Source organism: Streptomyces sp. ERV7 (assembly GCF_001653515.1).
Classification (GTDB): domain Bacteria; phylum Actinomycetota; class Actinomycetes; order Streptomycetales; family Streptomycetaceae; genus Streptomyces.
The window spans coordinates 1-115,343 of record NZ_LYOY01000051.1 but is presented as its reverse complement, the minus strand read 5'-3'; the positions used below and the strand labels follow the sequence as shown (position 1 = coordinate 115,343).

Annotated in this window: 96 protein-coding genes, 5 pseudogenes and 1 riboswitch (1 of these 102 running past the window's edge); of the genes and pseudogenes, 41 read left to right on the top strand and 60 right to left on the bottom strand. The window is 72.0% G+C overall.

Annotated elements, in window-relative coordinates; translation table 11 throughout:
- Both A8W25_RS23395 and ureA read right to left on the bottom strand, forming a co-directional pair.
- Positions 1–1,281, bottom strand: partial view of an urease subunit alpha gene (locus A8W25_RS23395; RefSeq protein ID WP_067164633.1) — the 5' portion only. It extends 453 nt beyond the left edge of the window; the window shows 1,281 of its 1,734 coding nt (coding positions 1–1,281); its start codon is at positions 1,279–1,281; its stop codon lies off the left edge, out of view.
- Positions 1,278–1,991 (bottom strand): urease subunit gamma, encoded by a 714-nt coding sequence (ureA, locus tag A8W25_RS23390; RefSeq protein WP_067164631.1) that lies wholly within the window; start codon positions 1,989–1,991, stop codon positions 1,278–1,280. Before ureA ends, A8W25_RS23395 begins: the two co-directional genes overlap by 4 nt.
- 146 nt (positions 1,992–2,137) lie before the next feature.
- Between ureA and A8W25_RS23385 the strand changes: the two genes are divergently transcribed.
- The 3 genes from A8W25_RS23385 to A8W25_RS23375 are packed head-to-tail and all read left to right on the top strand — an operon-like array spanning position 2,138 to position 4,549.
- Positions 2,138–3,409 (top strand): cytosine permease, encoded by a 1,272-nt coding sequence (locus A8W25_RS23385; protein WP_079126330.1) that lies wholly within the window; start codon positions 2,138–2,140, stop codon positions 3,407–3,409.
- Positions 3,410–3,428: 19 nt separating this feature from the next.
- Positions 3,429–3,779: a PadR family transcriptional regulator gene (locus A8W25_RS23380; RefSeq protein ID WP_067164629.1), complete on the top strand. Its 351-nt coding sequence runs from the start codon at positions 3,429–3,431 to the stop codon at positions 3,777–3,779.
- Positions 3,776–4,549, top strand: a complete 774-nt coding sequence (locus A8W25_RS23375) for a hypothetical protein (RefSeq protein WP_067164627.1) — start codon at positions 3,776–3,778, stop codon at positions 4,547–4,549. The genes A8W25_RS23380 and A8W25_RS23375 overlap by 4 nt, the downstream gene beginning before the upstream one ends.
- A 156-nt stretch (positions 4,550–4,705) precedes the next feature.
- On the opposite strand, the gene A8W25_RS23370 is transcribed toward A8W25_RS23375, so the two are convergent.
- Positions 4,706–5,539 (bottom strand): helix-turn-helix transcriptional regulator, encoded by an 834-nt coding sequence (locus A8W25_RS23370; protein ID WP_067164625.1) that lies wholly within the window; start codon positions 5,537–5,539, stop codon positions 4,706–4,708.
- Between the two features lie 124 nt (positions 5,540–5,663).
- Between A8W25_RS23370 and A8W25_RS23365 the strand changes: the two genes are divergently transcribed.
- Positions 5,664–6,512: an NAD-dependent epimerase/dehydratase family protein gene (locus A8W25_RS23365; RefSeq protein ID WP_067164623.1), complete on the top strand. Its 849-nt coding sequence runs from the start codon at positions 5,664–5,666 to the stop codon at positions 6,510–6,512.
- Positions 6,513–6,554: 42 nt separating this feature from the next.
- Here the strand turns inward: A8W25_RS23365 and A8W25_RS23360 are convergent, their stop codons facing one another.
- Positions 6,555–7,097, bottom strand: coding sequence for a GNAT family N-acetyltransferase (locus tag A8W25_RS23360; protein WP_067164621.1), 543 nt, complete (start codon positions 7,095–7,097; stop codon positions 6,555–6,557).
- 66 nt (positions 7,098–7,163) lie between these two features.
- Here A8W25_RS23360 and A8W25_RS23355 point away from each other — a divergent pair, with 66 nt between their 5' ends.
- Together A8W25_RS23355 and A8W25_RS23350 are read left to right on the top strand one after the other, a co-directional pair.
- Positions 7,164–7,868 (top strand): nitroreductase family protein, encoded by a 705-nt coding sequence (locus tag A8W25_RS23355; protein ID WP_067164619.1) that lies wholly within the window; start codon positions 7,164–7,166, stop codon positions 7,866–7,868.
- A gap of 119 nt (positions 7,869–7,987) precedes the next feature.
- Positions 7,988–8,854: an alpha/beta fold hydrolase gene (locus A8W25_RS23350; RefSeq protein WP_067164617.1), complete on the top strand. Its 867-nt coding sequence runs from the start codon at positions 7,988–7,990 to the stop codon at positions 8,852–8,854.
- A gap of 79 nt (positions 8,855–8,933) precedes the next feature.
- On the opposite strand, the gene pruA is transcribed toward A8W25_RS23350, so the two are convergent.
- Together pruA and A8W25_RS23340 are read right to left on the bottom strand one after the other, a co-directional pair.
- Positions 8,934–10,565, bottom strand: a complete 1,632-nt coding sequence (gene pruA, locus A8W25_RS23345) for an L-glutamate gamma-semialdehyde dehydrogenase (protein WP_067164615.1) — start codon at positions 10,563–10,565, stop codon at positions 8,934–8,936.
- Positions 10,566–10,599: 34 nt separating this feature from the next.
- Positions 10,600–11,526, bottom strand: coding sequence for a proline dehydrogenase family protein (locus tag A8W25_RS23340; protein WP_067164613.1), 927 nt, complete (start codon positions 11,524–11,526; stop codon positions 10,600–10,602).
- 184 nt (positions 11,527–11,710) lie between these two features.
- On the opposite strand from A8W25_RS23340, the gene A8W25_RS23335 reads away from it, so the two are divergent.
- Positions 11,711–12,883, top strand: coding sequence for a PucR family transcriptional regulator (locus A8W25_RS23335; RefSeq protein WP_067164611.1), 1,173 nt, complete (start codon positions 11,711–11,713; stop codon positions 12,881–12,883).
- Here A8W25_RS23335 and A8W25_RS23330 read toward each other — a convergent pair.
- The 7 genes from A8W25_RS23330 to A8W25_RS23300 all read right to left on the bottom strand — a co-directional run bounded on the left by A8W25_RS23330 (position 12,872) and on the right by A8W25_RS23300 (position 23,374).
- The gene (locus tag A8W25_RS23330) at positions 12,872–13,480 is read right to left on the bottom strand and encodes a TetR/AcrR family transcriptional regulator (protein ID WP_067164609.1); all 609 of its coding nucleotides are present in this window, start codon (positions 13,478–13,480) and stop codon (positions 12,872–12,874) included. The genes A8W25_RS23335 and A8W25_RS23330 overlap by 12 nt on opposite strands.
- 124 nt (positions 13,481–13,604) lie before the next feature.
- Positions 13,605–15,194: a phosphoglycerate dehydrogenase gene (gene serA / locus A8W25_RS23325; protein ID WP_067164607.1), complete on the bottom strand. Its 1,590-nt coding sequence runs from the start codon at positions 15,192–15,194 to the stop codon at positions 13,605–13,607.
- A gap of 228 nt (positions 15,195–15,422) precedes the next feature.
- Entirely contained in the window at positions 15,423–16,424 is a 1,002-nt protein-coding gene (ilvC, locus tag A8W25_RS23320) for a ketol-acid reductoisomerase (RefSeq protein ID WP_067164605.1), read from the bottom strand.
- A gap of 100 nt (positions 16,425–16,524) precedes the next feature.
- Positions 16,525–17,052 carry an acetolactate synthase small subunit gene (ilvN, locus tag A8W25_RS23315; RefSeq protein ID WP_067164603.1) on the bottom strand — a complete coding sequence of 176 codons (528 nt, stop codon included), beginning with the start codon at positions 17,050–17,052 and terminating at the stop codon, positions 16,525–16,527.
- A gap of 23 nt (positions 17,053–17,075) precedes the next feature.
- Positions 17,076–18,935: an acetolactate synthase large subunit gene (locus A8W25_RS23310; RefSeq protein ID WP_067164601.1), complete on the bottom strand. Its 1,860-nt coding sequence runs from the start codon at positions 18,933–18,935 to the stop codon at positions 17,076–17,078.
- Positions 18,936–19,164: 229 nt separating this feature from the next.
- Positions 19,165–22,014, bottom strand: a complete 2,850-nt coding sequence (locus A8W25_RS23305) for a putative bifunctional diguanylate cyclase/phosphodiesterase (protein ID WP_067164600.1) — start codon at positions 22,012–22,014, stop codon at positions 19,165–19,167.
- A gap of 421 nt (positions 22,015–22,435) precedes the next feature.
- The gene (locus tag A8W25_RS23300; RefSeq protein WP_067164598.1) at positions 22,436–23,374 is read right to left on the bottom strand and encodes a 2-hydroxyacid dehydrogenase; all 939 of its coding nucleotides are present in this window, start codon (positions 23,372–23,374) and stop codon (positions 22,436–22,438) included.
- A gap of 82 nt (positions 23,375–23,456) precedes the next feature.
- Between A8W25_RS23300 and A8W25_RS23295 the strand changes: the two genes are divergently transcribed.
- Both A8W25_RS23295 and A8W25_RS23290 read left to right on the top strand, forming a co-directional pair.
- On the top strand, positions 23,457–24,455 hold the full coding sequence (locus A8W25_RS23295; RefSeq protein WP_079126329.1) for an aldo/keto reductase: 999 nt from the start codon (positions 23,457–23,459) through the stop codon (positions 24,453–24,455).
- A 129-nt stretch (positions 24,456–24,584) separates the two neighbouring features.
- Positions 24,585–25,742: a PQQ-dependent sugar dehydrogenase gene (locus tag A8W25_RS23290; protein ID WP_234386559.1), complete on the top strand. Its 1,158-nt coding sequence runs from the start codon at positions 24,585–24,587 to the stop codon at positions 25,740–25,742.
- 36 nt (positions 25,743–25,778) lie between these two features.
- Here the strand turns inward: A8W25_RS23290 and A8W25_RS23285 are convergent, their stop codons facing one another.
- Positions 25,779–28,883: a helix-turn-helix transcriptional regulator gene (locus tag A8W25_RS23285; RefSeq protein ID WP_234386558.1), complete on the bottom strand. Its 3,105-nt coding sequence runs from the start codon at positions 28,881–28,883 to the stop codon at positions 25,779–25,781.
- 18 nt (positions 28,884–28,901) lie between these two features.
- Positions 28,902–29,081: a hypothetical protein gene (locus A8W25_RS23280; RefSeq protein WP_067164595.1), complete on the bottom strand. Its 180-nt coding sequence runs from the start codon at positions 29,079–29,081 to the stop codon at positions 28,902–28,904.
- A gap of 256 nt (positions 29,082–29,337) precedes the next feature.
- On the opposite strand from A8W25_RS23280, the gene A8W25_RS23275 reads away from it, so the two are divergent.
- Complete coding sequence (locus tag A8W25_RS23275) at positions 29,338–30,039, top strand: SIMPL domain-containing protein (protein ID WP_067164593.1); 702 nt, start codon at positions 29,338–29,340, stop codon at positions 30,037–30,039.
- A 4-nt stretch (positions 30,040–30,043) separates the two neighbouring features.
- Here A8W25_RS23275 and A8W25_RS23270 read toward each other — a convergent pair whose 3' ends face one another.
- From A8W25_RS23270 to A8W25_RS23210, 13 genes and pseudogenes are all read right to left on the bottom strand, one after another.
- Positions 30,044–30,640: a hypothetical protein gene (locus tag A8W25_RS23270; protein WP_067164591.1), complete on the bottom strand. Its 597-nt coding sequence runs from the start codon at positions 30,638–30,640 to the stop codon at positions 30,044–30,046.
- Between the two features lie 72 nt (positions 30,641–30,712).
- On the bottom strand, positions 30,713–31,270 hold the full coding sequence (locus A8W25_RS23265) for a GNAT family N-acetyltransferase (protein ID WP_067164590.1): 558 nt from the start codon (positions 31,268–31,270) through the stop codon (positions 30,713–30,715).
- Positions 31,271–31,304: 34 nt separating this feature from the next.
- Positions 31,305–33,518 (bottom strand): MMPL family transporter, encoded by a 2,214-nt coding sequence (locus tag A8W25_RS23260; RefSeq protein WP_067164588.1) that lies wholly within the window; start codon positions 33,516–33,518, stop codon positions 31,305–31,307.
- Between the two features lie 262 nt (positions 33,519–33,780).
- Positions 33,781–34,293 (bottom strand): hypothetical protein, encoded by a 513-nt coding sequence (locus tag A8W25_RS23255; protein WP_158942680.1) that lies wholly within the window; start codon positions 34,291–34,293, stop codon positions 33,781–33,783.
- Between the two features lie 160 nt (positions 34,294–34,453).
- Entirely contained in the window at positions 34,454–35,962 is a 1,509-nt protein-coding gene (gene gatB, locus A8W25_RS23250) for an Asp-tRNA(Asn)/Glu-tRNA(Gln) amidotransferase subunit GatB (protein ID WP_067164584.1), read from the bottom strand.
- Positions 35,963–35,978: 16 nt separating this feature from the next.
- On the bottom strand, positions 35,979–36,218 hold the full coding sequence (locus A8W25_RS23245; RefSeq protein WP_067164582.1) for a hypothetical protein: 240 nt from the start codon (positions 36,216–36,218) through the stop codon (positions 35,979–35,981).
- Positions 36,215–37,708: an Asp-tRNA(Asn)/Glu-tRNA(Gln) amidotransferase subunit GatA gene (gene gatA / locus A8W25_RS23240; RefSeq protein WP_067164580.1), complete on the bottom strand. Its 1,494-nt coding sequence runs from the start codon at positions 37,706–37,708 to the stop codon at positions 36,215–36,217. Before gatA ends, A8W25_RS23245 begins: the two co-directional genes overlap by 4 nt.
- Before the next feature lie 4 nt (positions 37,709–37,712).
- Positions 37,713–38,009 carry an Asp-tRNA(Asn)/Glu-tRNA(Gln) amidotransferase subunit GatC gene (gene gatC / locus A8W25_RS23235; protein ID WP_067164579.1) on the bottom strand — a complete coding sequence of 99 codons (297 nt, stop codon included), beginning with the start codon at positions 38,007–38,009 and terminating at the stop codon, positions 37,713–37,715.
- 437 nt (positions 38,010–38,446) lie between these two features.
- A pseudogene (locus A8W25_RS23230) lies at positions 38,447–40,483 on the bottom strand (putative bifunctional diguanylate cyclase/phosphodiesterase); the annotation flags it as partial.
- 253 nt (positions 40,484–40,736) lie between these two features.
- Positions 40,737–42,929 (bottom strand): NAD-dependent DNA ligase LigA, encoded by a 2,193-nt coding sequence (gene ligA / locus A8W25_RS23225; RefSeq protein WP_067164577.1) that lies wholly within the window; start codon positions 42,927–42,929, stop codon positions 40,737–40,739.
- A 31-nt stretch (positions 42,930–42,960) separates the two neighbouring features.
- On the bottom strand, positions 42,961–43,989 hold the full coding sequence (locus A8W25_RS23220) for a methionine synthase (RefSeq protein ID WP_067164575.1): 1,029 nt from the start codon (positions 43,987–43,989) through the stop codon (positions 42,961–42,963).
- Positions 43,986–44,675, bottom strand: a complete 690-nt coding sequence (locus A8W25_RS23215) for an SDR family oxidoreductase (RefSeq protein ID WP_067164573.1) — start codon at positions 44,673–44,675, stop codon at positions 43,986–43,988. The genes A8W25_RS23220 and A8W25_RS23215 overlap by 4 nt, the downstream gene beginning before the upstream one ends.
- Before the next feature lie 16 nt (positions 44,676–44,691).
- Positions 44,692–45,231: a TIGR00730 family Rossman fold protein gene (locus tag A8W25_RS23210; RefSeq protein WP_067164571.1), complete on the bottom strand. Its 540-nt coding sequence runs from the start codon at positions 45,229–45,231 to the stop codon at positions 44,692–44,694.
- A gap of 104 nt (positions 45,232–45,335) precedes the next feature.
- On the opposite strand from A8W25_RS23210, the gene A8W25_RS23205 reads away from it, so the two are divergent.
- Entirely contained in the window at positions 45,336–45,788 is a 453-nt protein-coding gene (locus tag A8W25_RS23205; RefSeq protein ID WP_067164570.1) for a DUF427 domain-containing protein, read from the top strand.
- Here the strand turns inward: A8W25_RS23205 and mnmA are convergent.
- The 4 genes from mnmA to A8W25_RS34495 form a co-directional block, all read right to left on the bottom strand.
- Positions 45,785–46,909 carry a tRNA 2-thiouridine(34) synthase MnmA gene (gene mnmA, locus A8W25_RS23200; RefSeq protein ID WP_067164568.1) on the bottom strand — a complete coding sequence of 375 codons (1,125 nt, stop codon included), beginning with the start codon at positions 46,907–46,909 and terminating at the stop codon, positions 45,785–45,787. The genes A8W25_RS23205 and mnmA overlap by 4 nt on opposite strands.
- Positions 46,910–46,997: 88 nt before the next feature.
- The gene (locus tag A8W25_RS23195; RefSeq protein WP_067164566.1) at positions 46,998–48,167 is read right to left on the bottom strand and encodes a cysteine desulfurase family protein; all 1,170 of its coding nucleotides are present in this window, start codon (positions 48,165–48,167) and stop codon (positions 46,998–47,000) included.
- A gap of 35 nt (positions 48,168–48,202) precedes the next feature.
- Positions 48,203–48,472: a DUF4190 domain-containing protein gene (locus A8W25_RS23190; RefSeq protein WP_067164564.1), complete on the bottom strand. Its 270-nt coding sequence runs from the start codon at positions 48,470–48,472 to the stop codon at positions 48,203–48,205.
- A 2-nt stretch (positions 48,473–48,474) separates the two neighbouring features.
- Positions 48,475–48,633 carry a hypothetical protein gene (locus A8W25_RS34495; protein WP_199831815.1) on the bottom strand — a complete coding sequence of 53 codons (159 nt, stop codon included), beginning with the start codon at positions 48,631–48,633 and terminating at the stop codon, positions 48,475–48,477.
- A gap of 93 nt (positions 48,634–48,726) precedes the next feature.
- Here A8W25_RS34495 and A8W25_RS23185 point away from each other — a divergent pair, with 93 nt between their 5' ends.
- On the top strand, positions 48,727–49,371 hold the full coding sequence (locus tag A8W25_RS23185) for a TetR family transcriptional regulator (RefSeq protein ID WP_067164562.1): 645 nt from the start codon (positions 48,727–48,729) through the stop codon (positions 49,369–49,371).
- A 204-nt stretch (positions 49,372–49,575) separates the two neighbouring features.
- Here the strand turns inward: A8W25_RS23185 and A8W25_RS23180 are convergent, their stop codons facing one another.
- From A8W25_RS23180 to A8W25_RS23130, 11 genes are all read right to left on the bottom strand, one after another.
- Entirely contained in the window at positions 49,576–50,415 is an 840-nt protein-coding gene (locus A8W25_RS23180; RefSeq protein WP_067164560.1) for a thioesterase family protein, read from the bottom strand.
- A 71-nt stretch (positions 50,416–50,486) separates the two neighbouring features.
- Positions 50,487–51,143, bottom strand: coding sequence for a trimeric intracellular cation channel family protein (locus A8W25_RS23175; protein ID WP_067164558.1), 657 nt, complete (start codon positions 51,141–51,143; stop codon positions 50,487–50,489).
- A 74-nt stretch (positions 51,144–51,217) separates the two neighbouring features.
- Positions 51,218–52,624, bottom strand: coding sequence for a M1 family metallopeptidase (locus tag A8W25_RS23170; protein WP_067164556.1), 1,407 nt, complete (start codon positions 52,622–52,624; stop codon positions 51,218–51,220).
- 96 nt (positions 52,625–52,720) lie between these two features.
- Positions 52,721–53,992 carry an ABC transporter ATP-binding protein gene (locus A8W25_RS23165; protein ID WP_067167081.1) on the bottom strand — a complete coding sequence of 424 codons (1,272 nt, stop codon included), beginning with the start codon at positions 53,990–53,992 and terminating at the stop codon, positions 52,721–52,723.
- Positions 53,993–54,036: 44 nt separating this feature from the next.
- Entirely contained in the window at positions 54,037–55,131 is a 1,095-nt protein-coding gene (locus A8W25_RS23160; RefSeq protein WP_067164554.1) for an ABC transporter ATP-binding protein, read from the bottom strand.
- A complete protein-coding gene (locus A8W25_RS23155) occupies positions 55,128–56,138 on the bottom strand; it encodes an ABC transporter permease (protein WP_067164552.1) in 1,011 nt (336 codons plus the stop codon). Before A8W25_RS23155 ends, A8W25_RS23160 begins: the two co-directional genes overlap by 4 nt.
- A 101-nt stretch (positions 56,139–56,239) precedes the next feature.
- Entirely contained in the window at positions 56,240–58,000 is a 1,761-nt protein-coding gene (locus tag A8W25_RS23150; RefSeq protein ID WP_067164550.1) for an ABC transporter substrate-binding protein, read from the bottom strand.
- Between the two features lie 65 nt (positions 58,001–58,065).
- Entirely contained in the window at positions 58,066–59,064 is a 999-nt protein-coding gene (locus tag A8W25_RS23145; protein ID WP_067164548.1) for an ABC transporter permease, read from the bottom strand.
- A gap of 420 nt (positions 59,065–59,484) precedes the next feature.
- Positions 59,485–60,282 carry an enhanced serine sensitivity protein SseB C-terminal domain-containing protein gene (locus A8W25_RS23140; protein ID WP_067164547.1) on the bottom strand — a complete coding sequence of 266 codons (798 nt, stop codon included), beginning with the start codon at positions 60,280–60,282 and terminating at the stop codon, positions 59,485–59,487.
- Positions 60,283–60,405: 123 nt separating this feature from the next.
- Positions 60,406–61,164 (bottom strand): enhanced serine sensitivity protein SseB, encoded by a 759-nt coding sequence (locus A8W25_RS23135; RefSeq protein WP_067164545.1) that lies wholly within the window; start codon positions 61,162–61,164, stop codon positions 60,406–60,408.
- 89 nt (positions 61,165–61,253) lie between these two features.
- Positions 61,254–61,883 carry an AAA family ATPase gene (locus A8W25_RS23130; protein WP_067164543.1) on the bottom strand — a complete coding sequence of 210 codons (630 nt, stop codon included), beginning with the start codon at positions 61,881–61,883 and terminating at the stop codon, positions 61,254–61,256.
- 129 nt (positions 61,884–62,012) lie between these two features.
- Positions 62,013–62,135, top strand: a riboswitch (glycine riboswitch).
- 143 nt (positions 62,136–62,278) lie between these two features.
- Between A8W25_RS23130 and gcvT the strand changes: the two genes are divergently transcribed.
- The 5 genes from gcvT to A8W25_RS23105 all read left to right on the top strand — a co-directional run bounded on the left by gcvT (position 62,279) and on the right by A8W25_RS23105 (position 67,260).
- The gene (gcvT, locus tag A8W25_RS23125) at positions 62,279–63,394 is read left to right on the top strand and encodes a glycine cleavage system aminomethyltransferase GcvT (RefSeq protein WP_067164541.1); all 1,116 of its coding nucleotides are present in this window, start codon (positions 62,279–62,281) and stop codon (positions 63,392–63,394) included.
- A 69-nt stretch (positions 63,395–63,463) separates the two neighbouring features.
- On the top strand, positions 63,464–63,841 hold the full coding sequence (gene gcvH, locus A8W25_RS23120) for a glycine cleavage system protein GcvH (RefSeq protein ID WP_067164540.1): 378 nt from the start codon (positions 63,464–63,466) through the stop codon (positions 63,839–63,841).
- 24 nt (positions 63,842–63,865) lie between these two features.
- Positions 63,866–65,143 carry a serine hydroxymethyltransferase gene (gene glyA, locus A8W25_RS23115; protein ID WP_067164538.1) on the top strand — a complete coding sequence of 426 codons (1,278 nt, stop codon included), beginning with the start codon at positions 63,866–63,868 and terminating at the stop codon, positions 65,141–65,143.
- Positions 65,144–65,292: 149 nt separating this feature from the next.
- On the top strand, positions 65,293–66,663 hold the full coding sequence (locus tag A8W25_RS23110; protein WP_067167079.1) for an L-serine ammonia-lyase: 1,371 nt from the start codon (positions 65,293–65,295) through the stop codon (positions 66,661–66,663).
- Positions 66,664–66,708: 45 nt separating this feature from the next.
- Entirely contained in the window at positions 66,709–67,260 is a 552-nt protein-coding gene (locus A8W25_RS23105) for a thiamine-phosphate kinase (RefSeq protein ID WP_324616360.1), read from the top strand.
- Between the two features lie 176 nt (positions 67,261–67,436).
- Here A8W25_RS23105 and A8W25_RS23100 read toward each other — a convergent pair whose 3' ends face one another.
- Both A8W25_RS23100 and A8W25_RS23095 read right to left on the bottom strand, forming a co-directional pair.
- Positions 67,437–67,649: an EF-hand domain-containing protein gene (locus tag A8W25_RS23100; protein ID WP_067164534.1), complete on the bottom strand. Its 213-nt coding sequence runs from the start codon at positions 67,647–67,649 to the stop codon at positions 67,437–67,439.
- Positions 67,650–67,686: 37 nt separating this feature from the next.
- Positions 67,687–68,685, bottom strand: coding sequence for a glycosyltransferase (locus A8W25_RS23095; protein WP_079126327.1), 999 nt, complete (start codon positions 68,683–68,685; stop codon positions 67,687–67,689).
- Between the two features lie 58 nt (positions 68,686–68,743).
- On the opposite strand from A8W25_RS23095, the gene A8W25_RS23090 reads away from it, so the two are divergent.
- A complete protein-coding gene (locus A8W25_RS23090; RefSeq protein ID WP_067164533.1) occupies positions 68,744–69,529 on the top strand; it encodes a glutamate racemase in 786 nt (261 codons plus the stop codon).
- Positions 69,530–69,599: 70 nt separating this feature from the next.
- Positions 69,600–70,178 carry a hypothetical protein gene (locus A8W25_RS23085; RefSeq protein ID WP_234386556.1) on the top strand — a complete coding sequence of 193 codons (579 nt, stop codon included), beginning with the start codon at positions 69,600–69,602 and terminating at the stop codon, positions 70,176–70,178.
- 129 nt (positions 70,179–70,307) lie between these two features.
- Here the strand turns inward: A8W25_RS23085 and A8W25_RS23080 are convergent, their stop codons facing one another.
- Positions 70,308–71,369 (bottom strand): O-antigen ligase family protein, encoded by a 1,062-nt coding sequence (locus tag A8W25_RS23080; RefSeq protein WP_079126326.1) that lies wholly within the window; start codon positions 71,367–71,369, stop codon positions 70,308–70,310.
- Positions 71,370–71,673: 304 nt separating this feature from the next.
- Here A8W25_RS23080 and lnt point away from each other — a divergent pair, with 304 nt between their 5' ends.
- The 4 genes from lnt to A8W25_RS23060 all read left to right on the top strand — a co-directional run bounded on the left by lnt (position 71,674) and on the right by A8W25_RS23060 (position 76,729).
- On the top strand, positions 71,674–73,308 hold the full coding sequence (gene lnt / locus A8W25_RS23075; RefSeq protein ID WP_067164531.1) for an apolipoprotein N-acyltransferase: 1,635 nt from the start codon (positions 71,674–71,676) through the stop codon (positions 73,306–73,308).
- Positions 73,309–73,318: 10 nt separating this feature from the next.
- Positions 73,319–73,798 (top strand): NUDIX hydrolase, encoded by a 480-nt coding sequence (locus tag A8W25_RS23070; RefSeq protein ID WP_067164530.1) that lies wholly within the window; start codon positions 73,319–73,321, stop codon positions 73,796–73,798.
- A 56-nt stretch (positions 73,799–73,854) separates the two neighbouring features.
- Complete coding sequence (locus A8W25_RS23065; RefSeq protein ID WP_067164528.1) at positions 73,855–74,658, top strand: 3-hydroxybutyrate dehydrogenase; 804 nt, start codon at positions 73,855–73,857, stop codon at positions 74,656–74,658.
- A 154-nt stretch (positions 74,659–74,812) separates the two neighbouring features.
- Positions 74,813–76,729 (top strand): helix-turn-helix domain-containing protein, encoded by a 1,917-nt coding sequence (locus A8W25_RS23060; protein ID WP_079126325.1) that lies wholly within the window; start codon positions 74,813–74,815, stop codon positions 76,727–76,729.
- Here the strand turns inward: A8W25_RS23060 and A8W25_RS23055 are convergent.
- Positions 76,719–78,086, bottom strand: a complete 1,368-nt coding sequence (locus A8W25_RS23055) for an MFS transporter (protein WP_067167072.1) — start codon at positions 78,084–78,086, stop codon at positions 76,719–76,721. The genes A8W25_RS23060 and A8W25_RS23055 overlap by 11 nt on opposite strands.
- A 476-nt stretch (positions 78,087–78,562) precedes the next feature.
- Between A8W25_RS23055 and A8W25_RS23050 the strand changes: the two genes are divergently transcribed.
- Together A8W25_RS23050 and A8W25_RS23045 are read left to right on the top strand one after the other, a co-directional pair.
- A complete protein-coding gene (locus A8W25_RS23050) occupies positions 78,563–80,611 on the top strand; it encodes a PIG-L family deacetylase (protein WP_067164524.1) in 2,049 nt (682 codons plus the stop codon).
- A 78-nt stretch (positions 80,612–80,689) separates the two neighbouring features.
- Complete coding sequence (locus tag A8W25_RS23045; RefSeq protein ID WP_158942678.1) at positions 80,690–81,052, top strand: hypothetical protein; 363 nt, start codon at positions 80,690–80,692, stop codon at positions 81,050–81,052.
- Here A8W25_RS23045 and A8W25_RS23040 read toward each other — a convergent pair.
- The 4 genes from A8W25_RS23040 to A8W25_RS23025 all read right to left on the bottom strand — a co-directional run bounded on the left by A8W25_RS23040 (position 81,025) and on the right by A8W25_RS23025 (position 85,576).
- The gene (locus A8W25_RS23040; RefSeq protein WP_067164521.1) at positions 81,025–81,798 is read right to left on the bottom strand and encodes a polysaccharide deacetylase family protein; all 774 of its coding nucleotides are present in this window, start codon (positions 81,796–81,798) and stop codon (positions 81,025–81,027) included. The two genes, A8W25_RS23045 and A8W25_RS23040, sit on opposite strands and share 28 nt — an antisense overlap.
- 96 nt (positions 81,799–81,894) lie before the next feature.
- Positions 81,895–84,015: an ATP-binding protein gene (locus tag A8W25_RS23035; RefSeq protein ID WP_234386614.1), complete on the bottom strand. Its 2,121-nt coding sequence runs from the start codon at positions 84,013–84,015 to the stop codon at positions 81,895–81,897.
- Between the two features lie 44 nt (positions 84,016–84,059).
- On the bottom strand, positions 84,060–84,737 hold the full coding sequence (locus A8W25_RS23030; RefSeq protein ID WP_067164519.1) for a DUF4255 domain-containing protein: 678 nt from the start codon (positions 84,735–84,737) through the stop codon (positions 84,060–84,062).
- A gap of 164 nt (positions 84,738–84,901) precedes the next feature.
- A complete protein-coding gene (locus A8W25_RS23025; RefSeq protein WP_067164517.1) occupies positions 84,902–85,576 on the bottom strand; it encodes a helix-turn-helix transcriptional regulator in 675 nt (224 codons plus the stop codon).
- A 264-nt stretch (positions 85,577–85,840) separates the two neighbouring features.
- Between A8W25_RS23025 and A8W25_RS23020 the strand changes: the two genes are divergently transcribed.
- Positions 85,841–88,732 (top strand): AAA family ATPase, encoded by a 2,892-nt coding sequence (locus A8W25_RS23020; RefSeq protein ID WP_067164515.1) that lies wholly within the window; start codon positions 85,841–85,843, stop codon positions 88,730–88,732.
- Between the two features lie 22 nt (positions 88,733–88,754).
- Here A8W25_RS23020 and A8W25_RS23015 read toward each other — a convergent pair whose 3' ends face one another.
- From A8W25_RS23015 to A8W25_RS33610, 4 genes and pseudogenes are all read right to left on the bottom strand, one after another.
- On the bottom strand, positions 88,755–89,114 hold the full coding sequence (locus A8W25_RS23015) for a peptidase inhibitor family I36 protein (RefSeq protein WP_067164513.1): 360 nt from the start codon (positions 89,112–89,114) through the stop codon (positions 88,755–88,757).
- Positions 89,115–89,314: 200 nt separating this feature from the next.
- On the bottom strand, positions 89,315–90,463 hold the full coding sequence (locus tag A8W25_RS23010) for a winged helix DNA-binding domain-containing protein (RefSeq protein WP_067164511.1): 1,149 nt from the start codon (positions 90,461–90,463) through the stop codon (positions 89,315–89,317).
- A 31-nt stretch (positions 90,464–90,494) separates the two neighbouring features.
- A complete protein-coding gene (locus A8W25_RS33615; protein WP_234386612.1) occupies positions 90,495–90,971 on the bottom strand; it encodes a cupin domain-containing protein in 477 nt (158 codons plus the stop codon).
- Positions 90,941–91,579 (bottom strand): annotated as a pseudogene (locus A8W25_RS33610) (PucR family transcriptional regulator ligand-binding domain-containing protein); the annotation flags it as partial. The gene A8W25_RS33615 and the pseudogene A8W25_RS33610, both read right to left, overlap by 31 nt.
- A 156-nt stretch (positions 91,580–91,735) precedes the next feature.
- Between A8W25_RS33610 and speB the strand changes: the two are divergent.
- The 4 genes from speB to A8W25_RS22990 all read left to right on the top strand — a co-directional run bounded on the left by speB (position 91,736) and on the right by A8W25_RS22990 (position 95,777).
- Positions 91,736–92,725 carry an agmatinase gene (gene speB, locus A8W25_RS23000; protein ID WP_067159301.1) on the top strand — a complete coding sequence of 330 codons (990 nt, stop codon included), beginning with the start codon at positions 91,736–91,738 and terminating at the stop codon, positions 92,723–92,725.
- Between the two features lie 73 nt (positions 92,726–92,798).
- Positions 92,799–93,380, top strand: a complete 582-nt coding sequence (locus A8W25_RS35795) for a thiamine pyrophosphate-binding protein (protein ID WP_079126323.1) — start codon at positions 92,799–92,801, stop codon at positions 93,378–93,380.
- Entirely contained in the window at positions 93,278–94,609 is a 1,332-nt protein-coding gene (locus tag A8W25_RS22995) for a thiamine pyrophosphate-binding protein (protein ID WP_420708513.1), read from the top strand. Before A8W25_RS35795 ends, A8W25_RS22995 begins: the two co-directional genes overlap by 103 nt.
- Before the next feature lie 175 nt (positions 94,610–94,784).
- Complete coding sequence (locus A8W25_RS22990; RefSeq protein WP_420708434.1) at positions 94,785–95,777, top strand: serine hydrolase; 993 nt, start codon at positions 94,785–94,787, stop codon at positions 95,775–95,777.
- A 572-nt stretch (positions 95,778–96,349) separates the two neighbouring features.
- Here the strand turns inward: A8W25_RS22990 and A8W25_RS22985 are convergent.
- The 3 genes from A8W25_RS22985 to A8W25_RS22975 form a co-directional block, all read right to left on the bottom strand.
- The gene (locus tag A8W25_RS22985) at positions 96,350–96,958 is read right to left on the bottom strand and encodes an ATP-binding protein (protein ID WP_079126477.1); all 609 of its coding nucleotides are present in this window, start codon (positions 96,956–96,958) and stop codon (positions 96,350–96,352) included.
- 158 nt (positions 96,959–97,116) lie between these two features.
- Positions 97,117–97,884 carry an enoyl-CoA hydratase/isomerase family protein gene (locus A8W25_RS22980; protein WP_067164508.1) on the bottom strand — a complete coding sequence of 256 codons (768 nt, stop codon included), beginning with the start codon at positions 97,882–97,884 and terminating at the stop codon, positions 97,117–97,119.
- A gap of 83 nt (positions 97,885–97,967) precedes the next feature.
- On the bottom strand, positions 97,968–98,303 hold the full coding sequence (locus A8W25_RS22975) for a L,D-transpeptidase (RefSeq protein ID WP_324616291.1): 336 nt from the start codon (positions 98,301–98,303) through the stop codon (positions 97,968–97,970).
- Between the two features lie 26 nt (positions 98,304–98,329).
- Here A8W25_RS22975 and A8W25_RS22970 point away from each other — a divergent pair.
- The 3 genes and pseudogenes from A8W25_RS22970 to A8W25_RS22960 form a co-directional block, all read left to right on the top strand.
- A pseudogene (locus tag A8W25_RS22970) lies at positions 98,330–99,076 on the top strand (ABC transporter ATP-binding protein); the annotation flags it as partial.
- On the top strand, positions 99,073–100,938 hold the full coding sequence (locus A8W25_RS22965) for an ABC transporter ATP-binding protein (protein WP_067164504.1): 1,866 nt from the start codon (positions 99,073–99,075) through the stop codon (positions 100,936–100,938). The pseudogene A8W25_RS22970 and the gene A8W25_RS22965, both read left to right, overlap by 4 nt.
- 445 nt (positions 100,939–101,383) lie before the next feature.
- Positions 101,384–103,423, top strand: coding sequence for a M4 family metallopeptidase (locus tag A8W25_RS22960; RefSeq protein WP_067164502.1), 2,040 nt, complete (start codon positions 101,384–101,386; stop codon positions 103,421–103,423).
- A 231-nt stretch (positions 103,424–103,654) separates the two neighbouring features.
- On the opposite strand, the pseudogene A8W25_RS22955 reads toward A8W25_RS22960, so the two are convergent.
- Positions 103,655–103,948 (bottom strand): annotated as a pseudogene (locus A8W25_RS22955) (hypothetical protein); the annotation flags it as partial.
- A gap of 192 nt (positions 103,949–104,140) precedes the next feature.
- Between A8W25_RS22955 and A8W25_RS22950 the strand changes: the two are divergent.
- The 4 genes from A8W25_RS22950 (at position 104,141) to A8W25_RS22935 (ending at position 109,429) form a co-directional block, all read left to right on the top strand.
- A complete protein-coding gene (locus A8W25_RS22950; RefSeq protein WP_067163963.1) occupies positions 104,141–105,340 on the top strand; it encodes a sensor histidine kinase in 1,200 nt (399 codons plus the stop codon).
- Entirely contained in the window at positions 105,337–105,981 is a 645-nt protein-coding gene (locus A8W25_RS22945; protein WP_067163961.1) for a response regulator, read from the top strand. Before A8W25_RS22950 ends, A8W25_RS22945 begins: the two co-directional genes overlap by 4 nt.
- Before the next feature lie 89 nt (positions 105,982–106,070).
- The gene (locus A8W25_RS22940; protein WP_079126248.1) at positions 106,071–107,999 is read left to right on the top strand and encodes a glycoside hydrolase family 18 chitinase; all 1,929 of its coding nucleotides are present in this window, start codon (positions 106,071–106,073) and stop codon (positions 107,997–107,999) included.
- A 320-nt stretch (positions 108,000–108,319) separates the two neighbouring features.
- Positions 108,320–109,429 carry an AI-2E family transporter gene (locus tag A8W25_RS22935; RefSeq protein WP_067160684.1) on the top strand — a complete coding sequence of 370 codons (1,110 nt, stop codon included), beginning with the start codon at positions 108,320–108,322 and terminating at the stop codon, positions 109,427–109,429.
- On the opposite strand, the gene A8W25_RS22930 is transcribed toward A8W25_RS22935, so the two are convergent.
- A complete protein-coding gene (locus A8W25_RS22930; protein WP_067161266.1) occupies positions 109,351–111,540 on the bottom strand; it encodes a SpoIIE family protein phosphatase in 2,190 nt (729 codons plus the stop codon). The genes A8W25_RS22935 and A8W25_RS22930 overlap by 79 nt on opposite strands.
- A gap of 107 nt (positions 111,541–111,647) precedes the next feature.
- Between A8W25_RS22930 and aspS the strand changes: the two genes are divergently transcribed.
- The 4 genes and pseudogenes from aspS to A8W25_RS22910 all read left to right on the top strand — a co-directional run.
- Positions 111,648–113,426 (top strand): aspartate--tRNA ligase, encoded by a 1,779-nt coding sequence (aspS, locus tag A8W25_RS22925; protein ID WP_067160680.1) that lies wholly within the window; start codon positions 111,648–111,650, stop codon positions 113,424–113,426.
- A gap of 289 nt (positions 113,427–113,715) precedes the next feature.
- Positions 113,716–114,222, top strand: a complete 507-nt coding sequence (locus tag A8W25_RS22920) for a SigE family RNA polymerase sigma factor (protein WP_067164445.1) — start codon at positions 113,716–113,718, stop codon at positions 114,220–114,222.
- Positions 114,215–115,099, top strand: coding sequence for a hypothetical protein (locus tag A8W25_RS22915; protein ID WP_067164500.1), 885 nt, complete (start codon positions 114,215–114,217; stop codon positions 115,097–115,099). Before A8W25_RS22920 ends, A8W25_RS22915 begins: the two co-directional genes overlap by 8 nt.
- Positions 115,096–115,343: pseudogene (locus A8W25_RS22910) on the top strand (hypothetical protein); the annotation flags it as partial. The gene A8W25_RS22915 and the pseudogene A8W25_RS22910, both read left to right, overlap by 4 nt.

Genomic DNA, 115,343 nt, shown 5'->3' with positions numbered 1-115,343 from the left:
GTGGGCGAGGGCCGGGTTGATGGTCAGCTTGGCGATGTAGCGCAGCACGCGCGCGTTGTCGTCGCCCTCGCCGTCGCCCTCCAGGGGCCCGAGCTCGGCCTTCATCTTCCCGGCCATGGCGAAGGTGCGGCGCACGGTCTCGCCCGCGCGGCCCATGCCCTGGGCGTCGGAGGAGGTGATGCCGATCGCGCCCAGGTCGTGCAGCACGTCCTCGGCGCCCATCGTCCCGGCCCGGATGCGGTCGCGCGCCATGGCGGCGTCGCCGGGCAGGTCCGGCTTGAGGCCGTGTACGGAGACGATCATCCCGTAGTGCTCGGCGACCGCGTCCCGGCCGAAGGGCAGGGTCGGGTTGGTGGACGAGCCGATGACGTTGGGCACGCCCGCCATCTTCAGCACGTTCGGTACGTGGCCGCCGCCGCACCCCTCGATATGGAAGGCGTGGATGGTCCGCCCGTCGAGCACTCTGAGGGTGTCCTCCACCGACAGGCACTCGTTCAGCCCGTCGCTGTGCAGGGCGACCTGCACGTCGTGCTCCTCGGCAACCCGCAGGGCCGTGTCCAGGGCACGGGTGTGCGCGCCCATGTCCTCGTGCACCTTGAAGCCGCAGGCGCCGCCCTCGGCGAGCGCCTCCACCAGCGGGGCGCCGTCGGAGGACGAACCCCGGCCCAGGAAGCCGATGTTGACGGGCCAGGCGTCGAAGGCCGCGAAGGCGTTGCGCAGCGCCCAGGGCGAGTTGACTCCGACGCCCCACACCGGCCCGAACTCCTGGCCGATGAGCGTGGTGACACCGGAGGAGAGCGAGGCCTCCATGATGCGCGGCGAGAGCAGATGGACGTGGGTGTCCACGGCGCCGGCGGTGGCGATGAGCCCCTCGCCGGAGACGATGCTGGTCCCGGTGCCGACGACGACGTCCACCCCGTCGAGGGTGTCCGGGTTCCCGGCCCGCCCGATGGCGTGGATACGGCCCTCGCGGATGCCGATGGACACCTTGCGGATGCCGAGCACCGCGTCGATGACGACCACGTTGCTGATCACGACGTCACAGGTCTCGCGGACGGCGGCGGCCTTCAGGTGCAGCCCGTCGCGGGCGGTCTTGCCGAACCCGGCGAGGAACTCGTCGCCGGGCCGCTGGGCGTCGGACTCCACCCGGACGGTGAGCCCGGAGTCGCCCAGCCGGATCCGGTCACCGGCCCGGGGCCCGAAGACGGCCGCGTACTCGTCCGGGTCGATGTGCCGGCTGCCGGGCGCGCAGTGGTCGCTGTGGCTGCTGGGCCTGCTCATGCCGGTCCTCCTTCGGGGCTGGTGGCCTCACCGACGCCGAGGTAGCCGCAGGCGGCGGCCCGGCGCAGGGCCTCTTCCTTGGCGCCGGGCGCGTCCAGCGGCCCGTCGACGAGTCCGGCGAAGCCGATGGCGACACGGGCGCCGCCGATCGGTACGAGCCCGACCTCGCCCTCGCCGCCGGGGTCGAACCGGACCGAGGACCCGGCCGGTACGCACAGCCGCATCCCGTACGCGGCGGCGCGGTCGAAGTCGAGGCGCGGGTTGGCCTCGAAGAAGTGGAAGTGCGAGGTGACGCTGACGGGGACGGCGGCGGTGTTGCGTACGGCGAGCCGGACGGCGGGCTCCGGCTCAGGGCCCTGCGGGCCGGGCAGCACGGCGCCGGGCGCGTCCCGGCCGAGCCCGGCGGCGTCCGAGATGGGCGCCGGGACCACGGCGAGCCGCGAACCGTCGTCGAAGACGGCCTCGACGTGCACCTCGGTGACCACGTCCGCGACCCCCGGCAGGACGTCGTCGGGGCCGAGGACGCTCCGGGCCGCCGCGATCGCCTCGGCGAGCCTGCGCCCGTCGCGGGCCGCCTCGCAGACGGTGTCCGCGATCAGCGCGGTCGCCTCGGGGACGTTCAGTCTCAGGCCGCGCGCCCGGCGGGCCCGGGCGAGCTCGGCGGCGCCGAAGAGCAGCAGCCGGTCACGTTCTGTAGGGGTAAGTCGCACGCACCACACCTCCGATTAGAGCACCACTCTAACCGCACAATCACTCAACACAAGGGGTTGACGGGCCCGCCGCGCATAGCCCACATTGAACGCCACTCAAACTACCGGAACGTCGAAATCAGGCCATCGAGCGTCAGGGGCAGCCCATGCAGATCGAACAGCGCGGAGTCGACACGATCCCGGAGGCGGAACGCACCAGCGGCCCACGCGACCTGGTGTCGATCCTGCTGGGCTCCAACCTCTGTCTGGGCGTGATCGTCTTCGGCTGGCTCCCGGTCTCCTTCGGCCTCGGCTGGTGGGCGTCGGTGAGCGCGGTCGTCGCGGGCACCCTGGTGGGCACGCTGCTGACGGCCCCGCTGGCACTGGTGTCCCTGCGCACCGCGACGAACCTGTCGACGTCGTCGGGAGCGCAGTTCGGGGTGCGGGGCCGGCTGGTCGGCTCGGTGGTGGGTCTGCTGCTGTCCCTCGGCTACACCGCGCTCACCGTCTGGATCGGCGGCGACGCGATGACGGGCGTGCTGCACCGGCTCTTCGGCCTGCCCACGGGAGGACTCTCGTACGGGATCGTGTACGCGGTGCTCGCGGCGGCGACGGTGATCGGCGCGGTGTACGGGTACCGGGTGCTGCTGCGGCTGTCCCGGATCCTGGCGGTCGCGATGACGGCACTCCTGATCCTGGGCGTGGCGGCGTACGCCCCGCACTTCACGACGGCGGCGCTGCCGGACGCGGGCGGCTACCTGCTCGGCTCGTTCTGGCCGACGTGGCTGCTGGCGCTGGTGGCGGCGGGCCTGAGCGGCCCGATCGCCTTCATCACGCTCCTGGGCGACTACACGCGGTACATCTCCCCGGCCCGCCACACCCCTCGCCGCGTACTGCACGCGACCTGGCTGGGCCTGACGGCCGGACTCCTGGTGCCGCAGCTGTTCGGCACGTTCACGGCGTACGCGACGCGGGCGGCGGCGGACTACGCGGGCCCGCTGGTGGCGGCGGCCCCCGGCTGGTACCTGGTCCCGCTGCTCCTCGCGGCGTCGGCGGGCTCGGTGGGCAACGCGGGCCTCATGCTCTACTCCATGGGCCTGGACCTGGACGCGATCCTGCCGCGCGCGTCGCGTACGCAGGCGACGTTCGCGGTGGCGGCGGTCGCGACGGTGTGTGTCTTCGCGGGCCACTACGCGTGGGACGCGCAGGCGGCGATGACGTCGTTCGTGCTCCTCCTCACGGCGATAGGCACGCCGTGGGCGGTCATCACCCTGATCGGCTTCGTCCGCTGCCGCGGGGTGTACGACGCGGACGCCCTCCAGGTGTTCAACCGGCGTTCTCGGGGCGGGGCGTACTGGTACCACCCACCCTCGCGCGAAGCCCCCACTCAGCACCGCCACCTACCCCAACACCACCACCTAGTTTGCATTCCTATCTAGCTGGTGCTGGAATACACGCATGGCCGCAGACCGCAGATCCAGTTGGCTCAAAGGCGTCCTCGACCTCCTCGTTCTCTCCTGCCTCACCGGGGGTGAGAGCTACGGCTACGAGATCTCCAAGACCCTGGCCACGGCCGGGCTCGGAGAGATCAAGGGCGGGACCCTCTATCCCGTCCTGAACCGGCTCGAAGAGGCCGGGCTCGCCGTCGGGGAGTTCCGCGCCGCCGAGCGCGGGCCGGGCCGCCGGTACTACCGGCTGACCGAGGAGGGCCACCGGGCACTCGCCGAACAGGGCGCGTCCTGGCTGGAGTTCCACACCGCCGTACAGACCATGCTGACCAGCGCGACACCAGGGGGACGAGCGTCATGAGCGAGCAGAGCGACTACTTCGGGGCACTCACCGAGAAGCTGCGCGCCGGTGGGATGCGGCAGAGCGAGGTGGCGGCGACCGTCGCCGAGCTCACCGGCTATCTGGCGGAGTCGGGGTCCGCCGACCCGTACGAGGAGTTCGGCGCGCCGGAGGACTTCGCGGCCCGGCTCACGGGGGGCCGGGCCGCGCAGGAGCCGGGCGCGGAGGCGGAGACCTGGAAGTGGACCGCCGACATCTACACCGACCGCAAGCACCTCAACCACTACGGCGACCAGGGCTGGGAGGTCGAGGGCCTGGACCGGGTCGGCCGGTTCGTCTGCCGCCGCGACCCGGCGGCGGCGATGCGGTGGGAGTACCGCCGCGAGAGCGCCAACAGCGCGGCCGAGCGCGAGTCGGTCACGGCCGGGCTCGCCCCGGACGGCTGGGAGCCGTGCGGGCAGTGGATGTTCTTCATGTACTTCAAGCGCCCCAAGGCGGCGAGCGCCGGGCCCGCGGCCGGACTCGACGAGCTGGTGGCACCGCCCGCCAAGCAGCTGTTCCTCAGCGGCATGTACCGGGGCAAGCTCAAGCAGATGATCGCGGCGGGCGTCGCCTCGGGCACGGTGACCGCCCTCGCCATCCACTACGCGGGCGAGGGAGCGGCCTACGGGGCGCTCATCGGCGCGGCGGTGACCCTGCCGGTGGCGCTGGTGCTCGCCTGGCAGCGCGTCAAGCGCGAGGTCGCGAAGGGCGTCGAGGACCCCGGCCCGATCCCCCGCACAGCCGCGTGAAGGCAGGCGGACGGCACCGATCAGCCGCAGGGGTTCGCGGCACTCGGCGCGGGCGCGCCGGTGCACCGGCCCCATCGAGACCGGGAGGCGTCGGTCAGGGGCCGGCCAGTGAGTGGCCCGACCGGTCAGGGGGCCGATCGGTCAGGGGCCGATCGGTCAGCGGCTGACCGTCAGGTCCTGGAGGCCCACCACCCGTAGCAGTTCCAGGCGCTGGTGGGACTCCGTGCCCGGGCGGGCCGAGTGCACCACCAGGAACTGGCCCTCGCCGGAGCTGAGCAGCACCTCGCAGTCCAGCTCCAGGAGGCCGACCACGGGGTGGAGGAACCGCTTCACCTTGGCGTGCCGCGTCTCCACCTCGTGCTCGTTCCACAGCGCGGCGAACTCCTCGCTGATCGCCCGCAGTTCGGCCACCAGCGCCGCCGGCTCCGGGTCGTCCGGGCGGGCCGCGAGCACCGACCGCAGCTGGGCCACATGGCTGCGGGCGTGCTCGGCCTGGTCCTCGGGCGGGAAGAGCCGGCGCAGCACCGGCTCGGTGAAGTAGCCGCGGATGATGTTCCGGCCCGGACCGGCCTCGCCGACCAGCGCGGCCGCCATCGCGTTCTGGGCGAGCACCTCGCCCCAGTCGCTCATCACCTGCGCGGGCGCGTCGTGCAGCCGGTCGAGGATCAGCATCAGCCCCGGGCGCACATGGACCGAGCCGTGCCGCTCGCGCGGGGGCTCCTCCCCCGCGAGGTGGAAGAGGTGATCGCGCCCGTCCCGGCTGAGCCGCAGCGCCCGCGCCAGCGCGGTCAGCATCTGCCGGGACGGGCGCGAGCCGCGGGCCTGCTCAAGCCGGGTGTAGTAGTCCACCGACATCCCGGTGAGCTGGGCGACCTCTTCCCTGCGCAGCCCGGCCGTCCGGCGCCGGGGCCCGGCCGCGAGGCCGACGTCCGACGGTTCGAGACGGGCCCGGCAGTGCCGCAGGAAGTCCGCGAGTTCTTCTCTGTCCACGTCCCCAGCATGACGGTCGGTACCCACAGGTATCCAGGGAGTGCCGCTCCCTGGATGAGGACGTCCCTCCCGCCGCCGGCCGGCTCGCGCCACGCTGGGGCCAGGCAATCGAGAGGAGCGCGTGATGCGGATTCTGGTGACGGGGGCGACGGGCGAGGTCGGCCGCAGGTTCGTGCCGAGGCTGGTCCAGCGGGCCGACGTGGTGCGGGTCCTGGTGCGCGACGAGGCCCGCGGCGCCGCCCTCGGCGCCCATGAGGTGGCGGTCGGCGATGTGCGCGACGAGGAGGCGGTGCGCAAGGCGCTGGCGGGGGTGGACGCGGTGGTGAACCTCGCGGTGGCCTACCGCGACGTGCCGGACGAGGAGAACCGCGGGGTCAACCGCGACGCGGCCCTCGCGCTCGGCCGGGCGTCGCTGGAGGCCGGGGTGAGCCGGTTCGTCCAGGTGTCGTCGAACCTGGCGTACGGCCTGGGGCGCGGGCGCCCGCTGACCGAGGACGACGCGCCGCTGCCCGGCGGCCCGCTGTGGGGGACGTACGCGGAGTCCAAGGCGGCCGCCGAGGAGGGCCTGTTCGCCCTGCACCGCGAGCACGGTCTGGACGTCCGGGTGGGCGCGCTCGCCTTCGTCTACGGCGAGGGCGACCCACATCTGGCGCACTCGGTGCACTGGGCGGGCCAGTGGGCGGCGCACCAGCGGCTGCCGATGGTGCACCACGCGGACGTGGCACAGGGTCTGACGCGGCTGCTGTACGCGCCGGGGGTGGCGGGCCGCAAGTACAACATCGCGGACGACTGCCCGGTGACGGCGGTCGAGCTGCACCAGCTCAACGGGGTCGAGGTGCCGCCGGAGCTGGCGCAGCGCACCGACCCGGACCCGTTCTACACGATCGTGTCGACCCTGCGGATCCGGGACGAGCTGGGCTTCCGCCCGCTGTACCCGTCGGTGTGGACGGCCCGGGACGCGGGCGTCCTGTAGGGCCCGTCCGGTGGATCCGGCCGCCGTCGCCGCGGCCCGCCGTCACAGCACGTCGCCGTCCCGCCAGTCGAAGACCAGCGGCTGCGCGGGGTCGGGCAGTGCGCCGCCCGCGGCCGGGCGGAGGTAGGTGGTGCCCTCCTCCTCGGCGAGGCGCACCACCCCGTCCGGGCTCAGCACTTCGATCCGTCCGGGCCAGACCTGCCAGCCGCGCGCCCGGTAGAGCGCGGCGCCCTCGTCGGAGGCGGAGAGGGCGCCGAACTCGTACGCCTCGTCGATGACGTGCTCCAGGGCTGCCATGACCCGCCCGCCCAGCCCCTGGCGGCGCCGGTCCTCGCGCACGGCGACGGCCTCGACGTAGCCGACGCGGTAGGACCGGCCGCCGTGCAGCACCCGGCGCATGATCACGCTGCCGTGCGCGGCGAGCCCCTGCTCGTCGTCGAGGAACGAGTGGACGCCGCCGAGGCCGTGGTCCCAGTCCTGGTCGCTGAAGTCCCCGTCGAAGGCGGTGTCGAGCAGTGCGCGGATCCTCGGCAGGCCGTCCGGGCCGAGCTGCGAGGTGTGCGCGGTGTGCTGAGACTCAGTCATGGGCCCACTGTGGCAGGCCGCTTCGCGCTCTTACGCGCCGGGCGCGGCTGCTCCAGACTCGCTTTCATGTCACCCTCCCCGCAGCAGCAGTGGACGCCCACCCACGGCGAGCCCTACCGCCCGGTCCCCTACCGCCCCGCCCGGATGCCCGCCACCGAGTCCCTGGCGCGAGCGGCCCGGCTGCGCACCACCATGGACGAGCGCCGGACCGTACGGCAGTTCTCCCCGGACCCGATCCCCGAGCAGGCCGTCCGGGACGCCGTCGCCTGCGCGGCGACCGCCCCTTCGGGCGCGCACCAGCAGCCCTGGACCTTCGTCCTCGTCCGCGATCCGCAGATCCGGCGGCGGATACGGGAGGCGGCCGAGCACGAGGAGCGGGTCTCCTACGACGGCCGGCTCGGCGAGGAGTGGCTGGCGGCGCTGCGCCCGCTGGGCACGGACGCCGTCAAGAGCCATCTCACCGACGCCCCGGCCCTGATCGTGGTCTTCCAGCAGCGCTACTGGCTGGCCGAGGACGGCACCAAGCACAAGCACTACTACGTGGACGAGTCGGTCGGGATCGCGGTCGGGATGCTGCTGAGCGCCCTGCACCAGAGCGGTCTGGCCGCGCTGGTCCACACCCCGAGCCCGATGCGGTTCCTGCGCGAGGTGCTGGGCCGCCCCGTCAACGAGAAGGCGTTCGCGGTGATCCCGGTCGGCTATCCGGCGCCGGAATGCGAAGTCCCCGACCTCGTGAGGAAGTCACTGGAGCAGGTGCTGGTGGAGATCTGACCCCGGCTCCACCCCCCTCTCACCCCTAACCCTTCTAAAACACTTGACCGGTTAGAACGGTTCATGGTTGGCTGCTCACGTACCGAGCGAACCGGTCAACCGAGCATGAGGGGTTAGAAATGAGCGCGGAGCAGATCCACTACCGGACCGTGGCCGTCGGCGGCCAGGAGATCTTCTACCGGGAGGCGGGGTCGCCCGACGCCCCCGCCCTGCTGCTCCTGCACGGCTTCCCCACCAGCTCCCACATGTTCCGCGACCTGATCCCCGAGCTGGCCGCCCGCTACCACGTGATCGCCCCGGACCACCTCGGCTTCGGCCGCTCCTCGGCGCCCTCGGCCGAGGAGTTCGCGTACACCTTCGCCCATCTGGCCGCCCTGACCCTGGAGTTCACCGAGGAGATCGGCCTCACCCGGTACGCGCTCTACATCCAGGACTACGGCGCGCCCATCGGGCTGCGGCTGGCGCTGAAGCACCCCGAGCGCGTCACCGCGATCGTCACGCAGAACGGCAACGCGTACACCGAGGGCCTGGGCGAGGCCTGGGAGGCGCCGCTCGCGCTGATCGCCGGGCGCACGCCCGAGACCGAGGCGCCGGTGCGCGAGATCCGCTCCCTGGAGGGGATCAAGTGGCAGTATCTGCACGGCCTCCCGGACCCGTCCCTGGTGAGCCCGGACGCGTACCACCACGACGCGGCGCTGATGGCCCGCGACGGCCAGGACGCGATCCAGCTCGACCTGATGGCCGACTACGGCTCCAACTTCGACCTCTACCCGGCCTTCCAGGAGTACTTCCGCACCAGCGGGGTCCCGCTCCTGGCCACCTGGGGCGCCCACGACGAGATCTTCGTCCCGGCCGGGGCGCTCGCCTTCCTGCGCGACCAGCCCGAGGCGGAGGTCCACCTCCTGCCCACCGGCCACTTCGCCCTGGAGACGCACGCGGCCCAGATCGCCTCGCTGATCGACGACTTCCTCACCCGGAAGCTGTGAGCCACCGGGGAAATGGAAACCGCCCCCGTCCTCGGTTGGGGGACCAAGGACGGGGGCGGGGTTCAGAGATGACTACGTGTCAGCCCATGTGGGGGTACGTGTAGTCGGTCGGCGGGACCAGGGTCTCCTTGATGGCGCGGGTCAGCGTCCAGCGCATCAGGTTCTGGGGGGCGCCCGCCTTGTCGTTGGTGCCCGAGGCGCGGCCGCCGCCGAAGGGCTGCTGGCCGACGACGGCACCGGTCGACTTGTCGTTGATGTAGAAGTTGCCCGCCGCGTAGCGGAGCTTGTCCATCGTGTACGCGGCCGCCGCGCGGTCATGGGAGATGACGGCGCCGGTGAGGGCGTAGTCGGAGACCGACTCCATCTGCTCCAGCATCTCGTCGTACTTCTCGTCGTCGTAGACGTGGATCGCCAGGATCGGGCCGAAGTACTCGGTCGTGAAGACCTCGTTCTCGGGGTCCGAGCACTCGATGACGGTCGGGCGGACGAAGTAGCCGACCGAGTCGTCGTAGGTGCCGCCGGCCACGATCGTGCAGGAGGCGTCGGCCTCGGCGCGGTCGATCGCGGCCTTGTTCTTGGCGAACGAGCGCTCGTCGATGACGGCGCCGATGAAGTTCGACAGATCGGTGACGTCACCCATGGTGATGCCGTCGACCTCGGCCGCGAACTCCTCCTTGAAGCCGTCGTTCCAGATCGAGGCCGGGACGTACGCACGCGAGGACGCGGAGCACTTCTGGCCCTGGAACTCGAAGGAGCCACGGGTCAGCGCGGTCTTCAGGACGGCGCGGTCGGCGCTGGGGTGCGCGACGACGAAGTCCTTGCCGCCGGTCTCGCCGACCAGACGCGGGTAGGTGCGGTACTTCTCGATGTTGGTGCCGACCGTCTTCCACAGGTGCTGGAAGGTCTTGGTGGAACCGGTGAAGTGGATGCCCGCCAGGTCGCGGTGGTTCAGCGCGATCTCGGAGACGGCCAGACCGTCACCGGTGACCAGGTTGATGACGCCCTTGGGCAGACCGGCCTCCTCCAGGAGCTGCATCAGCAGCACGGCGGCGTGGGTCTGGGTCGGGGACGGCTTCCACACGACCACGTTGCCCATCAGGGCCGGGGCGGTCGGCAGGTTGCCCGCGATGGCCGTGAAGTTGAACGGCGTGATCGCGTAGACGAAACCTTCCAGCGGACGGTGGTCCATCCGGTTCCACACGCCCGGGGAGTTCGCCGGGGGCTGCTCGGCGAGCAGCTGACGGGCGTAGTGGACGTTGAAGCGCCAGAAGTCGACGAGCTCGCACGGGGTGTCGATCTCGGCCTGCTGGGCGGTCTTCGACTGGCCGAGCATCGTGGAGGCGGCCAGCGTCTCGCGCCAGGGGCCGGCGAGCAGCTCGGCGGCGCGCAGGATGATCGCGGCGCGGTCGTCGAAGGACATCGCACGCCACGCCGGGGCGGCGGCGAGCGCGGCGTCGACCGCGTCCTGCGCGTCCTGCGTGGTCGCGTTGGCGTAGGTGCCGATGACGGCCTTGTGGTTGTGCGGCTGCACGACGTCGAAGCGCTCCCCGCCGCCCATCCGCTTCTCGCCGCCGATGGTCATCGCCAGCTCGATCGGGTTCTCGGCCAGCTCCTTGAGCTTGGCCTCCAGGCGCGCGCGCTCGGGCGAACCCGGGGCGTAGCCGTGCACCGGCTCGTTGACGGGAGCGGGGACCTGGGTTACAGCGTCCATGAGTCTCTGAACTCCTTGATGAGGGGTGGTGGGCTCAGCCCTTGGTGAGGATGGAGCGGGCGAAGAAGAGCAGGTTGGCCGGCTTCTCCGCCAGACGGCGCATGAAGTAGCCGTACCAGTCGGTGCCGTACGCCGTGTAGACGCGCATCCGGTGGCCCTCGGCCGCGAGCCGGACGTGCTCGTCGCTGCGGATGCCGTACAGCATCTGGAACTCGTACTCGTCCAGCTTGCGCCCGGCGCGGCGCGCGAGCTCCTGGGTGATGGCTATCAGACGGGGGTCGTGCGACCCGATCATCGGGTACGCCTCGCCGTCCATCAGGATCTTCAGGACGCGGACGTACGCCTTGTCGATCTCGCCCTTGTCCTGGTACGCGACGGAGGCGGGCTCCTTGTAGGCACCCTTCACGATCCGGACCCGGCTGCCGGCGGCGGCCAGCCGGCGGGCGTCCTCCTCGGTGCGGAAGAGGTACGCCTGGATGACGCAGCCGGTCTGCGGGAAGTCCTTCCGCAGCTCCTCGTGGATGGCGAACATCGAGTCGAGGGTGGTGTGGTCCTCGGCGTCCAGGGTGACCGTGGTGCCGATGGCGGCGGCGGCCTCGACGACCGGGCGCACGTTGGCGAGGGCGAGCTCGTGGCCGCCGTCCAGCGCCTGGCCGAACATCGACAGCTTCACGGACATCTCGGCGCGGGTGCCGAGGTCCAGGTCCTTGAGGCGCTCGACCAGCTGGAGGTAGGCGTCGCGCGCGGCGTACGACTGCTCCACGGTGGTGATGTCCTCGCCCACCACGTCCAGGGTGACCTCCAGGCCCTTGCCGGCGGCGTCCTTGACGATCGGCACGACCTGGTCGACCGTCTCCCCGGCGATGAACCGGTCGACGACCTGCTTGGTGCCGGGGGCGGCCGAGATGAAACGGCGCATCTTGTCGCTGCGCGACGCGGCGAGGATCACGGGACCCAGCACGGGGCACCTCCATGGAAAGGGGTAGCAGGGGGCCGAAACCCGACGATCCGGGAACGGCACGGAGAACCACCGTGAAACCTAAGGATCCTTCCGATCCTCGGCCATCGACACCTGTCACGCATCCGTGCCCCGCATCTCAGACAGATGTCTGAAGGCGGCGCCGAAGTGCGCGAGAATGGCTGCTGTGAAGGGCGACTACCAGGACCTGGTCGATGAGATCTCGGCGCTGCTCGGTGCCCCCGCGACCCTGGAGGACCGGGACTTCGGGCTGATCGCCTTCGGTGCGCACGACTCCGAGGACGACTCGGCCATGGACCCGGTGCGCACCCGCTCGATCCTGACCCGCCGCTCCACCCCGGCCGTCCGCGCCTGGTTCGAGGGGTTCGGCATCACCCGCGCGACCGGCCCCGTCCGCATCCCGGCCGCCCCCGAGGCGGGCGTCAACCGCGACCGGATCTGCCTTCCGGTGCGCCACCGGGGCGTGGTGCTCGGCTACGTGTGGCTCCTGGACGCCGACCCCGGGCCGGACGAGGACCGCCTCGCCGCCGCGATGGAGGTGGCCTCCCGGATCGGCGGACTGCTCGCCGACGAGGCACAGGCGGGCACCGACCTCTCCCGTGAGTTCCGGGCGGCCCTGACCGCCGGACGGGGCTGGCAGCGCGACACCGCGACGGCGGCCCTGCGGGCGGCGCTGGGCCCGGACGCGGACGGTCTGCACGCGGTGGTCTGCGTCAGCCCCTGGCCCCAGGAGACGCCGTCGGTACGGACCGTCCCCGGGACGGCGGCGCTGTGCACGGTGCCGTGGGGGGCGCACGGCGAGGAGGCGGCGGGTGAGCCCGCGGCCCCGCGCGGCCAGGTGCTCGGCGCGCTCGTCCGGCTCCGCTCGGCCGACGCGCCGGCGCCCGCGCTGACCGCCGCCGAGCGGCTGCGCGCCACGGCGGGGCCGGGCGCCGCGGCCGGGGTCGCGCTCGCCCGCCGGGGCCTGGGCGAGCTGCCCGCCTCCTGGCACGAGGCGGCCTCGGCGGCCCGGGCCGCACTGGCCGAACCGGGGCTCGGCCCGGTCGCCCAGTGGGCAGGGATCGGCCCGTACCGGCTGCTGACCGCGCTCCCCGACACCGCGCCCCAGGACGTGGCGGTCCGCGCCCTGCTCACCCCGGCCCACACCGAACTGGCCCGCACCGCCGAGGTGTTCCTCGACTGCGCGGGCCAGGCGGGCCGTACGGCGGCGGCGCTGGGCATCCACCGCCAGACCCTCTACTACCGGCTCTCCCGGGTCGAGCAGCTCACCGGCCTGGACCTCGACGAGGGCGAGGACCGGCTGCTGCTGCACATGGCCCTGAAGGCCTCACGCCTGTGAGGGCTTGCCCTCACCGTTCCCGAGTCCGGCGGAGGCGATGAGCCGCCGCAGCCCCTCGGTCAGTTCGGCCGCACTCGCCGCCGTCCCCGGGTCGAAGGTCCACTGGGCGATGAGCCCCATCATCATCGTCATATAGAGCTTGCCGAGCGTGTCGACCTCGTCGTCACCGACCTCGGACTCCTCACCGCCCATGAACATGGGGATGATGCCGCGCGCACCCTCGCGCTGGGCCTGCGCCAGATGGTCGCGGACCCCCGGCAGCTGGTCGCCCATGGCGATGATCTCCATGCTGAGGTGCCACATCGAGCCGGGCTGCTCCATGGTGGCGATGATGTTCGACCACACCTCCTGGAAGCGCTCCAGGGAGCCGGGCGCGGTGGCCGCCACCTGCTCGGGCGCGTCGAAGGCGACGGAGACGCCCTCCACCAGGGCGATGTACGCCTGCGCGAGCAGTGCGTCCTTGGAGCCGTAGTGGTAGCCGATGGACGCCAGATTCGTCCCCGACTCCTTGACGATGTCCCGCGCGGTCGTCCGCGCGAAGCCCTTCTCCAGGAGGCAGCGCTTGGCGCCCTCCAGCAGATCCTCACGGTGTCCCATGCGGGGAGCCTACCTGGTTTTATACATCTGTGTAATACGTGCGTATGGCGGGGTCGGCGCTTCGCACCGGAGGCGGTCCTTCGACCGCGGACCGTGCGTGGCCGCACGGTCCGCGGTCGAGGGATCAGACCAGGTTGACCGACCGCGCGGACGTCGCGCCGATCGTCTCCGCGACCTCCGTCAGCACCGGCTGCGGCACCGTGTCGTCCACCGTCAGGACCGCGAGTGCCTCGCCGCCCTCCTCCGCGCGGGCGACCTGCATACCGGCGATGTTCAGGCCCGCCTCGCCGAGGATCTGGCCGACCGTGCCGACGACGCCCGGACGGTCCTCGTAGCGCAGCACGACCATGTGGTCGGCGAGCGCCAGGTCCACGTCGAAGTCGCCGATCGCCACGATCTTCTGGAGGTGCTTGGGGCCCGCCAGCGTGCCGGAGACCGCGACCTCCTCGCCGCCCGAGAGCGTGCCGCGCACGGTGACCACGTTGCGGTGGTCCGGGGACTCGCTGCTCGTGGTCAGACGCACCTCGACACCGCGCTCCTGGGCGAAGAGCGGGGCGTTGACGTAGCTGACGGTCTCGTCGACCACGTCCTCGAACACGCCCTTGAGCGCGCTGAGTTCTAGCACCTTCACATCGTGCTGGGTGATCTCGCCGTACACCTCGACGTCGAGGCGGACCGCCACCTCGCCCGCGAGCGCGGTGAAGATCCGGCCCAGGCGCTCCGCGAGCGGCAGACCCGGCTTGACGTCCTCGGCGATGACACCGCCCTGCACGTTGACCGCGTCCGGCACCAGCTCGCCGGCGAGCGCCAGGCGCACCGAGCGGGCGACCGCGATACCCGCCTTCTCCTGGGCCTCGTCGGTGGAGGCACCGAGGTGCGGGGTGCAGACGACCTGGTCGAGCTCGAAGAGCGGGGAGTCCGTGCAGGGCTCCTTCGCGTACACGTCCAGGCCCGCGCCCGCGACGCGGCCCTCCTTGAGCGCCGAGTACAGCGCGGCCTCGTCGACGATGCCGCCGCGCGCCGCGTTCACGATGCGGACGTGCGGCTGGACCTTGTGGAGCGCCTCGTCGCCGATGAGACCGAGGGTCTCGGGGGTCTTGGGCAGGTGCACGGTGATGAAGTCCGCGACCTGGAGCAGCTCGTCGAGGGTGAGGAGCTTGACGCCCATCTGCGCGGCGCGCGCGGGCTGCACATAGGGGTCGTACGCGACGATCTTCATCCCGAAGGCCGACATGCGCTGGGCGACCAGGACGCCGATGCGGCCGAGGCCGACCACGCCGAGGGTCTTCTCGCTCAGCTCGACGCCGGTGTACTTGTTCCGCTTCCACTCGCCGTTCTTCAGCGCGGTGTTGGCCTGCGGGATGTTGCGCGCGGTGGCGACGAGCAGGCCGCAGGCGAGCTCGGCGGCGGTGACGATGTTGGAGGTCGGGGCGTTGACGACCATCACGCCGGCCTTGGTGGCGGCGGAGACGTCCACGTTGTCCAGGCCCACGCCCGCGCGGGCGACGACCCTCAGCTTCTTCGCGGCGGCTACGGCCTCGGCGTCGACCTTGGTCGCGGAACGGATCAGGATCGCGTCCACGTCGGCGATGGCGGGCAGCAGTTCGGCGCGGTCGGCTCCGTTGCAGTGCCGGATCTCGAAGTCCGGACCAAGGGCGTCGACGGTGGCGGGCGACAGCTCTTCAGCGATGAGTACGACAGGTTTCGAGCTCACGTGAGTCCTCACAAGTCCAATGCGGACGGCCGTCCCGACGGCCGCAGGCGGTGGAGGGTGCTAGCCGCGTGGAAGACGCACGACGCTGTGGGCCTGACGCGATGTGTTTGAGCAGCAGTGTAGTGGTGCTCCAGGCGGTGTTTTCCGCCGTGGCGGAAAACCACTCGTCCGGGTGTGGACGAGATGGACAAGGGGCCGCGGCGCAGTGCCGCGGCCCCTCGCGAAGGCTTACGCCTCGTCGTCGTTCACCCAGCTCATGAGCTTGCGCAGCTCCTTGCCGGTGGTCTCCAGGAGGTGGTTCTCGTCCTGGGTCTTGTACTCGTTGTACTTCTTCAGACCGCCGTGGTACTCGTCCATCCAGTTCTTGGCGAAGGTGCCGTCCTGGATCTCGGTGAGGACCTTCTTCATCTCGGCCTTGGTGTCGGCGGTGATGATGCGGGGGCCGGTGACGTAGTCGCCCCACTCGGCGGTCTCGGAGACCGACCAGCGCATCTTCTCCAGGCCGCCCTCGTACATCAGGTCGACGATGAGCTTCAGCTCGTGGAGGCACTCGAAGTAGGCGATCTCCGGCTGGTAGCCCGCCTCGACGAGGGTCTCGAAGCCCGCCTTGACCAGCGCGGACGTACCGCCGCAGAGCACGGCCTGCTCACCGAAGAGGTCGGTCTCGGTCTCCTCGGTGAAGGTCGTCTTGATGACGCCGGCCCGGGTGCCGCCGATGCCCTTGGCGTACGAGAGCGCGAGCGCGAAGCCGTTGCCGGTCGCGTCCTGCTCGACGGCCGCGATACACGGGACGCCGCGGCCCTCCTCGTACTGGCGGCGGACCAGGTGGCCCGGGCCCTTGGGGGCGACCATGCAGACGTCGACGCCCTCGGGGGCCTTGATGAAGCCGAAGCGGACGTTGAGGCCGTGGCCGAAGAACAGCGCGTCGCCGTCCTTCAGGTTGTCCTTGATGGACTCCTCGTAGACCTGGGCCTGGATCGGGTCCGGGACCAGGATCATGATGACGTCGGCCTCGGCGGCGGCCTCGGCGGGCGTGACCACGCGCAGGCCCTGCTCCTCGGCCTTGGCCTTGGACTTGGAGCCCTCGTGCAGACCGACGCGGACGTCGACACCCGAGTCACGGAGCGACAGCGCGTGGGCGTGGCCCTGGCTGCCGTAACCGATCACAGCGACCTTGCGGCCCTGGATGATGGACAGGTCGGCGTCGGCGTCGTAGAACAGCTCGGCCACTGGGATATCTCCTTGGTGTGCTGGTGTTGCGTCCCACCGTACGGCGGGGATGCCAGGGGAAGTTTTGAGTCTCGCGATACGAACACCGCGAGGGGCGGGTTCAGGCCGTGCGGTCCAGGGCCCGCAGACTGCGGTCGGTGATGGACCGCGAGCCGCGCCCTATGGCGATCGTCCCGGACTGGACGAGCTCCTTGATGCCGAACTGCTCCAGCATCTTGAGCATCGCCTCCAGCTTGTCGGCGCCGCCGGTGGCCTCGATGGTCACGGCCTCGGGCGAGACGTCGACGGTCTTGGCGCGGAACAACTGGACGATCTCGACGATCTGGGAGCGCGTTTCGTTGTCGGCGCGCACCTTCACCAGAACGAGTTCACGCTGGATCGCAGCGCTGGGCTCGAGTTCGACGATCTTCAGGACGTTGACCAGCTTGTTGAGCTGTTTCGTCACCTGCTCCAGGGGCAGGTCCTCGACATTGACCACAATGGTGATGCGGGAGATGTCGGGGTGTTCGGTGACACCGACGGCGAGCGAGTCGATGTTGAAACCGCGGCGGGAGAACAGCGCGGCGATCCGGGCGAGGATGCCGGGGGTGTTCTCGACCAGGACGGAGAGCGTGTGCTTGGTGGACATGGTGGCGGTCTCTCTCTGCTCTCTCAGTCGTCTTCGTTGTCGCCGAAGTCGGGACGGACGCCGCGGGCGGCCATGACCTCGTCGTTGGAGGTGCCGGCGGCGACCATCGGCCACACCTGGGCGTCCTCATGGACGATGAAGTCGATGACGACCGGGCGGTCGTTGATCGAGTTGGCCTCTTCGATGGCCTTGTCCAGGTCCTCCGGGCGCTCACAGCGGATCGCGTAGCAGCCCATGGCCTCCGACAGCTTCACGAAGTCCGGGACGCGGGTGCCGGCGCTGGGCTCCTTGCCGGTGGCCTCCGGGCCGCTGTGCAGCACGGTGTTGGAGTAGCGCTGGTTGTAGAAGAGGGTCTGCCACTGGCGGACCATCCCGAGGGCGCCGTTGTTGATGATGGCGACCTTGATCGGGATGTTGTTGAGCGCACACGTGGTGAGCTCCTGGTTGGTCATCTGGAAGCAGCCGTCGCCGTCGATCGCCCAGACCGGGCGGTCCGGCATACCGGCCTTGGCGCCCATGGCCGCCGGGACCGCGTACCCCATCGTTCCGGCGCCGCCGGAGTTCAGCCAGGTGGCGGGGCGCTCGTAGTTGATGAAGTGGGCGGCCCACATCTGGTGCTGGCCGACGCCGGCCGCGTAGATGGTGTCGGCGGGGGCGAGCTCACCGATGCGCTGGATGACCTGCTGCGGCGAGAGGCTGCCGTCGCCCGGCTGCTCGTAGCCGAGCGGGTAGGTGTCGCGCCACCGGTTCAGGTCGTTCCACCAGGCGGAGTAGTCGCCGGTGTGACCCTCGGTGTGCTCGGCCTGGACGGCCTGGACCAGATCGGCGATGACCTCGCGGGCGTCGCCCACGATCGGCACGTCGACCTCGCGGTTCTTGCCGATCTCGGCCGGGTCGATGTCCGCGTGGATGATCTTCGCGTACGGGGCGAAGCTGTCCAGCTTGCCGGTGACCCGGTCGTCGAAGCGGGTGCCGAGCGCGATCAGCAGGTCCGACTTCTGCAGCGCGGTGACGGCGGTGACCGCACCGTGCATCCCGGGCATCCCCACGTGCAGCGGGTGGCTGTCGGGGAAGGCGCCGAGCGCCATCAGGGTGGTGGTGACGGGCGCTCCGGTGAGCTCCGCGAGGACCTTCAGCTCGGCGGTGGCGCCGGCCTTCAGGACGCCGCCGCCGACGTACAGGACCGGGCGCTTGGCCGCCACGATCAGCTTGGCGGCCTCGCGGATCTGCTTGGCGTGCGGCTTGGTGACCGGGCGGTAGCCCGGCAGGTCCATGTGCGGCGGCCAGGAGAAGGTGGTGCGTGCCTGGAGGGCGTCCTTGGCGATGTCGACCAGGACCGGGCCCGGGCGGCCGGTGGAGGCGATGTGGAAGGCCTCCGCGATGGTGCGCGGGATGTCCTCGGCCTTGGTGACCAGGAAGTTGTGCTTGGTGATCGGCATGGTGATGCCGACGATGTCCGCCTCCTGGAAGGCGTCGGTGCCGATCGCCTTGGAGGAGACCTGACCGGTGATCGCGACCAGCGGCACGGAGTCCATGTGGGCGTCCGCGATCGGGGTGACCAGGTTGGTGGCGCCGGGCCCCGAGGTCGCCATGCAGACGCCGACCTTGCCGGTGGCCTGCGCGTAACCGGTGGCGGCGTGGCCGGCGCCCTGCTCGTGGCGGACCAGGACGTGGCGGACGCGGGTCGAGTCCATCATCGGGTCGTACGCCGGGAGGATGGCGCCGCCCGGGATGCCGAACACGGTCTCGGCCCCGACTTCCTCAAGAGAACGGATGAGGGACTGCGCGCCCGTGACGTGCTCAACGGTGGCGGACTGGTGTCCGCCGTTACGGGCCCGCGGCTGCGGGTGGTGGGCCCCGGTGGCCTGCTCGGTCATCGGCATTCTCTTCTCGAAGCTGAGGGTTTATGCGGGGGTTTGGTCGAGATCGCTGTCGTGCTTGAGGGGTGCCAGTGCAACAAAAAACCCCTCGTGCCGTGAGGCAAGCGAGGGGAGCGCGTCGGGTGTGGTCCACTGGGCCCGCGTGAGGGGCCCGGCTTCAGCCGACGCGCTTTCCAAGTACGAGAATTCGGGTGCGCATGGCAATGACCCTCCCCCCGGCGCCCCGGACGTGTCAAGTGGGTGGGACGGGTGTCTCACTATTTGAGTGATTGACCCGGACGGAGGGCAGCGCCCGGCCGCTGAGCACGGGCAACGCGGCCCCGCCGGGAACCGGGAAGGTGCCCCGTACCAGGGCCCTGCGCAGCCGGTACTCGTCCAGCGGCCCGGAGAAGGCCATGCCCTGCCCATGGGTGCACCCCATGGCCCGCAGCGCCAGGACCTGCTCCGGCACGTCCACGCCGTCGGCCACGGACTGCATCCCGAGGTCGCAGGCGATCCGCAGCAGCCCGCTGGTGATCTTGTGCAGCCGGGCGGACTCGACCACGCCCTCGACCAGTCCCCTGTCCAGTTTCAGTACGTCGATGGGGAGCCGGCGCAGGGCGTTGATCGCCGCGTACCCGCTGCCGAAGCCGTCCAGGGCGATCCGCACACCGAGCCTGCGCAGGCCCACCAGACGGCGCTCCAGCTCGTCGAAGGAGATCCTGGGGTCACTGTCGGACAGCTCGATCACCAGGGCGCCGGACGGCAGCCCGTGCCTGGTCAGCAGGGCTTCCACGGATCCGAGCGGCATCGACTTGTCCAGCAGCCGGCGGGCGGGGAGGCGGACCGCGACCGGGGTGGCGTGCCCGGCCCTGCCGCGCTCGGCGGCCTGCTCGACGGCCTCTTCCAGGAGCCAGCGGCCCAGCTCCGCCGTGCGCTCGCTGTCGTCGGCGACCCGGAGGAATTCGGCCGGGGTGAAAAGGATCCCCTGGGCGGATCTCCAGCGCGCCTGCGCGGCCACCGCGGCGACCCGTCCGGTGGTCAGATTGACCACCGGCTGGTGCAGCAGCGCGAACTCGCCCTCGTGCAGCGCGGTCCGCAGCCGGGCGGCCAGCTCGGTCTTGCGGACCACCTCGGCCTGCATCTGCGGCGCGTACATCTCGACGCGGTTCTTGCCCCCGGACTTGGCCCGGTACATCGCGAGGTCGGCGTTGCGCATCAGCTCCCGGGCGCTGACGTCGCGCTCGGCGAAGGCGACGCCGATGGAGGCGGCGACCCGTACCTCGTTGCCGTCGATCTGGTACGGCTGCGAGAGCGTCAGGCGCAGCCGGTCGGCGATCTCGCACACCTGGCGCTGGCGGGCCGCCCGGTCGCGGCTGCCGTCGCCGAGGATCAGGGCGGCGAACTCGTCGCCGCCGAGGCGGGCCGCGGTGTCGCCCGCGCGCACCGAGTCCTGGAGGCGGCGGGCCGCCTGGATCAGCAGCTCGTCGCCGGCCTGATGGCCGATGGTGTCGTTGACCTGCTTGAAGCCGTCGAGGTCGATGAAGAGCACCGCGGTGCCCGGGTCGGAGGCGCGGCGGCCGCTCAGCGCCTGGCGGACGCGCTCGGTGAACAGGGCGCGGTTGGGCAGGTCGGTGAGCGGGTCGTGCTCGGCGTTGTGCTGCAACTGGGCCTGCAGGCGTACCCGTTCGGTGACGTCCCGGCTGTTGAGGATGAGGCCGCCCTGATGGCGGTTGATGGTCGACTCCACGTTCAGCCACTCGCCTGTGCCCGACCTGAAGCGGCACTCGATACGGCCGGCCGGCTCGTCCATCGGGGGCGCGGCCAGGAAGCGCCGCACCTCGTGCACGACGCGGCCCAGGTCCTCCGGGTGGATGAGGGAGGCGAGCTCGGAGCCGACCAGGTCCTCCGCGTCCCGTCCGTAGACGCCCGCGGCGGCGGGGCTGACGTAGCGCAGTATCCCGGTGGGCGCGGCGATCATGATGACGTCGCTGGAGCCCTGCACCAGGGAGCGGAAGTGGTTCTCCTTCTGGGCCAGTTCATGGGTCAGCGCGATGTTGTCCACGAGCATGATCCCCTGGCGCAGCACCAGGGCGAGCACCACCGTGCACCCGGTGAAGACGACCACGCGGTCGACCCGGCGGCCCTCGATCACGTTGTAGAGGATCCCCAGGGTGCACACGGCGGCCGCGAGGTACGGCGTGAGCGCGCCCAGTGAGCCCGCGATCGGCCGGCCGGCCGGGAGCGCGCCCGGCCGCCGGACCGGCGGTGGCGGCACGAACGGGCGGCCCGGGGCGAACCTGCGGGCTCCCCACGGCGCGTAGGCGAGCAGCAGCGAGGCGGCGAACCAGCCCGCGTCGAGGAGCTGGCCGGAGCGGTAGTGCTCGCGCAGCAGCGGTGAGGTGTAGAGCGCGTCGCACAGCACGGTCAGGGCGAGCGCGGCGATGGCCGTGTTGATCGCCGACCGGTTGGCGGAGGAGCGCCGGAAGTGCAGCGCGAGCACCATGCTCACGAGAACGATGTCGAGCAGCGGGTAGGCGAGCGTCAGCGCGGTCCTGGCGACGCTCTCGCCGTCGAAGTGCGCGGTGTGCGCGAGGGCCAGGCTCCACGAGAGGGTCAGCAGCGAGCCGCCGATCAGCCAGGAGTCCAGGCCCAGGCAGACCCAGCCGGCCCGGGTGATCGGCCGCTTGGCCAGCACGAGGAGCCCGACGATCGCGGGCGGCGCGAAGAGCAGGAAGAACAGGTCGGCCATGGAGGGCGAGGGGACCTCGTGCTCAAGCACCACTTGGTACCACCCCCAGACTCCGTTGCCGCTCGCCGCCATGGCGGAGGAGAACGAGAAGAGGAGCCATGCGGGCCGAAAGCGGCTCTCCCCCTCCCCGGCGCCTCCGCGCGCGTAGAGGAAGCAGGAGACCGAGGCCGTCATCGCCGCGGCGCTGAGCCCGAAGTCCCCCATCACATCGGCGACTTCCGGGGATCCCCAGCCGAGCGCCGCCCCCGTCGCGTACCCCGCGCAGATCACCGCGAGGACGAGCTGGGAGGCCAGGCCGGTCCCGCCGCCGGGGAAGGGCCGGTGGGGCAGCACCGCACCCGGGGCGCTCACCGGGCCCCTCCGGGTCCGGTCGCGGTACGGGTGCGGTGCACCCGGGGGCCGCTCGTCCGGCCCGGCGGATGGGCCCTCGCGGCCGCCGGGCGGGCGGTCGGGGAGGGTGTGGGCCCGGCCGCGGATCCTGGGCCGGGTGCGGTCCCTCACAAGCCCCGCTCGTGCGCCTCGGGGTAGCCGTCGGCGGCTCCGCCGCGTCGGATCGTTGGTCCATTGGCCGTGCATCGCCCGTCGCCCCCCTCGCTGTGACAATCGCTCCCCCGCGCCGCCAGACACGCGGCGCAGCCCCCGGTCGGGACGATACACCAGTCTCGTCACTCAGGGACATAGTTCCTCTACGCTCCGTGACCACCAAGGGAGTTGGGGACACGGACCGCATTCGGGCCGGTGCGCAGAGTCGCCGATCGAGGGCGGCGGCGCCCTACTCGGTGGTCAGGACCACGTTGTCGAGCGGCTCCCCGGCCGCGTACTTGGTCAGCTGGCGGGCGAGCAGCGCCTTCGCGCGCGGCAGGAACGCCGAAGTGGAGCCCCCGACATGAGGGCTGATCAGAACGTTCGGCGCACGCCACAGCGGGTGTCCGGCGGGCAGCGGCTCCGGATCGGTGACGTCCAGGGCGGCGCGGATGCGGCCGCTCTCCAGCTCCGCGAGGAGCGCCTTGGTGTCCACGACCGGGCCCCGGGCCATGTTCACCAGGAGTGCTCCGTCCTTCATGCGGCCCAGGAAGTCTGCGCCCGCCAGGCCCTTCGTCTGCTCGGTGAGGGGCGTGGAGAGGACCACCACGTCGGCTTCCGGGAGGAGTGCGGGCAGTTCGGTGAGGGGATGCACTGGGCCGCGCGCAGTCGTGCGCCAGGAGCGCGCCACGCGCGCCACCCGGGCGCACTCAAAAGGCGCGAGCCGGTCCTCGATGGCCGCGCCGATCGATCCGTACCCGACGATCAGCACCGACTTGTCGGCGAGGGCCGGATAGAAGCCGGACCGCCACTCCTCCTTCTCCTGCCCCGCGACGAACGAGGGAATCCCCCGCAGCGAGGCCAGGATCAGCGCGAGGGTGAGCTCGGCGGTGGACGCCTCGTGCACACCGCGCGCGTTGCAGAGCCGTACGCCCCGGGGCAGCGCGCCCAGACCCGGCTCTACGTGGTCGATGCCCGCCGACAGGGTCTGCACGACCCGTACACCGGTCATCGCGGCGAGCGGCCGCATCGCGATGGCCGTGCCCTTCATGTACGGGACCACGTAGAAGCCGCAGTCGGCGGGGTCGGCGGGGTAGTCGGGACCGCCGTCCCACAGGCGGTAGGGAAGGCCGTCGGGCAGGCCCGGGACCTCGTCGGCGGGGAAGGGGAGCCACACGTCTGCAGTCATGCCCGGAGGCTATGTCAGGACCGGTGGCGGCCAGAGGTTAGTTTGGGGGGCACACCCAGGGCGGTCGGAGGGGTACGGGGAGTTGGAGCGCAGGACTATCGGTGCGGCGACCCTGGAGGTGGGCGCGATCGGCCTCGGCTGCATGCCGATGAGCTGGGGGTACAGCAGGTCGCAGCAGCGCGGGGACCGCTCGCTGCGCGCCGTGCACGCAGCGCTCGACGCCGGCTCCACCCTGCTCGACACGGCGGACATGTACGGCCCGTTCACCAATGAGCTGCTGGTGGGCCGCGCCCTGAAGGAGCGCCGCGCGGACGCCTTCGTCGCCACCAAGTGCGGGCTCCTGGTGGGCGGCGACGCGCACGTGGTCGCCGATGGGCGGCCCGGCTATGTGAAGCGCGCCTGCGACGCCTCGCTGCGGCGGCTCCAGACGGACGTCATCGACCTCTACCAGCTGCACCGCGCGGACCCCGACGTACCGGTCGAGGAGACCTGGGGCGCGATGGCGGAGCTGGTGACGGCGGGCAAAGTGCGGGCCCTCGGGGTGTGCGCGACGGGCGCGCCGACGGCCCGGCGGCCGGGCGCCCCTCATGAAGTGACGATACGTCAACTGGAGCGGGTACAGCAGGTCTTCCCCGTCAGCGCCGTCCAGGCGGAGCTGTCGGTGTGGGCCCCCGAGGCGCTGGACGCGCTGCTGCCGTGGTGCGCGGCGCGGGGCGTGGGCTTCCTGGCCGCGATGCCGCTCGGCAGCGGCTTCCTCACCGGCACGCTCACCCCGGGCCAGGGCTTCGAGCCGGACGACGTACGGGCCCGGCACCCCCGCTTCACCGCCGAGATGATGGCGGCCAACCAGCCCGTGGTGGCGGGGCTGCGCCGGGTCGCGGCGCGCCACGGGGACGGGGTGACCCCGGCCCAGGTCGCCCTGGCCTGGCTGCTCGGCCGGGGGCCGCACGTGGTGCCGGTGCCGGGCACCAAGCGCGAGGAGTGGGCCCGCGAGAACGCCGCGGCGGCGGGCCTCGCCCTGACGGCCCGGGACGAGGCGGAGATCGAACGGCTGCCGGGGGCGCGGGGGTCCTGGGACTGAGGGATCCTGAGACTGAGGGATCCCGGGAATCGGGGAGGCTGCGGAGTCGGAGAGGGAGTATCGGGAACCTGAGGGGCTCGGGCGGTGTAAGTACCGTAGAGACCGCAGCCGCTCGAAAGGAAGCGAACCGTGCAACGTCCTGCTCTGACGGCCCTGTTGGCCGCTGCCGCGCTGGTGCTCGCGGCCGGGTGCTCGTCCGGGACCGCGCCGCGGCCCGAGGGCGGCGCCCGCTCGACACCCGCGCCCAGCTCGCCGAAGGCCTCCGCCACGGCGTCCGCCGCCGAGCTCCCCCCGCCGAAGGGCTCGGTGAAGGTCATCAGAACCGTGGCCCAGGGACTGAAGTCGCCCTGGGGCGTGGCCCCCCTGCCCGGCGGGGGCCTGCTCGTCGCCTCGCGCGACGAGGGCACGGTCAGCCGGGTCGACGCGGCCGGCAAACAGACCGTGATCGGCAGCGTGCCGGGCGTCAAACCGGGCGGCGAGGGCGGCCTGCTCGGCCTCGCCCTCTCCCCCGCCTTCGCCTCGGACCACCAGGTGTTCGCGTACTTCACCACCGAGTCCGACAACCGCATCGCCCGGATGATCTACGACGAGAAGCGTCCGGCGGGCGAGCAGCTGGGCGCGCCCGACACCATCCTGCGGGGCATCCCCAAGGGCACCATCCACAACGGCGGCCGGATCGCCTTCGGCCCGGACAAGATGCTGTACGCGGGCACGGGCGAGACCGGCGACCGGGGCCTGGCCCAGGACAAGAAGTCGCTGGGCGGCAAGATCCTGCGGATGACCCCGGACGGACAGCCGGTGCACGGCAACCCCGAGGCGGACTCGGTGGTGTACTCGTACGGCCACCGCAATGTGCAGGGCCTGGCCTGGGACGACGCGAAGCGGCTGTGGGCCTCGGAGTTCGGCCAGGACACCTGGGACGAGCTCAATGTGATCGGGCCGGGCGAGAACGACGGCTGGCCGGTGGTCGAGGGCAAGGGGAGCAAGCCGGGGTTCGTGGACCCGGTGGAGCAGTGGAAGACCTCGGACGCCTCACCGAGCGGTGTGGCGTATGCGGCGGGCAGCATCTGGATGGCGTCCCTGCGCGGCGAGCGGCTGTGGCGCATCCCGCTCGACGGCACCAAGGCGCTGGCGCCGCCCGAGGCGTTCCTGACGTCCGCCTACGGACGGCTGCGCACGGTGATCGCGACGGGGCCGCACACCCTGCTCCTGGTCACCAGCGAGACCGACGGCCGGGGCACCCCGAAGCCGGGCGACGACAGGATCCTGGAGCTGGAGGTGACATGACACGCGACGCCCCCGTCCGGGCCACCGCGCCCCCGCTCAGGCGGCGGTCCCGGCGAAGAGGTTGAGCCGGTGGGCCAGTGCGGCGGCCTCGCCCCGGCCCGAGACGCCCAGCTTGGCCAGGATGTTGGAGACGTGCACGCTGGCCGTCTTCGGGGAGATGTAGAGCTCCTCGGCGATCTGGCGGTTGCTGAGCCCCGCGGCGACCAGGCGCAGGACGTCCTGCTCCCGGCTGGTCAGCCCGAGCGCCCCGGCCGGGTCGGCCGCCTCGTCCGGGACGGCGGGCTCCGGCTCGGTGAGCGGCAGCCGGGCCCGGCGGGCCAGCAGCTCCAGCTCCTCCACCAGCGGCCGGGCCCCGAGCCGTACGGCGGCGGAGTGCGACTGCCGCAGCAGCGTGGCGACGGTGTCGCGCCGGTTGCCCTCGGCGAGCAGCGCGGCGGCCCACCGCAGGCAGACCCGGGCGAGTTCGTACGGACGCTCCAGCGGCTGGAGCGCGGCGGCGGCCGCCTCCCAGCGGGCCGCGTCGTCCCGGCCTCCGGCGCGGGCCAGATCCGCCTCGACGCACAGGGCGTACGCCTTGGCCAGCGCGCTCGGGGTGGGCATGGTCCGGGCCGCCGAGTGGATCAGGGCCAGGGCCTCGTCCCGGCCGGGCCCGGCGGTGGGCAGCCCGCGCAGATCGGCCTCCACGGCGGCGGCGGTGAACAGCAGCGGCCAGCCGTAGCGCTGGGTACCGGGCGGGAAGCCGGCCTCGACGGCGCGGGCGAGCCCGGCGCGTGCCTCGGCGAACCGGCCCTGCCCGGCCGCGACGGCCAGTTCGACCTGGGCCATGGGCAGCGCGTTCTGGGGCAGCGGATCACGGGCGCCGAAGTAGCGGACGGCGTCGGCGAGGCGCTCGACGGCGAGCTCCAACTCGCCCCGTATCACGGCCAGTTGGGAGAGCCTGAGCGCGGAGTAGCCCCGGGGCTTGCCGCTCACACCGGAGCGCTGGACCCACGCGACGCGCTCGGTGGCCTCGTCCCAGCGGCCGAGGCTGAGCAGGGCGGCGGACTCGTTGGCCGCGGCCCAGGACTCGCTGTCGATGAGGCCGTACTTGCGCGAGAGCCGTACGCCCTCGGCCGCGGTCCGCGCGGACTCCTGCGAGCGGCCGACCGATTCGAGACTGGAGGAGAGGTTCACATAGCCGCGGGCCGCCTCGCCGACGAGGCCGAGGTCGAGGGAGCGCTCGATGACGCCGCGCATCATGGCCAGGCCGCCCTCGGCGTCGCCCGCGTCGACCATCAGGCCGCCGAGGGTGAGCCGGGCGTTGAGCTCGGTCTCCTCGGCGTCGACCAGCTGGGCGTACTCCACGGCGCGTTCGGCGGCGGCGAGCGACTCGGGGCCGGGGCGGTGCAGCATGCCCCAGCCCGCGGCGGTGGCCAGGATCGCCGCGTGCACGGCGGACGGCGGCAGTCCGCGCACCAGCTCCTGGGCGGTGGCGATCTCGTCCCAGCCGTCGCCGCGCCCCAGGTTCTGCACCAGCTTGGAGAGCTCGGTCCAGAACCAGGCGGCCCGCAGCGGATCGCCGTGCGGAGTGCCGGGCGGGGCGTCCGCCTCCTCGGCCTCGATGATCCGCAGCGCGCGCCTGGCTATCTTCACGGCGCGCTCGCGCTCCCCGCAGAAGCGGGCCGCGACGGCCGCCTCGGCGAGCAGGTCGAGGTAGCCGAGCGGGGTGGTGTGGGGGTCGCACGCGTAGCACGAGGGGTAGGCGCCCGCGTAGTCCAACGGGCGCAGCTCGGCGCGGACTTCGGCGGGCACCGAGTCCCACAGCTCCATACCGCGTTCGAGCAGGCTCAGCTGCTCGGAGTAGGCGTGCCGCTTCCGGGCCTCGACGGCGGCGCGCAGCACCACGGGCAGCGCCTTGGCGGCGTCGTGCGCGGAGTACCAGTAGCTGGCCAGGCGGGTGGCGTGCTCGTCGGCGCGGACCAGCGAGGGGTCGGCCTCCAGGACCTCGGCGTACCGGCGGTTGAGGCGGGAGCGCTCGCCGGGCAGCAGGTCGTCGCTGACGGCCTCGCGGACCAGCGAGTGCCGGAACCGGTAGCCGTCGCCGTCCTCGGTCGGCAGCACGATGTTGGCGCCGACGGCCGCCCGCAGCGCCGCGTCCAGGTCGTCGTCGGAGAGCCGGCAGACCGCGGCGAGCAGCGGGTGCTCCACGGTGGAGCCGCCCTCGGCGAGGATGCGGACGACGAGCTGGGCGTTCTCGGAGAGCGTCTCGACCCGTACGAGCAGCAGGTCGCGCAGGGACTCGCTGAGGCCGCCGGGGACGCAGCCCGACTCGTGGCAGACGCTCAGCTCCTCCACGAAGAAGGCGTTGCCGTCGGAGCGCGCGAAGATGTCGTCCACCAGGGCCTGTTCGGGTTCGGCGGCGAGGATCCCGGTGAGCTGGCGGCTGACTTCGCCGCGGCTGAAGCGGGAGAGCTCGATGCGCCGGACCGTGCGCAGCCGGTCGAGTTCGGCGAGCAGCGGGCGCAGCGGGTGGCGGCGGTGGATGTCGTCGGCGCGGTAGGTGGCGACGACGACGAGCCGGCCGCGCCGCAGGGTGCGCAGCAGATAGGCGAGCAGATGGCGGGTGGAGGCGTCCGCCCAGTGCAGGTCTTCGAGGACCAGCACGACCGTGCGGTCGGCGGCGGTCCGCTCCAGGAGCCGTACGGTGAGTTCGAAGAGGCGGGCGGTGCCGTCCTCGCCGCTCTCCCGGCTGGCCTCGCCGAGCTCCGGCAGCAGCCGGGCCAGCTCCTCCTCCTGGCCGTCGGCGGCCGCGGCGAGCTCGTCGGGCAGTCGGCGGCGCAGGGTGCGCAGGGCGGTGGAGAAGGGGGCGAACGGCAGGCCGTCGGCGCCGATCTCGACACAGCCGCCGACCGCGACCACGGCTCCGGCGTCGCAGGCGGCGTTGGTGAACTCCTCGATGAGCCGGGTCTTGCCCACTCCGGCCTCACCGCCCACCAGCAACGCCTGCGGCTCGCCCGCGGTGGCGCGGGCGAGCGCTTCGTTCAGGGCGGTCAGTTCACCGGCGCGGCCGACGAACACGGGGCTGAAGGACCTGGTCTCCACGTCGCCGAGCATCGCACAGCCGTCCGGTCCCGCGGCACCCATGGGGACGATCAAGGTCATCGCGGTTCTCGCGGGCGCTCAGGCGGCGTGCGCGAAGCGGTCGCGCAGATCGCGCAGGTGGCTCACCCGCCCCTCGCCTTCGTGGTCCGCGTGGCGCCGGGTCCTGCGGGCCACGCGGGCCTGGTGGACCAGCCGCTGGGCGGCGGCCTGGCGGAGCAGCTCGGCCTGGTTCACCTTGTGCATCTGGTACGTGAACATCTTGGGCTCCCTGGTGCCCCTCGCGGGGCTCGAGTCGGTGGTTCATCGCTTTCCGCGATGCCCTGACTCTCGTATCCCAGGGGGTTCCGCCACATCGGGAGAGTGCCGCATCCTCGCGGCGGCGAGGCCTTAGACGCAGGGCATCCGGCCGGCCGGGGTACCTAGGCATAAGGCATCGGACTCAGACGTGCGGTGGATGCCCCATGGGGCGGGCCGGTGGAAGAGTGGGGCGCACCCAGCGACCCCAGGAGCCGAGATGACCCAGCCGTCCCCGCACCTGCCCTACGGCACCCCCGACGCCCCCCGGATCGCGGTCCGGGGCGAGGCGGTGCTCGACGTCGACCCGGAGATCGCCCGGCTCGGGGTGACGGTCACCGCGCGCGGCACCGACCGCCGTACCGCCCTCGACGACCTCACCCGCCGCAACGCGGCCGCCCTCGACCTCGTCAAGTCGTACGGGGAGGCGGTGGAGCAGGTGGAGACCGGCTCCTTCTCGGTCAGCCCCGAACTGGGCAGGCACGGCCGGGGCGAGCGGGTGCGGGCGTACCACGGGCAGGTGCGGATCACGGTGGAGCTCGGTGACTTCACGGCGCTCGGCGAACTGGCCTCGCGCCTGGCCTCACTGGAACTGACGCGCGTGGACGGCCCCTGGTGGGGTCTGCGCCCGGCCTCGCCCGCGTACGGGAAGGCGCGCCGCCGGGCCGTCGAGCAGGCGGTGGAGCGCGCCCGTGAATACGCGACGGCGCTCGGCAGCGAGCTGGTGGCCCTGCTCGAACTGGCCGACGAGGGCGCCGAGGACGCGCGGCCGTACCCGGTGGCGGCGCCCGCGATGATGCGGGCGGCGGCGGGGTACGGCGGCGCGCCGGAGAGCGTCCCGGAGCTCGATCTTGAGCCTCAGCGCCAGACCGTGAGCGCCGCCGTCCTGGCCCGCTTCACGATGGCGCCCCCGGCGCTCTGAGTGGTCAGGAGCCGGTCGAGGGCAGGGTCGCGAACAGGTCGAAGTACATCCCGACGGAGAGCAGCAGACCGATCGCGCCGAGTACGACGCCGCCGAGCGCGACCGCCCGCACCCAGCCGGGCTGAGGCTGGGCGTCGGGGGCGCCGAACGCCGGGCGGGCCAGCACGAACGCGCCGACCAGCAGGGCGAGCAGCGCGAAGGTGCCGTTGACGGCGGCGGTGGTGTGCCAGGAGTCGCCGTAGATCTCGTGGATCTGCGCGGAGGCCGAGCCGCCCTGGGCGGTCTTGATCTGGCCGAGCAGGGTCTCGCGCTCGGAGAGGACCTTCCCGGTCCAGGTGCCGGTGAGCGAGGCGAGGCCGAGCGCCCCGGAGACGACGGCGGCGGCGCCGGCGCCGATCCCGGTACGGACGGGAGCGGCGGGCGGCACGTCGTCGTCGAGCTCGTCCTCGTCGGCGCCCTCGGCCTCGGCCTCGGCGATATCGTCCGGGGCCTCGGCGGCGGGGTCGGCGGCCGTGCCGGCGGCGGCCACGGGCTCCTCGGCAGCCGTCGCCCGCGCGTCGGCTTCGTTGTCGGTCTTGGTCGTGGAGGGGGTGGCAGTCATGCCGGGGACGGTAGGCGGCCTTTCTGAGAGGCGCCTTAACGGGCGTCCCGGGCACGATCCGCCGGGCAGTCCCTAGGCTGCCGCGCGGGCCCGCCACTCCGGGGCCAGCACCGCCCAGACCTCGGTGTCCTGGCGGACGCCCCGGTACGGGTAGTTCTCGCGCAGCACCCCGTCCCGCGTCATCCCGAGCCGCTTGGCCACGTTGATGCTGGCGGTGTTGCCGGAGGCGGCGAGCCACTCCACACGGTGGATCCCGCGCTCCTCGACGGCCCAGTCGATCAGCACCCGCACCGCGCGGGTGACGAGCCCGCGCCCGACCGCCGACTCCTCCAGCCAGCACCCGGCCTCGGCGGTGCCGAGCCGGGCGTCGAACGTACGGAAGAGGACGCCGCCGACGAGCGTGCCCTCGGACCAGATGCCGTAGACGCGCCCGGTGTCCGAGGCCGCCTTCTCCGCGTACGCCTGGAGGAAGGCCCGTGCCGACTCCAGGTCCTTGCTCACCTCGGCGAGCATGATGAACTGCCCGATGAAGTCACGCCCCCGGTCGATGTGCGCGAGGTACTCCTCGGCGTGGTGCGGCTCCAGCGGCCGCAGCTCCGCGCCGTCGTCCCCCAGCGATATCGCGAACATCCCGCTCCTTCACGTCCCTACGTAACGACCATGCCTACGGCTGGCCCACGAGCTCGTCGACCGGCTCACTGGCCCGCTGCGCCAAAATCGTCGCACGGCGGCACTCGGGCGGTTCGATGCTGATCCGCGGAAGCCGTCGGTCCAGCCAGCCGGGCAGCCACCAGTTGGCGCCGCCGAGCAGGTGCATCAGGGCCGGTACGAGCAGGGTGCGCAGCACGAACGCGTCGAGCGCGACGGCTGCCGCCAGCGCGATGCCGAACATCGCGATCACCCGCTCGCCGCTGAGCACGAAGGCCAGGAACACCGAAATCATGATGACGGCAGCCGAGTTGATCACCCGGCTGGTCTCGGCGAGGCCGACCCGGACCGCGCGCCGGTTGTCGCCGGTCTCCAGCCACTCCTCGTACATCCGGCTGACCAGGAACACCTGGTAGTCCATGGAGAGCCCGAAGAGCACCGAGACCATGATCACAGGGAGGAAGGGCTCGATCGGCCCCGACCGGCCGAGGCCCAGGAGCTCGCTCCCCCACCCCCACTGGAAGACGGCGACGACGATCCCGAACGCGGAGGCCACCGCCGCCACGTTCATCGCGGCCGCCTTGAGCGGGATGCCGATCGAGCGGAAGGCGAGGAGCAGCAGGACACAGCCGAGGGTGATGACCACACCGACGAAGAGCGGCAGCTTCCCGATGATCACACCCGCGAAGTCGTCGTAGCTCGCGGTCACCCCGCCCACGTGGACGTCGAGCGAGGTGCCCTTCTCGACGGCCGGCAGCACCTTGTCGCGCAGCCGGTCGACGAGGGCGCTGGTGTCCTGGGACTGCGGCGCCGACCGGGGCACCACCGTGAGGACGGCCGTGTCGCCGCTGGCGTTGTACGTCACCGGGCTCACCGAGGCCACGCCCTCGCTGGAGCGCAGCACACCGGGCAGCCGCTCCATGGCGAGCCGGTCGTCGGCGCCGTCGAGCTTCGCGGCGAGGGTGAGCGGCCCGTTGACGCCGGGCCCGAACCCGTCGGCGAGCAGGTCGTAGGCGGTGCGAGTGGTGGACTTCGCCGGGTTGTTGCCCTGGTCGGAGGTGCCCAGATGGAGCGAGAGCGTGGGCAGGGCGAGCACCAGCATCACCACGGCGGCGAGGCCGCCGAGGAGCCTCGGGTGCCGCTCGACGAACACCGACCAGCGGGCCGCGAAGCCGGTGGGCAGCTCCGGCTGGGGCCCGCGCTCGGCGAGCCGGCGCCGCTCGCGGCGGCTGAGCGCCCGCGTCCCGATGAGGGAGAGCAGTGCGGGCAGCAGCGTCACCGACGCGGCGACGGTGAGCACTACGGTCAGCGAGGCGGCGACGGCGACCCCGTTGAGGAAGCCGAGGCGCAGGATGAGCATGCCGAGCAGCGCGATGCAGACGGTCGCACCCGCGAAGACCACCGCCCGCCCGGTCGTCGCCACGGCCCGGGTCGCGGCCTCGTCGACGGAGAGCCCCTGGCGCAGGCCGCGGCGGTGCCGGGTGACGATGAACAGGGCGTAGTCGATGCCGACGCCGAGGCCGATGAGCAGGCCGAGCATGGGCGCGAAGTCCGCGACGGTCATCGCGTGGCCGAGCAGTCCTATGCCCGCGTAGGCGGTGCCGACGGAGATCACCGCGGTGACTATGGGCAGGATGCTGGCGGCGAGCGAGCCGAAGGCGAGGAAGAGGACGACGGCCGCGACGACCACGCCGACGATCTCGCTGAGGTGCGCGGAGCTGGTCTCGGTGAGCGCGGCGGCGCTGCCGCCGACCGCGACCTGCAGGCCGTCGGCGGAGGCGGCCCTCGCGGTGTCGACGACGGCCCGCGCCTGGTCCTCGGGGATGGCGTCGGCGGTCTCGTCGAAGGTGACGGAGGCGTAGGCGGTGTGCCCGTCCGCGCTGATCTGCGTACCGCCGTCGCGGCCGTACGGGCCGGTCACCCAGGCCACGCCGGGAAGCTCGGCAACCTCGCCGAGGGCCTTGGAGATGCGCTGCTGTACGTCGGGGGCGCGCACGGATCCGGTGTCGGTGCGCCAGACGACCGTGCCGGTGTCACCGCCGCGGCCGCCGTGGAACCCTGCGTCCAGCAGGGCGGTAGCGCGGCCGGACTCGGTGCCGGGGACCTCGTAGTCGTTGGAGTACGCGGAGCCCGCGACGGCGGTGGCGGCCGTGGCGCCGCCGAACGCGAGGAGCCAGAGCAGGACGGCGACTAGGCGGTGCCTGATGCACCACCGTGCGATGGCTGCCAACGAATGTGCTCCCTGGATGGTTCGTGGATCTTTGCCCGGGAAGCCGGTGCTCCGTGAGCACCCACGACGTGAACAACCACGACTCGAAAAGCCACGACGTGAACAGCCACGACTTGAACAGCCCGCAAAGAACGCATGACCTCTACGCGCTGCCACTCTGACAGCGAATAGTGATCGTTTGCCCGTTTCGTGGGGTTACTCACAGGGGGCTGAGGGGTTGCTCACAGGACAGCGCGCACACGAGCCCCGGCGACCCCTCGCGTCACTTGCGGCGGGTGCAGGTGACGAGCAGGTCCTCGGAGCCGTCGCCCCGGAAGGCGAGGGTCAGCACGCCCTTGCTGTACCCGGCCTCGACGGCGGTGCCGATGCTCGACCAGCCGCCGGAGAGCGTGAAGAGCTCCGAGAACGACCGGGAGACCTTCTCCGGCATGCTCGTCAGCGTGAAGGCTTCCTGCGCCTCGGACTCCGCGTCGCCGGTGGGGGCGTCGGTGCTCACCGAGAGAACAGCGCCGTCCAGCATCCACTGACCGGACATTCCACCCCATTGGGTGACAGACCAGCGCCCATCGGGATTGACCGTGAGGACGCCCTGGTGGCTCTGGTTCGAGCGGTAGGCCCACTCGCCCTTCACGAACGCCTTCAACGCCTGTTTGCGGGGCCCTTCCGCCGCCCCCGCGCCGGTGCACGCCGACACGGCACTGGCCGCCGCCCCCAGCGCCAGATACCGCAGCGCCGTACGCCGCCCGAGCACTCTCACCGCTTCTCGCCCGTCCACGCTCGGCACCCTATAGACCTTCCGGGACGAGGTCACCCGGCAGGAGGGTTTGATTCCGCGCCGCCCATGGCATATGACTCGGCCCCCGCATCCATGGGATACGGGGGCCGAGCCGTTCACGTACTACGTACGCAGGAGAACGCGCTCCGGGGTCGGGGGCTCAGCCCTCGACGCCCAGCTTCTCCAGGATGAGCTCCTTGACGCGGGCCGCGTCCGCCTGGCCGCGCGTGGTCTTCATGACCGCGCCGACCAGTGCGCCGACGGCCTGCACCTTGCCGCCGCGGATCTTGTCCGCGATGGCCGCGTTGCCCGCGATGGCCTCGTCCACGGCCGCGCCGAGCGCGCCCTCGTCCGAGACGACCTTGAGGCCGCGCTTCTCGACGACCGCGTCCGGGTCGCCCTCGCCCGCGAGGACGCCCTCGATGACCTGGCGCGCCAGCTTGTCGTTGAGGTCACCGGCGGCCACGAGCGCCGCGACCCGGGCGACCTGCGCCGGGGTGACGGGCAGCTCGTCCAGGGCGACGCCCTGCTCGTTGGCGTTACGGGCCAGCTCGCCCATCCACCACTTACGGGCGGCCGCGGCGTCCGCGCCCGCCTCGATCGTGGCGACGATCGGGTCGACCGCGCCCGCGTTGAGGATCGACTGCATGTCGTGCTCGGAGACGCCCCACTCCTCGCGGAGCCGGTTGCGGCGCACCCGAGGCAGCTCGGGCAGCCCCTTGCGCAGCTCCTCGACCCACTCGCGGGCCGGGGCGACCGGGACGAGGTCGGGCTCCGGGAAGTACCGGTAGTCCTCGGCGTTGTCCTTGATGCGGCCGGACGTCGTGGAGCCGTCTTCCTCGTGGAAGTGACGGGTCTCCTGGATGATCGTGCCGCCGCCGTTGAGGACGGCCGCGTGGCGCTGGATCTCGAAGCGGGCCGCGCGCTCGACCGAACGCAGCGAGTTGACGTTCTTCGTCTCGCTGCGGGTGCCGAACTTCTCGGTCCCGTTGGGCCGCAGCGACAAGTTCACGTCGCAGCGCATCTGGCCCTTGTCCATCCGGGCCTCGGAGACGCCGAGCGCCTTGATGAGCTCGCGCAGCTCGGCGACGTACGCCTTGGCGACCTCGGGGGCCCGCTCGCCCGCGCCCTCGATCGGCTTGGTGACGATCTCGATGAGCGGGATGCCGGCCCGGTTGTAGTCGAGCAGCGAGTGCGAGGCGCCGTGGATACGGCCCGTCGCACCGCCGACGTGCGTCGACTTGCCGGTGTCCTCCTCCATGTGGGCGCGCTCGATCTCCACGCGGAAGATCTCGCCGTCCTCCAGCTGGACGTCCAGATAGCCGTTGAAGGCGATCGGCTCGTCGTACTGCGAGGTCTGGAAGTTCTTCGGCATGTCCGGATAGAAGTAGTTCTTCCGGGCGAAGCGGCACCACTCGGCGATCTCGCAGTGGAGCGCGAGGCCGATCTTGACGGCCGACTCGACGCCGATCGCGTTGACGACCGGGAGCGAGCCGGGCAGGCCGAGGCAGGTGGGGCAGGTCTGCGAGTTGGGCTCGGCGCCCAGCTCGGTAGAACAGCCGCAGAACATCTTGGTCTTCGTGCCGAGCTCGACATGGACCTCAAGGCCCATGACGGGGTCGTACGACGCGAGGGCGTCCTCGTACGAGACCAGATCAGTGACGGTCACGGTGAAACAATCCCTCTCAGCCCAGCAGGACGTCGTCGTCACCCATGCGCTTGAGCTCGCGCAGCAGGATGGCGACGCCGGTGGCGATGGCGGCGGCGGAGACGACGGCGTCGAGCAGCTGCAGCTTGTCCTGCTCGGTGCGGGCCTTCTTGGCCTGCTTGAGCACGCTGAACGCGCCGAAGGCGGTGGTGCCGATGGACAGGTACGTACCGGCCTTGGACTTCTTGAAGCCCTTGGCCTTGGTCAGTGCACTCACAGCGACGGTGCCTCCTCGAGCAGCGGGTGGCCCCACTTTTCCACGAAGGCGGCCTCGACGGCGGCGCCCACCTTGTACAGGCGGTCGTCCTTCAGGGCGGGGGCGATGATCTGCAGCCCGACCGGCAGGCCGTCCTCCGGCGCGAGGCCGCAGGGCAGCGACATGGCGGCGTTGCCCGCCATGTTGGTCGGGATGGTGCACAGGTCGGCGAGGTACATCGCCATCGGGTCGTCGGCGCGCTCGCCGATCGGGAAGGCGGTGGTGGGCGTGGTCGGCGAGACGATCACGTCGACCTGCTCGAAGGCCTTCTCGAAGTCGCGCGTGATGAGCGTGCGGACCTTCTGGGCGCTGCCGTAGTACGCGTCGTAGTAGCCGGAGCTCAGTGCGTACGTACCGAGGATCACCCGGCGCTTGACCTCGTCGCCGAAGCCGGCCTCGCGGGTGAGCGCGGTGACGTCCTCGGCGGACTTCGTGCCGTCGTCGCCGACCCGCAGGCCGTAGCGCATGGCGTCGAAGCGGGCCAGGTTGGACGAGCACTCGGACGGGGCGATCAGGTAGTACGCGGAGAGCGCCAGGTCGAAGGACGGGCAGTCCAGCTCGACGATCTCGGCGCCGAGCGACTTGAGCAGCTCGACCGACTCGTTGAAGCGCTGGACGACACCGGCCTGGTAGCCCTCGCCGGAGAACTGCTTGACGACGCCGACGCGCATCCCGGCGACCGAGCCGTTGCGGGCGGCCTCGACGACCGGCGGGACCGGCGCGTCGATGGAGGTCGAGTCGAGCGGGTCGTGCCCGGCGATGACCTCGTGCAGCAGCGCCGCGTCCAGGACCGTACGGGCGCAGGGCCCGCCCTGGTCGAGGGAGGACGAGAAGGCGACCATGCCGTAGCGGGAGACCGCGCCGTAGGTCGGCTTGACGCCGACGGTGCCGGTGACGGCGGCGGGCTGGCGGATCGATCCGCCGGTGTCCGTGCCGATGGCCAGCGGGGCCTCGTAGGAGGCGAGCGCCGCCGAGGAGCCGCCGCCGGAGCCGCCGGGGATCCGGGTGAGGTCCCACGGGTTGCCGGTCGGGCCGTACGCGCTGTTCTCCGTCGACGACCCCATGGCGAACTCGTCCATGTTGGTCTTGCCGAGGATGACGACGTCGGCGGCCTTGAGCCGCTTGGTGAGCGTCGCGTCGTACGGCGGGATCCAGCCTTCGAGGATCTTCGAGCCGACCGTGGTCGGGATGCCCTCGGTGGTGAAGATGTCCTTCAGGGCGAGGGGCACACCGGCCAGCGGGCCGAGCTTCTCGCCGGCCGCGCGCTTGGCGTCGACGGCGCGGGCCTGGGCCAGCGCGCCCTCGCGGTCGACGTGCAGGAAGGCGTGGACCTTCTCGTCGACGGCCTCGATACGAGCCAGGTGGGCCTCGGTGACCTCGACGGCCGTGAGCTCGCCGGACGCGATCTTCGAGGCGATCTCGGCGGCGGTGAGCCTGATGATGTCCGTCATGTGATTAGTCCTCCCCCAGGATCTGCGGCACCTTGAAACGCTGCTGCTCCTGGGCCGGGGCGCCGGAGAGCGCCTGCGCGGGGGTGAGCGACGGACGGACCTCGTCCGCGCGCATGACGTTCGTCAGCGGCAGCGGGTGGGAGGTCGGCGGTACGTCTTGGTCGGCGACCTCGGAGACGCGGGCGACCGCGCCGATGATGTCGTCGAGCTGACCGGCGAAGTGCTCAAGCTCTTCGGGCTTCAGCTCCAGACGCGCCAGCCGTGCGAGGTGTGCGACCTCCTCGCGCGTGATGCCAGGCATGCAGCGATCCTCAGGGGTGAGTGCGTGTGGTTTGGGGCCAATCCTATGGGGCCCGGCCGCCACTCGACTAAACGGTTTGTGCCGGGGGGCCTGATCAGGGGCCGAGGGGCACCGATCCCAGCGGGCCGACGGGTCGGCCGACGGGCCCTGGGGGACCGCGCGGCCGGGCGCCTCCGCGGCGCCTCCCCAGTGCCTCCCCAGTGCCTTCCGGCGTCGACAGCGGCCGGCGCCCCTCACCCGGGATCGCGGGAAACCGGCCCGGTCCGCACCGACCCCCGCCCCCGAACCGCCGTGTCCTCCCAGGCCGTTACGGCGTTACGGTGACGTCGGAGGCGGGCCCACCCGATCACTGCACCGGGGTGCCCGACGGCTCCTCGGCCGCGGCTGTGGCGGCGGACTTGGCCGCCGCCTCCAGGTCGGCGGGACGCTGCGCTGCCCCCGCGCGAGCCCCGGGCGAGCAGCCAGGCGGTGGCCTCGGCGGGCGGCATCGCGGCGGCGACCAGCCAGCCCTGGACGGCGTCGCACCCCAGGTCGCGCAGGCGCTCCCAGGTCTCGTCGTCCTCGACGCCCTCGGCGACGACGAGCAGACCGAGGGAGTGGGCGAGGTCGAGGGTGCAGCGGACGATCTCGGCGTCCTCGTTGTCGACGGCGAGCCGGGCCACGAAGGAGCGGTCGATCTTGAGCTCGCTGACGGGCAGCCGGCGCAGATGCACGAGCGAGGAGTACCCGGTGCCGAAGTCGTCGAGGGACATCTTCACGCCGTGGCCGGTCAGGCCCGCCAGGGTGTCGGCGGCCCGCTGCGGGTCCTCCAGGAGGACGTGCTCGGTTATCTCCAGCTGGAGGGCGCCCGCCGGGACGCCGTGCCGGGCCAGCCGGGCCGCCACCGCGCCCGCGAAGCCCGGGGTGTGGACGTCGCGCGGCGAGACGTTCACGGCGACCGGGACCGTGAGCCCCTGCGCCCGCCACCGGGCGACCTGGGCGAGCGCCGTCTCCAGGACGTACTCGGTCAGGTGCGGCATCAGCCCCGAGGACTCCGCGATGGCGATGAACTCGTCGGGAGGGACCCGGCCGCGCTCCGGGTGCACCCAGCGCACCAGCGCTTCGAGCCCGGCCACCTGGCCGTCGAAGCGGACCTTGGGCTGGTAGTGGAGCTCCACGTCGCCCGCGTCGAGCGCGCGCCGCAGATCGCCCAGCAGACCGAGGCGGTCGGGGGTGTTGGAGTCCCGCTTCGACTCGTACACCTCCACGCCCGTGCGGTCCCGCTTGGCCTGGTACATCGCCACGTCCGCCCGGCGCAGCAGCCCCTCCGCGTCCAGCGCGTGGTCGGGGTAGACCGCGACGCCCGCGCTGGCCTCCAGGACCAGGGTGAGCCCGTCCAGGTCGAGCGGCGAGGAGAGCTCGGCGACCAGGCCTCGGGCTATCCGCATGGTGCTGGTCGCGGAGTCGGCCACGGGCAGCAGCACGGCGAACTCGTCGCCGCCGAGCCGGGCCGCCTCGGCGCCGCGCGGCAGGGCGAGCCGCAGCCGTTCGGCGATCTGGAGGAGCAGCCGGTCGCCGGCGAGGTGGCCGAGGGTGTCGTTGACCGAGCGGAACCGGTCCATGTCGATCAGGACGAGGGCGGCCCGGTTGCCGGGGCCCTCGGCCTCCTCCAGAGCCGCCCAGGTGCGCTCCAGGAGCCACTGGCGGTTGGGCAGTCCGGTGAGCGGGTCGCGCAGTTGCTCCTCGGCGCGGGCGCGGGCGATCCACAGGGTGGAGTCGAGGGCGATCAGCGGCACCGCGAAGAGCGGCAGCAGGACCGGCAGGGCCATCGCGACCACGCAGATCAGCGGGGCGATGCCGAGCAGGGCGACGGCGACGAGCCCCTGTCGCAGCAGGGCCGTCCGCGCGACCGTGGGCAGCCCGCCGCCGCGCGGCGCCATCGCGTACCAGAGCAGGATCCGGGTGACCACCAGATACGTTCCGGCGGCGAGCACCACCACGGGGGCCGAGGAGACCGTCCAGTCGGTGGGCCACCAGGGTGAGCGAACGCTGGGGTGGTGGCCGAACAGGGCGAGCACCAGCGCGGCCGCGCCGATGCCGAGGACGTCGACCGCCCCGTGCAGCACGCCCGGGCGCCAGCGGTGCCGACGGGCGGCTCCCACGAGCACCACGACGGCCATGGAGACGAGCCCGGCCGGGACCCAGCCGTACAGGAGCAGCACGGCGAGGGTGAGGGCGGCGCCGGAGCCGGTGCCGCCCCACCAGCGGTCCCGCCCCAGCGCGACCAGATGGCCCACGATGATGCCGGTGAGCACGGCCAGCGCCCAGCCCCTGGTGGAGCCGGGGAAGAGGGCGTCGCCCGTGTCGAGGGCCCGGTAGAACCCCAGGGCCAGGGCGAGGGCGGCGGTCCCGAGGACGCCGGCGGTCAGCCTGGAGGAGAATCCCGCGAACCCGCGCAGCCGTGCGGCCGGGGCGGCGCTCTCGGTCGGTTTCATTCCCGTCCCTCTCACAGCCGGCGGTGCCGATGCCACGCGATGGCCCCCTTTGTCATGCCACCACGACCGGGAACTCCCCCAAGCTCCCGTTTCAGCCGTGCACGACTGGCGCTCATCACAACAGTAGGCCGCGGAGGGCTCTGACGGGCAGCGGTCTACATCTCTTGCCCGAATGCGACCTGACCGCCAAGAGCCGTCTGCTATGCGCCGAACGGGTGATGACGGGCCGCCCGAGAGGAGCCCTCCACTCCTCTTATTCCCCCTCTTCCGCGCTCGGCACAGCTGCTTCGCGAGCCGCTTCGGGACCCTGTTCCAGCAGGACAGCGAACCCGTCCTCGTCGAGAACCGGAACCTTCAGCTGCATCGCCTTGTCGTACTTCGAACCAGGGCTGTCGCCGACGACGACGAACGACGTCTTCTTGGAAACGGAACCGGTGACCTTGGCTCCACGGCTCTGGAGCGCTTCTTTCGCGCCATCTCTGGTGTGGTTGACCAGGGTTCCGGTCACCACGACCGTCAGCCCCTCCAGCGGACGGGGCCCCTCGTCCTCGCCGGAGCCCTCGTCCTCCATCCGGACGCCCGCGGCCTTCCACTTGCGGAGGATCTCGCGGTGCCAGTCCTCCTCGAACCACTGCTTGAGCGAGGCCGCGATGGTCGGGCCGACGCCCTCGACCGCCGCCAGCTCCTCCTCCGTGGCCTGTTCGATGCGCTCGATGGAGCGGAACTCCCGGGCCAGCGCCTCGGCGGCGACCGGGCCGACATGCCGGATCGACAGACCGGTGAGGATCCGGGCCAGCGGGCGCTCCTTGGCGGCCGCGATGTTCTCCAGCATCGAGACCGCGTTCTTGCGGGGCTCGCCGTTCATGTTGGCGAAGACCAGGGCGACCTTCTCCTCGCCGGTCTTGGGGTCGCGCTTGGGCAGCCCGCTGTCCTGGTCCAGGACGTACGCCTTGATGGGCAGCAGCCGGTCCATCGTCAGGTCGAACAGGTCGCCCTCGTCGAGCAGCGGCGGCTCGGCCGGCTCCAGCGGCTTGGTGAGGGCCGCCGCGGCGACATAGCCGAAGTTCTCGATGTCCAGGCTCTTGCGGCCGCCCAGATAGAACAGCCGCTCGCGCAACTGGGCGGGACACGACCGCGCGTTGGGGCAGCGCAAGTCGATGTCGCCCTCCTTCATGGGCCGCAGCGGGGTGTCGCACTCGGGGCACTCGGCGGGCATCACGAACTCCCGCTCGGTGCCGTCCCGCAGGTCCGCGACCGGGCCCAGGATCTCCGGGATGACGTCACCGGCCTTGCGCAGCACCACCGTGTCCCCGATGAGGACGCCCTTTGCCTTGACCACGTCCTGGTTGTGCAGGGTGGCGAACTCGACCTCGGAGCCCGCCACGGTCACCGGCTCCACCTGTGCGTACGGCGTGACGCGGCCGGTGCGGCCGACACCGACGCGGATGTTGACCAGCTTGGTGTTGACCTCCTCCGGCGCGTACTTCCAGGCGATGGCCCAGCGCGGGGCGCGCGCGGTGGAGCCGAGGCGGCCCTGGAGGGGGATCTCGTCGAGCTTGACGACGACGCCGTCGATCTCGTGCTCCACCGAGTGGCGGTTCTCCCCGAAGTACGTGATGAAGTCCCGCACTTCGTCCAGGGAGCCGACGACCTTGTTGTGCTGGGCGGTGGGCAGGCCCCACTCGCGCAGCAGCTCGTACGCGTGCGAGAGGCAGTCGATGGTGAAGCCGTCGCGCGCGCCGATGCCGTGCACCACCATGTGGAGCGGGCGGGTGGCGGTGACCTTGGGGTCCTTCTGGCGCAGCGAACCGGCCGCCGCGTTGCGCGGGTTGGCGAACGGCTTGTCGCCCGCCTCCACCAGACGCGCGTTCAGCCCCTCGAACGCCTCCATGGGGAAGTAGACCTCGCCCCGGATCTCGACCAGGTCGGGGACGCGGTCGCCCTTGAGGCGGTCGGGGATGTCCGCGATCGTACGGACGTTGGGCGTGATGTCCTCGCCCGTGCGGCCGTCGCCCCGGGTGGCGGCGCGGGTCAGCCGGCCGTGCTCGTACGTCAGGTTGACCGCGAGGCCGTCGACCTTCAGCTCGCACAGGTAGTGGTACGCGGCGCTGCCGACGTCCTTGGCGACGCGCTCGGCCCAGGCGGCCAGCTCCTCGTCGTCGAAGGCGTTGTCCAGCGACAGCATGCGCTCGCGGTGCTCCACCGAGGCGAAGTCCGTCTCGTACGCCCCCGCGACCTTCTGGGTCGGGGAGTCCGGGGTGCGCAGCTCCGGATGCTCCTCCTCCAGGGCCTCCAGGCCGCGCAGCAGCTTGTCGAACTCGCCGTCGCTGATGACCGGCTGGTCCTTCACGTAGTACCGGAAGCGGTGCTCCTCGACCTGCTCGGCGAGGAGCGCGTGCTTCTCCCGTGCTTCCGCGGGCACCACGTCGTTCTGTTCGCCAGCCACTGTCATGTCCTCCCGTTTCCCGTCTTCCCCGTCACTCAGGGTTGTCCGCGAGCGATCTCGCCGCCCGGACGCAGTGGGCGAGGGCCGCACGGGCATACGCCGGCGAAGCGCCCGCGAGTCCGCACGACGGGGTGACCACCACGGACTCCGCGAGAGTCCCCGGAAGCAGCCCCAGCCTGCGCCACAACGTCCTGACACCCATGACGCTACCGGCAGGGTCTGACAATGGGCCGTCGGTGCCGCCGACCACTCCGGCGAACAGCCGGGTGCCGCTCTCCATCGCCTCGCCGATCACGTCGTCGTCACGCTCGGTGAGGAGCGAGAAATCGAACGAGACGGCGGCCGCGCCGGCCCGGCGCAGCAGGGCGAACGGCACGTCGGGCGCGCAGGAGTGGACCACGACCGGGCCGTCGTGGACCGCGACGACGTCCCGCAGCGCCGACTCGACGACCTGGCGGTCGACGGCCCGGTGGGTGCGGTAGCCGCTGGCGGTCCTGATCTGCCCGCGCAGCACGGCCGTCAGCGACGGCTCGTCGAGCTGGAGCAGGATGCGCGCGCCCGGCATCCGGCGGCGCACGTCCGCGAGATGGCCGCGCAGGCCCTCCGCCAGCGACCCGGCCAAGTCGCGGCAGGCACCGGGATCGCCGAGCGAGGCCTCGCCGCCGCGCAGTTCGAGGGCGGCGGCCAGCGTCCACGGCCCGACCGCCTGGACCTTGAGCGGGCCCTCGTACCCCTGGGTGAACTCCTCCAGGGCGTCCAGGTCCTCGCCCAGCCAGGAGTGGGCCCGCCGGGTGTCGCGGCCCGGCCGGTCCCCGAGCCGCCAGCCGCTGGGCTCCACGCGCGCGTACATCTCGACGAGCAGCCCGGCGGTGCGCCCGATCATGTCCGCGCCGGGGCCGCGCGCGGGGAGTTCGGGCAGGAACGGGAAGTCGCCGGCCGAGCCGTCGGCCCCGATGAGGGAGCCGGTGACGGTCTTGGCGGCCTCGCGCGCGTCGCCGCCGGGCATGGAGCCGACGCCGGTGGCCGCGCCCCAGGGGAAGTCGCTGACGGCGTCGCTCATCGGCCCGGCCGCACCGTCAGGTCGTTGACCTCGGCGTCGCGCGGCAGGTCGATCGCCATGACGATGGTGGTCGCCACCGACTCGGCGTCGATGTACTTCGCCGGGTCGTACTCCTTGCCCTCCTGCGAGTGCACCTTGGCCTGCATGGGGCTGGCGGTGCGCCCCGGGTAGACGGAGGTGACGCGCACCCCGCCCGCGTGCTCCTCGTGGCGCAGCGAGTCCGCGAGGGCCTTGAGGCCGTGCTTGGAGGCGGCGTACGCGCCCCACTCGGCGTGCGCGGTGAGCCCGGCGCCGGAGTTGACGAACACGACGTGTCCGCGCGACGCGCGCAGCTGGGGCAGGAAGAGCCGGGTGAGCTCGGCCGGCGAGATCAGGTTCGCGTTGAGCTGCTGGTGCCAGGTCCTGGGGCGGAGCTCACCGATGGGGCCGAGGTCGACGACGCCCGCGATGTGCAGGAGGGAGTCCAGGTGGTCCGGCATCGGCTGCATGCCGAGCGACTTGGAGATGCGGTCCGGGTCGGCGAGGTCCGCGACGAGCGTGCGGGCGCCGGGGAAGAGCGCCGCGAGCTCCTTGGCGCGACCGGCGTCGCGCGCCAGCAGCACGAGCTCGTCGCCTCGTTCGTGCAGCCGCCGCGCCACCGCCGCGCCGATGCCGGAGCCTGCCCCAGTGATCAGGTGTGTAGCCATACCCGACATGCTCGCACTACTGGATGCCTGCCGACTCCTCCAGGTAGGCGAGGGCCGCGACGGCGTCCTCCGCGAAGAAGACCAGGTCAGTGAGAGGCAGCGGCAGGAAGCCCTCGTCGTCCATACGACGGAACTGCTCCTTGAGGCCGTCGTAGAACCCCGCCGTGTTGAGCAGCACCACCGGCTTGGTGTGCTTGCCGTGCTTCTTCAGCTCCAGGATCTCGGTGGCCTCGTCCAGGGTGCCGGTGCCACCGACCATGATCACGACGGCGTCGGCCTTCTCGAGGAGCAGCGCCTTGCGCTCGGCGAGGTCCTTGGCGAAGAGCATCTCGTCGGCGTTCGCACGGGCGGAGACGGCGAGGAAGTCGACGGAGACGCCGACGAGACGGCCGCCCGCCTCCTGCGCTCCGTCGGCGACGACCTTCATCAGACCGCTGTCCGAGCCGCCCCAGACCAGCGTGTGACCGGCCTTGCCGAGCAGCTCGCCGAACTCGCGGGCGGGGCGGGTGTAGCGGTCGGCGAGGTCGGCGGCGGAGAGGAAGACGCAGATGTTCATGGCGCAACCGTACGCCGGGAGACCCCTGCCACTCGAACGGGTGAACAGTGTCCCGAACGGCGAATCGGGGGAACAAGCGGCGGGCGATGGGCCGTTGAGCGGGCATGACGACGACGCACACGATTCTCGCCGAGCCCACCGGCGCCGCCACACCCCCGCCGGGCCCGCCGCCGCCCTACGACCCGGATCACCTCGTCACGGCCGAGGCCGCCGGGGAGGGCGCGCTCCGCGTCCGCGTGCTGTGGGACGGGCAGGTGCTCGCCGACAGCACCCGCCCGCTGCTCGTGCACGAGGACGGCCTGCCGGTCCGCTATTACCTGCCGACCGAGGACGTCCGGCTGGATCTGCTGAGCCCGTCGACCACCCGAACCACGTGCCCGTACAAGGGAATCGCGGCGTACTGGTCGCTGCCGGACGCGCCGGACATAGCCTGGGCGTACCACGAGCCGCTGGCGGCCGTGACGTTGATAAAGGACCACCTGTGCTTCATGGGCACGGCGGCCGACACGGCCTCCGGCTCGGGCACCGGATCCGAGGAGAGCCTCGCCGCGGACTAGGCCCGCGCCTCGGTGCGGCGCGCGGTCGTGGCGATCGTCGCCGACCCCACCACCCGCGTGCCGTCGTAGAGCACGATCGCCTGGCCGGGTGCGACGCCGCGCACCGGCTCGGCGAAGCTCACCACCAGCTCGTCGCCCACCGGCTCCGCCGTCACCGTCGTCTCGCCGCCGTGGGCCCGCAGCTGCGCGGTGTATGTGCCGGAGCCGACCGGGGCGTCGCCGCACCAGCGGGGCTTGATCGCGGTCAGGCCGGTGACGTCCAGGGCCTCGACGGGGCCGACGGTGACCGTGTTGTTCACCGGGGAGATGTCCAGGACGTAGCGGGGCTTGCCGTCGGCGGCCGGGTGGCCGATGCGCAGACCCTTGCGCTGACCGATGGTGAAGCCGTACGCGCCCTCGTGGCTGCCGACCTTGGTGCCGGACTCGTCGACGATGTCACCGTCGGCCTTGCCCAGCCGCTTGGCCAGGAAGCCCTGGGTGTCGCCGTCGGCGATGAAGCAGATGTCGTGGCTGTCCGGCTTCTTGGCGACGGCCAGGCCCCGGCGCTCGGCCTCGGCGCGGATCTCGTCCTTGGTGGTGAGGGTGTCGCCGAGCGGGAACATCGCGTGGGCGAGCTGCTTCTCGTCCAGGACGCCGAGGACATAGGACTGGTCCTTGGCCATGTCGCTGGCGCGGTGCAGCTCGCGGCTGCCGTCCTCGTTGAGGACGACCGTGGCGTAGTGGCCGGTGCAGACGGCGTCGAAGCCGAGGGCGAGGGCCTTGTCGAGCAGCGCGGCGAACTTGATCTTCTCATTGCAGCGCAGACACGGATTGGGGGTGCGACCCGCCTCGTACTCGGCGACGAAGTCCTCGACGACGTCCTCGCGGAAGCGCTCCGCCAGGTCCCAGACGTAGAAGGGGATGCCGATGACATCGGCGGCGCGGCGGGCGTCGCGGGAGTCCTCGATGGTGCAGCAGCCCCGCGCGCCGGTGCGGAAGGACTGCGGGTTCGCGGACAGGGCGAGGTGGACGCCGGTGACGTCGTGGCCCGCCTCGGCGGCGCGGGCGGCGGCGACGGCCGAGTCGACGCCGCCGGACATGGCGGCGAGCACACGGAGGGGGCGCGGGGGTGTCTTCGTCATAGCACCCACCAGGGTACGTGCCGTGCGGGGCGGGCGGCTCGCGAGTATCCCGGCGCGGGGTGCGGAGTGCGCCGCACCCCGTGGGGCGTCAGCTCAGCCCCGCCGTCCTCGCCCGTTCCACGGCCGGGCCGATCGCCGTCGCCACGGCCTGGACGTCGGCCTCCGTGGAGGTGTGGCCCAGGGAGAAGCGCAGGGTGCCCCTGGCCAGGTCGGGAGGGGTGCCGGTGGCCAGCAGGACATGGCTGGGCTGGGCGACGCCCGCCGTGCAGGCGGAGCCGGTGGAGCACTCGATGCCCTGGGCGTCCAGGAGCAGCAGCAGCGAGTCGCCCTCGCAGCCCGGGAAGGTGAAGTGCGCGTTGGCGGGAAGGCGGCCGCCCGGGGCCGGGTCACCGCCCAGGATCGCCTCCGGGACGGCCTTGCGGACGGCTTCGACCAGCTGGTCGCGCAGACCGCCGACCTCACGGGCGAAGTCGGCGCGGCGCTCGGCGGCCAGCCGGCCCGCCACGGCGAAGGCGGCGATCGCCGGGACGTCGAGCGTGCCGGAGCGCACATGGCGCTCCTGGCCGCCCCCGTGCAGCACGGGCACGGGGGTGTACTCACGGCCGAGCAGCAGCGCCCCGATTCCGTAAGGGCCGCCGATCTTGTGGCCCGAGACGGTCATCGCGGCCAGGCCCGAGGCGGCGAAGTCGACGTCGAGCTGGCCCACGGCCTGGACCGCGTCGGCATGCAGCGGGATGTCGAACTCCCGCGCCACGGCGGCGAGTTCCGCCACCGGCAGGACCGTGCCGATCTCGTTGTTGGCCCACATCACGGTGGCCAGGGCCACATCGAAGGGGTCGCGCGCGATCGCCTCGCGCAGGGCTTCGGGGTGCACCCGCCCGTAGCGGTCGACGGGGAGGTACTCGACGGTCGCGCCCTCGTGCTCGGCGAGCCAGTGGACCGCGTCGAGCACCGCGTGGTGCTCGACGGGGCTGGCCAGGACGCGGACGCGGCGCGGGTCGGCGTCGCGGCGGGCCCAGTACAGGCCCTTGACGGCGAGGTTGTCGGCCTCGGTGCCGCCGGCCGTGAAGACGACCTCGCTGGGCCGCGCGCCGAGTGCCTCGGCGAGCTCCTCGCGGGCCTCCTCGGCACTACGGCGGGCGCGGCGGCCCGCGGCGTGCAGCGAGGACGCGTTGCCGGTGACGGTGAGCTGGGCGGTCATCGCCTGGACCGCCTCCGGGAGCATCGGGGTGGTCGCGGCGTGGTCGAGGTAAGCCATGGTGGGCCCGATTCTACGAGCCACCCGGACCGGCCTCAGGCGCCGAGCCCCCAGGAGACGGTTCCGTCGGCCATGACCAGGCCCGCGAGCACCGCGAGGTCGGCGACGCCGAGGGCGAGTCCGAGCCAGGCGCGGCCGCGCCGGGCGGTGCCGTACCGCAGGGCGAGGCCGGCGAGCACGATGGCGATGGGGCCCAGTACGACGTTCATGACCAGCAGGCCGAGCAGTCCGAGGACGAAGGCGGCGACGGCCATGCCGTCGGCGTCCTTGTCACGGGCACGGCGGCGGTTCAGGACGAGTTCCATGGTCAGGCCCTCCGGTGCGAGGTGATGCGTTCACGTACGGCGAAGACGATCAGCCAGAGCCCGATGGCGCCGGCGACGGCGAGGGTGACCGGGAGCGGGAGGTGCGCCGCTGAGCCCAGCACGACCCCCAGCAGGAGGAGGGCTGCGACGAGGAAAAGCATGGTGGCCTCTCAAGTCGATTTCAGAGTACGACTGTTCACTGACTCCTCAGTCTAGCCTTTCCAAATTGAGCGAACAGCTGTTTACTGAGTGGTATGAGCCACACTCTCGGGATCCGGCAGGCCCAGAAGCAGAAGACGCGTCAGGCCCTCCTGGACGCGGCGCTCGGGCTGCTGGAGCACCAGAGCCTCAGCAGCCTGGGGCTTCGCGAGGTCACCCGGGCCGTGGGGGTCGCCCCCGCCGCGTTCTACCGGCACTTCAAGGACACCGCCGACCTCGGGGTGGCGCTGGTGGAGGAGGCGCTCGGGAGTCTGCACGAGACGATCCGGGCGGCGATCGTGACGACCGGCGGGAGCGAGGAGCGCATCGACCGGGCCGTGTCGCTGATCGCCGCGCATGTACGGGCGCATCCGGCGCACGTCCGCTTCATCGCGCGGGAGCGGCATGGCGGGGTGGCGCCCGTGCGGGCCGCCACCGGTGTGCAGCTTGAGCAGTTCGGCGAGGAGGTCGCCACGGCGCTGGGGGCGGATCCGGAGTCGCGGGGGTGGAGTGCGGAGGATCTGCGGATGCTGGCCGGGGTGTACGTCGATCACATGGTGATGACGGCGTCGGCGATCCTGGAGGCGGGTGCCGCCTGCGACGGGGAGGCCGCGGCCGTCCGGGCCGAGGAGGCGGTCATCGCCACCGCGCGGCGGCAGTTGCGGCTCGTCACGCTGGGCCGCCGGCATTGGCTGGATTGAGCCGGTTCTGTTCGTCTGCGGGTGCGTCGTGGCTGGTCGCGCAGTTCCCCGCGCCCCTGTAGGGCAGCGGGAGAACCCGGCTCAGCCACGAGCACTCAGGGGCGCGGGGAACTGCGCGACCAGCCACAGACGGCCCGCAGTCACACCACGCCCCCCGGCGGAGCGGGCCGCCACAGACGGCCCGCAGCCCACAGCCCCTAGGGACTACCGCTGCGCCCGTGCCAGCTGGCGGGACTGGGCCACCAGGCGGTCCGCGCTGTCCCAGACCTCCGCGTCCTCCTCCAGGAAGCCGCCGGCCAGGTTGCGCGTGGTGATGGAGACCCGCAGCGGGCCGGGGGCCGGGCGGCAGCGGATGTGGGCGGTCAGCTCGACCGTGGGGGTCCAGCCCGTCAGGCCCATCTCGAACGCGGTGGGCGGCAGGGCGTCGACCGCGAGCAGCAGCGAGTACGGGTCGGCGTCGCGGCCGTCGGCCAGGCCGAACCAGCCGCGCATCTCACCCTTGCCCGAGGGCGCGCCGACCGCCCAGCCGAGGGTCGTCGGGTCGAGCTTCAGCATCAGCCGGTCGGTGATGGCCGAGCTTCCCGGGATCGGCGAGGGGCCGTCGGCCGGGCCGAGGCAGTGCTCGATCGGCGGGATCGCGGGCGGCTTGGCCGTGGTGCGCACGTCGTCCGGGAGCGCGTCCAGGTCGCCGTACGAGGCGAGGACGCGGATGCGCTCGACCTCGGCGCCGTTCTCGTCGTACTGGAAGAGCGAGGCCTGGCCGGTGGAGAGCGTGCGGCCGGTGCGCACGCGCTGGGTGCGTACGACGGCCGGGCCGGGGGCGGAGGGCGTGAGGTAGTGGGCCGTCACGCTGAACGGGTCCGCGTGCGGGAGCGCCCGACCGAGCGTGCGGCCGAGGAGGGCGAGGAGATACCCGCCGTTCACGGCCTGGATGATCGTCCATCCGGCCGAGAGATGGGCGTCGTAGACGCCGTCTTCGTCTTCGCGCGGGGTGACGGCGGTGTCCCGGTCGAACTCGCTGTCCCCGATCGTTGCCTGTGCCATGCGGCCAAGGTACACCGGTACGTTACTGAGCGGTAGCTTTTTTTCTGAGGTCTCCGCTGGGAGGCGGGCCCCTACTCCTCCGCCGCCGCGCTCCTGCGGTTCCACGCCCTCGGGGCGCGCCAGTGGTAGCGCATCGCCGCCAGGCGCAGCAGGAACGCGGTGACGATGGCGAAGCCGCTGGTCACCGCGTTCAGGGTGTCGAAGCGGATGCAGAGCGCCACGATCGCGGCGCCCACGATCGCCGGGACGGCGTACAGGTCGCGGTCCCAGCGGAGCAGCGAGGGGACCTCGTTGGCCAGGACGTCGCGCAGGACACCGCCGCCGACCGCCGTGGCCAGGCCCAGGGCGGCGGACGAGGTGAGGCCGAGCCCGTAGTCGTACGCCTTGGTCGTGCCGGTGACGCAGAAGAGGCCGAGGCCCGCCGCGTCGAAGACGTTGACCGCGTTCTGGGTGCGCTCCACCTCGGGGTGGAGGAAGAAGACCAGGACGGCGGCGAGCAGCGGGGTGATGAAGTACCCGAGGTCGCTGAACGCGGCGGGCGGCACCGCGCCGATGATCAGATCCCGGAACAGCCCTCCGCCCAGCGCGGTGACCTCGGCCAGGACCGCGATGCCGAACACGTCGAAGTTCTTGCGTACGGCGAGCAGCGCGCCGGAGATCGCGAAGACGAAGATTCCGACGAGGTCGAGCGCATGCTGGACGGAGGGGGTGAACAGTTCGTGGAGCACCCGACATTTTTACCCCGATACATGTTCCCCGCTCGAACGTGTCGGGTGCTCCCGCTCTCGCGCCAGCCGCTCCCCTACCAGGCCGGCTTGCCGGTCGTGTAGATCCACTTCTGGAAGAGGTCGTCGAGCTGCTGCCCCGAGATCTTCTCGGCCAGCTTGATGAAGTCGGACGTGTTGGCGTTGCCGTACCGGTGCTGCCTGGTCCAGGTGGGCAGCAGCTTGAAGAACGCGCCGTCGCCGATGCGCTCGCGCAGCGCCTGGAGGGTCAGCGCGCCGCGCCGGTAGACGGCCCCGTCGAACATCGTGTCGCGCTGCGGGTCCGCGACCTCCCGCTGCCAGAACGGGTTGTCGGCCGGGACCCGGTCGTAGTAGGCGCGGGCCAGGTCATGGGCGGTCCCCCGGCCCTTGTGCTCCTCCCACAGCCACTGCGCGTAGCTCGCGAAGCCCTCGTTGAGCCAGATGTCCTTCCACTGCGCCACCGAGACCGAGTCGCCGAACCACTGGTGGGCGAGCTCGTGGACGATGGTGGTCTCGTTGCGGACCGCCGAGTACGCGGGCTTGGACTGCACTTCGAGCGAGAAGCCCGCCTGGGGCATGTCGTCGACGATCGCGCCCGTCTCCTCGAACGGGTACGGGCCGAAGACCTGGGACCAGTAGTCGGTGGCCTCGGCGGTCACCGCGTACACGTCGACCTGGTTCTGCCCCTTGAGCACCGGGTCGACGGCCACGTAGATCGGCGTGCCTGCCGGGGTCTTCCCGGTCCGCACGTCGAACTTGCCGATGGTCGCCGTGGCCAGATAGGTCGCCATCGGCCGCTTCTCGCGCCAGTGGAAGTACGAGCGGTCGCCCCGGTCGTACGACGAGACCAGCCGGCCGTTGGAGACTCCGGTCAGGCCCTTGGGGGCGTCGATGCGGATGTCGTAGGTGGCCTTGTCGGCGGGGTGGTCGCTGGAGGGGAACCAGGTGGAGGCGGCGTTCGGCTCGCAGGCCACGAAGACGCCGTCCTTGGTCTTCATCCAGCCGTAGTCGGAGCCGAAGACGATGGGGCCGTTGAGGGCGACGGGCACTCCGCCGTAGGCGACGGTGACCTCGAACTCCTGCCCCTTGCGCAGCTTGTGACGGGGTGTCACGACGATCTCGTCCCCGTTGCGGGTGAAGTCGGCGGGTCTGCCGTTCACCCGTATCGCGTCGACCGTGAGCTTCTGGAGGTCGAGGTCGAAGCGGGTGAGGGTCTGGGTGGCGCGGGCGGTGATCGTCGTACGTCCGTCGAGCCGCCCGGAGTCCGGGTGGTAGCTGACGCCGAGGTCGTAGTGGAGGGCGTCGTAGCCGCCGTTGCCCAGGTCGGGAAAGTAGGGGTCGCCGATCCCGGCCGCGCCGGGCGAGCCGCCGCCGGGTGCGGCGGCGATGGTGAAGGCCGAGGCCGCCGCGGTGGCGAGGGCGAGCAGCCGCGAGGTACGACGTGCCGAACGGGAGAGTGCCATGAGTCTGCCCTTCGAACGCGTTTCCGTGCGTACGGACAGGCAGACTCTGCACTCTCCCGTTTCGGCGTGAACATGACTTTGCCGAACCGTCATGCGTTACTTGTCGGTTGACTCCTGAACGGGGGCGTCCGGTCCGGATGCGTCGGGTGTCTCGGCGGCCTCGGCGGTCGCTTCGGCCTCCGCCGCCCCGGTGGCCGCCTCGGCTTCGACGACCTCGGTCTCGGCCGCCTCGGCCACGGCCTCCGCCGGAGCCTCCGTGTCGGTGTCCGCGTCCGCGGCGGCCTCGGTCTTCGTCACCGACACCGACACCACCTCGACCGTCTCCCGCGCCTGCGGCAGCACCGCTTCGCCGGGAGCCTGGTCCGGTGCGTTCTCCGGGTGGTGGCAGGCCACCTGGTGGCCGGTCTTCAGGGCGATCAGCGGCGGCTCCTGCGTCTTGCAGACCTCCGTCGCCTTCCAGCACCGGGTGTGGAAGCGGCAGCCGCTCGGCGGTGAGATGGGCGAGGGCACATCGCCCTTGAGCAGGATCCGCTCGCTCTTGACGCCCTTGCGCTTGGGGTCCGGCACCGGCACGGCCGACAGCAGCGCCTTGGTGTACGGGTGCATGGGGGCCGAGTACAGCGACTTGCGGTCGGCGAGCTCCACGATCTTGCCGAGGTACATCACCGCGATCCGGTCCGAGACGTGCCGGATGACCGACAGGTCGTGGGCGATGATCACATAGGTGAGGCCCAGCTCGGTCTGGAGGTCGTCGAGGAGGTTGACCACCTGCGCCTGGATCGACACGTCGAGCGCCGAGACCGGCTCGTCCGCCACGACCAGCTTCGGGTTGAGCGCGAGCGCGCGGGCGATGCCGATGCGCTGGCGCTGGCCGCCGGAGAACTCGTGCGGATAGCGGTTGTAGTGCTCGGGGTTGAGGCCCACCAGCTCCATCAGCCGCTGGACCTCCTTCTTCACCCCGCCCTCGGGCGTGACGCCCTGGAGCCGGAAGGGGGTGGAGACGATCCCGCCGATGGTGTGGCGCGGGTTCAGCGAGCCGTACGGGTCCTGGAAGATCATCTGCATGTCGCGGCGGAGCGGACGCATCCGCCCGGCGGACATGTGCGTGATGTCGTGGCCCTGGAACTCGACCTTGCCGCCCGTCGGTTCGAGCAGCCGGGTGACGAGCCGGCCCATCGTCGACTTGCCGCAGCCCGACTCGCCCACCACGCCGAGGGTCTCGCCCGCGCGGACGTCGAAGGACACGCCGTCGACCGCCTTGACCGCGCCGGTCTGCCGGCCGAGCAGCCCCTTCTTGATGGGGAAGTGCTTGGTGAGCCCCTCCACCTTGAGAAGCGGCTCGGGCGAGGAGGCCGACTGCTCAGGAATCGCCGTCTCAGGGCCCTTGGAGCCCTCCGTGGACTTCTTCTCGCTCACAGCTTCGGCGCAATCTCTTCGGTCCAGATACGGGTCCGCTCCTCCTGCGACATATGGCAGGCCGAGAAGTGCCCTTCGGCGTCGTCCCACTGCTTGAGCTCGGGACGCACGGTGCGCGTGACGTTGTCCTTGGGCAGGTCCGCGTACGGGCAGCGCGGGTTGAAGGCGCAGCCGGACGGCACGTTGATCAGCGACGGCGGCTGGCCCTTGACCGGGATCAGCCGGTCCGTCTCCTCGCGGTCGATGCGCGGCATGGACCCCAACAGGCCCCAGGTGTAGGGGTGCTGGGGCTCGTAGAAGACCTTCTCGGCGGGTCCCCGCTCGATGCACCGGCCGCCGTACATCACCAGGAGGTCGTCCGCCATCTCGGCGACCACGCCCAGATCGTGCGTGATCATGATGACGGCGGAGCCGAACTCCTTCTGCAGATCCCGGATCAGGTCCAGGATCTGCGCCTGGACGGTGACGTCCAGGGCGGTGGTCGGCTCGTCCGCGATCAGCAGCTCCGGGTTGTTGACCAGCGCCATCGCGATCATCGCGCGCTGGCGCATACCGCCGGAGAACTCATGCGGATACGAGTCCACGCGCTTGCCGGGCTCGGGGATGCCGACCCGGTCGAGCATCTCGACGGCCCTGGTCTTGGCGACCTTCTTGGAGACGGCGTTGTGGACCCGGTAGGCCTCCACGATCTGCGCGCCGACCGAGTAGTACGGGTGCATCGCGGAGAGCGGGTCCTGGAAGATCATGGCCATCTTCCGGCCGCGCAGGCGCCGTACGTGGTCCGCGTCGGCGCCGATCAGCTCCTCGCCGTCCAGCCACACCTCGCCGGAGATCTTCGCGTTGGCGCTGCGGTGCAGCCCCATCACTCCGAGCGAGGTCACCGACTTGCCGGAGCCGGACTCGCCCACGATGCCAAGGGTCTTGCCGGGCTTGATGTCGAAGCTGACCCCGTCGACGGACTTGACCAGGCCGTCGTCGGTGTCGAAGTGGATGCGCAGGTCCCGTACGGAGAGGAAGGCCTCCCCGGCGTCGGCGGGGCGCTCGGCCACCGGCTCGCCGACGGCCGCGCCGGTCTTGTTCAGGTCGCTCACGAGAGCCTCACCCTGGGGTCGATCGCGGCGTACACCAGGTCCACCAGCAGATTGCAGAGAACGATGAAGAAGGCGGCGACCAGGGTCACGCCCATGACGACCGGGAGGTCGTTGTTCCGGACGCCGTCGACCGCGTAGAAGCCGAGGCCGGGGAAGGAGAAGACCTGCTCGGTGATGACCGCGCCGCCGATCAGCAGACCGAAGTCCATGCCGAAGATGGTGACGATCGGGGTGAGCGCGGCGCGCAGGCCGTGCTTGCCGATGACGGTCCGCTCCCGCAGGCCCTTGGCGCGGGCGGTGCGGATGTAGTCCTCCCCCATGGTCTCCAGCATTCCGGCCCGGGTGAGCCGGGCGTAGAGCGCGGAGTAGAGGAAGGCGAGGCTGCACCAGGGGATCAGCAGGTTCCAGGCCCAGTCGGCTGGATTGTCCATGAAGGGCACATAGTGCACACCGGACCAGATGGGCCATTGGACGGTGAACAGCCCCTGGCCCAGCATTCCGGTGAAGAAGATCGGGAGGGACACGCCGGCCAGCGCGATGGCCATGAAGAAGCGGTCCATGAACGAGCCCCGCTTGAGGGCGGAGACGACACCGACCGCCACACCGGAGGTCAGCCAGATGACGGCCGCACCGATGGCGAGCGAGAAGGTGACCGGGACCCGGTCGGTCAGCTGCGGCCAGACCTCGACGTGGTTCTTGAACGAGTAGCCGAAGCAGGGGGCGTTGCAGACCGAGGCGTCGGGCCCGAACTGGTAGGTCGCGCCGACGAAGATCTGCTTGATGAAGTGCCAGTACTGCTCGTAGAGCGGTTGATCGAACCCGAGGTTCTTCTTCACCGCTGCGATCGCACTGGCATTGGCGTCCTTGCCCACGTACTGGGCGGCCAGCTGGTCCATCGTCTGGCCGGCGAGGCGGGGCACCAGGAAGTAAATCGCGAAGGTGACCGCGCTGACGATCAGCAGCAGGACCACCGCGCCGAAAGCGCGTCGGATGATGTACGCAGCCACAGCTGTCCGGCAACCGGTGCCCGCCAGGCCGGGGGTCTTCCCGACCCGGCGGGCACCGGAGCCTTCACCTGCCTTTCAAAGAACTCGGGGGTTCAACCGCTTTACTTGGAGGAACCCATCAGCAGGTAGTCGTACATACCGAGGTACGCCTGGGTGACGGTGACGTTGGTGGCCGACGCCGGGCGGAACAGCAGGTTCTTGCGGTAGATCAGCGGAACGGCGGAGGCGTTCTCGGCGACCATCTTGTCGATGTCGCCCCAGGCCTTCTCACGGGCGGCCTTGTCCGTGTTGGCGATGGCGTCGTTCAGTGCCTTGTTGATCGCCGGGTCGTTCAGCTCCTGGACGTTGTTGCCACCGGACGGCTTGATGGCCGAGCCGTTGATGATCTGGTCCAGGAAGCCGAAGCCGGTCGGCCAGTCGGCACCCCACGCGGTCATGATCATGCCGAGCTTGTGGTCGTGCACGTACTGCGGGTTGCCGGCGAAGTTCTGGAAGTACTTGCCCGCGGGGAAGGACTTGATCTCAGCGTTGATGTTGAGCTTCTTCAGCGACGCCTGGACCGCGGTGGCCATGGCCATCTCGGACGGGCGGTCGGAGCGGGCCGTCAGGCTGGTCGAGAAGCCGTTCGGCTGCCCGCACTGCTTGAGCTCGTCCTTGGCCTTGGCCTCGTCGCCCTTGTCGCCCGGGGTCTCGTACTGGTTGAACTTGGCGTAGCCGTTGACCGACGGCGGCAGCAGCGTCGAGGCGACGTCACCCTTGGGCGCGCCACCCGCGGCGGCCTGGATCGACGCCTTGTCGATGCCCCACTGGACCGCCTTGCGGCAGTGGATGTTGTCGAAGGGGGCGACGTTCACGTTCAGACCGATGTACGAGGTCGCGCCGGCGTACGAGCCGTCCGTCTGCGACTTGTACTTCGGGTTGGTGAGGACCTTCGGCTGGGTCTGCGGGGAGACACCGGTGCCGGCCGCGTCGACGGTCAGGTTGTCGGCGAGCAGGTCGTTGTCGACCGTGACCGCGTTGACCTTGAACCGGATGCTGATCTTGTCCGGCAGGGCCGGGCGGACCGGGTCGGTCTTCTGGTCCCACTGCGTGTTGCGGACGAGGGTCGCGCCCTTGCCCTCCTCGTACGACTCGAACTTGTACGGGCCGGAGGAGACGATGTGCTGGACGTAGGTCGCGCCCTTGTCCTTGTCGCGCGGCACGGGAGCCGTCTGCGAGAAGGTCGCCAGGTAGTCGAAGTCCGCGAAGGCGTCCTTCAGCTTGAAGACGATGGTGGTGTCGTCCGGGGTCTCGATCGACGCGATGCCCTTGGGGTCCTTGTTCTTGTACGGACCCTCGTACTTGTCGCCGCCCTCCAGGTGGGACTTGAAGTACGTCGGACCGTTGGACAGCGCCTCGGGGGCGAAGTTCGAACGCTCGACGGCGTACTTGACGTCCTTCGAGGTGATCGGCGTGCCGTCCTCGAACTTCAGGCCCTTGCGCAGGGTGTACGTCCAGGTCTTCGCGTCGGCGCTGGGCTTGCCGAGCGACTCCGCGAGGTCCGGGACCACGGTCAGGCCGTCCTTGCCGGCGGCCGGCTTGAACGTGGTGAGCGTACGGCCGTACAGGCGGGAGAAGTTCTGCACCCAGCCGTAGTACGTGTTGCCCGGGTCCAGGGAGTCCGGGACGTCCGACATGGCGTAGGTGGCGGTGCCACCCTTCTTGTCGGACTTGTTCACGATCTGGCTGAGGCCCGCGTCAGTGACGGACTTGCCGCCCTTGCCGCTGCCCTTGTCGTCGTCCTTGGAGTCGTTGCACGCGGTGGCCCCCAGTGTCAGCGCCACGGCGGTAGCGATCAGAACGGTCGCTTTTCTCGTCTTCACCTGAGGAATGCCCCCTCTATGGATGGTTGCGGCAGATGTGTCGTTGTGTGGCAGGTGCCGCGTGCTTACTTTCCTCGCGGGTCGAGGGCGTCTCGCAGCCCGTCGCCCAGCAGGTTGAACGCCAGGACCGTGATGAAGATCGCCAGGCCCGGCACGATCATGTACTGCGGGTCCGCCTCGTAGAGGTCGGTCGCGGTGGAGAGCATTCCGCCCCACGATGCCTGCGGCGGCGAGATGCCGACGCCGAGGAAGCTGAGTCCGGCCTCGAACAGGATGTTCGTGGGGATCAGGAGCGTGGAGTAGACCAGGATCGGTGCGACCAGGTTCGGCAGCAGTTCCCGGATCAGGATGAAGGGACCGCGGGCGCCGAGGCTCTTGGCGGCCTCGACGAACTCGCGTTCGCGCAGGCTGAGCGTCTGGGCCCGGACGATGCGGCCCATGTACGGCCAGCTGAAGAAGCCGATCACGAAGATCAGCACGCTGATCCTCAGTGGCAGCCCGGTCAGTCCGAACGCCCCGTCCTGGAGGGACGCGGAGATCGAGATGGCGAAGAGCAGGAGCGGGAACGCCAGGAAGACGTCCATCGCACGGCTGATCAGGGTGTCCGCCCAGCCGCCGTAGAAGCCGGCCGTGACACCCATGATCACGCCGATGACGACCGAGAGCAGCGTGGCGCCGCCCGCGACGAGCAGCGACACCCAGGAGCCCTCGATGATCCGGGACAGGATGTCGCGCCCGTACTGCGGGTCGACACCCAGCGGGTGCTCCCAACTCATCCCGCCCCAGGCACCCTTGGGCGCCAGCAGGGCCGGGTCGATCAGATCCTGGTGGAACTCGTTCGGATCCATCCCGAACGCCCACTGGATGGGCTTGGAGAGAACGGCGAGCAGGACGAGCAGGACGACGACGACGCCACCGGCGACCGCGAGTTTGTCGCGCTTGAAGCGCGTCCAGGCGATCTGTCCGAGTGAACGGCCCTCGATCTGGCTCTGCTTGGCCCCCGTGAGTACTGCCTCCGGCGGCACCTCGGCAGCCGATCCGGTGGTCTCGAGCGGTGCGGTCACAGTGCCTCTGACCCCTCCCGGCCGGCGGATGGCCGGCCCGTACCAGCCGCTGTGGCGGCTTGTTCCATCAGGTGGTGCGGTGATCTGCGACGGGCCAACCGGCCCTTGTTAGCCGGGAGTCTTCAACGCGTTCGCGATCACCCGCCAGACCTGACGGTGAATGGTTGCCTAAACGTGATGCGGTCAGATGACTTCCGTTATGCGGACGTCGTGATCGTCTGAGCGGATCAGTCGGGCACTAACCGACCAGATCGGTCATGTCGCCCAACTGCCTTGATGAACGGCCGAATTGGGTGGACCAGTCGGGGCAACCGGGACAGGAGCACCGGATAGGGATACGCGTGGTGCACGTGAGGCGTGTGATGCCCCTGATATGTGGACCTTGTGCGGCTTTAGGGGGTTGTGTGACGCGTATGGCGTTCAGTAGGCGCGCGGGGCGGCCGGAGGGTAGCCGTACCCGCCCGCGGGGGCCGCGGGGGCCGCGTGCGCCTCACGGTCGTAGAAGGGGCGCCCGTGGGCCCGCAGCCACATCCCGACCGGGTCGTACTCGTCGGACAGGGCGACCGTGGAGACCGGCAGCCCGTCGGGGACGGCGGCGACCGACTGCTGCATCATCGCGCGCACCGCGTCGACGGACTGCGGCCCGGTGTCGTAGAGATCGAGGCCGATGGCCAGATACGGCGTGCCGAGCGCGGGCTGCACCCAGGCGCGGCGCAGCGCCCGGACCGCCGGGGTGCGGTGCGCGTGCTGCGCGAGCAGGGCGTAGAACTGCGGGATCTCCACAGCCGGTTCGGTGATCCGCAGCGGGCCCGCGGGCATCCGGTCGAGGCCGGTGGCGATCCGGCGCAGATCCGGCCAGGGGATGCCGACCCCGCCGCCGGGGGCGTGCGGGTTGAGCCAGATCCCGTACCGGTCGGGGTAGAGGGCGCGGGCGATGTCACGGCCGGTGACCACCTCGTGGGCCCGGTTCCAGCCACTGGTGGCGAGCTCCTGGGCGGAGGTCACACAGGGCGCGTACGCCACCCCGTCGACCTCCATGTTCCCGTACTGGGCGTCGGGGGCGCCGGGGCCGCCGTGCCACAGCAGCATCCACAGCCGGCCGGACGAGGGGTCGGCGAGGGCGTGCAGCAGCGCCTCGTACGCGTCGTAGCGTCCGGGGGCCACCTGGCGCAGCATGTGCTCGACCTGCCCGGCCGCCGCGGTGCCTGACGCACTCACCCTGGGTCCCGCCCCTCTTCGTTCCCCCGCGCCGCCGGTGCACAGGCGTGCCGCCGTGGAGGGTCTACGGATATGAAACCAGCTTATGCGGGAGTCCTGGCGGGTGGCCCGCGCGTGGGCGGACTAAGGGGTGGCCCGCGTGTAGAAGGGGCGCACTCGCTCCCGCATCCAGTCGCCCACCGGGTCCTGGGCCACGTCGAGCAGCACCAGGTTCACCGGCCGGCCCACCGGGACCCGGCCCAGCGCCCGGCCCAGCGCCTCCATGGGGGCGTTGCGCCCGGCACCGTCCCAGGTGGAGAACTCCACGCCGATGAACAGGGTCGGCTCGTCCCCCTCGATGGAGGCGAGCGCACGACGGGCGGTGCGCACCACACCGGTGGCCTCGAACTCGGCGGCCGCGGCGGTCAGGAAGTCCACCGGGTCCTCCTGCCAGTCGGGCTCGAAGAGCCGCACCCGGGCGCCGGAGGCGGGCCCGTCGAGGACGGTGCGCCCGGTGCGGCACAGCTCGGCGACGGCGGGCGGCGGCAGCGGTACGCCGATCGCGCCCTCCGGGTTCAGCGCGATGCCCAGCTGCGGCGGCAGCCCCCGGGCGAACTCGACGGCGGGCGCGACGGCGAACGACATGTGCGGGCCGACGCACTGGAGGAACTGCTGCTCGGAGCTGTAGACCGGGACGTAGGGGGCGCCGGCGATCTCCATGGTGGGCAGATCGAGGTCGGCGCTGTCGCGGCCGCCGCCGTTGGGGAGGGGGACCCAGACGGGGTTGCGGCCCAGGACCTCTATCAGCCGGGGGCCCGCGCCCGGGACGCCGAGCGAGGCGGACAGCGCCTCCTCCAGCTCGTTGCCCGGCCAGCCGCCGCCCTGGGGGTGCGGGAATTCCATGTGCCAGTCCTTTTTCCGCGGGCCGTCGTGGGCTGGTCGCGCGGTTGTCCGCGCCCCTGGAGGGGGTGTGGATCCCCCGCACGGAAACCTTAGCGGCGAGCGGGGCCCGGCCCGAAGGCGATCCGGTCCACCGTCTCCGCCGCCGGCCTGTCCAGCAGGACCGCCGAGGCCACCCCCCGGGGCAGGCGGCCCTCCGCCACCGCGGCTATCAGGCGGGGCACCGCCCTGGAGTGGCGGGCGAAGGCGTACCCGGAGACCTTGCGGCCGCGGGCCACCTGGCCCGCCAGGGCGGTCTCCGGGGTGACGTCGAGGAGCACCAGGTGCAGCGAGCGGCCGGTGCGTGCCGCACCCTTCGCCAGCGACCAGCGCACCCAGGCGTGGGTGCCGCAGTCGTGGACGGCCAGGCCCCCGCCCGACCGCAGCGCCCGGTGCATCCGGAGGAAGTGGGCGACCCGCACCACCGGGCGGTACAGCGCGTACGGCACACCGCCCATCCTGGCCTCCCAGGCGCGGCGGGTGTCCTGCGAGTCGATGCCGAGGCCGGTGACCGCCCGGCGCAGCAGGGTCGTCTTGCCGCTGCCGGGCAGGCCGGAGACGACCACCACGTCCCCCTCGGCGAACCGGAGCGTGTGCGGAGAGCGACCGTCCCGGCCGCGCAGGTCCCGGACCGCCGGAACTGCGGCCTCCGCCTGCGCCGCCGCCGTCGTGTGAACCGTCATCGGTGCTCCCCCTGCCGGGTCGGACGACCCTTTCCCCATGCGCGTAAAAGGATGGTAATGAGACTCAGGTGATGTGATGCCCGCGGGAGGCGTGCAATGATGTGCGCGCCAAACTGCATACCGGCCGCTTGAATCCACGCGGGAGAGTCCCCGGCAGTTCCCCCAAGGCCCCAGCGGGCCGGGAGGATCGCGGGGCGCCGAAGGAGCAAGTCCCTCCCTTGAATCTCTCAGGCCCCGTACCGCGTGGATGAGGCAGATCTGAAAAGCGGGTCGCGCGTTCCCGGACGGCGCGGCCCCACCCAAGGTGCAAGCCGGGTCTCCCGGCGAACCTCTCAGGTTCCGATGACAGATGGGGAGGATCGTCCTCGCCGTCATGCCCTGGGAGCCACACCCTCATGAGCAATCCCCGTCTCACCGCCCTTGACGCAACGCACCGTTCGCTGGGCGCGACCATGACCGACTTCGCCGGCTGGGACATGCCGCTGCGCTACGGCAGCGAGCGCGACGAGCACACCGCCGTCCGCACCAGGGCCGGTCTCTTCGACCTCTCCCACATGGGCGAGATCACCGTCACCGGCCCGCAGGCCGTGCGGGCGCTGGACTACGCGCTGGTCGGCAACATGAGCACCATCGGCGTGGGCCGCGCCCGCTACACGATGATCTGCCAGGAGGACGGCGGCATCGTCGACGACCTGATCGTGTACCGCCTCGGCGAGGACGAGTACATGGTCGTCGCCAACGCGGGCAACGCCCAGGTCGTCCTGGACGCGATCACCGAGCGCGCGGCCGGCTTCGAGGGCGTCGAGGTGCGCGACGACCGGGACGCGTACGCGCTGCTCGCCGTCCAGGGCCCCGAGTCCCCCGGCATCCTGAAGTCGCTCACCGACGCCGACCTGGACGGCCTGAAGTACTACGCGGGCCTGCCCGGCACCGTGGCCGGCGTCCCGGCGCTGATCGCCCGTACGGGCTACACCGGTGAGGACGGCTTCGAGCTCTTCGTGGCCCCGGCCGACGCCGAGAAGCTGTGGCAGGCGCTCACCGAGGCGGGCAAGGACGCGGGCCTGGTGCCGTGCGGTCTGTCCTGCCGCGACACGCTGCGCCTGGAGGCGGGCATGCCGCTGTACGGGCACGAGCTGACCACCGCGCTCACCCCGTTCGACGCGGGGCTCGGCCGGGTCGTGAAGTTCGAGAAGGAGGGCGACTTCGTGGGGCGCGCCGCCCTGGAGGCCGCCGCCGAGCGCGCCGCCGCCCGGGCCCCGCGCAAGCTGGTCGGCCTGATCGCCGAGGGCCGCCGGGTGCCGCGCGCCGGGTTCTCCGTGGTGGCCGACGGCCAGGTCGTCGGCGAGATCACCTCGGGCGCCCCGTCCCCGACCCTCGGCAAGCCGATCGCCATGGCGTACGTGGACGCCGCGCACGCCGCACCGGGCACCTCCGGCGTCGGCGTGGACATTCGCGGTACGCATGAGCCGTACGAGGTCGTGGCGCTGCCGTTCTACAAGCGCCAGAAGTGACCCCTCGCACACGCACCGCATGACTTTTCCGTTCACCACCACTCCCCCTCGTACAGGAGAATTCAGGTCATGAGCAACCCCCAGCAGCTGCGTTACAGCAAGGAGCACGAGTGGCTGTCGGTCGCCGAGGAGGGCGTCTCGACGGTCGGCATCACGGAGCACGCGGCCAACGCGCTCGGTGACGTGGTGTTCGTCCAGCTCCCGGCGGTCGGTGACACGGTGACCGCGGGCGAGACCTGCGGCGAGCTGGAGTCGACCAAGTCGGTCAGCGACCTGTACTCCCCGGTCACGGGCGAGGTCGTCGCGGCCAACCAGGACGTCGTCGACGACCCGTCGCTGGTGAACTCCGCCCCCTTCGAGGGCGGCTGGCTGTTCAAGGTGAAGATCGATGGCGAGCCGGACGACCTGCTCTCCTCCGACGAGTACACCGCCTTCACCGCCGGCTGACCCACGACCTCCAGGGATCTTCTGATGTCGCTTCTGAACCAGCCCCTCCACGAGCTCGACCCGGACGTCGCCGCGGCCGTCGACGCCGAGCTGAACCGTCAGCAGTCCACCCTCGAAATGATCGCCTCGGAGAACTTCGCTCCGGTCGCGGTCATGGAGGCCCAGGGCACGGTCCTCACCAACAAGTACGCCGAGGGCTACCCGGGACGCCGCTACTACGGCGGCTGCGAGCACGTCGACGTGACCGAGCAGATCGCGATCGACCGCGTCAAGGACCTGTTCGGCGCGGAGTACGCCAACGTCCAGCCGCACTCCGGCGCCTCCGCCAACCAGGCCGCCCTCTTCGCGATCGCCCAGCCCGGCGACACGATCCTCGGCCTGGACCTGGCGCACGGCGGCCACCTCACCCACGGCATGCGCCTGAACTTCTCCGGCAAGCAGTTCAACGTGGTCCCGTACCACGTCGACGAGGCCGGTCTGGTCGACATGGCCGAGGTCGAGCGCCTGGCCAAGGAGCACCGCCCCAAGGTGATCATCGCGGGCTGGTCCGCGTACCCGCGGCAGCTGGACTTCGCCGAGTTCCGCCGCATCGCGGACGAGGTCGAGGCCCTCCTGTGGGTCGACATGGCGCACTTCGCCGGCCTGGTCGCGGCCGGGCTGCACCCGAACCCGGTGCCGTTCGCGGACGTGGTCACCTCCACCACGCACAAGACGCTCGGCGGCCCGCGCGGCGGCATCATCCTGGCCCGGAACAAGGACTTCGCGAAGAAGCTGAACTCCGCGGTCTTCCCGGGCTTCCAGGGCGGCCCCCTGGAGCACGTGATCGCGGCCAAGGCGGTGTCCTTCAAGGTCGCGGCCTCCGAGGAGTTCAAGGAGCGCCAGCAGCGCACCCTGGACGGCGCCCGTATCCTGGCCGAGCGCCTGGTCCAGGACGACGTCACCGCGCACGGCGTCTCGGTCCTGTCCGGCGGCACGGATGTGCACCTGGTCCTGGTGGACCTGCGCAACTCCGAGCTCGACGGCCAGCAGGCCGAGGACCGCCTCCACGAGGTCGGCATCACGGTCAACCGCAACGCCGTCCCGAACGACCCGCGGCCCCCGATGACCACCTCGGGCCTGCGGATCGGCACCCCGGCGCTGGCCACCCGCGGTTTCGGCGCGGACGACTTCCGTGAGGTCGCCGACATCATCGCCGAGACGCTGAAGGCTGCCTCTCCCTTCGGGGGTTCTGACAAGGACGCCCTCGCCGCCCGGGTCTCGGCCCTGGCCGCGAAGCACCCGCTGTACCCCGGCCTGAAGTAGTTTCGTACCCTTTTATTCGTACGAACCTTCGGGGCACCGCGCACACTGGACAGTGAGTGCGGTGCCCCGAACCCTTGCACCGCCCGTTTCACCTGCTCGCTCTGCACCACCTGGCAGACAACGGCGTCTACCTCTCCAAGGAGTCTCTCGTGGCCATCTCGGTCTTCGACCTGTTCTCGATCGGCATCGGCCCGTCCAGCTCCCACACGGTCGGCCCGATGCGCGCTGCCCGGATGTTCGCGCGCCGCCTGAAGAACGAGGGCCTGCTGGCCCACACCGCCTCGATACGGGCCGAGCTGTACGGCTCGCTGGGCGCCACCGGCCACGGCCATGGCACCCCCAAGGCCGTCCTCCTCGGCCTGGAGGGCAACTCTCCGCGCACGGTCGACGTGGAGAGCGCCGACGAGCAGGTGGAGCGGATCAAGGCGGACGGGCGGATCAACCTGCTCGGCGCCCACGAGATCCCCTTCGACTTCGACGAGGACCTGATCCTGCACCGCCGCAAGGCGCTGCCGTACCACGCCAACGGCATGACGATCTTCGCGTACGACAGCGAGGGCGCGCCGGTCCTGGAGAAGACGTACTACTCGGTCGGCGGCGGCTTCGTCGTCGACGAGGACGCGGTGGCCGGGGAGAACCCGATCGTGCCGGACGACACGGTCCTGAAGTACCCCTTCCGCACCGGTGACGAGCTGCTGCGCCTCGCCAAGGAGACCGGTCTGTCGATCTCCGCGATGATGCTGGAGAACGAGAAGGCCTGGCGCACCGAGGACGAGATCCGTACCGGGCTCCTTGAGATCTGGCGCGTGATGCAGGCGTGCGTCTCGCGCGGCATGTCCCGCGAGGGCATCCTGCCGGGCGGCCTGAAGGTCCGCCGCCGCGCCGCCACCACCGCCCGCCAGCTGCGCGCCGAGGGCAACCCGGACGCGCACGCGATGGAGTGGGCGACGCTGTACGCGATGGCGGTGAACGAGGAGAACGCGGCGGGCGGCCGTGTGGTCACCGCGCCCACCAACGGCGCCGCGGGCATCATCCCGGCCGTGCTGCACTACTACATGAACTTCGTGCCCGGCGCGGACGACGAGGGCGTGGTGCGCTTCCTGCTGGCGGCCGGCGCCATCGGCATGCTCTTCAAGGAGAACGCCTCGATCTCCGGCGCCGAGGTCGGCTGCCAGGGCGAGGTCGGCTCGGCCTGCTCGATGGCGGCGGGCGCCCTGGCCGAGGTCCTGGGCGGCACCCCCGAGCAGGTCGAGAACGCCGCGGAGATCGGCATGGAGCACAACCTGGGCCTGACCTGCGACCCGGTCGGCGGCCTGGTCCAGATCCCGTGCATCGAGCGCAACGGCATGGCGGCGGTCAAGGCCGTCACGGCCGCGAAGATGGCGATGCGCGGCGACGGCAGCCACAAGGTGTCCCTGGACAAGGTCATCAAGACCATGAAGGAGACCGGCGCGGACATGTCGGTCAAGTACAAGGAGACCGCCCGCGGCGGCCTGGCCGTGAACATCATCGAGTGCTGACGGCGGCGTAGCGCTCCGGCAGGGCGGCGGCGGGGAGACCACTACCTGGCCGTCGCCAACATCAGCGACATCGCCGCCATGGGAGCCACCCCGATCGGTCTGCTGAGCGTGGTCCGCTATCCCCAGGAGGTGGACGACGCGGAGTTCCGTGAGGTGATGGCGGGCATCCACCAGGGCTGTACGGACTGCGGCACGCTGAACGTCGGCGGCGACATCGGGAACGCCGAACGGATCATCCTCTCGGCCACCGCGTTCGGCGTCTGCAGACCGGGGAGCGCGCTGATGCGGAGCGGCGCCCGCCCGGGTGATCTGCTCTGTGTGACCGGCCCCTGCGGGCTCCTCGGCGCGGCCGTGGCCTACTTCCCCCGGCGGGACACCTTCGAGAAGAGCCTCCCCGAGGAGGTCGAGCGACGGCTCCTGGACGGCTGGAAGCGCCCTCGGGCACGCGTCGCCGAGGGAAGGATCCTCGGTGCGAAGGCGTACGCGACGGCCTGCCAGGACACCTCGGACGGGCTCAAGGCGACCATGCCGCCGGAGTCGTTTCGCATATCGACATGTGAGCGACTCCAGTTGGTCCGATCGCGCGATCGGTCTTGATGACATCGCGGAATCACCTGGTCCGCCCTGCGGTTCGCCGCGACGGGGGACGGCACCGTCGGCGGTCACGCGGGATGGCGGTACGGGCGGCGCGTCGCGTCGGCGGAGCCGCGGGGCCCGGTGGGGAACGTCGTCCGCCGGCCCCCGTCACAGCGGGCCGGCGGGCGGGTTCGGGGTCACTTGTCGAGGGACGCCCAGAACTCCTCGAAGGAGAGCTTGCCGTCGCCGTTGGCGTCCTTGGCCCTGATGATGGCCTGGGCCACGGTCTCGGTGACGTGGAAGTCGCCCAGCTGGGCCATGACCTGCTTGTACTCCGTCGCCGTCACCTCGCCGTTGCCGTCGACGTCGAGCCGCGCGAACGCCTTGCGGGCCTCTTCGATGTCCGCCACTGGGTCCACCCCTATCTTGGTGCGTTTTTGACGGGGGTCAGACTAACCGGCCCCGCGCCCTCGCCGTACGGCGCCCGGCCGCCACGGCGTCCTCCCGCGCCATCCCGGCGAAGAGCGCGACCGGCGGCGCGAGATAGATGAGCGCGAGCCCCACGACCGTCCCGAGCAGCAGGAGCGGGCTGTGCCGGAGCTGGGCGTAGGCGCTGCGGGCGATCATGCGCCAGAGGTCGGCGAGGCGCGGATAGGGGCGCACGCTGTCCACGCGCTCCGCGAGCCCCAGCCAGATCCGCCCGCCCGAGCTGCTCACCGCGCGCGCCACCGACACGTCGTCGATGACCGCCTGGCGCACCGACTCCGGAATCCGCGCCCGCTCGGCCGCCTCCGTCCGCAGCAGGACGCAGCCGCCCGCGGCCGCCGCCGTACGCGCCCCCGGCCGGTTGATCCAGCGGAAGGGGTACAGCTGCGCGAAGAAGTAGACGAACGCCGGCACCACCAGGCGCTCCCAGCCGCTCGCCACCCGCAGCCGGGCCATCTGCGACACCAGGTCGAGCCCGTTGGAGCGGGCCGCGGCCACCAACTCCCGCAGACTGTCCGGCTCATGGGCGATATCGGCGTCGGTGAGCAGCAGGTACTCGGGCTCTCGCGCGAGTGCCGACGCGATGCCGTGGCGCAGCGCCCACAGCTTCCCGGTCCAGCCGGGCTCCGGCTCGCCCGGCTCGACCACGGTCAGCGGCAGCGCGCACTCCTCCCGCGCGGCGAGCGCCCGCGCCAGCTCACCCGTGCCGTCCGAACTCCCGTCGTCGACCAGGAAGATCTCCGCCTCGCCCGGATAGTCCTGGGCGAGCAGCGTGGGCAGGCTGCGCGGCAACACCTGGGCCTCGTCCCTGGCCGGTACGACGACGGCGACATACGGCCAGTCGGCCGGGGCGGAACGGTCGGGCAGACGCTGGTCCGTCCGCCAGAAGAAGCCCTGTCCGAGCAGCAGCCAGAGCCAGCAGACCAGGGACACCACGGCGATCCATGCGAGGGCGCTCATCCGCCGCAGTCTGCACCACCTGAGCCGGTGCGCAAGGGCGGTCGACTATGGTGACCGAGTGAAGATCGCGCTCATGGACTCCGGAATCGGCCTGCTGGCGGCGGCCGCCGTCGTGCGCCGGCTGCGGCCGGACGCCGACCTTGTCCTCTCCTCCGCCCCGGACAGCATGCCGTGGGGCCCCCGCACGCCCGAGGACGTCACCGAGCGCGCGCTCGCCGTGGCGCGCGCCGCCGCCGAGCTCGGTCCGGACGTCCTGATCGTGGCCTGCAACACCGCCTCGGTGCGCGCGCTTCCGGCGCTGCGCGCCGACCTGGAGCCGCGGATCCCGGTGATCGGGACCGTACCGGCGATCAAGCCGGCCGCCGCCAGTGGCGGACCCGTCGCGATCTGGGCCACCCCGGCCACCACCGGCAGCCCGTACCAGCGCGGTCTTATCCGTGAGTTCGCCGACGGCGTCGACGTCTCCGAGGTCCCCTGCCCCGGGCTCGCGGACGCGATCGAGCACGGCGACGAGCCCGCCATCGAGCTGGCCATCGCCGCCGCGGCCGAGCGGACCCCCAAGGACGTAAGGGGTGTCGTCCTGGGTTGCACCCATTACGAGCTGGTCGCCGAGCGGGTCCGCGACGCAGTGCGGCAGCCCGGCCTGGCCGCGCCCGTCCTGTACGGCAGCGCCTCGGCCGTCGCCGCCCAGGCGCTCCGCCGGGCCGGTGTGGAAGCCGACCCCGACGCGGCGCCCACCGGCACGGTGACCGTGCTGCTCAACGGCCGGACCGGCGTCCTTCCGGACATCGCGCTCGGCTACCCGGAAGGCCGACTGCTGCAGACGGTCACCGCCTCCCGCTGACCGCGGGCGGCCCCGCTCACTGAGAGTGGCGTCACTGTCGGTTCTGTGGATTCTGAGTACTCTGCTAAGCATGAGGGAATTCCCCCCCGAGCCCCCGGCGCACGACAGCGGTGACCCGGTGGCCACCCCGCAGCCGGCGATCTGGACCGGTCGCGCGACCAACCGCGTCCAGTGGCTGCTCGCCGCCGGAGGCGCGGCGTGTGTGGCGCTCGGCGTCGAGCTGGCCGTCGACTCCACGTGGACGTCCGGCGTCGCCCCGCTGCTCATGTCGGTGATCGGCTGCGTCGCGGCCGGGCTCCTGGTGATCTACGGAACGCTCGCCTTCGTCCATGTGGCCGTGAAGGTCGACGACGACTCCCTCGAAGTGCGCTGCGGCCACATCGGCCTGCCGCGCCGCCGGATCTCGCTCGACGACGTGGTGGGCGCGGACTTCGCGCCGCGCGTCACCCCGCGCCAGTGGGGCGGCTGGGGTTACCGCTGGCGCCCGGAGAAGGGCACAGCGGTCGTCGTACGCCGGGGTGAGGGGCTGGTGCTGCGGCTCGGGGACGGCCGCGTCTTCACCGTGACGGTGGACGACGCCGAGGCGGCGGTCCGCGTCATCCGCGACCGGCTGCGCCTGCTCGGCGCCGCCAAGCACGCCGAGGCCTGACGCCTCCGGAGGCGCTCACCGGCGCCCTCCTTCGTACGTATGCGACCTCCATACGTATGCGACGCGAACCTCACCACGTAGGCGACGCCGACCTCACCCACGCGCGCGTACGCATCACCTCCACCGGCGTCACCGCCGCGCGTGGACGACGGCCGTGTCGCACCCCGCCTCCTGCTGCCCGTCCCCCGGCGGCCGTGCGGTGGCCAGGCCCGCCAGCAGGCCCGCGCCCATCGTCACCGGGGTGAAGCTCAGCGCGTTGCCGACACAGGCGAACGCGGCCAGCGCGGTGAGCGCGGCGCCCGCCGTGAGCACGACCGGTGTGGCGCGGGGCGAGCGCCACAGCGCGTACAGGATCCAGCCATAGGTGGCCCCGAGCAGCGTGGCGCCCACCGCGCCCTGCTCGGACGCCTGCTGGAGCAGCGCGGAGTGGGGCTTGCCGGCGGCGACCGGTGACTGCCGTGCCACCGGGCTGAGACCGCCGAACCGGTCGGGCCCGGTGCCCCGCACGGGATGCTCCTCGGCCAGGTCCACCGCGTCCCGCCACAGCAGCACGCGCTCCGGCGTCAGCTGGCCCTCGAGGGAGACGGTGAGCCCGTCGGGCAGTACGTCCTCGGCCACGGCGACCGACCCCACCGCCACGAGGGCGGCGACCGCCGCGAGCCCCGCGAGGCCCACCGTCCGGTGCCGCATCCGGGCCGCTGCCAGGGAGCACAGCAGTACGCCGAGCGCCGCCGCACAGCCCGCCGCCGAGCCGAGCGCGAGGGCGGTGCCCGCGCACCCCACGGCGAGCAGTCGCAGCGCGAGGCGGACCGCGGCCGTACGGGCCGCCCAGGCGCCGCAGCAGGCCGCCCCGGCGGCGAGTGCGGGAAGCGCGGCGGAGACGCCGATGTGGCCCGGCAGCGGGTCCACGGTGGCTCCAGGGACTCCGTCCCTGGAGAAGTACGCCAGCAGCAGGCCCGCGGTCGCGGCGCAGGTCGCCGCCGCCACGGGCACCAGACTGCCGCTGATCCGGCCCAGCGCGTATCCGGCGGCCACCGCGAGCACGGCCAGCAGCACGCCCTCGGGTCTGGCCTCCCGGCCCGCCGCCGCGATCAGGGACCAGCCCGCGCAGGCGCCCAGCACCAGGACACCGGCGAGATCCGGCCCGGACCGGCGTTCGGGTACGGCGGACCGGCCTGTCTGTGCGCTCATCCCCGCCCCCCGGCCGTCTTACGGACTGCGCACACCGTAGTGGCGTCGGGGGTACGGCGGACCGGCCTGTCTGTGCGCTCATCCCCGCCCCCCGGCCGTCTTACGGACTGCGCACACCGTAGTGGCGTCGGGCACGATCTGGGTACAGATCGTGCGGAAACGTTCCGGCTGGGGTGTGGTCCGATGCCCGTACGCGTGTGGACGTACCGATCGTGCGCATATCGACGGTGATCGTGCGCATATGGACGGTTACTGTACGAACCGGTCTGACGCAGGCACAGCTCGCGGCCGTAGACTCCGCCGGGTGAGCACGACCACCACCCCCACAGCCGAGCCAGAGCAGCTCGAACCGCAGCCCGCCACCGCCTCGCGCGGACGTCGGCTGCTGCACCGGCTCGTACGGCCCGCCACGGCCGCGCTGTCCGGTGTGCTCCTGTACCTGAGCTTCCCGCCCCGGCCCCTGTGGTGGCTGGCGGTGCCCGCCTTCGCACTCCTCGGCTGGTGTCTGCGCGGGCGGACCTGGAAGGCCGGGTTCGGTCTCGGCTACCTCTTCGGTCTCGGCTTCCTGCTGCCGCTGCTCGTCTGGACCGGTGTGGAGGTCGGCCCCGGCCCGTGGCTGGCCCTCGCGGCCATCGAGGCGGTCGGGGTAGCCGCCGCCGGTGCCGGGATGGCGGTCGTCTCGCGGCTGCCCGGGTGGCCGGTGTGGGGCGCGGCGATGTGGATCGCCTCCGAGGCGGCACGCGCGCGCGTGCCGTTCGGCGGCTTCCCCTGGGGCAAGCTCGCCTTCGGCCAGGCGGACGGCGTGTTCCTGCCGCTCGCCGCCCTCGGCGGCACTCCCGTCCTCGGCTTCGCCGTCGTGCTCTGCGGCTTCGGGCTCTACGAGTGCGTGCGCCAGGCCCTGCGCCCGCGCGCCACCGGCGCCCTGCGCAAGGGGGCCGCGGCCGCCGCCCTGGCCACCCTGCTCGCCCCGGTCGCCGCCGCCTTCGCCGCGACCCCGCTGGTCAGCGACGCGGCCGAGAACGGCACCGCCACCGTCGCCGTGATCCAGGGCAATGTGCCGCGCCTGGGCCTCGACTTCAACGAGCAGCGCCGCGCGGTGCTCGACTACCACGTGCGCGAGACCCTGCGCCTCGCCGACCGGGTCGAGGCGGGCAAGGCCGCCAAGCCCGACTTCGTGCTCTGGCCGGAGAACTCCTCGGACGTCGACCCGTACACCGACGCGCAGGCGTACACCGACATCGACCGGGCCGCCAAGGCGATCGGCGCGCCCATCTCGGTGGGCGCGGTCGTCGAGCGCCCCGACGGACAGCTCTTCAACGAGCAGGTGCTGTGGGACCCGAGGACGGGTCCCGGAGCCACCTACGACAAGCGGCAGATCCAGCCCTTCGGCGAGTACATCCCGCTGCGCGGCCTCATCAAGAAGTTCGGCCCGGGCTATGTCTCCATGGTCCGCCAGGACTTCAGCCGCGGCACCGAGGCCGGTGTGTTCGACATGGCGGGCACCCGGGTCGGCATCGCCACCTGCTACGAGGCGGCGTTCGACTGGGCCGTGCGCGACACCGTCACCCATGGCGCGCAGATCATCTCCGTACCCAGCAACAACGCGACCTTCGACCGCAGCGAGATGACCTACCAGCAGCTCGCCATGTCGCGGGTGCGCGCGGTCGAGCACAGCCGGACCGTCACCGTCCCGGTGACCAGCGGGGTCAGCGCGGTGATCATGCCGGACGGGGAAGTCGTCCAGAAGACGAAGATGTTCACGCCCGACTCGCTGGTCGCCAAGGTGCCGCTGCGCTCCTCCGAGACCCCGGCCACCCGGCTCGGCACCGCACCCGAGTGGACCCTGGTGGCGCTCGCGGCGGCGGGCCTCGGCTGGGCGGTGAGCCGTACCGTACGCGCGCGTCGCGCCCCGGAGAACGACGCGGCACAGGCTAGTTAGGGTCGAGGGCATGGCGACACCAGACTTCATCCGCGAGATCCGTGCCTCGGCCGGCCACCAGCTGCTGTTCCTCCCGGGCATCAGCATGGTGGTCTTCGACGACGAGGGCCGGGTGCTGCTCTGCCGACGCGTCGACACCGGCGAGTGGGCGATCCTCGGCGGGATACCCGAGCCCGGCGAACAGCCCGCCGAGACCGCCGTGCGCGAGGTGTACGAAGAGACCGCCGTGCGGTGCGTCGTGGAGAGGGTCGTCCTGGTGGACGCGCTGCGCCCGGTCACCTACCCCAACGGCGACCGCTGCCAGTTCATGGACATCTGCCTCAAGTGCCGGGCCGTCGGCGGCGAGGCGCGCGTCAACGACGACGAGTCCCTGGAGGTCGGCTGGTTCTCCGTCGACGCGCTGCCGGAGCTGGATGAGTCCTCGCTCTTCCGGATCAAACAGGCGATGACCGATGAACCGACATGGTTCGCGCCTATGACCGAGCACTGAAGTGTGGGCCCGGACCACATGGGTGGTGGGCGGGCGCACTGCCTAGGGTCGAGAACATGACCACGCCCACCACACCGGGTCCCGTCCCCCCGTCCGTCGAGCTCGACCTGGGCGGCCGCACCGCCCTGGTCACCGGGGCCGCAGGCGGCATCGGCCGGGCCTGCGCCCTGCGCCTGGTGGCCGCCGGCGCCAAGGTGCGGGCCGTCGACCGGGACGGCGCGGGCCTCGACGCCCTCGCCGCACAGGGCGCGGGCCTCGCCGGATCCATCGAGCCGCTGGTCCTGGACCTGACCGACCTCGAAGCCGCCGAGCAGGCCGCCACCGGCACCGACATCCTGGTGAACAACGCGGGGCTGCAACTCGTGCGCCCCATCGAGGAGTTCCCGCCCGAGGTGTTCCACACCGTGCTCACGGTGATGCTGGAAGCGCCGTTCCGGCTGATCAGAGGGTCGCTTCCGCACATGTACGGGCAGGGCTGGGGCCGCATCGTCAACATCTCCTCGGTGCACGGGCTGCGGGCCTCCGCGTACAAGTCGGCCTATGTCGCCGCCAAGCACGGCCTCGAAGGGCTCTCCAAGACCGCCGCTCTGGAAGGCGCACAGCACGGCGTCACCTCGAACTGCGTCAGCCCCGGCTATGTGCGCACCCCGCTCGTCGAGCGGCAGATCGCCGACCAGGCGGCCGCCCACGGCATCCCCGAGGAACGTGTCCTGACCGAGGTGCTCCTCAAGGACTCGGCGCTCAAACGGCTGGTCGAGCCGTCCGAGGTCGCCGAGGCCGTCGCCTACCTCTGCGCCCCGCAGGCCTCGTTCATCACCGGCACCTCGCTCGCCCTGGACGGCGGCTGGACCGCGCACTGACCCGACCGCGCGACCTGACCGCGTGACCGACCGCGCGTCGAACCGGACCGCGCGCCGCCGCGCCACCACCGCACCTCCGCTTCTTGACCGGCGCCTGCCAACAGTTGTCCACAGGGCTGGCGCGGCCGCCCGTACGGCAGGTATCCCTGTGAACATGTCCCACGATCACCCGCAGTCCACCGAGTACGCGGAGGCTCCCTACCTGGAGCTTCTGGCGCGCGGCGCGGCCGCCGAGGCGTACGACCGGCCCGCGCTGCTCGCCCGCGCCGACGGCGCCGGACCCGAGGCGCTGGCCGCCCTGGAGTCCGCCCGGCAGCTCGCCCTGCGGGTCCGCGCCGACCTGGAGGGCAGACGGCGCAGAGGGGCCGAGCTGTCGGCGCTCTTCGAGACCGCCCACGACCTCGCGGGGCTGCGCGACCTGGACGCGGTGCTGCGTGCGATCGTGCAGCGCGCGCGTTCCCTGCTGGGCACCGAGGTCGCCTACCTCAGCCTCAACGACCCGGTGGCGGGCGACACTTATATGCGCGTCACCGAAGGGTCGGTGGCCGCCCGCTTCCAGCAGCTGCGGCTCGGCATGGGCGAGGGCCTGGGCGGCCTCGTGGCCCAGACCGCCAGACCGTATGTGACGTCGAGCTACTTCGACGACGAGCGCTTCCAGCACACCCGGACGATCGACACCGGAGTGCGCGACGAGGGCCTGGTCGCGATCCTCGGCGTACCGCTGATGCTCGGCAGCAGCGTGATCGGCGTGCTGTTCGCCGCCGACCGGCACAGCCGCGTCTTCGCGCGCGAGGAGATCGCCCTGCTCGGCTCCTTCGCCGCACACGCCGCCGTGGCCATAGACACCGCCAACCTGCTCGCCGAGACCCGGTCGGCGCTGGCCGAGCTGGAGCGGGCCAACGAGATCATCCGGGACCACAGCGCGGTCCTGGAGCGCGCCTCCGAGGTCCACGACCGGCTCACCGAACTGGTGCTGCGCGGCGGCGGGGTGCACGACGTGGCGAGCGCCGTCTCCGAAGTCCTGGACGGCACGGTCGAGTTCGCCGACGCCGACTCGGCGGCCTTCACCGCCCTGGAGCTGACGGGCACGGACGGCCACGCGGTCCGCAACGGAAGGGACTGGGTGGCCACGGTCGCGGCGGGCGACGAGGTGCTGGGCGCACTGGTGCTGCGCGGCCACCCGGCGCTCGACCCGGTGGACCGCCGCACCCTGGAGCGGGCCGCGATGGTCACCTCACTGCTGCTGCTCGCCCGGCGCTCGGCGGGCGAGGCCGAACAGCGCGTGCGCGGCGAGCTCCTGGACGACCTCCTGGACGCACCCGGCCGCGACCCCCGGCTGCTGCGCGACCGGGCAGCCCGGCTGCGGGCCGACCTGGACGCGCCGCACGTGGTCCTCGCCGCCCGGATCGAGAGCCCCGAGGACGGCACCGCGGAGCGGCGGACCGCCGACCGGCAGCGGATGGGCTCGGCCGCCGCGCATCTGGCGGCGACCCGGCACGGCCTGGCCGCGACCCGTGACGGAGGGACGGTCCTGCTGCTGCCGCTGGGCCCGGCCGACACCCCGGCCGAGGTCGCCCGGCAGCTGGCCAGGCAACTCGGCGGCGCCCTGCACGAGCGGGTCACGGTGGGCGCCTCGGCCCCCGTCGAAGCCCCGGCGGCCCGGCCCGGCGAGATATCCGAGGCGTACGCGGAGGCGCGCCGCTGCCTGGAGGCGCTGCGGCTGCTCGGCCGCCCCGGCGAGGGCGCGGCCGCCCAGGACCTCGGCTTCCTCGGGCTGCTCCTCGCGGACACCCGGGACATCGAGGGCTTCGTCGACCGGACACTGGGCGCGGTCGTGGCGTACGACGAGAGGCGCGGCACCGACTTGGTGCGCACCCTCGACGCGTACTTCGCGAGCGGGATGAGCCCCGCGCGTACCAAGGACGATCTGCACGTCCATGTGAACACGGTGGCCCAGCGGCTGGAGCGGATAGGCAGGCTGCTCGGGCCGGACTGGCAGTGTCCGGCCCGAGCGCTGGAGATCCAGCTGGCGCTGCGGCTCCATCTGATGTCGGCGGCCGTCAGACGCTGACGGAGTCCTGGGGGCGGCTCTCGGCGTCGACCTCCGCGAGGTCGCGGTGGCGCGTCTCGTGGGCACAGATCAGCGCGATCACCGTGAGGAGGGCGGCCGCGATCACATAGAGGGCGATGGGGGTGGAGCTGTCGTAGTCCTTGAGGAGGGCGGTGGCGATGAGCGGGGCGGGCGCGCCTGCGGCGACCGAGGCGAACTGGGCGCCGATCGAGGCTCCCGAATAGCGCATCCGGGTCGCGAACATCTCGGTGAAGAAAGCGGCCTGGGGCGCGTACATGGCCCCGTGGAACACCAGCCCGACGGTGACGGCGAGGACGAGGTTGCCGAAGTCGCCCGTGTCGATCAGCGAGAAGAAGGGGAACATCCAGGCGCCGACACCCACCGCGCCGATCAGATAGACGGGCCGCCGCCCGATCCGGTCGGAGAGCGCGCCCCAGGCGGGGATCACCGCGAAGTGCACGGCGGAGGCGATCAGTACGGCGTTCAGCGCGGTCTGCTTGGCCATCCCGGCCGAGGTCGTCGCGTACACGAGGATGAACGCGGTGATCACGTAGTAGCTGATGTTCTCCGCCATGCGGGCGCCCATCGCGACCAGTACGTCGCGCCAGTGGTCGCGCAGCACGGCGACGAGCGGCAGCTTCTCCGCCACCCGGTCGGGCTCGGCGGCCCGACGCGCCTCCGCTTGCTCCAACGCGGCCTTGAACAGGGGTGATTCATCGACCGACAGCCGTATCCACAGCCCTACGAGGACCAGCACCCCGGACAGCAGGAACGGCACCCGCCAGCCCCAGGAGAGGAAGGCGTCGTCGGAGAGCAGCGCGGTGAGCGCGGAGAGCACGCCGGTCGCGAGCAACTGCCCGGCGGGCGCCCCGGTCTGCGGCCAGGATGCCCAGAACCCGCGCCGCCGCGCGTCCCCGTGCTCCGACACCAGCAGCACGGCCCCGCCCCACTCGCCGCCGAGCGCGAAGCCCTGCACCAGCCGCAGGGCGGTGAGCAGCACGGGCGCGGCGGAGCCGACCGTGGCATGCGTCGGCAGCAGCCCGATCGAGAAGGTCGCCCCACCCATCATGAGCAGACTCAGCACGAGCAGCTTCTTGCGCCCGACCCGATCCCCGAAGTGCCCGAAGACCAGCGCACCCAGAGGCCGGGCGGCGAACCCGACGGCGTACGTCAGGAACGAGAGCAGCGTGCCGACGAGCGGGTCGGACCCGGGAAAGAACAGCTTGTTGAAGACGAGCGCGGCGGCCGACCCGTACAGAAAGAAGTCGTACCACTCGATCGTCGTCCCGATGAGGCTCGCGGCGACGATGCGGGGGAGGGTGGAGCGGGCTGGGGGAGAGGTCGCTGGGGAGGACATCAGCAGCACTTCCTGGCGGTTGGCGGGGACGGTTGTGTGTGGCCATACCGTAGGAATGCGCAGGTCAGGGGCGTATGTGGTGGGGCACCATAGTTCTGGGTGGTGGGGTGCGTGCGGGCACCATGGGGGAGTCGTCGGGTCTTCGCGGGCGACAGATCGGCTTCCTGGGCCCAGGTCACAGCTGTGCCCAGCACGTGAAAACACCCGGCCTCAACAGTGGGGCAGGGCGGCGACTTAACAGCTTCGCACGGCAATGTCCGGACAGTCGTTACACAGCCGAGGGAATACCTACGTGCGCTCTTTGTAGCGTCTCCACGGTTGCTCGCACCCAGCGCCACTGATCGGCTCGACGAAGTCTCACCGACCCCGGTCAACGCCGTGCTGTGCCTCGGGCAGACCGCCGTGCCGGTGCACGTCTTTTCGTGTCCCGCGCCCCGGCCCGTACGAACTGCCCGCCCACCTGTGAGAGATCCCCTGTGCCGTCACAGCCTGCTCGCCGCGCCCTCATCGCCGGCCTCATAGCCCTTGCCGCGGCGATATCGGCCTGCACTCCCGCCTCGTCGACGCTCGCCGCCCCAACGGTCCACAAGCGCGGCACGGTGCAGGCGTCCCGGGACGGTGCGAGCGGTGCCCGGGTCATGCAGATCCTCGCCCACCCGGACGACGACCTGTACTTCATGAACCCCGATCTCCAGCAGTCCATCGATGCCAACGACCAGCTCGTCAGCGTCTATGTGACCAGCGGTGAGGCCGACGGCCGCAACAAGGTCCCCGGCCGCAAGTCGTCCGCCAAGCCCAATGTCGCCGACTACGCCGGTGCCCGCAGGCAGGGCCTGCGCCAGGCGTACGCGCTCATGGCGACCGGTGACACCAGGGCACCGTGGGCGAGGCAGGCCACCGCCCTGCCCGACGGCACCCCCATCGAAGTGGACGTCCTGAGCCACCGCCCCGGCATCCGACTGATCTTTCTCGGCGTGTCCCAGCACTCCTCGCGCGGCACAACCCCCAACGGTGACCTGCGGCATCTCTGGGAGACCCCCCACACGGTCACCCCGACCCTCATCAGCACCGGTTCCCCCGTGCGGGCATCACACCAGGTCACCCGCGCCGGGCTGATAGACACGCTGGCCTACCTGATGGACAGCTACCGGCCCACGCTCGTACGCACCATGGACCCCGACCCGGACCTGCAGGTCCACGACGCGAAGCACCGCGCCCACCACGACCAGCGCGGTTACTCCGACCACCCCGACCACACCGCCACCGCGCTGTTCACCTACGCGGCCCTCGACCGCTACCGGGCCCCGCACGCCGTCACCGCCTTCCGCGGCTACTACAACGAGCGCTGGCCGCAGGCGCTCCCGGCGCAGATCGTCCGCGGCAAGGCGAACGTCCTCAACGCCTACGGAGGCTCCCCGAAGGGCTGTGACAACAAGGCGTCCGGCGGCTGCGGAGACTACGACGTCGGCCGGGACCGCTCGTACGGCACCGGCTGGCTCCAGCGCACCTCGCTGCGCTACCCCACCGCCGCCCCGCAGCTGGGGCAGGCACCGGACGGGCGGCTGACCGCGTTCGCCGTCCTCGGCGGGCAGGCCGCCATGTGGCAGGAGACCGAGCCCGGCAGCGGAAAGTGGACAGCGCCGAAGCTGCTGGCCGGCAAGGGGCTGCTGCCGGGCCTGACTGCCTTGCTGACGAAGGACGGACGCCGACAGCTGTTCGCCGAGCGCGTTGTCTCCCTCGGCCCCGGAGCGAAGGACAACCGCCGCGAGATCGTCACGACGGAGCAGCCGCGCCAGGGCGGACCGTTCCCCGCATGGAGCTCACTGGGCGCCCCCGACCACGACCCCGAGCGCGCCCGCCGGGTCGGCGGGCCCGTCGTGACCCGCGGCGCCGACGGCACCACCTGGCTGTTCGCACGCAACTGGGCCAAGGGCGTCTCCGTCCGCACCCAGCGAGCCGACGGTATCTGGAGCGACTGGAGGGACCTGGGCGGCGCCGAAGTCCAAGAAGGACTCAGCGCCGTCACCGACGCCAAGGGGGCTGTCCACGTCTTCGGCGCCGGACACCGCACCGTCTGCCACTGGGCGCAGCAGAAGCCGGGGGGACCCTTCGTCCTCGTCCCCACCGGGCTGCCCGCACCGGCCGATCCGCCCACGGCGCTGGCCCGGCCCGACGGTTCGCTCCTCCTCGCCTTCCGCGAGGCCAGGACGGCCCGTCCGCTGGTCCGCACGCTCCCGGCCAACGGCGACAGGTGGCGCGACGAACGCGTCAATCTGGGCAGCCGCGGCTATGGCCCGCTCGCCCTGCAGCCCATACCCGGCGGAGTGCTTCTGGCCGCCCGCGACAACGACGGCAGTACGAGCCTGGCCCGCCTGGGCACCGGCCGCCTCCCGCGCTGGAACACCGTCCCCGGGGCCGTGGTCGGCGCGGCCTCCCTGGCAACGGACTCCGCCAACCGTCCCGTCCTCGCCCGACTGGCCCCCGACGCGACCCTCCACACCCAGGCCGTACCCGAGCGGACGTGAAGAACCTCAAAGGGGTTTGTGCGAGTTCAGTCGGTCATGGACCACGGCGAGCGTGGAATCCCCGGCGTCGTAGCCCGCGTGGACTGTGCTCTGGCCTTCGCCGTCGCGACCGTCGCAGCCATCGCCTCGATGCTGCGGAGCGTGCTGGCGGCCGTCGGCTGCTCGCTCGGGGTGCTCCTGGGGGTGCTGCCCGGCCTCGCGGCCGTGGACTCCATCAGGTCGTGGACTCCTCAGGCTCTGGCGCAGAGTGCTGATCCTCTGCTGTCCGGCAAGGAGGGCCTGGACGCGTACGTGCTCCCTGCCGTGGTGGCCGTGTGCCTGACCGTGGCCCTTCTCGCCGTCGCCATCGGTCGCGTGCGGATACCTGCCTCCAGTGACGGCGCACGGCCCTCGCCATCGCGTCGGCGTTCGGTTCAGCGCACCGGGAAGCCGAAGGAGTAGCCCTGCTCCTTGAGCCAAGGGAGGAGGCGGCGCAGGGCCTGGACGGTCTGCGTGCGGTCGCCGCCCGCGTCGTGGAAGAGGAGCGTCGGTCCGTTGTGCAGCTCCCGCTCGACGGTGGCGACGATGGCGTTCGTACCCGGGCGTTCGAAGTCCTTGCTGTCCACGTTCCAGCCCAGCGGGCGCATGCCCCGGGAAGCGGCGAGCTGGCGGCTGTAGGGGGTGAAGGCCCCACCGGGCGCCCGGTAGTACATCGGCCGTACGCCCCCGGACGCCTCGGTGATCATGCGTTCGGCGTCGAGTATCTGCTGTGACTGGTAGGCCTGGGACTTCTTGTCCATGGCGGTGTTGTGCGACACCGAGTGGTCGCACAGCCGGTGCCCGGCCGCGACCACCTTCTTCACGAGGTCGGGGTGGGCCTGCGCCTGCGTCCCCACCATGCAGAACGTGGCCCTCACCCCGTACTCCCGCAGCAGGTCGAGCACTTGAGGGGTCCACCGGGGGTCGGGGCCGTCGTCGATGGTGATGTTGACGCCGCGCGCTCCCGCCTCCGAGGCGTGCGCGATGCTCGTCTCGACCGGCTTGACGTCACTGGCCGGCTTGGTCGGCGCGGTCGCCTTCGGTGACGATTCGCCCGCGCCACCGGCCTGCGCGGTCCATACCGAGGCACCCGTGGCGAGCATCGTCACCCCGATCGCCGCCCCGACGACCTTGCCGTACCAGACCCGCCCGCCGCCGTGCCGTGCCATGTCCGCCCCTTTGCGCAGTTCCTCGCCGATCCCCGGTCGCCTTGCGACCACCTGGCAGGACGAGACATCGAGGCGAAGGGATGCGTCTGTTACGGATCACGGACATTTCCGGGAGAGATCGCGGACAACTCCCCGCGCGTGGTGGCCGGAACCCCACGTTGGTCGGCCCGATCCCGCCTGCTCAATCGGCGCCGCCCGGCCCGCCTTGCGGTACTCGCGGCGGGCGCCCTCCAGCAGGTCGGCCGCGGTGACCTCGTCACCGCGGCCGGCGGCCAGATACGCGGCGGAGACGACCGCGCTGCGGATCGACCCGCCGGCCATCTCGAAGTCCCGCGCCAGCGGGGCCAGATCGATGCCGTCGGCGGAGGGGACGTGCACGAGACCGTGCCGCCACAGGGCCAGGCGCTGCCCGGCGTCGGGGAACGGGAAGTCGACCACCAGGTCCAAACGCCGGGTGAACGCCTCGTCGATGTTGGCGCGCAGGTTGGTGGTGAGCAGCGCGATGCCGTCGAAGGACTCCAGGCGCTGGAGCAGATAGGCGCTTTCCATGTTGGCGTAACGGTCGTGCGCGTCCTTCACCTCGGAGCGCTTGCCGAAGACGGCGTCGGCCTCGTCGAAGAGGAGTACGGCGTCGGTGCGGTCGGCCTCGGTGAAGATCCGCTCCAGGTTCTTCTCGGTCTCGCCCACGTACTTGTCGACGACGGAGGACAGCTGGACGACGTAGAGGTCGAGGCCGAGGTCGGCCGCGACCACTTCGGCCGACAGGGTCTTTCCGGTGCCGGACTCGCCCGCGAACAGACCGAGGACGCCCCTGCCTCGTCCACCGCCCGCGCTGAGCCGCCAGTCGCCCAGCACGCGGTCGCGGTGGCGGGCGCGCAGGGCGAGTTCGCGCAGCTGGGTGAGGGGCCCTTCGGGCAGGACGAGGTCCCGCCAGTCCACGTCGGGCCGGATCCGCCGGGCGTGCCGTTCCAGACCCGAGGCCGACTGGCGGCGGGCGGCGCGGCGCACATGGGCGGCGGTCACCGGGGTGCCCTCGAAGGCCGCGAGGGCGCGGGCGGCCTGCGCGGCCCGCTGGACGCGGTCGCCGCCGAGGCGGTAGGGGGCGACGGTGGCGGCCAGGTCGAAGCCGTCGGCGTCCGCGCCCAGCGCGGCCTGCCAGGCGGCCGTTCCCCCGGCCCGGCGGCCCGGGGCTTCCAGGACGAGCGGGTCGTGCGGGGACCAGTGCGGGTCGTAGGGGCGGGGGTCCGTCAGCAGTACGGTCACGTCCGGTGCGGCGGTGAGCGCCCGGACCAGCTCGCCGGGGCGTTCGGGCAGGCCCGGCACGACGACGGCCCGCCCGCTCAGACGTGCCTCGCGCAGCAGCTCGGGAACGTGCTCCGCCGGGTCCGCGCAGCGCAGCGCGTCGAGGCCCGCCGCGCGCAGGGCGGTGGCGAGGGCGGCCAGGCCGTCCCCCTCGCGTGGTTCGCGCAGATAGGCGAGGAGCGGGCCGGTACGCAGCCGGGCGGCCAGCCGGTCGGTGAAGTCCTCGGTGCCGGGGGCGGCCGGCAGGGGGTCCGGCAGCGGGTCCAGCCGTCCGATCAGGGCGGCGTCCGGGGTGTCGTCACCGAGAAGATGGCCGATCAGCCGGTCGGGCACGCGCAACACACGGCTGAGGAAGGGGCGTTCGGGCTCCTCGTCCTCCAGCAGCCCGAGGGCGCGCAGCGGCGCCGACGCGTGGAGGCGGGCACGTGCTCCCGCCGTGGACGCGGGCAGCCCGCACAGATCGAGGGCCAGGCCCGCGGTGGCGCGGCGCCGGCTCACGTCGTCGTTGAGGTAGCCGTAGAGCGACTCGAAGGTGCGGTCGATGTCCGGGGCGAGGGCGATGAGCAGGACAGTGGTGTCCCACTCGGTCAGCCCCGTCCGCTCGGCCAGCCGCGCCAGCCGGTCGGCGGGGTCGTGGTGGGCGCGGCCGTCGGGACCGCCGGAGAAGCCGAGGGCGGCTGACGGCGGTGCGCCATGGCCCGTGTCCGTCAAGGGGACGGCGATGCCGGAGACGCCGTCGGCCGTGGTGTGCAGCAGGTGGTGCACGGCCTCGTCGGACAGGTAGAGGCCGCGCAGCGGGTCCTCGGCGGTGGCGTCGGTGGCCGCGCGGTGCGCGACCAGCGCGGCCACCTGTTCCCGCAGGACGGCGAGGCGGGCGACCAACGCGTGGGCGGGGTCGTCGTGCGGTCCCGGCACCGGTGGGCCGTGGACGGCGGCCGGTGTCCCGGCGAACCGGGCGTTCACCGCGCGTCCGCGCTGTCAGCGGCGGCGGCGTCACGGGCGGCGCGGGCGGCGGCCACCTGGTGCGGCCGGTGGGAGCGCTCGGAGGACTGCGGTGGACCGTCGTCGGGGCCGCGCAGCCGCACGGTCGCCCCCTCGGTGACCGCAGGCCCGGCGTCGTACTCCGGATAGGAGGGGAAGGGCACGGTCACCGCCAGATCGAGGGACGGTTTCAGTTCGCCGCCCAGGGCGGACCAGATCTCGGCGAGCGAGCGGGACTCCGTCCGGCTGCCTGCCACCGTCACCGGCACCGACAGGCCCAGCGCCGCGAGGGAGGCGGGGAGTTCGGCCGACGGGACGAGCTCGTGCGGCAGCAGGGTCGCCAGTACGGCGGACAGCAGCCGGTGTTCGTCATGCGGGGTCTTGGTCCAGGCCGTCACCAGGTACGACAGGCGGAACCAGCGCGGTGGCCGGCGGCGGCGCACCACGATGTCCCGCTCGTCGCGCACCGGCATCTGACCGCGCTGGCGCCGCTCGGTGTCCTCCCGGATGTCGTACAGATAGGTGTTGACCACGGGGGCGTTGCGCCGGGCCGCCCAGTCCCGGGTGGGTGCCTCGAAGGACACGTCGATGCCGGAGCCGGCCAGCGCTCCCCCGCCGAGGAGGCGTTTGAGTACCTCGTCCACCTCGTGGATCACGCTCGCGCTCCCGCCATGCCGGTCCGCCGGCTCCCTCGCTGTCCGCCTTCTCCCACCGATCGTGCCTCGCGCGACGCCCCGCCCGCAGGCACGGCCGGACCGACGGCCGGGCAGAGGTCCTTGCCCCTGCGGCCCCACAAGGCCGCCGCGGCTTGCCCGTTCGGTCAGATGTAGCCCTCCCGCAGGGCGTAGGCCACCGCATGGGCGCGGTTGCGCAGATGCAGCCGGGTGGTGAGGGCGTGGATGACGTTCTTGACGGTGCGTTCGGAGTACGACAGCTTGCCGGCGATCTCCCCGGTGTCGAGGCCGTCGGCTATCAGCCGCAGTACGTCCACCTCGCGCGGTACGAGGCCCAGCGAGGGGGCGCCGAGGCGGCCCTCCGTGCCCCGGTGCAGGCTGCCCACCTGGCTGATGAGCCGTCCGAGCAGGTCGGCCGGGAGGTCTCCGTCGCCGCGGGAGGCGGCGAGGACCGCCTGCACGAGGCGGTGGGCGGTGGCTTCGTGGCGCCACACAATGGCGCCGATGCCGCACCCGACGACGTCCAGGAGCTCCGTCTCACGGATCGCGTCGACCACGACCACGGCCCGCGCGCCCTCGCTGCGCACGATCCGGCGCAGCCTGCTGAGCGCGGCCTCGTCGAGCGTGTTCTCGATGAACAGGGCGACCGTGTCGGGACCGGTCTTCTCGCGCAGCTCGATCTCCGGGTGCCGGCGTAACTGGCTGACGGCTCCCTCGCGGCTGATCGGGTCCGGGGCGGTGACCGCCACCGCGACGCGCCGACGGGCCGCACCGCCCTCTCCCGTATCGGACGCGACCGCGGTCCGTGGTGAGTTGAGCAACCGTTTCCCCTGTTCACGAGCCTGCCGTACGAGTGCGTCCGGCAGCGAATGGCTTGCCCTCACCCTTCTTCGGCCGTGGTGGCGCGCGCAATCGTGGACCACCACGAGACACACCACGAGAGCTTCGCGCCGCCCCCGCGAACAGGGCCCCGAGGCATCCCACTTCGCCTCGCGTGACCCATCTCACCCTCACTTCCGGCGGCCTTCCCGCGTCTAACCAGGGGGAAGCACCAAGATCAGGAGGCACAGGATCAGGAGGCACCGATGAGCGGACCGCTCCGCGAACGCGACCGCGCCCAGGCGCTGGTCGCGGAGGAGACCGAGCGCGCCCGGGGCGGCACCGGCGGGCTGGTCGTGCTGCGCGGCGCCACGGGCACCGGCCGTACCGCCGTGCTGGAGGCGGCCGCCGAACACGCCGAAGGGCGCGGTCTGCGGGTGCTGCGCGTGCGCTGCTCGGCGGAGGACACCGCGGTGCCCTTCGCCGCGGTGCTGCGTCTGCTGGACCCCGTACCGGAGTTCACGGGCCTCGCGCCCGCCGAGGACGAGCACGGCACCGCGGACCGGCTGTGGCGGCTGCTGCGCTCGTACGCCGACGGGGGCCCGCTGCTGCTGGCCGTCGACGACGTGCACCTGGCCGACGCCGCCTCGTGCCGCTGGCTGCGCGACGCGGCCCGGCGTGTCGACCGGTTACCCGTCCTGGTGGTGGCCACCGAGCGCAGCCAGTACGACATCGAGGCAGGGCCCGCCGGACTCACCCAGCCGCTGCCCCCCTCCCTCGTCCGCACCCACACCCTCGCCCCGGTCGGCAACGCGGCGGCCGACGACCTGGTCCGGGAGGCTTTCCCGGGGGCCGGGCCACAGTGGACGGCGGCGTGTGTGCGCGCCGCCGCGGGCAGTCCGCTGCTGCTGCACGCCCTTCTCGACGACCTGGGCGACGCCCAGCGGCACGATCCTCCCGGGGACGGCGGACCCGCGCCCGTGCCCGAGACCTGCGCCGAGCTGTATCCCGGGTCCTATCCGGCGGCCGTCGCCTGGTGGCTGCACAGCGCCGGTCCCGCCACGGCCGAGGTGGCCCGTTGTCTGGCGGCGCTGGAACAGGCGTGGCCGGTGGACCCCGTGGGCACCACCGTGGACGACCCGAGCGGTCAGGAGGCAGCCGGGCACCCCTCGGCGGACGGCGCCGACGAGGCGGCGAGCGATCCGGTGCACCTCCTGGCCGAGGCAACCGGTGGCGACCCCGTCCGGATCGCCGGCTGGCTCACCGCGGCGACGCGGCTCGGCCTGCTGCGTCCCGACGCCACCGGCCGCCCCCGCTACGCGCATCCCCTGCTGCGCGACGCGGTGCTCACCGGCTGGCCCGAGGCGAGCCGGCAGGCGGCGCACCGGGCGGCCGCGCGGGCCATGATGCGCCGGGGCGAGCGGGCCGAGCCGGTCGCCCGGCATCTGCTGCGGGTGCCGGGCGGCGATCTGCCGTGGGTGGTGCGCGTGCTGCGGGACGCGGTGACGGTGGCGATGCACGACGCCCGGCACGAGGACGCCGTCGACTATCTGCGCCGCGCCCTGGACGAACCACTCCCCGACGGCCTGCGACAGCGGCTGCTCACCGAACTGGGCTCCCTGCACTACGCGTCGTCCGACGTCCCGGCGGCCATCGCGCGCCTCGCCGAGGCGCACCACCTGGCGGCCGAGCCCCGGACCCGGGTGCGTACCGCTGTCGCCCTCGGCACCGCCCTGGTGAGCCGCGGCGAGATCCGTACGGCCCTGGAGGTCCTGCGCCGCACGGAGGGCCGGCTCTCCTCAGACCACCCGGACCTGGCCCGTACCGTGCAGACCGCGGCCGCCCTCATGTCCGACGCGGACCCCGAGACCCGCCAGCAGGTCTACCGGTGGCTGTGCGAGGCGGCGCAGTACTCCCCGGAGCTGGTGGGCACCGCCGGGCAGGCCCTGCTCGTGCGGTACGCGGCGACGGCCGCGCTGATCTCGGCCCAGGAGGCGATGACGCGGATACGGGACCTGCTCGCCCAGCCCACCGACCCGCTCGCCGAGCCGTTCCTGCTGGGGACGGCGGCCGCGGTGGCCCAGTGGGCCGACGAACTCGACGAGGCGGACCGGCTCGTCGACCACGGTCTCTCCGGACAGCACCCGCTCCTGCTGCATCCGATGCGGCACGCACTCCTCAACACCCGCGCCGACATCGCCGCTTCCCGAGGCGATGCCGACCGACTGCTCTCCGACCACTTCGGCGACGGCACTCCGCCCCAGCTCCCCGTGGAGTCCCGCACCAGCCCGACCAACCGGGACGCCACTGCTCTGCTGGCGCTCGTCCACAACGGCCGCCTCGACGAGGCAAAACGGTTCGCCGCCGGGTTCGACCTGCACGACCCGACGGCGAACTTCGAGCTGAACCGGTTCCTCTACGCGCGCGGCGCGCTGCGGGTCACCGCCGGCGACCCGGCGGGCGCGCTGCACGACTTCCTGGAGTGCGGACGCCGCCAGTCCGCCCGCGATGTGCTCAGCCCGATCGTCACCCCGTGGCGCACGGCCGCGGCGCAGTGCCGGCTGGCGCTGGGCGGCGGCGCGGACGCGCTGACCCTGGCGGCGGAGGAGCTGCGGCTGGCCCGGGTGTGGAACACCCCGCGCACGGTGGGCCGCGCCCTGCGCGTACTGGGCGCCGCCACCGGGGGCCGGCGCGGTCTGGAGCTGGCCGAGGAGGCCGTGGAGACCCTGCGGTCGGCGTCCGCCGACACGGGCATGGAGCTGGTCCGGGCCCTGCTGGCCCAGGGCCGTCAGCTCCATGCCGCCGGTGAACGCGTCCACGCCCGCGACTGCCTGCGCGAGGCGGCCGAGCTGGCCGAGGGCAGGGGCGCCGTGGGCATGGCCACCGCGGTCGGGCAGGCCCTGCACCAGAGCGGCGCCCGCAGCCCCGTGGTGGTGCACACCGGCCCCGGGTCGCTGACCGGCAGCGAGCGCCGCATCGCCGAACTGGCCGCCGACGGCCTGACCAACAGCGAGATCGCCGATCTGCTGCATCTGGCGCGCCGCACCGTGGAGACCCATCTGACCAGCGCCTACCGGAAGTTGCGGATCCGACGCCGGACCGAGCTGGCCGACGCGCTGGAGGGGGACCGGCCCACGAACGCGGCGGCGTCCCTATGAGGCCGCGGGCGCGGCAGCCGGTTCAGCAGGTGTTGCCGACGCCGTCGATGCGGCCGCCGAAGTCGCTGCGGTAGTTGATCCGGTTGTCGCCGTTGCGCACCACCCGGGTCTCCTTCGGGTCCCAGTTGATGAAGCAACCGTCGGTGTTCGCCACGAACGAGCCCACCTTGTCGTGGAAGTCGGCGGGCATGTCGTGGTACCCGTCCTTGGCGACCCACTCCCAGCTGCGGCCGTTGTAGTCGGATCCGGTGAAGAAGCAGATCGATCCGCCGGTACAGGAGGGCACGGCCGCCGCGGCCGGGGCCGCCAGCGCGTCCGAGGCCGGCATGAGTACGGCGATCAGCGAAAGGGCGGCGGTCGACGACCAGGAACGCAGCTTCATGGAACTCCTCGATGAGCGGGTGAGGCGACGCGTGGAGGGAGGCGAGGGACGGACGGGCCGATGAACGGATGCGCCGGTGAGCCTCCGTGGGCCCAAGCCTCGCCCTCGCCCCCGGTGGCGTCGACGGGTTTCCCGCTGACCGTGCGAACGGGAAACGGGGAAACGCACGCCCCGCCGTGCGCGTGCGCGTGGGCGCCGGGTCAGTCGCCGGGGAGCAGCCGGGTCTCGGCGGCGGGTACGCCCTTGGTCCACCAGTGGTCGTAGCGGGCGTAGGCACGCGGGTCGCGGGCGGCGAGGAAGGCGACGAGGGACCGGGCCTCGCCCGCCAGCTCCTCCCAGACGTGCTTGGGCAGCGGATGGAAGGCACTGGCCTCGATGCCGCCGTCGGCGGCGCGCCAGACTCCGGCGACCTGGCCGTCGACCAGCAGGGTGGGCAGTACGTCGCCGTTCACCCGGGTCACATGCTTGCGGTAGGCGGTCGGGATCACGCGGCTGCGGTCGGCGTGCGCCAGCAGGACGCTGTCCCACATCGCCATCAGCCGCGCCGGGGCGGGCGTGTCCTCCTCCGGCCGGAGCGCGCCGGGAAGGTCGTACAGCACCGTGCCGTCGGGACCCTCCAGTTGCTCCAGCTCGTCCGCGAGGGCGTTCACGGCCGCCTTGACCCGCGGCCGGTGGACCAGCGCGAACTGCGCCATGTCGGCCGACGACGCCGGCCCGAAGCCCGCCAGATAGCGCAGGATCAGGGTCCGCAGGCCCTTGTCGGCCGCCTCGGGATCCCCCAGGGCGGGCCGCTCGGCGGCCGCGACGTACGAGAGCCGGTGGGTGAACGACCAGGGCCCGCCCGTCGGTGCGTGCCACAGCGGCGCGTACTGCCGCAGCATCCGCTGCGCCCCCGTCTCCAGGGGCCGGCCGAGGCGCTTCTCGAACCAGTCCCCCAACTCGGCGCTGCTGCGCTGCTCTTCCGTGTATTTCAGGAGGCCGGCGACCAGGGCGTCGGCGTCATCGCCGGTGAGCCCGGACGAGCGGAAGCGCGCGTCGCCGAGCCGGGAGGAGCGCAGCGTCGGTTCCATGGCCTCGCGAAAGCCCTGGTAGTCCTCGGCATGCACCGCGTGCAGGGTGAGGCGCATGAGGGTCGCCTTCACGATCCGGCGGTCGGCCAGCGCCGCGTCGAGCCGCGCCGGATCGAAGTCGCGCAGCCGGTTCCACAGAGCGATGTACGGCGAGGCGGCCTGCTGCGCCTGAAGGGCGACCACGCGCCGCAGAGCCTCCACGGCATCGAGCGGCTCGCGCCCGAGCAGCAACTGCCGGGCGAGCGTGGCACGGTTGAGGGCACGCGCGGAGATCACCATGCCGTGATTCTCGCGTACCCGCCGGTGGGGGTCAGTTGTCCGGTACGAAGAAGCTGTCGTGGTGGAGGAAGAACTGGGCGCGTTCCTCGTCGGTGAGGTCGGCCAGGCGGGTGATGCCCTCGAAGTACTCCTCGCGCGGCGCGCCGGGGGCGAAGATCATGAGCATGGACGCCGGGTCGCCGGACTCGTTGCGGAAGCCGTGGAGCCCGCCGGGGGGTACGTAGAGGTAGTCGCCCGCGGTCGCGTTGACCCAGCGGTCGCCGTCGTACAGCCGCATGGTGCCGGAGAGGACGAAGAACGACTCCGACATCGCCTTGTGGAAGTGCGTGTTGGCACCGGCGACCTCCGGGCCCATGTCCACGCGGTACAGACCGTAATCGCCCTTGGTGGAGATCGTCGTGGACAGGTAGTGGTACGCGGTGCCGCCCGCCAGGTTCGGACCGGACGAGGCGACGGGCGCGGAAACGAAGTCCGGCGGGGCGGTGGAGGGCCGGAAGGCAGCGCTGATCTCGCCGCTGTCGCCGAAGTAACGGGGGTCGGGGTAACGGGCTCGGGGCCCGCCGAGCGCACCACCGCCCCCTCCGGGTCGAGCAGCGCCGCCCAGCCGCCCAGGCGTGTCGCCAGCTGGTGCAGCACCGCCGGAACGGGGTCGGGGTGGGCGGCGGCCGAGGCGAGGGCCTGTTGGGCCCGGGAGACCCGGCGCAGCTCGTGGTGGCGGGCCTCGGTCAGCAGGCCCCACACCGCGCGGGCGATCGCCGTGAACGTGGTCGGCGGCGGCACCTCCACCAGCGGCAGCCCGTGCCGCTCGCAGGCGGCGACCAGCCCGGCCGGGACGGTGTCGTACACCGGCGCGAGCCCGAAGCCCAGCGCGGCCGCCCCGGCCTCGGCGACCCGTGCCGCGTACCGCCCGGGGTCGGTGAGCTGCACGCCCGCCGTCAGCAGCAGCTCGCCGCCGAGCAGATACGGATACGGGTCGGCCATCTCCGAGGCGTGCACCCCGTGCACGGCGGCCTCCGGCGGCCCGGCGATGTGCCGCAGGCCCAGGTCCGCGCGGGCAAGGAGGGCGGAGAGCGGGACGGGAGTGGTGGGCGGGGCCGCCGCGGGCTCGGCAGGCATGGGCACTCCGTACATCAGAGGGGCCGTAAGTGGAGGAAACGTACACTTCAGTATCGCTGGACGGCCACCTAGGGTGGCGAGCGTGGGCCGCACCGGCCCGGAGGAACCACGGGCCGTCGGGCCCGTACGCAGGCCGATCACGAAGGGCACTCCGACATGAGCAGCAACGAAACGCCGCGCGGTCCGATCGACTCGTCCCGCATCCCGCGGTACGCCGGCCCCGCGACCTTCGCCCGGCTGCCCCGCCTCGACGAGGTCGGCACCGCCGATGTCGCCGTGGTCGGTGTGCCCTTCGACAGCGGTGTCTCCTACCGCCCGGGCGCCCGCTTCGGCGGCAACGCCATCCGCGAGGCCTCCCGGCTGCTGCGCCCGTACAACCCGGCACAGGACGCCTCGCCGTTCGCGCTCGCCCAGGTCGCCGACGCCGGTGACATCGCGGCCAACCCGTTCAACATCAACGAGGCCGTGGACACCATCGAGGCCGCCGCCGACGACCTGCTCGGCACCGGCGCCCGGCTGATGACGCTCGGCGGCGACCACACCATCGCGCTGCCGCTGCTGCGCTCGGTCGCCAAGAAGCACGGCCCGGTCGCGCTGCTCCACTTCGACGCGCACCTGGACACCTGGGACACCTACTTCGGCGCCGAGTACACCCACGGCACCCCGTTCCGCCGCGCGGTCGAGGAGGGCATCCTCGACACCGAGGCGCTCTCCCACGTCGGCACCCGCGGCCCGCTCTACGGCAAGCAGGACCTGACCGACGACGAGAAGATGGGCTTCGGCATCGTCACCTCGGCCGACGTCTACCGCCGCGGCGCCGACGAGGTCGCCGACCAGCTGCGCCAGCGCATCGGCGACCGCCCGCTGTACATCTCGATCGACATCGACTGCCTCGACCCGGCGCACGCCCCCGGCACCGGCACCCCGGAGGCGGGCGGCATGACCTCCCGCGAGCTCCTGGAGATCCTGCGCGGCCTGGCCTCCTGCAACCTGGTCTCGGCCGACGTCGTCGAGGTCGCCCCGGCGTACGATCACGCCGAGATCACCTCGGTCGCGGCCTCGCACACCGCGTACGAGCTGACCACGATCATGAGCCGCCAGATCGCCGCGAGCCGCGCCGAAGGCACGGGGCAGACCGGGAAGTGACCTTCACCTGCCGCCGGGCGGCTGACGTTTCGGCTGCCCGGCGGCAGGCCCGGCTCCGGGGAGAGGACGCGAAGTGACCCACGACCACCACGACTTGGTGCTTCGACCCACGCCACGCCAGACGCAGGCGGCCCTCGATCCGCCGCCCGGCCGCATCGGCGGCGACCTCGTCGTCGAGACCCTCCAGGGACTCGGCGCCACCACCGTCTTCGGGTTGCCCGGCCAGCACGCGCTCGGCGTCTTCGACGCCCTGCGCCGCTCCGACCTGACCTTCGTCGGGCTGCGGATGGAGAACAACGCGGGCTTCGCCGCCGACGCCTACGGGCGGATCACCGGCGAGGCGGCCCCGCTGCTGCTCTCCACCGGGCCCGGCGCGCTCACCTCGCTGGCCGCCCTCCAGGAGGCGGCCGCCGCCTCCGCCCCGGTCGTGGCCATCTCCTCCCAGGTCCCGGTGGCGGGTCTGGGCGGCGCCCGCTGCTGCTCTCCACCGGGCCCGGCGCGCTCACCTCGCTGGCCGCCCTCCAGGAGGCGGCCGCCGCCTCCGCCCCGGTCGTGGCCATCTCCTCCCAGGTCCCGGTGGCGGGTCTGGGCGGCGGCCGGCAGGGCCATCTGCACGAGCTGCGCGACCAGGCGGCGTCCTTCCGCGACGTCGTGAAGTCGGTGCACCCCGCTCGTACCCAGTCCCAGATCCCGTCGGCGATCGCCGCCGCCTGGGAGTCCGCGCTGACCGTCCCGCACGGCCCGGTCTGGGTGGAGATCCCCGAGGACGTGCTCCGCGCCGAGACCGTGATCCCGCAGGTCACGGGCGTGGACGCGACCCCGCACGAGCTCGCGCCGCGCCCCGAGCTGACCGCCCTCGCGGCCCACTGGCTGGAGAACGCCGCCCGTCCCGTGATCATCGCGGGCGGCGGTGTCGTACGGTCCGACGCCTCCGGCAAGCTCCGGCAGCTCGCCGAGCGCCTGAACGCCCCCGTCGTCACCACCTTCGGCGGCAAGGGCGCCTTCCCCTGGAACCATCCGCTCTCCCTCCAGTCCTGGCTGGAGGACCGGCACATGACCGACTTCCTGGAGGACGCCGACGTCCTCCTCGTCGTCGGGTCGGGCCTGGGTGAGCTGTCCTCGAACTACCACACCTTCTTCCCCGGCGGCCGGGTGATCCAGATCGAGGCCGACCTCGGCAAGCTGGAGTCCAACCACACCGCCCTCGGCATCCACGCCGACGCCCGGCTCGCCCTCCAGGCCCTTCTGGAGACCGTCGGCGAGCGCCAGGACCCGTACGCCCCGGCCCGGGTGCAGATGGTCCTCGCCGAGGTCCAGGCCCGCCTCGCCGGCCAGGACCTGGACCTTGAGCAGTCGCTCCTGGCCTCGATCCGCTCGGCGCTGCCGCCCCGCTCCCCGTCCTTCTGGGACATGACGGTCCTCGGTTACTGGGCCTGGTCGGCCTTCGACGCCGGGCACCCCAACACCATGCACTCCGCCCAGGGCGCCGGCGGCCTCGGCTACGCCTTCCCGGCCGCCCTCGGCGCGGCCGTCGCCGAGCCCGGCACCCCCGTCCTCGCCGTCTCCGGCGACGGCGGCGCCATGTACTCGATCGCCGAACTCGCCACCGCCCGCCAGCACGATCTGGACGTCACCTGGCTGATCGTGGACGACGGCGGCTACGGCATCCTGCGCGAGTACATGACCGACGCCTTCGGCCGCGCCACCGGCACCGAGCTGGCCCGGCCCGACTTCACCGCCCTTGCCGAGTCCTTCGGCGTACCGGCCGCCCGCACCACCCCGGAGAGCCTCGCCGCCGACCTCGCCAAGGCCCTGGCCACCCCCGGCCCCTCGGTGCTGGTGCTGCCGGCCGTGCTGAAGATGTTCGCCCCGACTCATCTGTGATGCCCGTATCTGGCCCGTAACCGTCCGGTATCGGTCGGTAGGTGTCCGCCAGTGACAGAGCTGTGACAGAGTTCAACGATTTCGAGGCACAACTTTCCCGTCCTCGACGAGTCATCTCAGGTGGGCGCGCCACGGTGGTGCGCCCACCTCACGACTTACAGGGGACGGGGACGCTTTGCCCAGACAACTCCGCACAGCCCGGATATCCCGCCGCGCCCGCCGCGGCGCGCTCTCCGTGGCGGTCGCCGCGGGCGTGCTCGCGCCGGTGGCCGCGGGTGCGGCGCCGGCCGCCGCCGCGACGACGGTGAGCTGCACCTCCGCCAAGGCCGGTCTCGCGGCCAAGCTGTCCAAGGACATCACCTCCGCGCTCAGCGGCCGTTCGTCGCTGACGGCCGTGGCGCTGTACGACCGCTCCACCGGCACCAAGTGCGAGCTGCGGGCGACCGACACCTTCGACTCCGCGAGCGTGGTCAAGGCCACCGTGCTCGCGACGCTGCTGTGGGACGCGGGCAAGCAGCACCGCTCGCTCACCTCCAACGAGCGCGCCCTGGCCACCAGGATGATCACCGAGTCGCACAACGAGTCGACGTCGGCGCTGTGGAAGCAGCTCGGCACCTCCAAGGTGTCCGGCTTCCTCAAGGCCGCCGGGATGACCCAGACGACGCCGGGCGCCGACGGCTACTGGGGCCTGACCCGCATCACCGCCCGCGACCAGGCCAAGCTGCTCGCGCTGCTGACCTCCCGCAACTCGGTGCTCAGCGACGACGCCCGCGAGTACGAGCTGGGCCTGATGAACCGCGTCATCGCCAGCCAGCGCTGGGGCACGCCCGCGGGCGTCCAGGGCGGTACGACCGTGCACGTCAAGAACGGCTGGCTGCCGCGCGCCACGCACGGCTGGCGGGTGCACAGCATCGGCGCCTTCACGGACGGCGGCCACGACTACGCCCTGGCCGTCCTCACCGAGGACAACAGCTCGATGGACCAGGGCGTCAACACCATCGAGGCCGTCGCCCGCGCGGTCCACGCGAACCTCGGCCGCCCGGCCGAGGGCGGCAAGCCCTGGCACCCGCCGAAGTGGCAGCGGCCGACGGTGGCCAGCGAGGCCATCCCGCCGGTGCCCGAGGCCCCCGCGGGACGCGACCTCGTCTCGGTGGTCCCGAGCCGCTGACGCGTCCGTGTCCCGCACCGCGAACCCGCCGCAGGTCGGTGGGCGGCGGTCCCGCGCCGCCCTCGTCGTCCGTGCAGCCGGCCGCGAAGGCCCCCACTACGGCCGCCCCCGCCCCGGCACGCAGTGCGCTGCGGCGGTCGACCCCACGGGGAGATGGATTGAGCACATGGACAGTTAAGTGCCACGACGGGCGGAAGGTAATGATTGACCCATTTCAGGACCTTTACGGGTCGCCGGAGACACGCCACTGATCGCGACGGTCGGTTCGATGAATCACTCACTGATACCGATACTTATTCAGCATTTAGAAGGTGCGTGCTCTAGCTCACCTACGATTCACAGCTAAACTATGACGGTATGGGGAAGTTTGTCCGAGTAAGAACTTTTGGCGTGAAGGCCCCCCGTCTGCCATAGTCGGAGACACGACCCCTCATTGACCCGAGCTCGGTCGTCTTCAGTCGCCGTGGATCACACCCCCTTCGATCCGCGGCGGCGCTCCGCAGAAGCCCCCGCAGGCAGGCCGTACCCGGCAGGCACGGGGGCTTCGGCGCGTCCGGGGGCGTGCGCGGGGGTCAGCGGTCGGCGACCCGCATCTCGAACCAGGTGGTCTTGCCGCGCGGCAGCAGATCCACGCCCCAGCGGTCGGAGAGCTTGTCGACGAGGAAGAGGCCGCGCCCGCTCGTGTCCATCTCGTGGACCGGCATCAGACAGGGCAGTCCGCGCGAGGGGTCGCGCACCTCGATCCGGATCCAGCCCCGACGTCTCATCATCCGCAGCCCGAAGGCGCGGGCACCGGTGTGCCGCACGGCGTTGCCGACCAGCTCGGAGACGAGCAGGATCGCCTGCTCCGCGAGGGCCGGGGAGAGCGCCCACTGGCGCAGTATCACGCACTGGGTGAGCCGGCGCGCGGTCGCCGCGGACTCGGGCCGGGACGGCAGCCGTACCTCTTCGTCCGTCGGGTTGCCGAACAACTCCAGTGCCTTGAGCGCCCGTTCGTCCTCGACCGCCGGCGACCACCGAGCCGCGGTCGCGCTGCCGCGCTGCCGCGGTTGTTCCACACCCTCCAGCCCCGCCATGCCCCCATCATGGCCGCCCCGAGGCGTCTCCGGGGCCGTTCCCGGGGAAAACGGCCCCCGGAACCAGAGGTTCCGGGGAGCTCGTTCAGCATATGCCGATGGCAGTGGATCACGCCCAAACCGCTCACGAGCTGCGATGACGGGCCGCGATCGACTGATCACCAAGCGTTCGGACGCGGTCGTACTTAAGGCTCCATTAAGGCCAGGCTAATCCACCCGCAGGGTGTACGGCCCGTCCCGACCCGCCGCCAACCGGGGTGCCGTCAGAGGAACTTGGCCTTGCCCGGGCCCTCCTCGACGAAGCTGCGCATCCCGCGCTCGCGGTCCTCGGTCGCGAACAGCCCCGCGAACCAGTTCCGTTCGATGGCGAGGCCGGTCTCGATGTCCGTCTCCAGACCCGCGTCGATGGACTCCTTGGCGGCGCGCAGCGCGAGCGCCGGGCCCTGGGCGAGCTTCGCCGCCCAGGCGTGCGCCTCCTCGTACACCTTGTCCGCCGCGACCACGCGGTCGACGAGGCCCAGCGCCAGCGCCTCGTCCGCCTTGACCATCCGGCCGGTGAAGATGAGGTCCTTGGCCTTGGACGGGCCGATCAGCCGGGACAGGCGCTGGGTGCCGCCCGCGCCCGGGATCAGGCCGAGCAGGATCTCGGGCTGGCCCAGCTTGGCGTTGTCGGCGGCGATCCGGATGTCGGCGCAGAGCGCGAGCTCGCAGCCGCCGCCCAGCGCGTACCCCGTGACGGCGGCGACGACGGGCTTGGGGATGCGCGCGACGGCGGTGAACGACTCCTGGAGCGCGCGGGACCGCACCACCATCGCGGCGTGGTCCATCGCCTGCATCTCCTTGATGTCCGCGCCCGCCGCGAACACCTTCTCGCCGCCGTAGATCACCACGGCGCGTACGTCGTCACGCCGGGAGGCCTCTTCGGCGAGCTCGCGCAGCCGGTCCTGGATCGCGATGTCCAGGGCGTTCATCGGGGGGCGGTCCAGGCGGAGGGTGCCGACGCCTTCGGAGACTTCGAGGGTCACAGTCATGGCAGCAGGTTAGTGGCCGTTAACGGCGAAGGACCCGGTGCCGTTGGTCACAGCACCGGGTCCTTCGCACACGAGGGGGGGTGTTACTTCGTCCACTCCGCCCAGGACATGTTCCAGCCGTTGAGGCCGTTGTCGGGCTGGATCTGCTTGTCCTTGGAGTTCTTCACGATGACCACGTCACCGATGAGCGAGCGGTCGTAGAACCAGGCCGCCGGGGTCGAGGAGTCGCCCGCGCCGCGCGCGTCGCGCAGACCCACGCAGCCGTGGCTGGTGTTGGTGTTGCCGAACACCGAGGGGTCGCCCCAGTAGTTGCCGTGGAGGAAGGTGCCCGAGCTGGACAGGCGCATCGGACCCCGCTCCTCAAACGCCGGAGGGGCTGGATGTGCCCAAGGGGCGCGGGGAACTGCGAGACCAGCCACAGACGACCCGCAGACATACCCCCGACCCCGGCCTCGGGATCCGGTTCGATCGGGTCGCCTTTCGTTACCCCGACGCTCCGCCGGACAGCCCGCCCCTCCTCCTCGACATCGATCTGCACATCCGCAGCGGCGAGACCATGGCCGTCGTCGGGGGGACGGGGTCCGGGAAGACCACCCTCACCGCCCTTGTGCCGAGGCTGTACGAAGCCACCGGGGGGCGGATCACGCTCGACGGGGTCGACATCGCCTCCATGCCGCGCGAAGAGCTCCGCGCGCTCGTCGCCGTGGCGTTCGAGGAGCCGACCCTCTTCTCCGCCTCGGTGGGTGAGAACGTTCTCATGGGCGGCGGCAGGGCCGAGGACCTCGACCGCGCGCTGGGCGTCGCGCAGGCCGGGTTCGTACGGGAGTTGCCGCACGGCGTCGACACCCAGGTCGGTGAGCAGGGGCTCAGCCTCTCCGGTGGGCAGCGCCAGCGGCTCGCGCTGGCGCGGGCGGTCGTCGGGCGGCCCAGGTTCCTGGTGCTCGACGACCCGCTCTCCGCGCTCGACGTGCACACCGAGGCCCGTGTCGAGGCGGCTCTGCGCGACGTCCTGCGCGAGACCACCGCGCTGGTCGTCGCCCACCGGCCGTCGACCGTGATGCTCGCCGACCGGGTGGCGCTGCTGTCCGGCGGGCGCGTCGCCGCCGTCGGCACCCATCAGGAACTGCTGCGCGGCAACACCGAGTACGCCTGGCTGATGTCCGGTGCACAGGACGAGGGGGAGAAGCGATGACCACCACCTTGGGTGCGGAGCGGCAGGCCGAGCCGGAGGAACCGCAAGGGCCGGGCGGCGGCCCGGCACCCACCGACCCCTTCGACCGCGACGAACTCCCCTCCGCCGCCGGCGCCACCCGCGCCCTCCTGCTCGACCTGCTGCGCCCCATGCGGCGGCGCGTCGTCGTCACCGCGCTGCTCATCCTGTTGCAGCAGGCCGCCGTACAGGCGGGGCCGCTGCTCGTCGCGTACGCGATCGACCGGGGCGTGCCCGCGTTCCGGGCGCACGACTACGGGCCGCTGATCGCCGTCGGCTCCGGGTACCTCGTCTGCGCGCTGGGGGCCGGGCTGCTCCAGTACGCGTTCATCAGCGCCTCCACCCGCGTCGGCCAGGACGTGCTGCTCGATCTGCGCGGGCGGATCTTCCGGCACGCGCAGGCGCTGAGCGTGGACTTCCACGAGCGCTACACCTCGGGCCGGCTCATCTCCCGCTCCACCTCCGACGTGGAGTCGCTGCGCGAGCTCTTCAACGAGGGGCTCCAGGAGCTCATCGGCGTCGTCCTCTCCGCCGTGTACATCTGCGTGATGCTGCTCTGGCTGGACTGGGGCACCGGCGCGCTCGCGGTCGCCTCGTACGCGCCGCTGCACCTGCTGATCCGCCGCTACCGGCGCCGCGCCTCGCGCGCGTTCGACGCCCGCTCCACGGCGATCGCGGCCGTCATCGTCAAGTTCGCGGAGACCCTCAACGGCATCCGGCCGGTCCAGGCGTTCCGCCGCGAGCGCGCCAACGACGAGGAGTTCCAGAAGCTCAACCGGGTGCACGAGCGCACCAACGGCGACGCGATCCTGGAGATGGCCCAGTACGTGGTGGGCTCGCGGCTGGTGGCCAACACCGCCGTCGCCGCGATGGTGCTGTGGGGCTCCTACCGGGTCGCCGACGGCACCCTCGCCCTCGGTGTGCTGGCCGCCGCCGTGCTCTATCTGCGGCGGCTGTACGACCCGATCGACCGGCTCGGGATGTTCCTCAACTCCTACGAGGCCGCCGTCTCCTCGCTGGGGAAGATCGCCGGGCTGCTCGCCCAGACGCCGACCGTGCCCGAGCCCGGACGGCCGGTGCCGCTGCCGGAGCGCCCGGGCGAACTGCCGGGCCGCCAGGTCGTGTTCGAGGGCGTGGGCTTCTCGTACCGTACCGGCGGGGAGGTGCTGCCCCGCTTCGATCTGACGATCCCGGCCGGGCAGACCGTGGCCGTGGTCGGCTCGACCGGAGCGGGAAAGTCCACCCTCGCCAAGCTGCTCGCCCGCTTCTACGACCCCTCCACGGGAGAGGTGCTGCTCGACGGCGTCGACCTGCGCGAGCTGGCCGTGCCCGAGCTGCGGCGCGGGGTCGTGATGGTCACCCAGGAGGCGTTCCTCTTCTCCGGGACGGTCGCCGACAACATCGCCATCGGCCGCCCCGAGGCGAGTCGCGAGGAGATCGAGCGGGCCGCGAAGGCGATCGGCGCGCACGACTTCATCACCCTGCTGCCGGACGGCTACGACACGGACGTGCGCAAGCGGGGCGGGCGCATCTCGGCGGGTCAGCGCCAGCTGGTCGCCTTCGCCCGGGCGCTGCTCGCCGACCCGGCGGTGCTGATCCTCGACGAGGCGACCTCGTCCCTGGACATCCCGGGCGAACGGGCGGTCCAGCGCGCGATGCACACGGTGCTGCGCGGCCGTACCGCCGTCGTCATCGCCCACCGGCTGTCGACCGTGGAGATCGCGGACCGGGTGCTGGTGATGGACCGCGGCCGCATCGTCGAGGACGGCTCCCCCGCCGAACTCATCGCGGGAACGGGCCGGTTCGCGGATCTGCACCGGGCCTGGCGGGAGAGCCTGGCCTAGCCGGAAGGAGTACGGCGGCGGAACCGATCCGCCGCCGTAGCCGTCACACCTCATCGCCGTGCGCGTCGCACCGTCCGCCAGGCGGACGCCGGGCGGGAGCCGCGGCGGCAAGTGCGGAGTCGCATTGCGGCCATTGTCGAGAGCGGCTTCCGCACCCCCTATGGACACCTTTCGTGCTGGTGGGACAGGGTGCGTATCCGGACACTCCCGTCGATCGTGACGCCCCCAACTGCTCAGTGGACACACGGCGTTGACAAAGGAAACGTCCGCTTAACGAACGCCAACTTTCATACAACGAACGATTTCCAGCCATCTTCTTGACGCGCTCCTGACAGCGGCAGGTCACTCCTGGCACTCTCTCCCCGATCCAAGAACCACCGCTCCGCATGCTCCGCCCGGACGGCCCCACCCAGCCGCCGGTACCCCCCTCGCAGAAGGAGTTCGCGTGAGATCCACGCACCGTCGTCGTGCCACCGCCACCGCCGCTCTGCTCTCCGCAGCCGCCATGCTCACCGTCGGAGTCCAGGCCGGCAGCGCCAGCGCACGTCCCGACGACTCCGCGTCCGCCAACGCCGTCAAGGCGCAGGCCGTACGCAACCCGGGCGCTCTGCCCGCCAAGCTCTCGCCCTCGCAGCGGGCCGAGCTCATACGCCAGGCCGGCACCAAGACGGCGGAGACCGCCAAGAACCTCGGCCTCGGCGCGCAGGAGAAGCTCGCCGTCCGCGATGTGACCAAGGACCAGAACGGCACCACGCACACGCGGTACGAGCGCACCTACGCCGGACTGCCGGTCCTCGGCGGCGACCTCGTCGTCGACACCGCCCCGAGCGGCCAGACCCAGAACGTGCTCAAGGCGAACCGCGCCGAGCTGAAGAACATCGCCACCACCGCCAAGCAGGGCCCGGCCGGCGCGCAGAAGCTGGCCCTCGCGGCCGCCGCTGACAAGGGCGCCAAGAAGGCCACCGCCGACCGCGCCCCGCGCAAGGTCGTCTGGATGGCCAAGGGCACGCCGACCCTCGCGTACGAGACGGTCGTCGGCGGTCTGCAGGAGGACGGCACCCCGAACCAGCTGCACGTCATCACGGACGCGGCGACCGGCGCGAAGCTGTACCAGTGGCAGGGCATCGAGACCGGTGTCGGCAACACCCACTACAGCGGCCAGGTCACACTCGGCACCACGCAGTCGGGCTCGAATTACACGCTGACCGACGGCGGGCGCGGCGGCCACAAGACGTACAACCTGAACCACGGGTCGTCCGGCACCGGCACGCTCTTCTCCCAGACCAACGACACCTGGGGCGACGGCACCAACTCCAACGCCGCCACCGCGGGCGCCGACGCCGCCTACGGCGCGGGCGAGACCTGGGACTTCTACAAGAACGTCTTCGGCCGCAGCGGCATCAAGGGCGACGGTGTCGGCGCGTACTCCCGCGTCCACTACGGCAACGCGTACGTCAACGCGTTCTGGGACGACAGCTGCTTCTGCATGACGTACGGCGACGGCTCGGGCAACAACGACCCGCTGACCTCGCTGGACGTGGCCGGCCACGAGATGACGCACGGCGTCACCTCCAACACGGCGGGCCTGGAGTACAGCGGCGAGTCCGGCGGCCTCAACGAGGCGACCTCGGACATCTTCGGCACCGCGGTGGAGTTCTACGCCAACAACAGCTCCGACGTCGGCGACTACCTCATCGGCGAGAAGATCGACATCAACGGCGACGGCACCCCGCTGCGCTACATGGACAAGCCGAGCAAGGACGGCGGCTCCAAGGACAGCTGGTACGCCGGCATCGGCAACCTGGACGTCCACTACTCCTCGGGCCCCGCGAACCACTGGTTCTACCTGGCCTCCGAGGGCAGCGGCACCAAGGTCATCAACGGCGTGACCTACAACTCGCCGACCTCCGACGGTCTGCCGGTCACCGGCATCGGCCGCGACAAGGCCCAGCTGATCTGGTACAAGGCGCTCACCACCAAGTTCAACTCGTCCACCGACTACAAGGGCGCCCGCGACGGCACGATCGCCGCGGCGACCGAGCTGTACGGTGCCGGCAGCGCCGAGGTCAACAACATCACCGACGCGTGGGCGGCCATCGCGGTCGGCGCCCGCCACGGCGGCGACCCGGGCGGCGGCAAGGTCTTCGAGAACGGCACCAACGTCAACATCCCGGACTCCCCGGGAGCGGCGGTCACCTCGTCGGTCACCGTCTCCGGTGTCACGGGCAACGCGCCCAGCACCCTCAAGGTCGGCGTCAAGATCGTCCACACCTACATCGGTGACCTCCAGATCGACCTGGTGGCGCCCGACGGTTCGGTGTACTCGCTGAAGACCACGGGCACCGGCGGCTCGACGGACAACATCGACACCACGTACACCGTCAACGCCTCCTCGGAGGTCGCCAACGGCACGTGGAAGCTGAAGGTCCAGGACAAGGCGCGGATCGACACCGGCTACATCGACAACTTCAAGCTCACGTTCTGACGGTCAGGCGGCTGACTGGAACGTGAAAGGTGCCCGGACCCCCACAAGGGGTCCGGGCACCGCTCGTTTCTCGCGTCACCCCCGCCGCTGGGCGGGGCTCGACGTCACCAGGGCGTGCCGGTGGGGACGGGGGCCGCCGCGAAGGCGCGGCCCTCGATCACCGAGCCGTCCTCGCGACGGGGATCGACGAGCACCCGGTTGGTGCCCGCCCGGCGAAGCAGCCCCGCCACGGGGCCCGCCCGCGAAGCGGTACGCGAACCAGGCGTCGCCCCACTTCACCATGGAGTGGCCCAGCGCCACCGAGAAGCCGATGTACACGGCGGCGAGGCCGTGCTTCCAGTCCGGCTCGGCGCCGTTCTTCAGGTCGATCACGGTGACGACGAGGAGCAGCAGTTCGAGCAGCGGCTCGCAGAGCAGCACCGCCACCGACGCCCTGGGCATCTTCGCGAAGTAGCGCAGTGCCAGGCCACCGGCCAGCAGCGCCCAGAAACCGACCTCGCAGACGACGATCAGTGTGACGATCACGGCGTTCTCCTCGCTCAGGCTCTCTTTCGGGCTCCCTTTCGGGGCTCCCTTTTCCGGCTCCCTTCCAGCGTCGGCCCGTGATCGCTCCCGCTCGTCGTCGGCGTTGAGGAAACGCCACTGCATCCTTCGATGTAGTGGCGGATCGCCCGGTACGAGGACGCCCGGGGCCGCGACCACGTGTTTCATGGGTATGTGAACCCGTTCCCCCGGCCCCACCGCTTCGACGTCGTCATCGCTGCCGTCGGGCTGGCCGGCGGTCTGCTGATGTGGGCCCTCGGGCTGTTCTCCGGGGGCAGCGGGCTCCTGCGCTGGGGCTGGACGCTGGTGCCGCTCACCGCGATGGCGGCCCTGGAGCTGCTGCGCCGCACCCGCCCGCGGATCGCCCTGCTCGGCGGTACGGCCGCGGTGGTCGCCGACCAGTTCACCTCGGGCAACCTGGCGACGGTCCTGATGTTCACGGACGTCGTCTACGCCGCCGTCCTCTACGGCACCCCGGCGGCGGCCCGCCGCATCCCGGTCACCACCGGGCTGATCACGGTGACCACGACCATCGGCTACCTCGCCTGGTTCCGCACCCCCCAGGCCCTGCTCCTCGGCATCGTCACCGGCCTCGTCTGCTTCGCGCCCGCCACCACCGGCGCCCTGGTGCGCAACCACCGGGACGCGGCCGAGGCGGCCACCCTGCGCGCCGAGCAGACGGCGCTGCTCGCCGAGATGGACCGCGCCCAGGCGGTGGTGGCCGAGCGCGCCCGGATGGCCCGCGAGCTGCACGACATGGTCGCCAACCACCTCTCGGCGATCGCGATCCACTCCACGGCGGCGCTCTCGCTCGACGAGCCGGCCACCACCCGCCGGGCGCTCACCGTGATCCGTGAGAACAGCGTGGACGGGCTCGCCGAGATGCGCCGGCTGATCGGGCTGCTCCGGGACAGCGGCGCCGCCACCGAACCGGCCGCCGCGCCCACTCTCGCCGGGCTGGACGCGCTGGTCGCCCAGGCCCGTACCAACGGCGCCTCCAGCGGACTCGACTTCACGCTCCGGGACGAGCGCCCGGCCGGGGCCGCGCTGCCCGCCCCCGTCGAACTCGCCGCGTACCGGATCGTCCAGGAGTCGCTGACCAACGCCCTCAAGCACGCCTCCCCCGGCACGGTCACCGCCGCGCTCGCGCACACCGGGCGGGCGCTGACGGTCGAGGTGAGCAGCCCGTACGGTGACGGTGAGCGTCCCGGGCCGCGTGCGCCGGGCTCGGGTGCGGGGCTCGTGGGGATGCGGGAGCGGGCCGTACTGCTCGGCGGGACCTTCGCGTCGGGGCCCGAGCCCTCGGAGCAGGGCCGCGAGATCTGGTGGGTACGGGCCGAACTGCCCGTCCAGGAAGGCGAGTCGCAGAGATGACGATCCGGGTGCTGGTCGCGGAGGACCAGTCGTCGGTACGGGCCGGTCTGGTCCTGATCCTGGGGAGCGCCCCGGACATCGAGGTGGCCGGGGAGGCCGCGGACGGCGAGGAGGCGGTGCGCCTCGCGCGTGAACTGCGGCCCGATCTGGTGCTGATGGATGTGCAGATGCCCCGGCTCGACGGGGTCTCGGCGACCCGTCAGGTGGTCGCGGAGCGGCTCGCGGACGTCCTGGTGCTGACGACGTTCGACCTCGACGAGTACGTGTTCGGGGCACTGCGGGCGGGCGCCGCGGGGTTCCTGCTGAAGAACACCGACGCCAGGGACCTGATCGAGGCGGTACGGACGGTGGCGCGCGGCGAGGGCATGATCGCCCCGGCTGTGACGCGGCGGCTGATCGCGGAGTTCGCGGCCCCGGCGGCGCGGACCCCGGCCGAGCCGCCGGCCGCGCTGGGCACGCTCACCCGGCGCGAGCGCGAGGTGCTGTCCTGCCTGGGCGAGGGCCTGTCGAACGCGGAGATCGCCGAGCGTCTGGCGATGGCCGAGGCCACCGTGAAGACGCACGTCAGCCGACTGCTGGGGAAGCTGGAGCTGCGCAGCCGGGTCCAGGCTGCCGTACTGGCACAGGAGTTGGGCGTCTGAGGGCGACTTCCGGCCCTTGGTCTGGACCTCTTGACGCTTGGTCCAGACCTTTCTACGCTCACGGCACCGCTGGGTGAGCGTGCCCCCTTATGCCGTGTGCTCACCGGGCGGAGCAGGGTCCCACCCCACACCCGTCGGACCTCACTCGAGGAGCTTCCTTGAGCACTGCCACGCGCATCCGCACCCGCACCCGCTTCCGCACCAGAGCCGCCGCATGTCTGACCGCGCTGGCACTTCCCCTGGCCGCGGTCGTCGGCCTGGCCGGCGCCTCTCCCGCCGCGGCCGCCGCCTCGGCCACCGCCACCTACGTCAAGACCCAGGACTGGGGCTCCGGCTTCGGCGCCCAGTGGACCGTCAAGAACACCGGCACCACCTCTCTCTCCTCCTGGACCGTGGAGTGGGACTACCCGTCCGGTACGTCCGTGACCTCGGCCTGGGACGCGGACGTCACCCATGCCGCCAACCACTGGACCGCCAAGAACAAGTCGTACAACGGCACGCTCGCGCCCGGCGCCGGCGTCACCTTCGGCTTCAACGGGGCGGGCCCCGGCGCCCCTTCGGGCTGCAAGCTCAACGGCGGCTCCTGCGACGGCACCACCACCCCGCCCGGCGACAACCCGCCGTCCGCGCCCGGCACCCCGACCGCGAGCGGTGTCACCAACACCTCGCTGAGCCTGTCCTGGACCGCCGCCACCGACGACAAGGGCGTCAAGAACTACGACGTCCACCGCGGCTCCGCGAAGATCGCCACGGTGACCGGTACGACGTACGCCGACTCGGGCCTCACCGCCGGGACGGCCTACACGTACAGCGTGACCGCGCGCGACACCGCCGACCAGACCGGCCCCGCCTCCGGCTCGGTCACCGTCACCACCACGGGCGGCGGCGGCAACCCCGACCCGGGCGCCGCGGTCAAGCTCGGCTACTTCACCGACTGGGGCGTCTACCAGCGCAACTACCACGTCAAGAACATCGTCACCTCGGGCTCGGCGGCCAAGCTGACCCACATCAACTACGCCTTCGGCAACGTCACCAACGGCGGCTGCGCCATCGGTGACGCCTACGCCGACTACCAGAAGACGTACGACGCCTCCTCCAGCGTCGACGGCACCGCGGACACCTGGGACCAGCCGGTCGCGGGCAACATCAACCAGCTGCGCGAGCTGAAGAAGAAGTACCCGAACATCAAGGTGCTGTGGTCGTTCGGCGGCTGGACCTGGTCCGGCGGCTTCGGCGCGGCGGCGGCCAACCCGACGGCGTTCGCCAACTCCTGCTACAACCTGGTCGAGGACCCGCGCTGGGCCGACGTCTTCGACGGCATCGACATCGACTGGGAGTACCCCAACGCCTGCGGGCTCTCCTGCGACACCAGCGGCCAGGCCGCGCTGAAGAACCTGCTGGCCGCGCTGCGGGCCAAGTTCGGCTCCTCGGCGCTGGTGACGGCGGCCGTGACGGCCGACGGCTCCGACAACGGCAAGATGGACCAGGCCGACTACGCCGGGGCAGCGCAGTACGTCGACTGGTACAACGTGATGACGTACGACTTCTTCGGCGCGTGGGACGCGAAGGGGCCGACGGCTCCGCACTCGCCGCTCACCTCGTACAACGGGATCCCCATCGCGGGCTTCCACACGGACGCGGCGATCCAGAAGTACCGGGCCAAGGGAATCCCCGCGAGCAAGCTCAATCTGGGGATCGGGTTCTACGGGCGCGGCTGGACCGGCGTCACCCAGGACGCACCCGGCGGCACGGCGACGGGCCCGGCGCCCGGCACGTACGAGCAGGGGATCGAGGACTACAAGATCCTCAAGAGCGCCTGCCCGGTGACGGGGACGATCGCGGGCACGGCGTACGCCCGCTGCGGCTCCAACTGGTGGAGCTACGACACACCGTCGACGATCGCGGGCAAGATGTCGTACGTGAAGACGCAGGGCCTGAAGGGCGCGTTCTTCTGGGAGTTCAGCGGAGACACGTCCGGGGGCGAGCTGATGTCGGCGATCGACAGCGGCCTGAGGTAGCCGAACCAGATTCCGGGCAGGCGGCCCGCCCCCGCTTGCCCGGACCCCCTGCATCTAGGGGCGCGGGGAACTGCGCGACCAGCCCACGACGGCCCGCAGACAAACGGAAAAACAGGTGGTCTCTCGGCCGCGGACCGTGGGGGCTGGTCGCGCAGTTCCCCGCGCCCCTAGGTGCCCAGGGGCGCGGGGAACTGCGCGAGCAACCCAGCACGGTCCGCAGCCGAAAGCGGGGTGCGGGGGCGTAGCCCCCGGCCGGGGCCCCGCAACCCGGGCGGGTGACCCGGGGCGCGGGGGGTGGTGGCGCGTGGTGCGCTGGGCGGGTGGAGCGCGGTAGGGCACTACTTCCCGAGCCCGCGCGGCGTCTCGCCGCGTGGTGCGTCGTCGTGCTGCTCGTCACCGGCGTCGCCGCCGTCGCCATCTGGCTCTGCGTGGTGTTCAAGACCGCCGTCACCCCCGTACTGCTCGCCCTGCTCGGCACGGCCCTGCTCGGGCCCGTCTTCCGGCAGCTGCTGAAGCTGCGGATGAAGCGGTCGCTGGCCGCCGGGCTCACCTGCGTCGCGCTCGTCGCGGTGGTCGGCGGCGCCGGGTACGTCGTCGTCAGCGCCCTCATCGACACCGGGGACCAGATCATCGAGTCGCTGAGGCAGGCGGGCCGGTGGCTCGCCGACCACTTCGGCGTCGCGAGCGGCGACGGCGTCTCCAGCCTCGCCGACAACGCCAAGACGCTGCTCGGGAAGTTCGGCGCCACCGCCGCGTCGGGGCTGCTCACCGGGCTCAGCATCATCGGCTCGCTCATCGCGACCGGGGTCCTGTCGCTGCTGCTGACGTTCTTCTTCCTCAAGGACTCCGACCGGGCCGTCCACCTGGCCCACTCCCTCGCCCCGCGCGGCACCGGGCCCGTCGTGGAGGCCATGGCCCGCCGCGCCTTCGAGGCCGTCGAGGGGTTTATGCGGGGGACCACGATCATCGCCCTCATCGACGCCCTGTGCATCACGGTCGGGCTGCTCATCCTGAGGGTGCCCGGCGCCGTCGGCCTCGGCGCCCTGGTCTTCATCGGGGCGTACATCCCCTACCTCGGCGCCTTCGTCTCCGGCGCCGTCGCCGTCCTCGTGGCGCTCGCCGACCGGGGGATCGGCATCGCGCTGTGGACGCTCGGGGTCGTCCTCGCCGTACAGCAGCTGGAGGGGCACATCCTCCAGCCGATGATCCAGAGCCGGACCGTACAGATGCACCCGGCAATGGTCATGATCGCCATCACGGCGGGAGCCGGCGTCGCCGGGCTGCTCGGGATGCTGCTCGCCGTGCCCGTCGCGGCCGCCGGGTTCGGCGTCCTCGGCGAGCTGCGGAAGCGTTACGCCACGGGGGAGCCCCCGCCGGGCCCGACCAGCCCGCCGGGCCGGTCCCCCGGCGCCCCGTCCGGCCCCTCGTAGAGCTCGAACCAGATCGACTTGCCCTCGCCCCTGGGGTCGACCCCCCAGCGGTCCGCCAGCATCTCCATCAGGATCAGGCCCCGCCCGCTGGACGCCATCTCGCCGGGGCGGCGCTTGTGCGGCAGGTCGTCGCTGGCGTCGGCCACCTCCACGCGCAGACAGCGGGTGCCGGGCGCGCCGGTGGCCTCGGCGACCAGGAGCGCGTCGCCGTCCGTGTGGACCAGCACGTTGGTGACCATCTCGGAGACCATCAGGACCGCCGAGTCCACCTGCTCCTCGTCCGCCCAGTCGTGCAGCAGCTCGCGCAGCTGGCGCCGGACCCCCGCGATCCGGTGCGGCTCGGCCTGGGCGACGGTCACGGCGGTGCGGCGGGCCGGGACGACCCCGGGGCCCGGCAGCGTCCCGCAGCCGCACACATCGCTGTTGCGGCACAGCAGCAGCACCGCGATGTCGTCCTCGCGGCGGTCGGCCAGCGGGCCCACCGTGTGGTGCGAGGAGGGCCCGTGCACCGCCTGGACCAGCGCGTCCGCCAGCTTCTCCAGACTCTCCCCGGTGTCCTCCTCCAGGACCGGGCGCAGCCGGGTCCAGCCCGAGCCCATGTCGTGGCCGCCGGTCTCGATCAGCCCGTCCGTGCAGATCATCATCGTCTCGCCCGGCTCCAGGACGAGCCGGGTGGTCGGGTAGTCCGAGTCCGCCTCGATGCCGAGGGGGAGCCCGCCCGAGGTCTGGCGGATCAGCGCGGTGCCCTCGGCCGTGCGGATCACCGGGTCCGGGTGCCCGGCCCGGGCGATGTCGAGGGTGCCGGTCGCCGGGTCGACCTCGATGTAGAGGCAGGTCGCGAAGCGCGGGTGCTCGTCGCCGTCCCCGTAGGACTCCCCGTACGACTCGGTGATCCCGTACAGGAAGCGCGAGGCGCGGGAGAGGACCGCGTCGGGGCGGTGGCCCTCGCTCGCGTACGCCCGCAGGGCGATGCGGAGCTGGCCCATCAGCCCCGCGGCCCGGACGTCATGGCCCTGGACGTCCCCGATGACCAGGGCGAACCGGCCCGACGGCAGCGGGATCATGTCGTACCAGTCGCCGCCCACCTGGAGCCCGCCGCCGGTCGGCACATAGCGTGCGGCGACCGTCATCCCCGGGATCTCGGGGCCCAGCGTCGGCATCATCGAGCGCTGGAGCCCCAGCGAGAGCTCGCGCTCGGACTCCGCCTCGCCCGCCCTGGCCAGCGCCTGGGCCAGCATGCGCGCCACCGTGGTGAGGACCGAGCGCTCGTCGGGCGTGAACGCCACCGGGTGCTTGAAGGCCGCCATCCAGGTGCCGATGGTCCGCCCGGCCACGATCAGCGGCAGGAACGCCCAGGACTGCCGGTCGAAGCGCCGGGCGAGCGGCCAGGTGGCCGGGTAGCGGCGGCGGTACTCCTCGGGGCTGGGCAGATAGATGGCCCGGCCGGTGCGGACGACGTCCGCCGCCGGGTAGTCCGTGTCCAGCTGCATGTCCGCGAAGGGGCCGTCGTCGCCCGGGTTGTGCCCGTGGTGGCCGATGATCGACAGCCGGTCGCCCGCGACCCCGAAGACGGCGAGCCCGTCCGGCGAGAAGCCCGGCATGGACAGCGAGGCCGCCACCCGCAGCACCTCGGCCGTGGAGCGGGCCTCGGCCAGCGCCCGGCCCGCGTCGAGCAGGAACGCCTCCCGGGAGCGGCGCCAGTCGCCGGTGATGGGGGTGTGCGCGGCGGTGGCGCCGGGCGGCGGCTCGGCGACCTCCTGGAGGGTGCCGACCAGGACGTAGTCCAGGCCCTCGGCGCTCTCCGTGCTCTCCTTGCGGATCGGCTTGGAGCGGCTGCGTACGGTACGCAGGACCCGGCCGTTCTCGTCCATGATCCGCATCCGGGCCTCGGCGAGGGTGCCCTCCGCCACGGCCAGGGCCACGATCTGGTCGACCTCGTTCCAGTCGACCGGGTGGAAGCGGGAGCGCACCGCGGCCTCGCTGAGCACGGCCCGCTCGGGGGGCAGACCGAGCAGGCGGGCGGCCTCGGCGTCGAGCGTGACCGTTCCGGACGCGTTGTCCCAGCGCCACAGCCCGGTGGCGATCGCAGCCAGGACGTCCTCGGTGCGCATGATCCCCACTCTAAGCAGCCGGATTTATACCGGCGAGAGGTGTTCGGCCCGGCCGGTAACCTGGAGGGACTGTTTCCCGCCTGTCACGCGAAGAACTGGATGAAGAAATGCATCGGTACAGGTCCCACACCTGCGGCGAGCTCCGCGCCACCGACGTCGAGACCGACGTCCGGCTGAGCGGCTGGCTGCACAATCGCCGAGACCTGGGCGGCATCCTCTTCATCGATCTGCGCGACCACTACGGCATCACCCAGCTGGTCGCCCGCCCCGGCACGGCCGGCGCCGAGGTCCTGGACAAGCTCTCCAAGGAGACCGTCGTCCGGATCGACGGCAAGGTCGTCTCGCGCGGCGCGGAGAACGTGAACGCGGACCTGCCGACCGGTGAGATCGAGATCGAGGTCGGCGAGGTCGAGGTGCTCGGCGCGGCCGGCCCGCTGCCGTTCACGATCAACGCCGAGGACGGCGTCAACGAGGAGCGGCGCCTGGAGTACCGCTTCCTCGACCTGCGCCGCGAGCGCATGCACCGCAACATCATGCTGCGCTCCGCCGTCATCTCGGCGATGCGCCACAAGATGACCGCGCTCGGCTTCAACGAGATGGCGACCCCGATCCTCGCCGCGACCTCCCCCGAGGGCGCCCGCGACTTCGTGGTGCCCTCGCGTCTGAACCCCGGCAAGTTCTACGCGCTGCCGCAGGCCCCGCAGCAGTTCAAGCAGCTGCTGATGATCTCGGGCTTCGACCGCTACTTCCAGATCGCGCCCTGCTTCCGCGACGAGGACGCCCGCGCGGACCGCTCGCCGGGCGAGTTCTACCAGCTCGACATCGAGATGTCCTTCGTCGAGCAGGAGGACATCTTCCGGCCGGTCGAGAAGCTGATGACCGAGCTCTTCGAGGAGTTCGGCGGCGGCCGCCACGTCACCTCGCCGTTCCCGCGCATCCCGTTCCGCGAGTCGATGCTGAAGTACGGCAACGACAAGCCGGACCTGCGTGCCCAGCTGGAGCTCGTCGACATCACCGACGTCTTCGAGGGCTCGGAGTTCAAGGCGTTCGCGGGCAAGCACGTGCGCGCGCTGCCGGTGCCGGACGTCGCGGGCCAGTCCCGCAAGTTCTTCGACGGCCTGGGCGAGTACGCGGTGGAGCACGGCGCCAAGGGCCTGGCCTGGATCCGCGTCGGCGAGGACGGCACCTTCGCGGGTCCGATCGCCAAGTTCCTCACCGAGGAGAACGTCAAGGTCCTCACCGAGCGCCTCGGCCTCGCGGCCGGTCACGCCGTGTTCTTCGGCGCGGGCGAGTACGACGAGGTCTCCAAGATCATGGGCGCGGTCCGCGTCGAGGCCGCCAAGCGCGCCGGCCACTTCGAGGAGGGCGTCTTCCGGTTCTGCTGGATCGTCGACTTCCCGATGTACGAGAAGGACGAGGAGACCGGCAAGATCGACTTCTCGCACAACCCCTTCTCGATGCCGCAGGGCGGCCTGGAGGCCCTTCAGACCCAGGACCCGCTGGACGTCCTCGGCTGGCAGTACGACATCGTCTGCAACGGCATCGAGCTGTCCTCGGGCGCGATCCGCAACCACGAGCCCGACATCATGTTCAAGGCGTTCGAGGTCGCGGGCTACGACCGGGAGACCGTGGAGCGCGAGTTCTCCGGCATGCTCAAGGCGTTCCGCCTCGGCGCCCCGCCGCACGGCGGCATCGCCCCGGGTGTCGACCGCATCGTGATGCTGCTGGCGGACGAGCCCAACATCCGCGAGACGATCGCGTTCCCGCTCAACGGCAACGCGCAGGACCTGATGATGGGCGCGCCGAGCGAGCTGGAGGAGTCCCGTCTGCGCGAGCTGAACATCCAGCTGCGCAAGCCGGTCGCGGCCAAGGCCGCGGAGAAGTAAGCCCGGTCTTTGTCTGCGGGTGAGTGGTGGGTTGCTCGCGCAGTTCCCCGCGCCCCTCAAGCGCGCCCCTCCGGGCCGCCCAGGGGATTGCCGCGCAGCGGCATCTGAGGGGCGCGGGGAACTGCGCGACCAGCCCCCACCGGCCCGCGGACGAAACGCACTCCTCGTACGGAGAAGGACCCGGATCCCTTGCGGATCCGGGTCCTTCTCCGTGTCCGGGGCAACCCGCCGGGCCCCCCACCGCGTTCGACAGGTGTGAGAGCCCGGACAGACAGACGAGGACACGACGATGGCCCCCGAGGGACCCGACGGATTCGAGGAGTTCGTCGCCGCCCGGGGACCCCGGCTGCTGCGGGTGGCCTGGCTGCTGACCGGCGACGCGCATCTGGCGGAGGACCTGCTCCAGACCGCGCTCGCCAAGGTGTGGCCCAAGTGGCACCGGATAGCCGACGACCACCCCGAGGCGTATCTGCGCAAGACGCTGGTGACCACCTACACCTCCTGGTGGCGGCGGCGCTGGCGGGGCGAGGTCCCGCACGGCGAACTCCCGGACGCCGCCGGGCCGTTCGACGCGTACGAGGGCGTGGACCTGGAGCAGTCGCTGGCGGCGGCCGTCCGTGCGCTGCCCGCCCGTCAGCGCGCGGTGGTGGTGCTGCGCTACTTCGAGGACCTGGGCGTGGAGGAGACGGCGGCGGTGCTCGGCTGTGCGCCGGGCACGGTCAAGAGCCAGGCCGCCAAGGCCCTGCACACCCTGCGGGGGCTGCTGCCCGTACTGGCCGAGGAGCGCCGTGACTGACGAGGGCTTTCCCGGCTCCCTGGGACCGGACGACGACGAGCGGGCGCTGCGGGTCCTGCTGGAGCGGGCCGTACCCCGGCTCCTGGGACCGGACGACGACGAGCGGGCGCTGCGGGTCCTGCTGGAGCGGGCCGTACCCCGGCTGCCGGTCCCGGCGACCCGCCTGGAGAAGGTGCGCGAGCGGCTGGCGCGGCGCAGGCGCCGCCGGGCCGCCGGGGGCGCGGCCGCCGCGGTGGTCTCGCTGGTGGCGGCGGGTGCGCTGCTGCCGGACGCGCTGCGCACCGAGCCGGAGCGGGTGTCCCCGGCCGCGTCCCCGAAGGCGGTGACCGAACCCACCGGGGTGCGGGCCTCCTTCCCCGGGCTCGGCGGTCTGGCGCTGCGGCTGCCCGCCTCCTGGGACGCGCTGCGGCTGCCCGACGGGGCCGAGCAGAAGACCAAGACCCTGCCGTCCGGCTATGTGGCCGCGCAGCCGCTGAGGCCGTACGAGGAGGCCTGCTCGGATCTGCGGAAGTCCGACGGGTCCGGTGTGCTGTGCGAGCCGGTGGAGCGGCTGGTCCCCGGGGGCCTGCTGCTCTCGCTGTGGGGGCTGCCGGGCGGCGAGGGCGGCACCGACGCGCTGCCGCCGGGGACGCCCATGGAACGCTCCCGCGACGTGCCGGTGGGCTGCCGCCGGATGGGCGCCACCGCCTACTACACCACCACGCGCGCGACGGCCGACTCCTCGACGGTCCTGTACGCCGCCCTGTGCACCAACGGCGCCGAATCCGACCGGCGCGCCGCCGAGGTCGCCGCGCTCCTGGACGGCGCGACCTACGACTCCGCGACTCCCGCGTCCACCGAGAACCCCACTCCCACCCCCGAAAGGAGGGGCCGGTGACCGCCGCTCCCGCCGGCCGCCCCGCGAAGAGGGGCCCCAGGTCCGCCCGTGCCGCCTGGACCGCGCTCACCCTGGCGGCGCTGCTGCTCACCGGGTGCGGCCACAACGGCGAGGGCGTACGGGACGAGGGCGACGGCCCCGGCACGCTCGCCGACGTGACCACCGACTCGGGCGGCGGCGCGCACGCCGGACGGGCCGCGCCCGCACCCGTACGCTCCCACGAGGCGCCCGTACTCCCCCGCGA

Excerpts from the sequence above, each read along its gene's own strand:
- A8W25_RS23285 (WP_234386558.1), bottom strand. The coding sequence starts at position 28,883 with ATGACCTTGATCGTCCCCATGGGTGCCGCGGGACCGGACGGCTGTGCG.
- A8W25_RS23205 (WP_067164570.1), top strand. The coding sequence starts at position 45,336 with ATGACGACGACGCACACGATTCTCGCCGAGCCCACCGGCGCCGCCACA.
- A8W25_RS23215 (WP_067164573.1), bottom strand. The coding sequence starts at position 44,675 with ATGGCTACACACCTGATCACTGGGGCAGGCTCCGGCATCGGCGCGGCG.
- A8W25_RS23270 (WP_067164591.1), bottom strand. The coding sequence starts at position 30,640 with ATGACTGCCACCCCCTCCACGACCAAGACCGACAACGAAGCCGACGCG.
- gatC (WP_067164579.1), bottom strand. The coding sequence starts at position 38,009 with ATGCCTGGCATCACGCGCGAGGAGGTCGCACACCTCGCACGGCTGGCG.
- A8W25_RS23195 (WP_067164566.1), bottom strand. The coding sequence starts at position 48,167 with ATGGCTTACCTCGACCACGCCGCGACCACCCCGATGCTCCCGGAGGCG.
- gcvT (WP_067164541.1), top strand. The coding sequence starts at position 62,279 with ATGAGCAATCCCCGTCTCACCGCCCTTGACGCAACGCACCGTTCGCTG.
- A8W25_RS23265 (WP_067164590.1), bottom strand. The coding sequence starts at position 31,270 with ATGTTCGCGATATCGCTGGGGGACGACGGCGCGGAGCTGCGGCCGCTG.
- A8W25_RS23300 (WP_067164598.1), bottom strand. The coding sequence starts at position 23,374 with ATGACTGCAGACGTGTGGCTCCCCTTCCCCGCCGACGAGGTCCCGGGC.
- A8W25_RS23020 (WP_067164515.1), top strand. The coding sequence starts at position 85,841 with ATGAGCGGACCGCTCCGCGAACGCGACCGCGCCCAGGCGCTGGTCGCG.
- A8W25_RS22920 (WP_067164445.1), top strand. The coding sequence starts at position 113,716 with ATGGCCCCCGAGGGACCCGACGGATTCGAGGAGTTCGTCGCCGCCCGG.
- A8W25_RS23060 (WP_079126325.1), top strand. The coding sequence starts at position 74,813 with ATGTCCCACGATCACCCGCAGTCCACCGAGTACGCGGAGGCTCCCTAC.
- A8W25_RS23375 (WP_067164627.1), top strand. The coding sequence starts at position 3,776 with ATGAGCGAGCAGAGCGACTACTTCGGGGCACTCACCGAGAAGCTGCGC.
- A8W25_RS23360 (WP_067164621.1), bottom strand. The coding sequence starts at position 7,097 with ATGACTGAGTCTCAGCACACCGCGCACACCTCGCAGCTCGGCCCGGAC.
- gcvH (WP_067164540.1), top strand. The coding sequence starts at position 63,464 with ATGAGCAACCCCCAGCAGCTGCGTTACAGCAAGGAGCACGAGTGGCTG.
- A8W25_RS23190 (WP_067164564.1), bottom strand. The coding sequence starts at position 48,472 with ATGGAACTCGTCCTGAACCGCCGCCGTGCCCGTGACAAGGACGCCGAC.
- A8W25_RS23310 (WP_067164601.1), bottom strand. The coding sequence starts at position 18,935 with ATGCCGATGACCGAGCAGGCCACCGGGGCCCACCACCCGCAGCCGCGG.
- A8W25_RS23095 (WP_079126327.1), bottom strand. The coding sequence starts at position 68,685 with ATGAGCGCCCTCGCATGGATCGCCGTGGTGTCCCTGGTCTGCTGGCTC.
- A8W25_RS23070 (WP_067164530.1), top strand. The coding sequence starts at position 73,319 with ATGGCGACACCAGACTTCATCCGCGAGATCCGTGCCTCGGCCGGCCAC.
- A8W25_RS23180 (WP_067164560.1), bottom strand. The coding sequence starts at position 50,415 with ATGGCACAGGCAACGATCGGGGACAGCGAGTTCGACCGGGACACCGCC.
- mnmA (WP_067164568.1), bottom strand. The coding sequence starts at position 46,909 with ATGACGAAGACACCCCCGCGCCCCCTCCGTGTGCTCGCCGCCATGTCC.
- A8W25_RS23170 (WP_067164556.1), bottom strand. The coding sequence starts at position 52,624 with ATGGCACTCTCCCGTTCGGCACGTCGTACCTCGCGGCTGCTCGCCCTC.
- ilvN (WP_067164603.1), bottom strand. The coding sequence starts at position 17,052 with ATGTCCACCAAGCACACGCTCTCCGTCCTGGTCGAGAACACCCCCGGC.
- A8W25_RS23355 (WP_067164619.1), top strand. The coding sequence starts at position 7,164 with ATGTCACCCTCCCCGCAGCAGCAGTGGACGCCCACCCACGGCGAGCCC.
- pruA (WP_067164615.1), bottom strand. The coding sequence starts at position 10,565 with ATGGACGCTGTAACCCAGGTCCCCGCTCCCGTCAACGAGCCGGTGCAC.
- A8W25_RS23130 (WP_067164543.1), bottom strand. The coding sequence starts at position 61,883 with ATGACGGTTCACACGACGGCGGCGGCGCAGGCGGAGGCCGCAGTTCCG.
- A8W25_RS22965 (WP_067164504.1), top strand. The coding sequence starts at position 99,073 with ATGACCACCACCTTGGGTGCGGAGCGGCAGGCCGAGCCGGAGGAACCG.
- A8W25_RS23010 (WP_067164511.1), bottom strand. The coding sequence starts at position 90,463 with ATGGTGATCTCCGCGCGTGCCCTCAACCGTGCCACGCTCGCCCGGCAG.
- A8W25_RS34495 (WP_199831815.1), bottom strand. The coding sequence starts at position 48,633 with ATGCTTTTCCTCGTCGCAGCCCTCCTCCTGCTGGGGGTCGTGCTGGGC.
- A8W25_RS23185 (WP_067164562.1), top strand. The coding sequence starts at position 48,727 with ATGAGCCACACTCTCGGGATCCGGCAGGCCCAGAAGCAGAAGACGCGT.
- A8W25_RS22945 (WP_067163961.1), top strand. The coding sequence starts at position 105,337 with ATGACGATCCGGGTGCTGGTCGCGGAGGACCAGTCGTCGGTACGGGCC.
- A8W25_RS23085 (WP_234386556.1), top strand. The coding sequence starts at position 69,600 with ATGAGGGAATTCCCCCCCGAGCCCCCGGCGCACGACAGCGGTGACCCG.
- A8W25_RS23330 (WP_067164609.1), bottom strand. The coding sequence starts at position 13,480 with ATGGGACACCGTGAGGATCTGCTGGAGGGCGCCAAGCGCTGCCTCCTG.
- A8W25_RS22930 (WP_067161266.1), bottom strand. The coding sequence starts at position 111,540 with ATGCGCACCGAGGACGTCCTGGCTGCGATCGCCACCGGGCTGTGGCGC.
- A8W25_RS23210 (WP_067164571.1), bottom strand. The coding sequence starts at position 45,231 with ATGAACATCTGCGTCTTCCTCTCCGCCGCCGACCTCGCCGACCGCTAC.
- A8W25_RS22940 (WP_079126248.1), top strand. The coding sequence starts at position 106,071 with ATGCCGTGTGCTCACCGGGCGGAGCAGGGTCCCACCCCACACCCGTCG.
- A8W25_RS22980 (WP_067164508.1), bottom strand. The coding sequence starts at position 97,884 with ATGACTGTGACCCTCGAAGTCTCCGAAGGCGTCGGCACCCTCCGCCTG.
- gatA (WP_067164580.1), bottom strand. The coding sequence starts at position 37,708 with ATGACGGACATCATCAGGCTCACCGCCGCCGAGATCGCCTCGAAGATC.
- A8W25_RS23365 (WP_067164623.1), top strand. The coding sequence starts at position 5,664 with ATGCGGATTCTGGTGACGGGGGCGACGGGCGAGGTCGGCCGCAGGTTC.
- glyA (WP_067164538.1), top strand. The coding sequence starts at position 63,866 with ATGTCGCTTCTGAACCAGCCCCTCCACGAGCTCGACCCGGACGTCGCC.
- speB (WP_067159301.1), top strand. The coding sequence starts at position 91,736 with ATGAGCAGCAACGAAACGCCGCGCGGTCCGATCGACTCGTCCCGCATC.
- A8W25_RS23350 (WP_067164617.1), top strand. The coding sequence starts at position 7,988 with ATGAGCGCGGAGCAGATCCACTACCGGACCGTGGCCGTCGGCGGCCAG.
- A8W25_RS23275 (WP_067164593.1), top strand. The coding sequence starts at position 29,338 with ATGACCCAGCCGTCCCCGCACCTGCCCTACGGCACCCCCGACGCCCCC.
- A8W25_RS23080 (WP_079126326.1), bottom strand. The coding sequence starts at position 71,369 with ATGAGCGCACAGACAGGCCGGTCCGCCGTACCCGAACGCCGGTCCGGG.
- A8W25_RS23040 (WP_067164521.1), bottom strand. The coding sequence starts at position 81,798 with ATGGCACGGCACGGCGGCGGGCGGGTCTGGTACGGCAAGGTCGTCGGG.
- A8W25_RS23220 (WP_067164575.1), bottom strand. The coding sequence starts at position 43,989 with ATGAGCGACGCCGTCAGCGACTTCCCCTGGGGCGCGGCCACCGGCGTC.
- A8W25_RS23015 (WP_067164513.1), bottom strand. The coding sequence starts at position 89,114 with ATGAAGCTGCGTTCCTGGTCGTCGACCGCCGCCCTTTCGCTGATCGCC.
- A8W25_RS23380 (WP_067164629.1), top strand. The coding sequence starts at position 3,429 with ATGGCCGCAGACCGCAGATCCAGTTGGCTCAAAGGCGTCCTCGACCTC.
- A8W25_RS23385 (WP_079126330.1), top strand. The coding sequence starts at position 2,138 with ATGCAGATCGAACAGCGCGGAGTCGACACGATCCCGGAGGCGGAACGC.
- A8W25_RS23135 (WP_067164545.1), bottom strand. The coding sequence starts at position 61,164 with ATGGAATTCCCGCACCCCCAGGGCGGCGGCTGGCCGGGCAACGAGCTG.
- A8W25_RS23280 (WP_067164595.1), bottom strand. The coding sequence starts at position 29,081 with ATGTTCACGTACCAGATGCACAAGGTGAACCAGGCCGAGCTGCTCCGC.
- aspS (WP_067160680.1), top strand. The coding sequence starts at position 111,648 with ATGCATCGGTACAGGTCCCACACCTGCGGCGAGCTCCGCGCCACCGAC.
- A8W25_RS23065 (WP_067164528.1), top strand. The coding sequence starts at position 73,855 with ATGACCACGCCCACCACACCGGGTCCCGTCCCCCCGTCCGTCGAGCTC.
- A8W25_RS23055 (WP_067167072.1), bottom strand. The coding sequence starts at position 78,086 with ATGTCCTCCCCAGCGACCTCTCCCCCAGCCCGCTCCACCCTCCCCCGC.